The sequence below is a fragment of the Roseovarius sp. MMSF_3281 genome (assembly GCF_030733685.1).
GTDB lineage: Bacteria > Pseudomonadota > Alphaproteobacteria > Rhodobacterales > Rhodobacteraceae > Roseovarius.
On the sequence record NZ_JASHIM010000020.1, the window covers coordinates 1 to 87100 of the forward strand.

At 62.7% G+C, this 87100-nt stretch carries 83 protein-coding genes; 46 read left to right on the forward strand and 37 right to left on the reverse strand.

Annotated elements, in window-relative coordinates; genetic code table 11:
* Positions 1 to 8 precede the first annotated feature (8 nt).
* Both RBB32_RS16560 and RBB32_RS16565 read right to left on the reverse strand, forming a co-directional pair.
* Positions 9 to 1433, reverse strand: coding sequence for a cache domain-containing protein (locus tag RBB32_RS16560; RefSeq protein ID WP_306154323.1), 1425 nt, complete (start codon positions 1431 to 1433; stop codon positions 9 to 11).
* A gap of 49 nt (positions 1434 to 1482) precedes the next feature.
* Entirely contained in the window at positions 1483 to 2745 is a 1263-nt protein-coding gene (locus RBB32_RS16565; protein WP_306154324.1) for a SulP family inorganic anion transporter, read from the reverse strand.
* 222 nt (positions 2746 to 2967) lie between these two features.
* Between RBB32_RS16565 and RBB32_RS16570 the strand changes: the two genes are divergently transcribed.
* The 3 genes from RBB32_RS16570 (at position 2968) to RBB32_RS16580 (ending at position 7471) form a co-directional block, all read left to right on the forward strand.
* The gene (locus RBB32_RS16570; RefSeq protein ID WP_306154325.1) at positions 2968 to 4053 is read left to right on the forward strand and encodes a TRAP transporter substrate-binding protein; all 1086 of its coding nucleotides are present in this window, start codon (positions 2968 to 2970) and stop codon (positions 4051 to 4053) included.
* A 161-nt stretch (positions 4054 to 4214) separates the two neighbouring features.
* The gene (locus RBB32_RS16575; protein WP_306154326.1) at positions 4215 to 5105 is read left to right on the forward strand and encodes a TRAP transporter small permease subunit; all 891 of its coding nucleotides are present in this window, start codon (positions 4215 to 4217) and stop codon (positions 5103 to 5105) included.
* A gap of 14 nt (positions 5106 to 5119) precedes the next feature.
* Positions 5120 to 7471 carry a TRAP transporter large permease subunit gene (locus RBB32_RS16580; protein ID WP_306154327.1) on the forward strand — a complete coding sequence of 784 codons (2352 nt, stop codon included), beginning with the start codon at positions 5120 to 5122 and terminating at the stop codon, positions 7469 to 7471.
* Positions 7472 to 7690: 219 nt separating this feature from the next.
* Here RBB32_RS16580 and RBB32_RS16585 read toward each other — a convergent pair whose 3' ends face one another.
* The 4 genes from RBB32_RS16585 to RBB32_RS16600 all read right to left on the reverse strand — a co-directional run bounded on the left by RBB32_RS16585 (position 7691) and on the right by RBB32_RS16600 (position 10171).
* Positions 7691 to 8518 carry an arginyltransferase gene (locus tag RBB32_RS16585; RefSeq protein ID WP_306154328.1) on the reverse strand — a complete coding sequence of 276 codons (828 nt, stop codon included), beginning with the start codon at positions 8516 to 8518 and terminating at the stop codon, positions 7691 to 7693.
* A 46-nt stretch (positions 8519 to 8564) separates the two neighbouring features.
* A complete protein-coding gene (locus tag RBB32_RS16590; protein WP_306154329.1) occupies positions 8565 to 9014 on the reverse strand; it encodes an RDD family protein in 450 nt (149 codons plus the stop codon).
* A 59-nt stretch (positions 9015 to 9073) separates the two neighbouring features.
* A complete protein-coding gene (locus RBB32_RS16595) occupies positions 9074 to 9499 on the reverse strand; it encodes a DUF2852 domain-containing protein (protein WP_306154330.1) in 426 nt (141 codons plus the stop codon).
* Positions 9500 to 9703: 204 nt separating this feature from the next.
* On the reverse strand, positions 9704 to 10171 hold the full coding sequence (locus tag RBB32_RS16600) for a YbaK/EbsC family protein (protein ID WP_306154331.1): 468 nt from the start codon (positions 10169 to 10171) through the stop codon (positions 9704 to 9706).
* 87 nt (positions 10172 to 10258) lie between these two features.
* On the opposite strand from RBB32_RS16600, the gene RBB32_RS16605 reads away from it, so the two are divergent.
* The 5 genes from RBB32_RS16605 (at position 10259) to RBB32_RS16625 (ending at position 15873) form a co-directional block, all read left to right on the forward strand.
* Positions 10259 to 13051 carry a glutamine-synthetase adenylyltransferase gene (locus RBB32_RS16605; RefSeq protein WP_306154332.1) on the forward strand — a complete coding sequence of 931 codons (2793 nt, stop codon included), beginning with the start codon at positions 10259 to 10261 and terminating at the stop codon, positions 13049 to 13051.
* 1 nt (position 13052) lies between these two features.
* The gene (locus RBB32_RS16610) at positions 13053 to 13322 is read left to right on the forward strand and encodes a hypothetical protein (RefSeq protein WP_306154333.1); all 270 of its coding nucleotides are present in this window, start codon (positions 13053 to 13055) and stop codon (positions 13320 to 13322) included.
* Positions 13323 to 13464: 142 nt separating this feature from the next.
* Entirely contained in the window at positions 13465 to 14100 is a 636-nt protein-coding gene (locus RBB32_RS16615) for a DUF6778 family protein (protein WP_306154334.1), read from the forward strand.
* A gap of 37 nt (positions 14101 to 14137) precedes the next feature.
* A complete protein-coding gene (locus RBB32_RS16620; protein WP_306154335.1) occupies positions 14138 to 15337 on the forward strand; it encodes an RSP_2647 family RNA methyltransferase in 1200 nt (399 codons plus the stop codon).
* On the forward strand, positions 15334 to 15873 hold the full coding sequence (locus RBB32_RS16625; protein WP_306154336.1) for an RSP_2648 family PIN domain-containing protein: 540 nt from the start codon (positions 15334 to 15336) through the stop codon (positions 15871 to 15873). Before RBB32_RS16620 ends, RBB32_RS16625 begins: the two co-directional genes overlap by 4 nt.
* Positions 15874 to 15883: 10 nt before the next feature.
* Here the strand turns inward: RBB32_RS16625 and RBB32_RS16630 are convergent, their stop codons facing one another.
* A complete protein-coding gene (locus tag RBB32_RS16630; protein WP_306154337.1) occupies positions 15884 to 16564 on the reverse strand; it encodes a M48 family metallopeptidase in 681 nt (226 codons plus the stop codon).
* Between the two features lie 265 nt (positions 16565 to 16829).
* Positions 16830 to 17651 carry a nucleoside triphosphate pyrophosphohydrolase gene (gene mazG, locus RBB32_RS16635; protein WP_306154338.1) on the reverse strand — a complete coding sequence of 274 codons (822 nt, stop codon included), beginning with the start codon at positions 17649 to 17651 and terminating at the stop codon, positions 16830 to 16832.
* 64 nt (positions 17652 to 17715) lie between these two features.
* Here mazG and RBB32_RS16640 point away from each other — a divergent pair, with 64 nt between their 5' ends.
* The 3 genes from RBB32_RS16640 (at position 17716) to RBB32_RS16650 (ending at position 20444) form a co-directional block, all read left to right on the forward strand.
* Complete coding sequence (locus RBB32_RS16640) at positions 17716 to 18879, forward strand: M20 aminoacylase family protein (protein WP_306154401.1); 1164 nt, start codon at positions 17716 to 17718, stop codon at positions 18877 to 18879.
* Between the two features lie 9 nt (positions 18880 to 18888).
* Positions 18889 to 19857, forward strand: a complete 969-nt coding sequence (gene speB / locus RBB32_RS16645; RefSeq protein ID WP_306154339.1) for an agmatinase — start codon at positions 18889 to 18891, stop codon at positions 19855 to 19857.
* 182 nt (positions 19858 to 20039) lie between these two features.
* On the forward strand, positions 20040 to 20444 hold the full coding sequence (locus RBB32_RS16650) for a DUF1499 domain-containing protein (protein WP_306154340.1): 405 nt from the start codon (positions 20040 to 20042) through the stop codon (positions 20442 to 20444).
* Here RBB32_RS16650 and RBB32_RS16655 read toward each other — a convergent pair.
* Entirely contained in the window at positions 20358 to 20669 is a 312-nt protein-coding gene (locus RBB32_RS16655) for a hypothetical protein (RefSeq protein WP_306154341.1), read from the reverse strand. The genes RBB32_RS16650 and RBB32_RS16655 overlap by 87 nt on opposite strands.
* A 65-nt stretch (positions 20670 to 20734) precedes the next feature.
* Between RBB32_RS16655 and prfA the strand changes: the two genes are divergently transcribed.
* From prfA to RBB32_RS16670, 3 genes are all read left to right on the forward strand, one after another.
* Positions 20735 to 21784 carry a peptide chain release factor 1 gene (gene prfA / locus RBB32_RS16660; protein ID WP_306154342.1) on the forward strand — a complete coding sequence of 350 codons (1050 nt, stop codon included), beginning with the start codon at positions 20735 to 20737 and terminating at the stop codon, positions 21782 to 21784.
* A complete protein-coding gene (gene prmC, locus RBB32_RS16665; protein ID WP_306154343.1) occupies positions 21781 to 22623 on the forward strand; it encodes a peptide chain release factor N(5)-glutamine methyltransferase in 843 nt (280 codons plus the stop codon). The genes prfA and prmC overlap by 4 nt, the downstream gene beginning before the upstream one ends.
* Positions 22624 to 22836: 213 nt before the next feature.
* Entirely contained in the window at positions 22837 to 23391 is a 555-nt protein-coding gene (locus RBB32_RS16670; RefSeq protein ID WP_306154344.1) for a DUF4167 domain-containing protein, read from the forward strand.
* A gap of 149 nt (positions 23392 to 23540) precedes the next feature.
* Here the strand turns inward: RBB32_RS16670 and rsmA are convergent, their stop codons facing one another.
* The 6 genes from rsmA to lptF are packed head-to-tail and all read right to left on the reverse strand — an operon-like array spanning position 23541 to position 31026.
* The gene (gene rsmA / locus RBB32_RS16675; protein ID WP_306154345.1) at positions 23541 to 24380 is read right to left on the reverse strand and encodes a 16S rRNA (adenine(1518)-N(6)/adenine(1519)-N(6))-dimethyltransferase RsmA; all 840 of its coding nucleotides are present in this window, start codon (positions 24378 to 24380) and stop codon (positions 23541 to 23543) included.
* Positions 24377 to 25354, reverse strand: a complete 978-nt coding sequence (gene pdxA, locus RBB32_RS16680; RefSeq protein WP_306154346.1) for a 4-hydroxythreonine-4-phosphate dehydrogenase PdxA — start codon at positions 25352 to 25354, stop codon at positions 24377 to 24379. Before pdxA ends, rsmA begins: the two co-directional genes overlap by 4 nt.
* Entirely contained in the window at positions 25351 to 26604 is a 1254-nt protein-coding gene (locus RBB32_RS16685; protein WP_306154347.1) for a peptidylprolyl isomerase, read from the reverse strand. The genes pdxA and RBB32_RS16685 overlap by 4 nt, the downstream gene beginning before the upstream one ends.
* A 5-nt stretch (positions 26605 to 26609) precedes the next feature.
* A complete protein-coding gene (locus RBB32_RS16690) occupies positions 26610 to 28814 on the reverse strand; it encodes an LPS-assembly protein LptD (RefSeq protein WP_306154348.1) in 2205 nt (734 codons plus the stop codon).
* Positions 28814 to 29905: an LPS export ABC transporter permease LptG gene (lptG, locus tag RBB32_RS16695; protein WP_306154349.1), complete on the reverse strand. Its 1092-nt coding sequence runs from the start codon at positions 29903 to 29905 to the stop codon at positions 28814 to 28816. Before lptG ends, RBB32_RS16690 begins: the two co-directional genes overlap by 1 nt.
* On the reverse strand, positions 29902 to 31026 hold the full coding sequence (lptF, locus tag RBB32_RS16700) for an LPS export ABC transporter permease LptF (RefSeq protein WP_306154402.1): 1125 nt from the start codon (positions 31024 to 31026) through the stop codon (positions 29902 to 29904). Before lptF ends, lptG begins: the two co-directional genes overlap by 4 nt.
* A 151-nt stretch (positions 31027 to 31177) precedes the next feature.
* Between lptF and RBB32_RS16705 the strand changes: the two genes are divergently transcribed.
* The 3 genes from RBB32_RS16705 (at position 31178) to coaD (ending at position 33694) form a co-directional block, all read left to right on the forward strand.
* Complete coding sequence (locus RBB32_RS16705) at positions 31178 to 32647, forward strand: leucyl aminopeptidase (RefSeq protein WP_306154350.1); 1470 nt, start codon at positions 31178 to 31180, stop codon at positions 32645 to 32647.
* A 4-nt stretch (positions 32648 to 32651) separates the two neighbouring features.
* Positions 32652 to 33110, forward strand: coding sequence for a DNA polymerase III subunit chi (locus RBB32_RS16710; RefSeq protein WP_306154351.1), 459 nt, complete (start codon positions 32652 to 32654; stop codon positions 33108 to 33110).
* 92 nt (positions 33111 to 33202) lie between these two features.
* The gene (coaD, locus tag RBB32_RS16715; protein WP_306154352.1) at positions 33203 to 33694 is read left to right on the forward strand and encodes a pantetheine-phosphate adenylyltransferase; all 492 of its coding nucleotides are present in this window, start codon (positions 33203 to 33205) and stop codon (positions 33692 to 33694) included.
* Positions 33695 to 33838: 144 nt separating this feature from the next.
* On the opposite strand, the gene gap (RBB32_RS16720) is transcribed toward coaD, so the two are convergent.
* From gap (RBB32_RS16720) to RBB32_RS16755, 8 genes are all read right to left on the reverse strand, one after another.
* Positions 33839 to 34900, reverse strand: a complete 1062-nt coding sequence (gene gap / locus RBB32_RS16720; protein ID WP_306154353.1) for a type I glyceraldehyde-3-phosphate dehydrogenase — start codon at positions 34898 to 34900, stop codon at positions 33839 to 33841.
* A gap of 115 nt (positions 34901 to 35015) precedes the next feature.
* A complete protein-coding gene (locus RBB32_RS16725; protein WP_306154354.1) occupies positions 35016 to 35159 on the reverse strand; it encodes a hypothetical protein in 144 nt (47 codons plus the stop codon).
* Between the two features lie 185 nt (positions 35160 to 35344).
* Positions 35345 to 35758, reverse strand: coding sequence for a PepSY domain-containing protein (locus RBB32_RS16730; RefSeq protein ID WP_306154355.1), 414 nt, complete (start codon positions 35756 to 35758; stop codon positions 35345 to 35347).
* Positions 35759 to 35960: 202 nt separating this feature from the next.
* Entirely contained in the window at positions 35961 to 36962 is a 1002-nt protein-coding gene (gap, locus tag RBB32_RS16735) for a type I glyceraldehyde-3-phosphate dehydrogenase (protein ID WP_306154356.1), read from the reverse strand.
* A 213-nt stretch (positions 36963 to 37175) separates the two neighbouring features.
* Positions 37176 to 38057, reverse strand: coding sequence for a succinate--CoA ligase subunit alpha (gene sucD, locus RBB32_RS16740; RefSeq protein ID WP_306154357.1), 882 nt, complete (start codon positions 38055 to 38057; stop codon positions 37176 to 37178).
* Entirely contained in the window at positions 38057 to 39259 is a 1203-nt protein-coding gene (locus RBB32_RS16745) for a malate--CoA ligase subunit beta (RefSeq protein ID WP_306154403.1), read from the reverse strand. Before RBB32_RS16745 ends, sucD begins: the two co-directional genes overlap by 1 nt.
* Positions 39256 to 40200, reverse strand: coding sequence for a CoA ester lyase (locus RBB32_RS16750; protein ID WP_306154358.1), 945 nt, complete (start codon positions 40198 to 40200; stop codon positions 39256 to 39258). Before RBB32_RS16750 ends, RBB32_RS16745 begins: the two co-directional genes overlap by 4 nt.
* Before the next feature lie 555 nt (positions 40201 to 40755).
* Positions 40756 to 41958: an aminotransferase class V-fold PLP-dependent enzyme gene (locus tag RBB32_RS16755; protein ID WP_306154359.1), complete on the reverse strand. Its 1203-nt coding sequence runs from the start codon at positions 41956 to 41958 to the stop codon at positions 40756 to 40758.
* Between the two features lie 271 nt (positions 41959 to 42229).
* Here RBB32_RS16755 and RBB32_RS16760 point away from each other — a divergent pair, with 271 nt between their 5' ends.
* On the forward strand, positions 42230 to 42871 hold the full coding sequence (locus RBB32_RS16760; RefSeq protein ID WP_306154360.1) for a response regulator transcription factor: 642 nt from the start codon (positions 42230 to 42232) through the stop codon (positions 42869 to 42871).
* 662 nt (positions 42872 to 43533) lie between these two features.
* On the opposite strand, the gene speB (RBB32_RS16765) is transcribed toward RBB32_RS16760, so the two are convergent.
* The 3 genes from speB (RBB32_RS16765) to RBB32_RS16775 all read right to left on the reverse strand — a co-directional run bounded on the left by speB (RBB32_RS16765) (position 43534) and on the right by RBB32_RS16775 (position 46062).
* The gene (speB, locus tag RBB32_RS16765; RefSeq protein ID WP_306154361.1) at positions 43534 to 44490 is read right to left on the reverse strand and encodes an agmatinase; all 957 of its coding nucleotides are present in this window, start codon (positions 44488 to 44490) and stop codon (positions 43534 to 43536) included.
* Entirely contained in the window at positions 44487 to 44972 is a 486-nt protein-coding gene (locus tag RBB32_RS16770; RefSeq protein ID WP_306154362.1) for a hypothetical protein, read from the reverse strand. Before RBB32_RS16770 ends, speB (RBB32_RS16765) begins: the two co-directional genes overlap by 4 nt.
* A 181-nt stretch (positions 44973 to 45153) precedes the next feature.
* Positions 45154 to 46062, reverse strand: coding sequence for an ABC transporter permease (locus tag RBB32_RS16775; RefSeq protein ID WP_306154363.1), 909 nt, complete (start codon positions 46060 to 46062; stop codon positions 45154 to 45156).
* A gap of 356 nt (positions 46063 to 46418) precedes the next feature.
* Between RBB32_RS16775 and guaB the strand changes: the two genes are divergently transcribed.
* From guaB to RBB32_RS16790, 3 genes are all read left to right on the forward strand, one after another.
* Positions 46419 to 47867, forward strand: coding sequence for an IMP dehydrogenase (guaB, locus tag RBB32_RS16780; RefSeq protein WP_306154364.1), 1449 nt, complete (start codon positions 46419 to 46421; stop codon positions 47865 to 47867).
* Positions 47868 to 47873: 6 nt separating this feature from the next.
* Positions 47874 to 49031: an RsmB/NOP family class I SAM-dependent RNA methyltransferase gene (locus RBB32_RS16785; protein WP_306154365.1), complete on the forward strand. Its 1158-nt coding sequence runs from the start codon at positions 47874 to 47876 to the stop codon at positions 49029 to 49031.
* Positions 49032 to 49130: 99 nt separating this feature from the next.
* Entirely contained in the window at positions 49131 to 51482 is a 2352-nt protein-coding gene (locus RBB32_RS16790; RefSeq protein ID WP_306154366.1) for an ATP-binding protein, read from the forward strand.
* Positions 51483 to 51554: 72 nt separating this feature from the next.
* On the opposite strand, the gene RBB32_RS16795 is transcribed toward RBB32_RS16790, so the two are convergent.
* A complete protein-coding gene (locus RBB32_RS16795) occupies positions 51555 to 52196 on the reverse strand; it encodes a gamma-glutamyl kinase (protein ID WP_306154367.1) in 642 nt (213 codons plus the stop codon).
* A 193-nt stretch (positions 52197 to 52389) separates the two neighbouring features.
* On the opposite strand from RBB32_RS16795, the gene recA reads away from it, so the two are divergent.
* The 4 genes from recA to RBB32_RS16815 all read left to right on the forward strand — a co-directional run bounded on the left by recA (position 52390) and on the right by RBB32_RS16815 (position 57167).
* The gene (gene recA / locus RBB32_RS16800; RefSeq protein WP_154154626.1) at positions 52390 to 53463 is read left to right on the forward strand and encodes a recombinase RecA; all 1074 of its coding nucleotides are present in this window, start codon (positions 52390 to 52392) and stop codon (positions 53461 to 53463) included.
* 138 nt (positions 53464 to 53601) lie between these two features.
* The gene (gene alaS / locus RBB32_RS16805; protein ID WP_306154368.1) at positions 53602 to 56271 is read left to right on the forward strand and encodes an alanine--tRNA ligase; all 2670 of its coding nucleotides are present in this window, start codon (positions 53602 to 53604) and stop codon (positions 56269 to 56271) included.
* 3 nt (positions 56272 to 56274) lie between these two features.
* Positions 56275 to 56562 (forward strand): DUF1330 domain-containing protein, encoded by a 288-nt coding sequence (locus tag RBB32_RS16810; RefSeq protein ID WP_306154369.1) that lies wholly within the window; start codon positions 56275 to 56277, stop codon positions 56560 to 56562.
* 56 nt (positions 56563 to 56618) lie between these two features.
* On the forward strand, positions 56619 to 57167 hold the full coding sequence (locus tag RBB32_RS16815; RefSeq protein ID WP_306154370.1) for a histidine phosphatase family protein: 549 nt from the start codon (positions 56619 to 56621) through the stop codon (positions 57165 to 57167).
* On the opposite strand, the gene typA is transcribed toward RBB32_RS16815, so the two are convergent.
* A complete protein-coding gene (typA, locus tag RBB32_RS16820; RefSeq protein WP_306154371.1) occupies positions 57164 to 58984 on the reverse strand; it encodes a translational GTPase TypA in 1821 nt (606 codons plus the stop codon). The genes RBB32_RS16815 and typA overlap by 4 nt on opposite strands.
* A 33-nt stretch (positions 58985 to 59017) precedes the next feature.
* On the reverse strand, positions 59018 to 59953 hold the full coding sequence (locus RBB32_RS16825; RefSeq protein WP_306154372.1) for a GNAT family N-acetyltransferase: 936 nt from the start codon (positions 59951 to 59953) through the stop codon (positions 59018 to 59020).
* A 160-nt stretch (positions 59954 to 60113) separates the two neighbouring features.
* Between RBB32_RS16825 and RBB32_RS16830 the strand changes: the two genes are divergently transcribed.
* Positions 60114 to 60251 carry a hypothetical protein gene (locus RBB32_RS16830; RefSeq protein ID WP_306154373.1) on the forward strand — a complete coding sequence of 46 codons (138 nt, stop codon included), beginning with the start codon at positions 60114 to 60116 and terminating at the stop codon, positions 60249 to 60251.
* Between the two features lie 152 nt (positions 60252 to 60403).
* Here the strand turns inward: RBB32_RS16830 and ssb are convergent, their stop codons facing one another.
* Positions 60404 to 60901 carry a single-stranded DNA-binding protein gene (ssb, locus tag RBB32_RS16835; protein WP_306154374.1) on the reverse strand — a complete coding sequence of 166 codons (498 nt, stop codon included), beginning with the start codon at positions 60899 to 60901 and terminating at the stop codon, positions 60404 to 60406.
* Between the two features lie 196 nt (positions 60902 to 61097).
* On the opposite strand from ssb, the gene RBB32_RS16840 reads away from it, so the two are divergent.
* Complete coding sequence (locus tag RBB32_RS16840) at positions 61098 to 61697, forward strand: lytic transglycosylase domain-containing protein (RefSeq protein ID WP_306154375.1); 600 nt, start codon at positions 61098 to 61100, stop codon at positions 61695 to 61697.
* A gap of 92 nt (positions 61698 to 61789) precedes the next feature.
* Here RBB32_RS16840 and RBB32_RS16845 read toward each other — a convergent pair whose 3' ends face one another.
* The 3 genes from RBB32_RS16845 to miaA all read right to left on the reverse strand — a co-directional run bounded on the left by RBB32_RS16845 (position 61790) and on the right by miaA (position 65310).
* Positions 61790 to 63448, reverse strand: coding sequence for an ABC transporter substrate-binding protein (locus RBB32_RS16845; protein ID WP_306154376.1), 1659 nt, complete (start codon positions 63446 to 63448; stop codon positions 61790 to 61792).
* Between the two features lie 79 nt (positions 63449 to 63527).
* Complete coding sequence (locus RBB32_RS16850) at positions 63528 to 64346, reverse strand: AraC family transcriptional regulator (protein ID WP_306154377.1); 819 nt, start codon at positions 64344 to 64346, stop codon at positions 63528 to 63530.
* An 82-nt stretch (positions 64347 to 64428) separates the two neighbouring features.
* Entirely contained in the window at positions 64429 to 65310 is an 882-nt protein-coding gene (gene miaA / locus RBB32_RS16855; protein WP_306154378.1) for a tRNA (adenosine(37)-N6)-dimethylallyltransferase MiaA, read from the reverse strand.
* A gap of 193 nt (positions 65311 to 65503) precedes the next feature.
* Here miaA and pyrH point away from each other — a divergent pair, with 193 nt between their 5' ends.
* The 13 genes from pyrH (at position 65504) to lpxB (ending at position 77525) form a co-directional block, all read left to right on the forward strand.
* Complete coding sequence (gene pyrH, locus RBB32_RS16860) at positions 65504 to 66235, forward strand: UMP kinase (protein WP_306154379.1); 732 nt, start codon at positions 65504 to 65506, stop codon at positions 66233 to 66235.
* A 48-nt stretch (positions 66236 to 66283) separates the two neighbouring features.
* Positions 66284 to 66847 (forward strand): ribosome recycling factor, encoded by a 564-nt coding sequence (gene frr, locus RBB32_RS16865; protein ID WP_306154380.1) that lies wholly within the window; start codon positions 66284 to 66286, stop codon positions 66845 to 66847.
* Between the two features lie 20 nt (positions 66848 to 66867).
* Positions 66868 to 67593 carry an isoprenyl transferase gene (locus RBB32_RS16870; RefSeq protein ID WP_306154381.1) on the forward strand — a complete coding sequence of 242 codons (726 nt, stop codon included), beginning with the start codon at positions 66868 to 66870 and terminating at the stop codon, positions 67591 to 67593.
* Complete coding sequence (locus RBB32_RS16875) at positions 67590 to 68369, forward strand: phosphatidate cytidylyltransferase (RefSeq protein ID WP_306154382.1); 780 nt, start codon at positions 67590 to 67592, stop codon at positions 68367 to 68369. The genes RBB32_RS16870 and RBB32_RS16875 overlap by 4 nt, the downstream gene beginning before the upstream one ends.
* Positions 68366 to 69538 carry a 1-deoxy-D-xylulose-5-phosphate reductoisomerase gene (gene dxr, locus RBB32_RS16880; protein WP_306154383.1) on the forward strand — a complete coding sequence of 391 codons (1173 nt, stop codon included), beginning with the start codon at positions 68366 to 68368 and terminating at the stop codon, positions 69536 to 69538. Before RBB32_RS16875 ends, dxr begins: the two co-directional genes overlap by 4 nt.
* A 19-nt stretch (positions 69539 to 69557) precedes the next feature.
* Positions 69558 to 70901 (forward strand): RIP metalloprotease RseP, encoded by a 1344-nt coding sequence (gene rseP, locus RBB32_RS16885; RefSeq protein ID WP_306154384.1) that lies wholly within the window; start codon positions 69558 to 69560, stop codon positions 70899 to 70901.
* Between the two features lie 97 nt (positions 70902 to 70998).
* Positions 70999 to 71124 (forward strand): hypothetical protein, encoded by a 126-nt coding sequence (locus RBB32_RS16890; protein ID WP_306154385.1) that lies wholly within the window; start codon positions 70999 to 71001, stop codon positions 71122 to 71124.
* 125 nt (positions 71125 to 71249) lie between these two features.
* Positions 71250 to 73586, forward strand: coding sequence for an outer membrane protein assembly factor BamA (gene bamA, locus RBB32_RS16895; protein WP_371931079.1), 2337 nt, complete (start codon positions 71250 to 71252; stop codon positions 73584 to 73586).
* A 1-nt stretch (position 73587) separates the two neighbouring features.
* The gene (locus RBB32_RS16900) at positions 73588 to 74226 is read left to right on the forward strand and encodes an OmpH family outer membrane protein (protein WP_306154386.1); all 639 of its coding nucleotides are present in this window, start codon (positions 73588 to 73590) and stop codon (positions 74224 to 74226) included.
* Between the two features lie 70 nt (positions 74227 to 74296).
* The gene (gene fabZ / locus RBB32_RS16905; RefSeq protein WP_306154387.1) at positions 74297 to 74761 is read left to right on the forward strand and encodes a 3-hydroxyacyl-ACP dehydratase FabZ; all 465 of its coding nucleotides are present in this window, start codon (positions 74297 to 74299) and stop codon (positions 74759 to 74761) included.
* Between the two features lie 5 nt (positions 74762 to 74766).
* Positions 74767 to 75573: an acyl-ACP--UDP-N-acetylglucosamine O-acyltransferase gene (gene lpxA, locus RBB32_RS16910; protein WP_306154388.1), complete on the forward strand. Its 807-nt coding sequence runs from the start codon at positions 74767 to 74769 to the stop codon at positions 75571 to 75573.
* A 3-nt stretch (positions 75574 to 75576) separates the two neighbouring features.
* Positions 75577 to 76380: an LpxI family protein gene (locus tag RBB32_RS16915; RefSeq protein WP_306154389.1), complete on the forward strand. Its 804-nt coding sequence runs from the start codon at positions 75577 to 75579 to the stop codon at positions 76378 to 76380.
* A complete protein-coding gene (gene lpxB / locus RBB32_RS16920; RefSeq protein WP_306154390.1) occupies positions 76380 to 77525 on the forward strand; it encodes a lipid-A-disaccharide synthase in 1146 nt (381 codons plus the stop codon). The genes RBB32_RS16915 and lpxB overlap by 1 nt, the downstream gene beginning before the upstream one ends.
* A gap of 14 nt (positions 77526 to 77539) precedes the next feature.
* Here the strand turns inward: lpxB and RBB32_RS16925 are convergent, their stop codons facing one another.
* Both RBB32_RS16925 and mnmA read right to left on the reverse strand, forming a co-directional pair.
* Entirely contained in the window at positions 77540 to 78370 is an 831-nt protein-coding gene (locus RBB32_RS16925) for a zinc-dependent peptidase (RefSeq protein WP_306154391.1), read from the reverse strand.
* A gap of 4 nt (positions 78371 to 78374) precedes the next feature.
* Positions 78375 to 79514 (reverse strand): tRNA 2-thiouridine(34) synthase MnmA, encoded by a 1140-nt coding sequence (gene mnmA, locus RBB32_RS16930; RefSeq protein WP_306154392.1) that lies wholly within the window; start codon positions 79512 to 79514, stop codon positions 78375 to 78377.
* A gap of 135 nt (positions 79515 to 79649) precedes the next feature.
* On the opposite strand from mnmA, the gene RBB32_RS16935 reads away from it, so the two are divergent.
* The 5 genes from RBB32_RS16935 to RBB32_RS16955 all read left to right on the forward strand — a co-directional run bounded on the left by RBB32_RS16935 (position 79650) and on the right by RBB32_RS16955 (position 85446).
* Positions 79650 to 79919: a DUF1153 domain-containing protein gene (locus tag RBB32_RS16935; protein WP_306154393.1), complete on the forward strand. Its 270-nt coding sequence runs from the start codon at positions 79650 to 79652 to the stop codon at positions 79917 to 79919.
* A gap of 116 nt (positions 79920 to 80035) precedes the next feature.
* A complete protein-coding gene (gene ctrA / locus RBB32_RS16940; RefSeq protein ID WP_306154394.1) occupies positions 80036 to 80752 on the forward strand; it encodes a response regulator transcription factor CtrA in 717 nt (238 codons plus the stop codon).
* 225 nt (positions 80753 to 80977) lie between these two features.
* Positions 80978 to 83101, forward strand: coding sequence for an NAD-dependent DNA ligase LigA (gene ligA, locus RBB32_RS16945; protein WP_306154395.1), 2124 nt, complete (start codon positions 80978 to 80980; stop codon positions 83099 to 83101).
* Positions 83098 to 85188, forward strand: coding sequence for an ATP-dependent DNA helicase RecG (recG, locus tag RBB32_RS16950; protein ID WP_306154396.1), 2091 nt, complete (start codon positions 83098 to 83100; stop codon positions 85186 to 85188). The genes ligA and recG overlap by 4 nt, the downstream gene beginning before the upstream one ends.
* Positions 85189 to 85323: 135 nt before the next feature.
* Entirely contained in the window at positions 85324 to 85446 is a 123-nt protein-coding gene (locus RBB32_RS16955; RefSeq protein WP_306154397.1) for a hypothetical protein, read from the forward strand.
* A 258-nt stretch (positions 85447 to 85704) separates the two neighbouring features.
* Here RBB32_RS16955 and RBB32_RS16960 read toward each other — a convergent pair whose 3' ends face one another.
* Positions 85705 to 86160 carry an iron-sulfur cluster assembly scaffold protein gene (locus RBB32_RS16960; RefSeq protein WP_306154398.1) on the reverse strand — a complete coding sequence of 152 codons (456 nt, stop codon included), beginning with the start codon at positions 86158 to 86160 and terminating at the stop codon, positions 85705 to 85707.
* 67 nt (positions 86161 to 86227) lie between these two features.
* Here RBB32_RS16960 and hisI point away from each other — a divergent pair, with 67 nt between their 5' ends.
* The gene (hisI, locus tag RBB32_RS16965) at positions 86228 to 86590 is read left to right on the forward strand and encodes a phosphoribosyl-AMP cyclohydrolase (protein WP_306154399.1); all 363 of its coding nucleotides are present in this window, start codon (positions 86228 to 86230) and stop codon (positions 86588 to 86590) included.
* A 39-nt stretch (positions 86591 to 86629) separates the two neighbouring features.
* Here hisI and RBB32_RS16970 read toward each other — a convergent pair.
* Positions 86630 to 87100 (reverse strand): glutamate--tRNA ligase family protein (locus RBB32_RS16970; protein ID WP_306154400.1); only part of this gene is annotated, 471 nt, incomplete at its 5' end.

An 87100-nucleotide genomic window follows, 5' to 3' on the forward strand; every position in this document is an offset into this window, starting at 1 on the left:
GGGGATGCTCATGCGCTTGCCTTGGTTTCGGGGGCGGTGGGGTCTTGCGGGGTCAGCATATGGGTCAGCGGCACCGAGGCCTCGATGACGGTGCCGGACTTGCTGGACAGGATACGCAGCGTGCCGTCCAGTTGTTCGATGCGTTCTTGCATGTTGCGCAGGCCCAGGCCCGCGCCGGGGGTGCCCGAGGGTGCGTGATCGATCCCGCAACCGTCATCCGCGATGCGCAGGGTCGCCCCCTTCTTGTGGCCGCGCACGCCGATGACCACGGTGCTGGCGCGGGCGTGGCGTTCGATGTTGGTCAGCGCCTCTTGCGCGACCCGGTACATGGCGATCTTGGCCTCGTCGTCCAGGCGGTTGCGGAAGACCACGGTTTCGAATTCCACGGCAATGCCGGTGCGATCCCCGAAATCTTGGGCCAGCGCCTTGATGGCGGGGCCAACACCCAGATCGTCCAGCGCCCCGGGCCGCAAGTCGCGGCTGATGCGGCGCACCTCCTGGATGGCGCCTGACAGGTGTTCGATCCCGCGGTCAAGGTTATCCCCGGCGCGGGCATCGCCCATGGCCAGCCGCCGCTTGGCCGCGTCCAGCGCATAGCGCACCCCGACAAGGATCTGGCTGATCCCGTCGTGCAACTCGCGCGCCACGCGGCCGCGTTCCTCTTCCTGCGCATCGAAGACCCGCTGGGTCAGTTTCTTCAGCTTGGCATCGGCCAGGCGGCGCTCGCGGATGTTGATGAACAGGCCCGAGGTAAAGACCAGCAACAGCGCGGTCAGCGTGATCGCCCCGATATAAAGGAAGGTGCGCTGGATGCGGGTTTCCACCTGCTCGCGCGAGGCGGCGACGGTGGCCTTCACGTCATCGACGAAAACGCCGGTGCCCACGACCCATCGCCAATCCTGAAGGCCGATCACGTAAGAGATCATGCGCGCCACCTCGCCGGTCGAGGGCTTGGGCCAGTCATAGCTGTGATAGCCCGCGCCGGTCCGGGCAAGGCGGATCAGCTCGTCGGTGATGGGGATGCCCTGCGGGTCGGTCATGCCGGACCAGTTCGCCCCGATCAGGTCGGTCTGGCGCGGGCTGACAAGGTTGTTGCCGTCGTAGTCATAGACGAAGAAATAGCCGTCCTGCCCGTAAAGCAGCGCCGAAAGGGTCTGGGTGACCAGTTCCTTGGCGGCTTCGTCGTCGGGGGCGGCCCGGCCATAGGTATTGATGACCGCGCCACGGGCGATGGACAGGTAATTGCGCAGTTCCGCCCGCTTGGCGGCGATCAATTGCGCCTCAAGCTGCTGAATCTCGCGTTCGGCCAGTTGCCGCGACTGCAATGTCACCAGAACCGAGATGACCACCGCTGCCAGCACGAAGGGCAGGGTGGCGATCAGGAAGATCTTTTGCCCGTAGTTCAGGCGGATCATGTCGCGCAGGCGTTGCATGGCGCGATTCGATACGCCGAATCGGCTGTAATATCCAGTGTTTCAATGGCTACCGGTCCGGTGGTTCCCACTTGGCAGGCGGCACATCCCGACGCGCAAGGCGCAGGGCCAGCCCAAGGGCGACCCCCACGCCGATGGCCACGGTCAGGTCCGTCAGCACGGTAAGGACCAGGGTCAGAAGCAAAAGCGCCCGGTCGGCCCGGGGCAGCGCAAGATAGGAGCGCCACTTGTGCGGCTCGGCCATGTTCCAGGCGGTCAGTATCAAAAGACCGGCCAGCGCGGGCATGGCGAAATATCCCGCCAAGGGGGCGGCCAGCAGCATGACCAGAAGGATGGTCAGCGCATGGACGATCCCGGCCACGGGGGTCTTGCCTCCGGCGCGCACATTGGTCGCGGTGCGGGCGATGGCCCCGGTCGCGGGCAGGCCGCCGAAAACCGCACTGCCGATATTGGCCGCGCCCCCGGCGATCACCTCGGCGTTGGGCCGGTAGTTGCCGCCGATCATCCGGTCGGCCACCGAGGCGGACAACAGCGATTCCACCCCGGCCAGGAAGGCGATGATACAGGCCGAGGGCAGAAGTGCGATCATCTGCGACACGGAAAGCTCGGGCAGGGCGGGCATGGGCAGGGTCGCGGGCAGGGCGCCATAGCGCGCGCCCAGCGTATCCACCGGCAAAGCCGCCAGCGCGACAAGCGCCGAAGCCGCGCCCACCGCCACGATAAGCCCGGGAAACCGTGGTGCCGCGCGGCGCAATGCGACGATCAGGGCCATGCAGCCCAGCCCCACCAGCAAGGCCATGCCGTTCAACGTGTCGCGCGCCCCCCAAAGCACATGCAGCTTTTCCAGAAATTCCCCAGGCACATCGCCGGGGGTCAGGCCCAGCAGGTCCTTGACCTGGCTGGTGGCGATGATGATGGCGATGCCGATGGTGAAGCCGTGGATCACCGGCTCGGGGATATGCCGCACAAGGCTGCCCGCCCGCAGGTATCCCGCGACCATCAGGATCGCCCCGGCCATGAGCGTGGCAAGCACAAGGCCGCCGTGCCCATGGTCTGCGATGATACCGTAGACCACTACGATAAACGCCCCGGTCGGCCCGCCGATCTGTACCCGGCTTCCGCCGAGGGCCGAAATCAGGATGCCGCCGACAATCGCCGTGGTCAGGCCCGTCGAGGGGTCAGCCCCCGAGGCGATGGCGATGGCGATACTCAGCGGCAGCGCAACCATGGCCACGGTCACGCCCGCAAGCACATCGGCGCGCAGAAGCGCGGGGGTATAATCGCGCAGGGTGGTCAGCAGCTTGGGGGTCATGACGATGTTGAACACCCTTGGCAGGGCGGATGCAAGTGTCGAAACGCCCAAAAGGTATGCGCCATGCCCGGGGCGAAATCATCCGCTGCAAAAACCCGAATCTACGCAATACTAGGTATTCCATTGCAAAAAACCGCGCGTTAAGTTTGCAGAACTTGCAACGATCCGCATGCGGGCCGGGAGGGCCTTCGTGCAACCAAATAATCTGGGAGGATATATTTTATGGATCGCCGTTCATTCCTGAAAAATACTGCTCTGGGTGGCTCGGCCGCTGCCGCGACATCGCTGGCCGCCCCCGCCTATGCGCAAGGCAAGCGCACCCTGACCATGGTGACCACATGGGGCCGCGGCCTTGCCGGTGTGCATGACGCCGCACAATACTGTGCCGATGCCATCACCGCGATGTCCGACGGCAACCTGACCGTTGACCTGAAAGCCGGCGGCGAGCTTGTCGGTGCCTTCGAAGTGTTCGACGCGGTTTCCGCCGGTCAGGCCGACCTGTACCACGGTGTGGATTACTACTTCCTCGGTCAGCACCCGGCGCTGTCGTTCTTCAGCCAGGTGCCCTTCGGCATGACCTTCCAGGAATTCAACAACTGGTTCTATCACGAAGGCGGTCGCGAACTGGCCGATGATCTGTATTCGATCTTTGGCCTCAAGAGTTTCCCGGCAGGCAACACCGGCCCGCAATCGGGTGGCTGGTTCAGCCGCGAAATCAACAGCCCCGACGATTTCCAGGGCCTCAAGTTCCGTATGCCGGGGCAGGGTGGCCAGGTGCTTGGCAAACTGGGCGCCAGCGTTCAGAACCTTCCGGGATCGGAAGTCTACCAGGCGCTTGCCAGCGGTGCCATCGACGGGACCGAATGGATCGGCCCCTGGGCGGACGAAAAGGCCGGTTTCCAGGAAATCACCAAGATCTATTACACCGCCGGTTTCCATGAGCCGGGTCCGAACCTGAACCTGACCGCGAACCTCGACGTTTACGAAAGCCTGTCGCCCTCGCAACAGGCCATCGTCAGCAATGCCGCGCAATCGGCCAACATCTGGTCGATGTCGCAGTTCATGGCCAACAACTCGTCGGCGCTGCAACGTCTGCAATCCAGCGGCGTGAAGCTGATGGAATTCCCCGACAGCGTCTGGGATGCCTTCGGGGCCGCCGCCGCCGAAGTCGTGCAGGAGCCGATGGGCGACGACCTCTACAAGGCCTGCTACGAAAGCTACAACGCCTCGCTGAAAAGCTCGGCGGCATGGGGCAGCCGGTCTGAAGGGGCCTTCACCGCCCAGCGTAACCGCGTCGTCGGTATCTGATAGTCTTGCTTACCTTGCGGCCGCGTCTTTCGATCATTCAAGGGACGCGGCCCCTGGTGCTGAGCATGGGAAGACTGGACGGTTCCGGTGGCCATCGGGACCGTCCATTCCTTTAGGGAAGCCGCAGGAACGGCCCCGCTGGCAAAAAGAATGGAAAAACGATGCTCGACACAATCCTTTGGGTGTTCCAGAACATCGGCCTTGCCTTTTACAATCTGGGATATGCGCTGACCCATCCAAGCCTCTGGCTGGATTGGTCCGACAAGGAAGCGATCATGCGCTTCGTCTACTATGGCGGATCGGTTGAATTCTTCTTTGTGGTCTTTACCGCCTTTCTGGTCATCACCGGAATCGGGATGTGGAAAACCGGGTTCATGTGGGGTGTCGTGCGCCTGTTGGAAGGGTTTGCCAACACGGTTGGGCGCTTCTTTGCATGGGCTGGCCTGATCATGGTGATCCAGCAGATCCTGATCATCTTCATCCAAAGGATTTTTGCCCGGCCCGACATGGTGTTCGGCTTCGGTATCCCGCTGGAGATGGACATCAGCTGGTATTCCGAGGAGTTGAAACTTTACAACGCCATGGTCGTCGCCCTGTGTTGCACCTATACCTTCGTGCAGGGCAGTCACGTGCGGGTTGACCTTGTCTATTCCGCCATCAGCCACCGCGCCAAGCGGGTGATCGACATGACAGGCTCGCTTATCTTCATGATGCCGATGGCGGTACTGACGTGGATGTACGGATGGTATTTCCTCTGGCGGCACCTGATCGTGCCGAAACCTTCGGCCTCGGACACGCTGGACCGGTTGCTGATGAAGTCCCGCGCCCTGCGCTGGAACGTGGAAACCATCGGCTTTTCGCCCAATGGATTCAATGGCTACTTCCTGTTCAAGGTGCTTCTGGTGGCCTTTGCCGGGATGGTGTTCCTGCATGCCGTCGCCTTCTTCTACCGCTCCTACCTTGAGTGGCGCGAAGGCGAGGCCAGCGCGGACAAATACCTCGACAAGGACAGCCTTGGCGAGGGCGAAGAAGCCTATGAAGGCACACACTAAAAGGGGCAGGACACATGCTATTCGGACTTGACGGCGTCGAGATCGGCCTGATCATCGTATTCCTCTGCCTCTTCGGGGGCATTCTTTCCGGCTTTCCGGTGGCCTTTGCCATCGGCGGGGCGGGGGTTATTTCCTTCACCATCGTCGCGGCCCTCGACAGTGCGGGCCTGCTCATCCACCAGGCGATCGATACCTCCTCGGATGCCTTCCGCGGTCTGGTCGCCTCGGGGCTGAAGCCGGATAGCATATCCGTCTTCACCCACCCCGAGTTGCCAAGGGTCGGCACACCCGTTTTCCCGCGCGGCTGGGAAGTGGCGCTGGACCGCAACGTCAGCTTCATCGTCAACCGCATCAACGAACGCGTCCTTGCGGGCCAGTCGATTGAAACCCTTCTGGCGGTGCTGATGTTCGTGATGATGGGCATCACGCTGGAACGCTCGAAAATCGCCAACGACCTGTTGACCACCATGGCCAAGGTCTTTGGCCCGCTGCCCGGTGGTCTGGCGGTGTCGGTGGTTGTTGTCGGGGCCTTCCTTGCCGCCTCGACCGGGATCGTGGGGGCCACCGTGGTAACCATGGGCCTGCTCAGCCTGCCCACCATGCTGCGCAACAACTACAGCCCGGAAATCGCCACCGGCGTCATCGCGGCCTCGGGCACCTTGGGGCAGATCATCCCGCCCTCGATCGTGATCGTCCTTCTGGGGACGCTGGCCGGTGACCTTTATTCCGCCGCACAGGAAACCCGCGCACAAGAGGCCGGCTGTACCGATGCGCTGACCTACCTTGGCGAACCCGCGGTGGTTTCCGTGGGCACGCTGTTTCAGGCGGCCCTGCTGCCGGGGATCATGCTGGCGCTGCTTTATGCGCTTTATGCCTTTGGTTATGCCCTGGTTTACCCGTCGCGCGCGCCCGCCGTGGAAACCACAGGCGGCGGCGGTGAGGCCCGTACTCGTGGCGAAACCTTCACATGGTTCATCGGTGTGCCGCTTGGCCTGATCGCGGCCGTGATGCTCATGGGGCAGGTGAATATCGTCGGGTCGCAGACCCTGACCGTGGATACCTTCACGGATGCCGGTCAAACGGCGGCCCTGCGCACCAATGTATCGCAGGAATGCCAGGAAAGCATGATCGAACTGCACGGCCAGTCGGCATGGGATTCCGCCGTGGCCGAACAACAGGCCATCGAGGAGGCCGGCGGCCTGACCGAAAGCGAGCGTCTGAGCCCCGAAGAGATCGCCGAGAGGGTGGCCGAGAAAGAGGCCGCCGCGGCCCCCATCGGCACCGGCGTCGCGGTCCTTTTCCTGATCCTGTCGCTGATCCTTGCCGTGGCGCGGGGTGTCAAACCCTCGGTCACGCCTGCGCCGCTTCTGATCGGCGCGCTTGGCGTGGTCCTGGGCCTGATTGTCGATATCCTGTTTATCGCCCCCTCCAGCAGTGCGGGGGGGACCTTGCTGAAGCTGGCCATCCCCTTGGCGCTTGCGCTTTACGGCGCCACCCATGCGGCGGGCCGGTTGGCGCAGAACGAGCTGATCAAGGTGGTTTTCCCGCCCCTTGTCCTGATCGTCGCGGTGCTGGGCTCGATCCTTGGCGGGATCACCAACCCGACGCCCGCCGCCGCGCTTGGCGCGGGTGGGGCGATCATGCTGGCGGCCTATCGCAAGCTGCAGGACGAGGAACGCTCGGGCAAGATCATCATCTTTGCTACCCTGGCGGTGATCATCGCCATCCTGATCGGCATCAACTTTGACCTGCGGATCAACCAGGAAGAGGTGCCATTCGAATCCTGGATGGCCTTCCTTGCGGCCTATGCGGCCTATCTCTATGCCGCCTTCGGGTTGCTCTTTGCCTGCTGGGTGTTGTTCTCGGGCGGGGTTCTTACCCCGGTGGTGCGGGAAACGGCCAAGGTGACCTCGATGGTCTTTACCATCCTGATTGGGTCGCAGCTTCTGAACCTCGTGGTGATCTCTTTCGGGGGCGAGCATTACATCCAGCAATTCCTGAAAAGCTTCGATAACGAGTTCAAGGTGTTCCTGATCGTCATGCTGGTGCTGTTCGTGCTGGGCTTCGTGCTGGATTTCCTCGAGATCATCTACATCGTGATCCCCATCGTCGGGCCGGTGATCTATGGCGGCACCTTCGACCCCAAGTGGGTGACCATCATGATCGCGGTGAACCTGCAAACCTCCTTCCTGACGCCGCCCTTCGGCTTCGCGCTCTTCTACTTGCGAGGGGTCGCACCGAAGGAGGTGACGACGGGCCATATCTATCGCGGTGTCGCGCCCTTCGTCCTGATCCAGGTGGTGGGCTTGGCGATCCTGTGGTTCTTCCCGCAGATCGTGACCATCGTTCCGGCCCTGATCCCGTAACCGGGCGTCAGTTCCAGGTTCTGGCGCGCGTCCCCGAAAAGGGGGCGCGCGTTTTCGTTTCGGGCCGGTCCCGGGCTTGCCCCGGGACCCCTTGGCCGGTTCGGAGGCCCCGGCGCAGGGCCGGGGCGGGGGCATTCTGTGGAAGTTGTACATTCCACCCGTCGGAAGGCCGGATTTCTGTACAAAACCCGGGGGGCGAATGTACAAACTGTACAGAAGTTACCGGCGGCGCGGGGTGGCGGGGCGTCCGTCTGGCAGGCAGATATTGGCCACCTGTTCGGCAATCGGGTCATTGCTCAGCGGATGACACTTGGATTCGTAATCCGCCGAGTCGCGCATCTTTTCCCAATGCCCGTCCACATAAACCTCAAGCCCCGAGAACCCGGCCTTGTACCCCATCTTGGGGCTGCCCGGGACCCAGTAGCCCAGATAGACATGCGGAATGCCATTTTCCCGAGCGATTTCAATATGATCGAGGATCAGGTAAGTGCCAAGGCTGTGCCGGGGAAGGTCGGGGTCATAGAAGGAATAAACCATGCTGACCCCGTCATCGAGGATGTCGGTCAGGCACACGGCAATCAGTTGCCCATCTTCGTCGCTGTATTCCACCACGCGGGTACGGATCGGGGTTTCCTCGACCATCGCGGCGAATTCGAAGGTATCCATATCCGCCATCCCGCCCTGTGCATGGCGGTGCTCAAGGTAACGGCGGAAAAGGTCGTATTGTTCCTCGGTCGCCCAGGGGGATGAGGCGCGGCGCGTAAGTGATTGATTTCGTTTTATTGTTTTGCGTTGGCTTTTGCTGGGCGTGAAGTCTGCCACGTTGATTCGCGCCGAAAGACAGGCCGCGCAATCCGCACAGGAGGGGCGGTACAGCACGTTTTGCGAACGCCGGAAACCCTGCTTGGACAGGCTGTCGTTCAACCGTTGCGCCCCTTCGCCTTGCAGGGCGGTGAACAGCTTCCGCTCCATCCGGCCCTCAAGGTAGGGGCAGGGTTGTGGCGCGGTTACATAAAACTGCGGTGCTATGGGAAGGGTGTGACGCATTTCACTCGAACGATAACAACGATCCTGTTCCCCGCCAAGACCCTAGTCAGTAGCGGGCTTTGCGGTTGATTGCCACGGTGCCCAGAACATGGTCCGTCAGGCCCTGAGCGCGGTCTGTGGTCATCATCAGGACCACCGATACCACCTGCAAAACCACGAAGGCCATGGAGACCGTGAAGCCCAGTGTGTGCAGGAAAGCCATTGATAAATCAAAGGGTTGGCCATCCATGCGGCGAAACTCGATCGCGGTCAGGCGCATCCCCCATGTGGCCGAGCCACGGGTGATGGTGATGACGCGATAGGCAAAGCCCACGGTCAGGAAAAGGGCCGGGAAAACGAAGATTCCCAGAAACCCCGTCAGCGGCAGGATCAGCAGAGAAAAGCCGATGGTGACAATCGTGTCGACCACCCATGCAATCAGGCGCTTGGCGGGCACGTCGCTGTAGAACTCGGGTTGAGTGACAGGATCGGGGGTATGCCAGGAATACTCGGTCATGATGCCTTCGGGATATAAGGGCAGGGCGCGGCCCGGGGAAGGCCCCGGGCCAGTATTTCTCAGGCCTTTTCGGTGTCGTCCGCGGCCTCGGGGGCCGCTGCGGCGCGGGCGCGGTCCTCCATGAACTGGTCGAACTCGGCCTTGTCGCGGGCATCGCGAAGGCGTTGCAGGAAGGCCTCGAAATTCTCTTGCTCTTCCTCCAGGCGGCGCAGGGTATCGGCCTTGTAGGCGTCAAAGGCGCTGTTGCCTGTGCTGCGCGAGACATGAAGATTGCGCGACATGCGCTTGTTTTTACAGGTCATTTTACCACTCCAGATCATGTAAGCCAGAAGGGCAAGGCCTACGGGCCAGACAAAGACGAAAGCCAGAACCATGGCCGCGATCCAAGCGGCTTTGCCCTTGGAATCAAGCCAATGTTCGGCGCGGGCCAGCCAGCCCATGGGCGCGGTTGGAGTGGCGGGGCCGGAGGAGGCGAACGTGGTCATCTGCGGTGTCCTTTTGCTGTGGGTCGGGTGCATGATGTGAATGTCTTTCACATTCAATAGGTGGGGCGCCCTGGCCGATCTTGCAAGGATATATGTGAATGTTTTTTACATTAATGTTTAAGCTATTGAAAAACAGGGAAAAACATGTGCCTGTGTTTGGCTTGGAACCTGCCCGGTGGCGCTTTGGTGAAACTGGTTTGGCGGTCAGGTGGTGAATTCGCCCTTCAAGGCCCCGGAAATCTGCATAAGCAGGTCGGGCGCGATCCCGAAAACATGCCGCGGCGTGCCCGCCGCCGCCCAGACGGTATCAAATTCCAACAGCCTTGGGTCGAAAAAAGCGCGCGGCGGGGTCAGGTGCCCCACGGGCGAGACCCCGCCGATGGCAAAGCCCGTCTGCGCCCGGATAAGCCCCGCATCCGCCTTGCCCAAGGGTTCCCCCGCCAGTGTCGCGGCCCGGTCGGCGTTCACCTGGTTGCCGCCGGCGGTGACGAACAAGACCGCCTCGCCCGACATATCACCGCGAAATATGATCGACTTGGCAATCTGGTCGATGCCACAGCCCACCAGATCGGCCGCCATTTGCGCCGTCGTGGCCTGACCGATTTCCCGGGGGTCCACCGCACAGCCGGCTTCGACCAAGGCGTTTTTGACGCGTTTCAGGCTTTTACTCATGTCCACAACTCCAGTTCGCGCTTTTGACGCACTATTCCAAGCGCTTGCGGCATTGACCAGCCCCCTGTCACGGGTATCACTTGACGCATGGATTTTTCGTCACGCATCACCCGCTTGCCCCGCACCCATGACCCCGATCAAGGGGCCGAGGCGCGCGCCCTTTTTCCCGACATGGCCGAGGATCTGGCCGATTTGATCGAGGGTGCAGCGGGATCAAGCCCTTACCTCAAGTCCCTTGTCGAAAAGGAAAAAGAGTGGCTTCCGGGGGCGTTTGACGATCCCGAGGCGGGGCTGGATGCTGTTTTTTCCGACCTGCGCGAGATCGGCGCGGATGCCTTGCCTGCCGCGTTACGGCAGGGTAAGCGGCGTGTGGCCCTGATGGCCGGGCTGGCCGATCTGGCCGGGGTTTGGCCGCTGGAAGAGGTTACGGGACGGTTGACCGACTATGCCGATCTGGCGACCGATCTGGCGATGAAGGCCTGTGTCGGGGCCGAGATCAAGCGCGGCAAGCTGCCGGGGGCCACCGAGGACGATATTGCCACGGCGGGCGGCATGGTGGCGCTGGCCATGGGCAAGATGGGGGCGGGGGAGCTGAACTATAGTTCCGACATCGACCTGATTTGCCTTTTTGACGAAACCCGCTTTGACCCCGATGATTATCACGAGGCACGCTCCAGTTTCGTGCGCGCGACACGCAAGATGGCGGCGATGCTGAATGACCGGACCGCCGATGGCTATGTCTTTCGGACAGACCTGCGCCTGCGGCCCGATCCGAGCGTGACGCCGGTGTGCATGGCCATGGCGGCGGCGGAAACCTATTACGAAAGCCTTGGCCGCACTTGGGAGCGGGCGGCCTATATCAAGGCGCGGCCCTGCGCGGGGGATATCGAGGCCGGGTGGGCGTTTCTTGAGACGTTGCGGCCCTTCGTGTGGCGCAAGCATTTGGATTTCGCGGCTATCGAGGACGCCCATAACATGCGCCTGCGTATTCGCGAGCACAAGGGCTTGGGCGGGCCTTTGACCTTGCCGGGCCACAACATGAAACTGGGCCGGGGCGGCATTCGCGAGATCGAGTTTTTCACCCAGACACGGCAGATCATCGCGGGGGGGCGCGATGCGGATCTGCGGGTGCGCGGCACGGTTGAGGGGCTGGAAAGCCTGGCCCGAAAGGGCTGGATCCCGGAAAGCGCCGCCGAGGTGCTGACACGGCATTACCGGTTCCATCGCGAGGTGGAGCACCGCCTGCAAATGCTGCGCGATGCGCAGACCCATGATTTGCCCAACTCGGAGGAGGAGTTCGACCGGCTGGCCGATTTCATGGGCCGTGACAAGGCCGAGTTGAAAGCCGAGATTTTGGAGCGGCTGACCGAGGTGCATGAATTGATCGAAGGGTTCTTTGCGCCGGAGAATGGCGAGGCCGAGGCCGAGGCCGATGCGGAGGTGGAGTTTGACGAAGAGGTTTTGAACCGCTGGCCAAGCTACCCGGCGCTGCGGTCGCAGCGGGCAGTCGAGATTTTCAAACGTCTGCGCCCTGATATTCTGTCGCGCCTGGCGCAAACCGCCCACCCGCATGAGGCCCTTTTGGCCTTTGACGGGTTCTTGGCGGGCCTGCCTGCGGGGGTGCAGGTGTTCTCGCTTTTCGAGGCCAATCCGCAACTGGTGGACCTGCTTTTGGATATTGCGGGCACCTCGCCCAAGCTGGCCGCGCATTTGTCGCGCAATGCGGGGGTGTTGGACGCGGTGATCGCGGGGGATTTCTTTGCCGATTGGCCGGGCCGGGCGGCCTTGCAGGCGGAACTGTCCGAGCGGATGACCGGGGAAGAGGATTACGAACGCCGCTTGGATGCCGCACGGCGGTGGATGAAGGAATGGCACTTCCGGGTGGGGGTGCATCACCTGCGCGGGCTTGTGGATGCCGATACCGCCGGGCAGCAGTATGCCGATCTGGCAGGCGCGGTGATCGGGGCGGTCTGGCCCGTGGTGCAGGCGCAGTTTACCGAGAAACACGGGGCGCCGCCGGGGCGCGGCGCGGTGGTGCTTGGCATGGGGTCACTTGGGGCCGAGCGGCTGAATGCCGGGTCCGATCTGGACCTGATCGTGATCTACGATGCGGCGGGTGTGGAAGGTTCCGAGGGGCGCAGGCCCTTGGCCGCACGCCCCTATTACGCGCGGTTGACGCAGGCGATGATTACCGCGCTGACGGCACCGATGTCAGAGGGGCGTTTGTACGAGGTGGACATGCGCTTGCGGCCCTCGGGCAACCAGGGGCCTGTGGCGACGGGATGGGGCGCGTTCCGCGAGTACCAGCAAAACGAGGCTTGGGTCTGGGAGCATCTGGCGCTGACGCGGGCACGGGTGATTGCCGGGGCGAGTGATCTGGCCCGCGATGTGGAAGAGTTCCGGGCTCAATTGCTGGGCTCCTCCGGGACGCAGGCCAAGGTGCTGTCCGAGGTGGCCAAGATGCGCGAACGGATCGCCGGTGCGAAATCGCCGGATGGGCCGTGGGATACCAAGTTGGGGGCAGGGCGCTTGCAGGAGGTCGAGCTTTTGGCGCAGGCCTGTTCGCTGATATCGGGGGACGTGGCGCGCGATGTATCTTCGGGGCTGGCCGCAGGTGTCGCAATCGGAGTTCTGGATGACGGTGACAGAGAGGCGCTTTTGCGTGCCTATGGGCTTTGCTGGACCTTGGTGCAGGCGTCGAAACTGTTGCGTGACAAGGCGCTTGATCCCGAGGCCATCGGCGAGGGCGGCAAGGCTTTCGTGCTGCGCGAGGCCGGGTATGATACGATCGAGGCCCTGCGGGCCGCGTTGGAGGAGGAAACGGGCAAGGCGGGGGCGGTGATTGACGCGGCCCTGACACGTCGGCCCGGTGAGGTGTGAGATGGACAAAGACCCGTTGGATAAAAAGGGGCTGATCCGCGAGGCCTATAATATCGAGGGCATTGCCAAGCCCGAATGCCGCTCGATCTTTCTGGATTGGGCCTTGTCGCTGCCCGAGGGGCAGGACAGCCGCGTGGGCATTGAAGCAATGCTGGAAAAATACCGCGAGGCGAACCCCGAACATCCGATGACCCAAGTCCTGACTGAAGGGTTGCAGGCCGCCGGGGCACCGCGGAGGCGCGGGGGATGGCGCGGGCGCGACCGGTCATGATGCGACTTGAAAGCAAGGCGTTTGACGTAATCTTTGCCACCGAAGCACCACGCTAAAGTACCGCATTTGTCTAAAATGCGCCCTAGTTCCACGGCATCTTGTCTTCCAAACGCATGGGTGAGAACCGCCCAAGGAGGACATGATGAAAACTTTCCGTCTGATCGCCGCACTGATGCTTGGCCTTGGTGTATCCGCCTGTGGGTCGGTTGAAACCGCAACCCGTAACGCGCCGCTGGAAGCGCCGGAATTGGCCCCGTCGCCGGTATCGTTCAATGTGCAGGCCGTGCGGGTCTCGGTGCCGAAATCTTTGAAAGTGTCGGAAGCCAACCGGTACTACCCCGGTGGTGACATCGTTTGGCGCGAAGACCCGGTGGGTGATCGCCATGCCCAGGTGAAGGCCATTGTCGAAGCGGGTATCAACAAGGGTGTCGCCGCCATGGAGCCCGGCGCAGTGCCCGTTGTGATGGATATCGAAGTCACGCGCTTTCACGCCCTGACCGAAAAAGCGCGCTATACCATTGGCGGTGTGCATGCGATCCAGTTCAAGATGCAGCTGCGTAACCCCGACACCGGCCAGGCCTACGGTGAGCCGCATTTCGTAAAGGCCGACTTCAAGGCGTTTGGCGGGGCCGCGGCAATCGAGGCAGAACGGGACGGCGTGACCCAGAAATACCGGATCACCAACCATCTGGCCAAGGTCATCCACACCCAGTTGACCTCGCCCGAGGGGTACAAGGCGGCCAACAACGGGATCATCGGAGCAATCAACCAACTCTGATCTTTCCCAGGCATTTGAAACGGCGTAAGGGGACGGTATGACACCGTCCCCTTTTCCCATTGTGCGTATGCGACCCAAGACACAGGCCCGCGCCATCCGGCATGGCGCGCCTTGGGTCTATGACAACGAGCTGGTCACCGACCGGCGCACCAAGAAGCTGACCCCCGGCACGATTGCCCTTTTGGAAGATGCCGAGCGCAAGCCTTTGGCCGTGGTCGCGGTGAACCCCAATTCGCGGATCATGGCGCGGGTCTTGGACCGCGACACGCAAGCGGTGATTGATGGCGATTGGCTGCGGGCGCGGGTGGCGCGGGCCTTGGCCTTGCGTGAGCGGTTGTTCGACGTGCCGTTCTACCGGCTGATCCATGCCGAGGCCGATGGCCTGCCCGGCGTGGTGATCGACCGCTTCGGCGATGTGGGGGTGATCCAGCCCAATGCGGCATGGGCCGAGGCTTTGCTGGATGAGTTATGCGCCGCCGTGGTCGAGGTGACGGGCGTGAAAACCGTGCTGAAAAACGCCACGGGGCGGGCGCGGGCCTTGGAGGGATTGGACGAGGAAAACGCGGTTTTACAAGGGGTTGCCCCGGATGGCCCGGTGCATGTTCCGATGAACGGTGCGACCTATATGGCCGATTTGACGGGCGGGCAGAAAACCGGGTTGTTCTATGATCAGCGGCCAAACCATGCCTTTGCCGCGCAGCTTTCAAAAGGCGCGCGGGTGCTGGATGTCTTTAGCCATGTGGGGGGCTTCTCGTTGGCCTGTTTGGCGAATGGTGCGGCAAGCGCCGTGGCTGTGGATGGGTCCGAGCCTGCACTTGCCTTGGCCGCGGAAGGCGCCGCACAAACAGGCGTGGCCGAGCGGTTCGAGACACGCCGGGGCGATGCCTTCGACGTATTGGCCGAGATGGGCAAGGCGGGCGAGACCTTTGACGTGGTGATCTGCGATCCGCCGGCCTTTGCCCCTAATAAAAAGGCATTGGACGCAGGTTTGCGCGCCTATGAACGTGTTGCGCGGCTGGCCGCGCCCTTGGTGGCCGAGGGCGGCTTTCTGGGGCTGTGCAGTTGTTCGCATGCCGCCGATTTGTCGAAGTTTCGCACGGCGAGCGTGCGGGGGATTGGCCGGGGTGGGCGCAGCGCGCAACTGATCCACACCGGATTTGCCGGGGCGGATCATCCGCTGCATCCGCAACTGGCCGAATCCGGCTATCTCAAATCGCTGTTTTTCCGTTTGATATGAAGGTTTTGCTGGATACCTGCGTGATCTATCCCACGGTGATGCGACAGATGTTGCTGGGCGTGGCAAAGCAGGGTGTCTTTACCCCGCTTTGGTCGGCGCGGATTATCGAGGAATGGCAACGCGCGGCGGTGAAACTGGGCCCGGAGGGCGCGGCGCAGGCCGGGGCGGAAGCGGCGATTCTGGCGGCGCATTGGCCCAAGGCCGAAGTGAGCTACCCGCCCTCGCTTGAGGCGCGGCTATGGCTGCCGGATGCGGCGGATGTGCATGTTCTGGCCGCCGCGGTCGCCGGGTCGGCGGATATGATTATCACGCTGAATACAAAGGATTTTCCGCGCAATATCCTGGCCGAAGAAGGGGTGTCGCGGACCGACCCGGACGGGTTTTTGCACGGGGTCCACCAAGCGCACCCAGAACTGGTCGCACAGGTGGGGCGGGACGTTTTGGCCGAGGCCAACCGGCTGTCGGGCAAGACATGGGAGATGCGGGCACTGTTGAAAAAGGCGCGCTTGCCAAGGATCGCCAAGGCCTTGGGCTAAAAGGGAAACGTCAGGTCCATCTCGCTTCGAGTTTTTCAATCGCGGCGATGCGTTCGTGGGTCTTGGGGTGGCTCATCAGCCATGCAGGGACCGCGCCGCCGCGCGCCTCGGTCAGCGATTCCAGCTTTTGAAACAAGGACTTCTGGGCATCGGTTCCGATACCGGCCTTGGTAAGTAGGGCGGCGGCGTATTCATCGGCCTCGTATTCATCGCCGCGCGAGAGGCGCGCGGCCAGAAGCGAGGTAAGGCCATTGGCGATCCAGACGCCGATGCCGGGCAGGATGCGCGAAAGGATCATGGCAAGGGCCGTGCGCAGAGCGTTTTGCCCCGAAAAGTCGATCATCCGGCGGCGGGTGTGCCCCAGGGCGACGTGCCCCAACTCATGCGCGATGACGCTTGCCAATTCCTCGGCCGTGACCACACCGTTCTGGAATTTCCTGTAAAATCCACGGGTTATGAATATCCGCCCGTCGGGGGCGGCAAGGCCGTTGACCGGGTCGATCTCGTAGATATGAACCTTGATGCGCGGCAGGTCGAGCGCCTTGGCAAGTTGGTCGGTCATCCGCTTCAGGGTGGGATCGGCCAGTTCGGTGGACTGGGCGTCAAGCGCGCGCTTGGTGCGCCAGACCGAGAATCGGTACATGGCGAAGGCGTAGAGAACGGCCAGGAGAATGGGCGTGAACTTGAACATGCGAAAGATATGGGGCAGCGCGCGCGATTGGGCAAGCCGGAGCGTACGACCCGTACGAAAAGGGACCGGGTTTCGTACGAAAACCGGCGGGCCGGGCAAGGCATGCGTACGAGTCGTACGAATTATCCCCGCTGGTCTGTCCAAAAGGAGCGGCTTCGCCACGCAGGTTTAGCGCGCTTGCGCGCGCCGTGAGGGGCTTTGCCCCTTCGTTGAAAATGAGATTTTCAACGTACCCCAGGATATTTTTGAAAAGAAGAAGGGGCGGTCAAAGTTCGCCGCGTTCTTCGGCCTTGGCGCGGTTCCAGAGCGCGTCCATTTCGCCAAGGTCGCTTTCGGTTGGGGTTCTTCCGTCTTCGGCCAGAAGCTCTTCGATCCGGCCGAAGCGGCGGGTGAACTTGGCGTTGGCGGCGCGCAGGGCGCTTTCGGGGTCGATCTTCATGTGGCGCGCGAGATTGGCCATCACGAAAAGCAGGTCGCCGAATTCCTCTTCGATCTTGTCCTGTGGCAGCTGGGCGGCGGCCACGTGCAGTTCCTGGGCCTCTTCGGTGATCTTGTCGATGACCTGGGTGGTTTGCGGCCAATCGAAGCCCACCCGCGCGGCCCGTTTTTGCAGTTTCACGGCGCGCAGGAGGGCGGGCAGGCCCACGGCGACGCCATCGAGGACGCCGGTTTGCGCCTTTTGTGCACGCTCGGCGGCCTTGATGGTTTCCCAGTCGCGGGTTTGCTGTTCGGCGGATTTCTCGCGCGATTCGCCCCCGAAGACATGCGGGTGGCGGGTGACCATCTTGTCGGAAATGGCATTGGCCACGTCATCGAAGGCGAAATGCCCTTCGTCTTGGGCGATTTGGGCGTGAAAGACCACTTGCAACAGGAGGTCGCCCAATTCATCGCGTAGCTCGTCATGGGCGTGGCGTTCGATGGCATCGGCGACCTCGAACGCCTCTTCGATGGTGTAGGGGGCGATGGACTGGAACGTCTGTTCGATGTCCCAGGGGCAGCCGGTTTCGGGATCGCGCAACCGGCGCATGATTTCGCGCAGGCGGGGCAGGCCGCCCTTGGGGTCGTGAATGAGGCTGTCGTCGGGCATTGCGCATCCTCGCGTTTTGGCGTTGAAGTCGGAGACTAGGGAAATGCGCGAAGGAGTCCAGCCGATGGCGGTGATCAACCGGATAGCAGGCTTTGCCGAGGAGATGGCGGCATGGCGGCAGGATTTGCACAGGCGGCCCGAGTTGGGGTTTGCCTGCCACGAGACCGCCGGTTTCGTGGTGGAGCGGTTGCGGGAGTTCGGGATTACCCGGATCGAGGAGGGCATTGCCGAAAGCGGCGTTGTCGCCGTGATCGAAGGGCAGGGCACGGGGCCGGTGATCGGGTTGCGGGCGGATATGGATGCGCTGCCCATTCATGAGGCGACCGGGACCGAATATGCCAGCGAGGTTGAGGGCTGCATGCATGCCTGTGGCCACGACGGGCATACGACGATGCTGTTGGGGGCGGCGAAATACCTGGCCGAGACGCGGAATTTTTCCGGCTCCGTCGCCTTGATTTTTCAACCGGCCGAGGAAGGGCCGGGCGGGGCCGCGCCGATGGTGGAAGCGGGGATCATGGAGCGTTATGGGATCGAACAGGTTTATGCCCTGCATTGTGCGCCGGGCTATGACGAGGGGGTGTTTCATACCACGCCGGGGCCAATCATGGCCTCGGTCGATACAATCCATATCGATGTGATCGGGCAGGGTGGCCACGCGGCGATGCCGCAGGATACGCGCGACCCGGTGGTGGCGGCCTGTGGCATGGTGCAGGCGATCCAGACGATCCTGGGCCGGAACTTGGCGGCTTTGGATCAGGCGGTGGTGTCGATCACGCAGGTTCATACCGGGAGTGCGGATAACGTGGTGCCCGACAGGGCCTATATCAACGGGACGGTGCGGAGTTTTGACCCGGAGGTGCGGCGGGTGATCTGGCAGCGGTTGGAGGAGATCGTGGCGGGACAAGCGGCAAGTTATGGCGTTGAGACCGTGCTGCGCTGTGAAGAGGGCTATGCGCCGACGGTGAATGACGCCGGGAAGGCCGCGTTTGCCGCAGAGGTGGCGCGCGAGGTGGCAGGCGAAGCAGGCATCGTGCCGGATATGGACCGGCAGATGGGATCGGAGGATTTCGCCGCCATGCTGGAGGCGCGACCGGGGGCTTACCTGTTCCTTGGGCAGGGGCCGGGGGCCGGGCTGCATCACCCCGAGTTCGATTTCAACGATCGGATCGCGCCGGTGGGCGCGTCGTTTTTTGCGCGGCTTGTGGAGCGGGCGCAGCCGGTTGGATAAGGGGGAAAGATGGCACTGGAAGACGCGAAACATCAGGTAGATCAGGCGTTTACGCGCGATAGTTCACGTGGCCTTTCTTATGAGAATAGCTTTGGTGGGGCGTTGTCGTTCCTGCGGCGGCGCTATTGCAAGGATTTGACGGGGGGCGATCTGGCCATCACCGGCGTGCCTTTTGATCAGGCGGTGACCAATCGGCCCGGCGCGCGGTTGGGGCCGCGGGCGGTGCGGGAGGCAAGCGCGCTTCAGGTGTTTGACCCGCCCTATGGCTGGGACGGGTTCAGCCCGCTGGAAGAATTCGACATCGTCGATTATGGCGACCTGGCCTTTGATTATGCGGATATTCCAAGCTTTCCCGGCGCGTTGACGGCGCATATCCGGGGGATATTGGAAAGCGGTGCGGCGAGTATCGCCCTGGGGGGCGATCACTATATTTCTTTCCCGATTCTAAGGGCTTATGCGGAAAGGTTCGGGCCACTGTCGCTGTTGCAATTCGATGCGCACTCGGACACTTGGGCCGATGATGACATGGGCCGCGTGGATCATGGCACGATGTTCTACAAGGCGGTGAAGGAAGGCTTGGTGGACCCTGCGCGGTCGGTGCAGGTGGGGATACGCACGGTGAATGCCGATAACCTGGGCGTGCCGACGATTGACGCGCGCGAGGTGCATGAGCGGGGGCCGGTGGAAACCGCCAAGAAAATCAAGGAGATACTGGGCGATTCCCAGACCTATGTAACGTTTGATATCGACTGTCTGGACCCCGGGTTCGCGCCCGGCACGGGCACGCCGGTTTGGGGCGGCCTGTCCTCGGGGCAGGCGGCGATTATCCTGCGCGATCTGGCGGGGATCAACATGGTGGGGGGCGATGTCGTGGAAGTCTCGCCGCCCTATGATCCCAGTGGCGCCACGGCGGTGGCCGGCGCTCATGTGGCGATGGAATTGATTTGCCTTTGGGGCTGGACGCGGCGCGGAGCCTGAGCCGGGTTCTGTGGGGCCAATGGCGGCCTCCGGCGGGAGTATTTAAAGCGTTCCGCCTTTAACCTGAGGAATCAGCTAAAGGCGGAACGCGTGCAACGATTGAGCGGAGCACTGCGTTTCGCGAAAATCTGTGATTCAGGTTTTTCGCGAAACGCTTCAGGAAAGATGAAGAGGGGCGTGCAATGAAATGGCTGGTCTTGGGTGTTATCGGGATCGCGGTGGCCTTGGGCGTTTATGTGCGCCTCGCGCCGACGGACCCGGGCCGGTGGCACAAGATGCCGGGGGCGGTGACCAACCGGGATTTGACCGGTGGGGCGATGCGTGTTGTGGGGGCCGGTGACGGTGGTTTGGCGTGGATGGATGAGATCATCCGGGCCACGCCAAGGACCGAGGTGCTGGCCGGGTCGGTGGAAAGCGGCATGGTGACCTATGTCACGCGGTCGAAGGTTTTTGGCTTTCCCGATTACACCACGGTGCGCGCGACAGGGCCACAACTGGAGCTATACGGGCGGTTGCGGTTCGGCAAATCCGACATGGGCGTCAATGCGGCGCGACTGGATCGGTGGCTCAAGGCGTTTGCGGAGTGACGAGGACAGGCAGCCGTCGGAAATCTTGCGCCACATCGGGTTGTTGAGAGACATCTGGCATTGCGCCATGAAGCTTTTGCCATCGACGTGAAGGCAGGTCATTTCGCCCAGTTCCACGCGGCTGCCGGTTTTGTCGGTGCAGTAGCAATCCACGGTTTTGCCGCCGATGGTTTGGTCGGCGACTGCCGGACTGGCGAGGCAGCATATGAAGGCAATCCATCGCATGGGGCCAAGTATACCACAGGGTTTGATCTTGACCAAACCTCGCCAAAGGGGCAAGTGCCAGAGCCATGGTGCCTTTGGACAGACTGAATGAGATCGTACAGCGTTTCGAGTATATCGAGGCGCAGATGACCGCGGGTGGTGGCGATATCGCGCAATTGGGCCGCGAATATGCCGAGCTGCGCCCGGTGGTCGAGGAAATCCGCGCCTACAAGCAGGCGATCGAGGATATCGAGGGCGCGCGCGCCATGCTTGATGATCCCGAAATGCGCGCGTTGGCGCAGGAGGAGCTTGCCGAACTGGAGGCGCAACTGCCCGGCATGGAAGAGCGGCTGCAACTGGCGCTTTTGCCGAAAGACGAGGCCGATGCGCGGCCTGCGGTGATCGAGATCCGGCCCGGCACGGGCGGCGAGGAGGCGGCCCTGTTCGCCGGGGATTTGACGCGCATGTATCAACGCTATGCCGAGGCGAAGGGCTGGACATTCGAGGTGATCGAGGAAAGCCAGACCGAGCTTGGCGGGATCAAGGAACTGGTGGCGCGGGTTTCGGGCGACCATGTTTTTGCGCGGCTCAAGTACGAATCCGGGGTGCACCGGGTGCAGCGGGTGCCGGAGACCGAGAGCGGCGGGCGCATCCATACCTCGGCGGCGACGGTGGCGGTGCTGCCCGAGGCCGAGGATGTGGATATCCAGATCGACCAGAACGACCTGCGGATTGATACGATGCGGTCGTCGGGCGCGGGGGGGCAGCATGTGAACACCACCGACTCGGCCGTCAGGATCACGCATGTTCCCACCGGTATCGTGGTTACCAGTTCGGAGAAATCCCAGCACCGCAACCGCGAGATCGCGATGCAGGTTCTCAAGACCCGGCTTTACGACATGGAGCGGCAGAAGGCGCATGACGAACGCTCAAGCGCGCGGGCCGCTCAGGTGGGATCGGGCGACCGGAGTGAGCGGATTCGGACCTATAATTTCCCGCAAGGGCGGATGACCGACCACCGGATCAACCTGACGCTTTACAAGCTGGACCAGGTGATGGGCGGTGACCTGGACGAGGTGATTGATGCGCTGACGGCGGATGCGCAGGCGGCCATGCTGGCGGAGATGGAGGGGTGATCCTGCGCGATGTGCTGCGCGCGGGCGCAGGGGAGATGCGCGCGGCGGGCATCGAAGACGCCATGCGCGATTCGCGCCGGTTGATGGCCGGGGCCTTGGGGGTTGAAGCCGGGCGGCTGACCTTGATGGAACGCGATGAGGTTGCGCCCGTGGCCGTGGCAGTGTTTCACGATGCGGTGCGCCAGCGGTGTGATGGGGTGCCGGTGTCGCATATCCTTGGCTGGCGGGAGTTTTACGGGCGGCGGTTCGAGGTGACAGGGGATGTTCTGGACCCGCGCCCCGAGACCGAAGGATTGATCGCCGAGGCGCTGCGGGAGCCTTTCGGGAAGGTGTTGGACCTTGGCACCGGGACAGGCTGTATCCTGTTGACGCTTTTGGCCGAAAAGCCGGGGGCCAAAGGGGTTGGATCGGACCTTTCGCCGGGGGCCTTGGCCGTGGCGGGGCGCAATGCGCGGGCCTTGGGCGTTGGTGCGCGCTGTGACCTGATTGAAAGCGATTGGTTTTCTGCCGTGGGCGGGCTTTTCGACCTGATCGTTTCGAACCCGCCCTATATTGCCGCCGAGGAGATGGCGGGCCTTGCCCCCGAGTTGGCGCACGAGCCGCGCATGGCCCTGACCGATGAGGCGGATGGGTTGAGCGCATATCGGATGATCGCGGCGGGCGCTGGGGCGCATTTATCGCCGCAGGGGCGGCTTTTGGTTGAAATCGGTTGGCAGCAGGGGGCGATCGTGTCGCAGATTTTCAGCGATGCGGGATTCGCCGAGGTGGCGGTTTTGCCCGATCTTGATGGCCGGGATCGTGTTGTTTCCGGGCGTTGGAATGGTGCGAAAAAATCCTGATTTCCTGACAAAATTTGCCCATTTAGGCCAATTTTGACGAATTTCCCTTGTAAGAGGGGGCGGGGCGTGTTTAGTCAGGGGTATCAAGATGTTGGATGCCCGTTTCGGGCCGTCCCGCTTGAGACCAAGCCAAGACAAGATTGATCCGGTGGACTGGGCGCAAGGGGTGCCTGACGGATCAAGCGGCAGCAGCACAGGGCTGATAGCTGAACAATGAGATCATCCAAGTCACGTTCGCGTAACAAATCGGGTCGTAACAATCGCTCGATGGGCAATATCGTCAACCGGGTCTTCGACAGTTCGGGACCGGAGGGCAAGGTGCGCGGCACCCCCCAACAGATTATCGACAAGTACAACCAGTTGGCCCGCGATGCGCAGCTTGCCGGGGACCGGGTTCTGACCGAGAATTTCCAGCAGCACGCGGAGCATTACCTGCGTCTTCTGGCAACGGCCCAGAAAGAGCAAGAGCAGCGCCGCGAGGAGCAGGAACGCCAGAACCGTGAGCGGCAAGCCGAGCGGGACCGCGAGCGCGCCAAACGGCAGGAGCGTGAAGCCAATAGTGGCGGCGATGCCTCTGACGCGCCGCAGCCCGACGTGGTCGAAGCGGGGAGCGAGGAAAGCGGTCTGGTGGAAACGCCGGAAACCAAGAAATCGGAAAAGCCCAAGCGCAGCCGGAAACCCAAGCCCAAGAAAGACCAGGGCGAGGGTAAAAGCGAGGAACCGCCGAAGGCGGAGGGGGGCGACGGGGCACCCGAAGCGGCCGAGTGACCCGACCCTGAAACGTAATTATCGAAAGGCGGCCCCCGAGTGGGGCCGTTTTTTGTATGGTCGGCCTTGTGGACCTTGATGCGCGTGTAAGCAATGCCACCGCTTCGCCCCGCATTGCAGGCAGCGGGCGGCATCATTCCTTTGGGGCGCTAGGACTCGAAGCTGCGCGCGAGGGCGCAGAATTGTTCCAGATGCACGGTTTCGGCGCGGTCGGTGGGTTGGATACCTGCCGCGATAAGGCGATCTTCGATATCGGGGGCCATACCCTTGAGCGCGGCGCGCAGCATCTTGCGGCGTTGGTTGAAGGCGCGGGCGACGACGCGTTCGAGAATCTTGGGATCGGCGGGAAAGCGCGGCTTTGGCAGGGCCGTGAGATGGACCACGGCGCTTGAAACCTTGGGGGGCGGAGTGAAGGCCCCCGGCGGCAGGTTCAGGACGATCCGCGCGTCGGCCCGCCATTGCGACAGGATCGCCAGCCGCCCGTAAGCCTTGGAGCCGGGTTGCGCAACGATCCGTTCGGCCACCTCGCGTTGGAACATCAGCGTCAGGCTTTGCCAGAAGGGGGGCCAGTCGGACGGGGTGAGCCAGCGGATCAGGAGTTCGGTGCCGACGTTGTAGGGCAGGTTGGCGGCGACCTTGATGGGTGGTGTGAGGTGATCCAGCGGGTTGATCTCAAGCGCGTCGGCGTTGAGCACCTCAAGCCGGTCCGGGTAGGCCTTGGCGATCTCGCCCAGCGCGGGCAGGCAGCGGGTATCCTTTTCGATGGCCACGACGCGGCGCGCCCCTTCGGAGAGCAGCCCGCGTGTCAGGCCGCCGGGGCCGGGGCCGATTTCCAGCACGTCACAGCCGGTGAGGTCGCCCGCTTGGCGGGCGATCTTGGCGGTGAGATTAAGGTCGAGCAGGAAGTTCTGACCAAGGGATTTGCGCGCGGAAAGCCCGTGGTCGGCGATGACTTGGCGCAGGGGCGGAAGGCTGTCGATCCCGCTCATGCCTGTGTGGCCCTTGCCTGTGCCATGGTTTGGGCCATGCGCAGGGCCTCGATGATGCTGGAGGGGTTGGCGGCGCCTTTGCCTGCGATGTCGAGGGCGGTGCCGTGATCGGGCGAGGTGCGGATGAAAGGCAGGCCAAGGGTCACGTTCACACCGCGGTCGAAATCCAGTGTCTTGATCGGGATGAGGGCCTGATCGTGATACATGCAGATCGCCGCGTCATAGGTTTCGCGGGCGCGATCGTGGAACATGGTATCGGCCGACAGGGGGCCCAAAAGGTCGATGCCGTCGCGGCGCAGCCGGTCGATCAGGGGGGCGATCATCCGGGTTTCTTCCTGTCCCATGGCGCCACCTTCGCCCGCATGGGGATTGAGGCCCGCCACGGCGATTCGCGGGGCCTGAATGCCGAAGTCGAGGATCAGCGCGGTATGGGTGATGCGGATCGTTTTCTCCAAAACCTCGGGCGTAAGGGTCGCGGGCACCTGCGCCAATGGGATGTGAATGGTGGCGGGCACCACGCGCAAGGCGGGGCTGGCCAGCATCATCACCACGTCGGCGCCCCCGGCAAGGGCGGCGAGGTATTCGGTATGGCCCGGGTAGGTAAAGTCGGCGCCGGTTTGCAGGGCTTTCTTGTGGATCGGCGCGGTGCAAAGCGCGGCGGCCTCGCCTTGTTGGACAAGGTCCACGCCGCGGGCGATTACGTCGATCACCGCTTGCGCCTGTGCGGGATCGGGCGTGCCCGGGCTGCGTGGGCCGGGGAAGGGGTGCGCAAGCACCGGCAGGGCCATGGCGCAGGCGGTCGTGGCCTCGGACGGGTGGGCGATCTCGGCCACCGGGGTTTCGGGCGGCAGGTGCGCGGGATCCCCGATCAGGAAAAACGGCAAATCGGCGCGCAGCCTGTCCCATGCCATGGCCGCCAGTTCCGGGCCGATACCCGCCGGTTCCCCGCAGGTCAGCGCGATCGGGGCGGTCATTCCTTTTCTATGATCCGGGCCTCGGCGCGGAGTTGTTCAAGGTAGCCGTCGCCGAAGGATTCAAGCCGCTGGTTGCGAATGAAATTGGTCAGATCCTCGTCACTGGGGCCTTCGCCGTCAAGTTCCGGGCTGCGGCCGCAAAGCATGAGGAAGACAAGGGTTTGACCCTGGGACCGGGTGAGGGCTGTCGAGACCTCGCCGGGATCGAGCTTGGCCAGTTCCATGGCGATATCGGTGGGAATTTCCGCCGGGGCCTTGGAGCCACGATCCAGAACCTCGGGCGGTTGGCCCTTGGCCACGCCGTAAAGGTCATCGCAGGTATCGACATCGGCCTTGACCCGTGCGGCGCGGGACAGGGCCTGTTCGCTGCGTCCGCCGTCGATGTAGTAGGCGGCATATTCGATGGCCGCGTATTCCGGTTCGGGGGCTTCGGTTTCCTCGATATCGCGAAGCTGGAACAGGGCGATGGCGTTTTCGGTCGGCAGGGGATCGGACACTTCGCCCGGGGCGAGGCCAAGAACGACTTGTCGCAGTGCGGGGGGCAGGCGGGTGATGGGCATCCAGTCAAGCCGCCCGCCGCGCGTGCGCGTTCCCGAAGCGGAGTATTGCCGCGCCGCCGAGGAAAAGGCGGACACGGTATCAATTTCCGAAAGACGGCGGGCGCGGGCCTGTGCGGCCTCGGCCTGGGCCGGTGTGGTCACGGGCAGAATGATTTCAGAAATCAGAACCCGAACGCCGCTTTGGCCGGTAACCGCATCGCGGGCGCGTTCAAGGTCGGTTTCACTGACCGAGATGCGCGGGACAAAGCGGGCGCGGATCAATTCGCGCCATGTAACGCCCGATGTCACGAAGGCGCGGAAGGTCTGCTCGGCGACGCCGGCGCCTTCGAGGGCGCGAATGAGTTGCTCGGCGTTCATATCGGCGCGGCCCGCGAATTCTTCCATGCCGGCCTGCACGTCGGGTTCTTCGAGGATCAGGCCGGCGCTTTCGGCAGCGTCCAGTTTCAGCCGGTCCTCGATAAGTTGCTGCCGGGCGAGGCTTTGCGGATCGCCGGGCGCGCGGAACATGGTCAGCATGCGGGCGCGTTGCTGAATCTCGTAGCGGGTGATGGCCTGATCGTTGACCTTGATCACCGGCTCGAACAGGTTTTGCGCCTGGGCCACATGGAGGGGCGCCGCAAGGCTGGCGGCGGCCACTGCGGCGGGCAGTGCGAAAAAATTGAAAAGGCGGCGCATCGTTGCTGGTATCATTTAGGTCAGTTCCTGCATGTCCGGACGTAGCTTTTGTCTTGTGTTTTGGTGGTAAAGCCCCTGAGGCCGACGGTAAAGCTGATGTTCGTAGATGGGGTGAGGATAGTGGAAGAGGTGAAGCGGCGCGAGGCCGAAAGCGCGATATCGACACACTCGTTTGTGTAGTTCAGGCCAATACCCGCCCGCACCGAGCGATCCTGCGCCACATCGTAGCGCCAATCGGCGCTGCCGGTCCAGTGGCGCGACAGGCGGTGAGAGGCGTCGAAGGCCCATTCCGAGACGTTTCCGAACCTGTTTTCGCGCGGATCGTTGCGCAGCCAGATATAGGTGGCCCCAAGGTTGGTGCGGTCGGTTTGCCAACTGGCCCGGGCTTCGGCCTTGGTGGTGTCGAAGGCCCCGTCAAAGAGGCTTCGGGCGGTGAAGGTGAACCCGTTGTCGGTTTTGACCTGGCCGGCAAAGAGCACATCGGAAAATTTTTCATCGAGGCCCGAACTGGTGGTGAAGGTCTCTAGCCCGTTGATTTCAATCTGGGGGTCTTCGTGGATGACTTGCCCCACGGCAAATGAGGTTTGCCACCCGCTTGGGTCAAGGCGGGTCCAGCTAAGCCCGTAGGCCCCGGTCAGACCGCGTTCGCGGCGGTCCGGGGCGGTGAAGCGCGACATGGCAAAGAGGTTGCCCTCGTCGAACTCGATCCGGGTGCTTTCGTCGTTCGCGATCGCCGGGTTCGAGCCGCCGACCCATGCCAGTTGCATGATCGGTTCGATCACCTGGGTCGCGCCGCCGCGTTCGGTTTTCAGAAGCGGCCAGCGCAGCCGCAGCGCGGCGGAGGGCGCGGGTTCGGTCACTGCGGAGCGGCTGAGGCCGCCGGTTTGGGCGGTGTGGAAACTGTCGATGGCAAGCCCGGTTTGTACGCGGGCGCGAATGCCCCCCGGCAGGGTCCAGTTGCGCATCCAATCGGCACTGAGCGTCAGGCGGGTGACATCGCGGCCATCGGCCCAAGGGTCGATATCGGCGCCGTTGACGATCACCGAGGGCGAGTCGGTGAGGAGTGACGATGACCGGTAATGGCTATGAGCCATGGCGTTGAAGCGCAATTCTCCGCCAAGCCTGTCGGGGTGAAACCGGCGTTCATACTCGGCGTTGCCGACGATGGTGGGCAGGGTCGAGTTCGATTCGCCGGTGCGCAGCGAGTGGAAATGGGTCACTGCGCCGCGAATATATTCATCGCGCTTGACCCGCTCGACCGACAATTCGCTGTCCAGCCGGTCCTTGTCGGAGTAATTGTAATCCAGCAGATATGTATCGTCGCGCACCGCTTCGACGTCGAAATTCAGCGTGAAATCCCTTGGCAATTCAAAGGTGCCGCGCCCGAAAAGATAGGCCCGTGTGGAGCGCGGGCCGAAATCGTCGTCGGAGATCGCACCTTCGAATTCGATCCGGCCATTGCGGAATGCCTGTCTGTAGCGCGCCTCGAGCGTCACGGAGTTGGCAGAGAGAAACGGGGTGAGCGTCAGGTCCTTATGGTCGCCCATGCGGATGAAGTAAGGCACCCGCGCGCCAAAGCCCAGCCGGGTGGAATTGTGAAGCGAAGGAAACAGGAAACCGGTGGCCCGTTCCAGTGTCGGGTCGGGCAGGCGCAGGCGCGGCAAGTAGAACACCGGGACATCCAGGATCCGGAACTGCGCATCGTCGAAGTAGAGTTGCTTTTCCAGTTGATCGTGTATGACCCGCCGGGCGCGAATTTGCCAGATCGGCGGGCGCCCGGTTTCGCAGATCCGGCAGGAGGTGACCGAGGCCTTGTACATCTTGTTGTAGCGGCCATCGCGGCGGGCCATTGCATGGGCGGCCAGCTGCACGTGATTTTCCATGACGATGCGTGCGCCGCGCAGGATACCGTTTCGCATGTCGCGATCCAGTTCCGCAGAGTCGGCGAGGATCAGGGTGTTTTCACCCTCGTGCAGGGTGATGGGCCCTTTGATGATCAGGGTCTCGGAGCTTTGATCATAGGTTATTTCGCTGGCTTGCAGGCGACGGCCGTCATACATCGCCTCGACATTGCCATAGGCGGTCAGGCGGTCTTCGCCGTTGAGATAGACGTCGTCAGCGACCAGCATGGCGGGTGTGCCCGGCTCCTGTGCCCAAAGCGGGGGCGGGAGAAACAGGGCGCACAGGGTTACGGTCAGCAGTGTCAGGAGGCGGGCGAGGCGCATTATCCATCCTCCATATGCAGTAATATGCCCAGCGCAAGCAGCAGCGACGCAAGCGGTGGGGCCCAAGCCGCGAGCATGATCGGGATCTGACCGTTTTCGCCCAGTATCTGCGCGAAATTGCGAATGTAATGCAGGGTAAAGCCAAGCATGATCGCGGTCAGGACGGATATGCCGGTGTTGCTGACCCGGGTATGCCGCATGGTGAAGGCCGACGTCAGCATCACGAGGGCCACCAGGAACAGTGGGCTTGCCAGTTCCATTTGCAGCCAGACGGCATAGCGACGGGCGGAGAAGCCCGCGTCTTCCAATTGCTCGATGAAGGCGGGCAGATCCCAAAGCGAGATATATTCCGGCTTGCCGAAGCTATCGAGAATACGGTCCTGGGTCAGGGCCGAGGGGACCGTCAGGCTTGCCAGTTGGCGGGCCGAGGATTCAGGGTTGCCGTTTGTATCGAGTGTCCAGAGCTTGGCATTGCGCAACAGCCATTCGCCATCCTGCAGGAGCGCCGAGCGCGCGGAAATCCGGCGCAGCGGTGTGCCATCCGGGGCAAAGGCGATGAAGGTGGTATCGAATAGCGTGGTGACATCCGAACTGGCGCGCTCGGCATGGATCACGGTTTGGCCGGTGTCGCTGCCCTGGCGCAGCCAAAGCCCTTCGGATGAAATGGCCAGCACGCTGGACCCGCCGCCCATGTGACTGTTGACGAGATCGTTGTACCGTTTCGACGCGGCGGCGACGATCGGGTTGAACATGGTGATCGCCACCAGCCCGATCAGGAACGCCACGGTAACCGGCGCCGCCAAGGCGCGCAGGGCCGAACGCCCGGTGGCCCGCACGACAACCAGTTCGGAACTGCGCGCAAGCCGCAGGAAAAGGGCGACGGTGGCAAGGATCAGAACCAGCGGCAGGATCTCGTAATTGGCGTGCGGCAGGTTGAGGGCCACGATTTCGGCCACCTGCAAGAAAGGAAGGTCCGGAAAATCCTGAAGCTCGTCGACAAGGTCGATGAGGGCGAGCAGCAGGATGAAGACACCGAAGATGCCAAGGAAGGTCCAGAGGAACTTGCGTGCGAAGTAGCCGTGCAGGATCATGGCGCGCCCTCGATCCTGTGACGTTTCCAGGGGGTAAGGCGGCGGGCGAGGCCCGGATTGGCGGCGAGGTGCAGCAGCCCGGCGGTTGTCGCGAGGCCAAGGACTGCAGGTGCATAAAGAAGCGGCCATGCTTTGGAGCTTGCCAGGACGGTTCCCGACAGCGCGCCTTCGACCATCTTGATCAGCACTAGCAAGAGGAACGCGGTCACGATCTGCCACCAGACGCCAAAGCGGCTGTAGGTGCCGACCAGCAGCGTGGCAAAGCCGATGAGGGCCGCAACGATGCACATGATGGCCTGTGTAAAGCGGTTGTGCACCTCGTAGTTGACTTGGGCGACGGTCACGCCGGTGCGCTCTGCCACTGCGCCGGGGTCGGTGAGCATGTCGAGGGTGGCGGCGAAACCGACCTTGTCGAGGTTGATCTCGTCGCGGGAAATCAGGCTGGAGATATCATAGGAAAAATCATCGAAATGCGTGGTGAAAAGCCTGTTGCCATCGGTGCGCACAACCTGTGCCAGCCCGTCGACCATGACAAGCTTGGTGCCGCCGCCCTGGTGCACAAGATAGGCTTGCGAGGAGGTATAGGTCACCGGGCGCTCCTCGTTTCGGCGGTCCGAGAGAAAGACATCGCGCAATTCCCCTTCGGGGGTGATGTCGCGGATATAGAAGGTGATGCCGGGGGCGGGGTGCAGGAATTCCCCTTCGGTCAGCAATTTCGCGGTGATGTTCTGACTGACCTCGGCCTGTCGCAGGCGCAGTTGGCTGAGACTGGAGGGGACAAGCAGGTGGGTCAGCAGGGACATCATAAGGGCGATCATGCAGCCAAAGAACAGGACCGGCCGGATCAGTCGCCAGGGCGAATAGCCGGTGGCCTGCATGACGGTCAATTCGCTTTCGGTACTGAGCCGGTTCGTGACATAAACGGTCGCCGCGAAGGCCGCGATCGGCAGGACAATGCCGATCACCCCCGGCAGTGTCAGTGCCGTGAACTCCAGAAAGACCCAGGCGGGTTGTCCATCGCCGATGAGTCGGTCGAACATGCGCACCGCCTTGTTGATCCAGAAGATCGACACCAAAACAAGCGCAAAGAACCCGAACAACACCATGAATTGCGACAGCATATACCTGTCGAATCTGGTCACATTTCCCCCCGAGGCAGCAGTCTTGAAGGTCAACTTATCGGAATTGAGCGCGGGGGAAAACTGCTAACTGGCCAAGGCGCATGTTCCGCGCTAGGACTTGGGGCCAAAGCAGATAAGGGAGCCCCAAGGGATGACGACACCGGTTGCAGTGACTTTCAAGGAAACCGACAATGATAGCATCGCCGAGGCCGAGGGCCGGGTCGCGGTGATCGTGACCCCGGATGGCAAGCTGGACATGTCCGCGCGGCGGGTGAACCGCCTGACCAAAGGGGCCTTGAAGCGCCTGATCGAAAGCGAGGCCTGGGGCAAGATGAAGCCCGGGCAGGTCAAAACATTGGCGATGCCCGTGGGCATGGCCGCCGAGGCCTTGGACGTGGTCTGTTTGCCGCGTCCTGCCAGCGTGGAAGAGGCGCGCAAGGCGGGCGTGGCGCTTGGTAAGCTCAAGGGGGACGCGGCCTTGTTGCTTCTGGCCGGGCCGCTCCGCCGGGTGGCGGAACTGGCGCTTGGCGTGGCCCTGCGGGCCTATGCCTTCACCGCGCGCAAGACCGCGCCGGTCGAGGAGGCCGGTGCCGTGACCGTGATGACCAACACCCCCGAGGGGGGCGAGGCCGATTTCATCCCGCTGCGGGCCGTGGCGGAAGGCGTGTTTTTTACCCGTGATCTGGTCAGCGAACCGGCCAATTACCTGACCACCAGCGAGTTCGCCGCCCGCATCGAGGCGCTGTCGGACACGGGGCTGAAGATCAGGGTGTTGGACGAGGCGGAGATGGAAAAGCTGGGCATGGGGGCGCTGTTGAGTGTGGGCCATGGCAGCGCAAGCCCCTCGAAACTGGCGATCATGGAGTGGAATGGCGGCGAAAAGGGTGCCGCCCCCTTGGCGCTTGTCGGAAAGGGCGTTGTCTTTGACACCGGGGGCATCAGCCTCAAGCCCGCGGCGGGCATGGAGGACATGACCATGGATATGGGCGGCGCGGGCGTTGTCTGCGGCGTGATGAAAACGCTGGCCCTGCGCGGGGCAAAGGCCAATGTCGTTGGCCTTGTGGGCCTTGTGGAAAACATGCCCTCGGACCGCGCGACGCGGCCCGGGGATGTGGTGACCTCGATGAAGGGTGACACGATCGAGGTGATCAATACCGATGCCGAGGGGCGCTTGGTGCTGGCCGATGTGCTGTGGTACGCGCAGGAGCATTACAAACCGGCGGCGATCGTCGATCTGGCCACCCTGACCGGGGCGATCATCATCGGCTTGGGCCATGAAAACGCAGGTGTTTTCAGCAACAACGACAAATTCGCCGGGCATTTCGCCAAGGCCGCCGAGGCCGAGGGCGAAGGCGCGTGGCGCATGCCCATGGGGCAGGCCTATGACGATATGCTCAAGTCCGACATTGCCGATATGAAGAACGTGGGCGGGCGGCCCGCCGGGTCGATCACCGCCGCACAGTTCTTGCAGCGTTTCGTCAAGGACGACGTGCCGTGGATGCATCTGGACATCGCCGGTGTGGCCAGCGTGAAATCCGATACCACCTATGCGCCGAAAGGGGCCTCGGGCTGGGGTGTCATGGCGCTGAACCGCTTGGTGGCGGATCGCTACGAGGGCTGAGGCCATGGGCGCGGCCTATTTCTATCACCTGACGCGCAAGCCCTTGGAGGTGACCCTGCCCATGCTGCTGGAAAAGGCACGCGGGGCAGGGTGGCGCGTGGTGGTGCGCGGGCGTGAGGCCGCGCGGATGGATTGGCTGGATGAAAAATTGTGGTTGGGGCCGGAGGACGGGTTCCTGCCGCATGGCCGGGCCGGCCAGCCGCATGAGGCCGAGCAGCCGGTTTTGCTGACCACGGAAGAGGCCATGCCAAATGGGGCGGTGTGCCTGATGGCCGTGGACGGGGCCGGGGTGACGGCCGAGGAAGTACAGGCGCTTGAGCGGGTCTGTGTCCTTTTCGACGGCAATGACGAAGCCGCCGTACAGGTGGCGCGCGGACAGTGGAAGACGCTGACCGGTGCAGGGTGCCATGCGCAATATTGGTCCGAAGCCTCGGGCCGATGGGAGAAGATGGCCGAAACCTGAGGCGCGGATTGCCGCAAACCCCGGCCAGTTGCTTGCATTCTGCGGCGCAATATTGTTGCGTGGGCTGCAAAACAGATCACGGAGCCACCCCCATGCGCATTGGCCTATATCCCGGTACTTTCGATCCCATCACGTTGGGGCATGTCGACATCATTCGCCGTGCTGCGGTTCTGGTGGACCGGCTGGTGATCGGGGTGGCCATCAACCGGGACAAGGGCCCTTTGTTCTCGCTGGAGGAGCGGGTCGATCTGATCGAGGCTGAGTGCAAGAAGCTGAGTGAGCAGACCGGTACCGAGATCGTGGCGCATCCTTTCGAGAACCTGCTGATTGACTGCGCCCATGATGTTGGGGCGCAGCTGATCGTGCGCGGCCTGCGGGCGGTCACGGATTTCGAATATGAATTCCAGATGGTGGGCATGAACCGCGCGCTTGATAGCAGTGTCGAGACGGTGTTCCTGATGGCGGATGCCAATCATCAGGCGATTGCCAGCAAACTGGTCAAGGAAATCGCCCGGCTGGGCGGTGATGTGAGCAAGTTCGTCACCCCGGAGGTGCGGGCGCAACTGGTGGAAAAATTCCGCTAAGCGGGGCGCTCATTGCTGGCGCTTTTCGCGCGGCAGGCCGGGAGACCTGAGCGAGCGCGGGGCGGAGGCGTTGTTTGGGTATTTGGGCCAAGAAAAAGCATGGCGCGCGGTGAGGGTGGGCCGCGCTTGGCGGCCCGGTTCCCGTTAGGCGTATTCCGGTGCGCGGGTGGGTTTATCTGCCGTGCTGCCCGTGGTGGTGGGGCGTAGCAGTTTGCCCATGGCGGCCGCCGTATCGGCCATCCGGTTCGAAAAGCCCCATTCGTTGTCGTACCAGCTTAGGATGCGGCACATGGTGCCATCCTCCATCACCCGGGTTTGATCGGTGGCAAAGACCGAACTGGCCGGGTTGTGGTTGAAATCCGACGAGACAAGTTCGCGCCCGGTGAGGTCCAGCACCCCGGCCAGCGGGCCTTGCGCGGCTTGGGCAATGATCTGGTTTATTTCCTCTGCAGTGGTTTCGCGCCCGGCCTCGAAAGTCAGGTCAACCGCGCTGACGTTGGGGGTGGGAACGCGGATCGCGGTGCCATCGAGCTTGCCCGCCAGTTCCGGCAGTACAAGGCCCACGGCGCGGGCCGCCCCGGTTGTGGTGGGGATCATGTTGAGCGCGGCGGCGCGGGCGCGGTAAAGATCCTTGTGCGCGGTGTCCAACGTGGGTTGGTCGCCCGTGTAGCTGTGCACGGTGGTCATGAAACCACGCTTGATGCCAATGGCATCGTGCAGGGCCTTGGCCACGGGGGCGAGGCAGTTGGTGGTGCAGGATGCATTTGACACGATCAGGTCGTCGGCGGTCAGCTGGTCGTGATTCACGCCAAAAACCACGGTGCGATCGGCCCCTTTGGAGGGGGCCGAGACCAAGACACGCTTGGCCCCGTTTTCCAGGTGGATCGCGGCCTTGTCGCGGTCGGTGAAAATGCCGGTGCATTCCATCACGATATCCACGTCCTGCCAAGGGAGTTGCGCCGGATCGCGCAGGGCGGTGACGCGGATCGGGCCATGGCCTACGTCGATGCTGTTGTCGGTGGTGGTCACGGGCGCGGGGAAGCGGCCGTGCACGGAGTCGAATTCCAGAAGATGGGCATTGGTTTCAACCGGGGCAAGGTCATTGATGGCCACGACCTGTAGGTCGGTCCGGCCGGATTCCACGATGGCGCGCAGCACGTTTCGACCGATGCGCCCAAAGCCGTTGATGGCGATTCTGACAGTCATTGCAGGTGTCCTTTTTGCGATAAGCCAATATTAAGTTAGCGCTAACATTGCGGCAGACGCTACGCGACCCGAGGGGCCTCTGTCAATGATGTGGGAATTGCGGAGGGGGGGCGGCTTAGCGCCAGAAGGCCATCCATTCGATCAGGTCGGTGAACTTGCGCGCGACAAACAGGGTATTCGACCAATCGAACATTGCCGCATCCACACCCAGCGCGATCATGATCAGCAATCCAAGCCCGATGGATGTGGTGTTCGTCATAGTGCCGCTGCCTTTGAGATCCGGAATGCCGCCCCTAGATGCCAGAGCCTGCGGCGTAAGTCACGCGGGTTGCGGTTGCCAGCGGCGAAAAACGCCTTGGCGCCCCGTATAGGACAGGGCCCCGTTTCCGGGGGCCTGTCGTTTCCTTGTGCCGCTCGGGGGCGGGCAGGCGCGCGCGGGACGCGTTAATCGTCGATCTCGGTTTTCACGACGGTAAGGTCTTTCCCGAGGTCGATTTCGTAACGAACCCCGTCTTTGATCGCGTTGGCCTCGTAATACATGCTGTCGTCCATCTCGACCTTTTGCACGTCGTAGCCCTGTTCGGCCAGAAGGGTGGTGATATGGTCCATGTTGGCGATTTCGCTTTCCATGATGGCCAAATCCCGATCCAGATTAAACTCGTACCGGACCCCGTTCTTGATCGCGTCGACCTCGTACATGCCGTCATCCATTTCGATCTTCCGCAGATCATAGCCTTTTTCGGTCATCCGGGTTTCGATCTGGTCGGCTTTCGAGGGGTCGATTCTCATGTAATCGTCCGAGGCATGCGCAACGGTGCCTGCGGCGATGGCGAGGGTAAGGGCGATTATGCGTGTCATGTGGCTGTCCTTTGCAGTGTGGTTGAGACGCGGCCAGCGTGGCCTGCGTTGGCAAGGGACATGACGGCAAAGGGCGGGGCGGGCCATTGGCCAAAAGTTCATTGCGACGCTTTATAACCGGGGTTTATGGGGGAAGGTCGCAAAAGAAACCCCCGGATGCGGTAGGCATCCGGGGGCAATGTTTTGAAATAAGGCGCTTTGCTTAACCAAGGCGGCCCATGGCCACGGCCACGTCGGCCATCCGGCACGAAAAGCCCCATTCGTTGTCGTACCATGCCAGCACGCGCACAAGCCGACCGCCGGTGACCTTGGTCTGGTCGGGTGCGAAGATCGAGCTTTCCTCGGTGTGGTTGAAATCGACGCTGACCTTGGGTTCGGGGTCATAGCCCAGAACGCCTTTCATCGGGCCTGCGGCGGCCTCGGCGACGACTGCGTTCACGTCGGCCTCGGTGACGTCTTTCTTGGCGATAAAGGTCAGGTCCACCGCCGAGACATTCGGGGTGGGGACGCGGATGGCCGAGCCGTCAAGCTTGCCCTTCAGGCCGGGCAGCACCTCGCCCAGTGCCTTGGCGGCCCCTGTGGAGGTGGGGATCATCGACATGGCCGCGGCGCGGGCGCGGTAGAGGTCATTGTGGCGGCGGTCCAAGGTGGGCTGATCGCCGGTATAGGCGTGGATCGTGGTCATGATGCCCGATTCGATACCGATGCCTTCGTCCAGTGCCTTGGCCACCGGCGCAAGGCAGTTGGTTGTGCATGAGCCGTTCGAGATCATTTTCTCGCTGGCTTGCAATTCGGCATCGTTGACGCCGTAAACCACGGTGCGGTCTACGTTCTTGCCGGGTGCCGAAAGCAGGACTTTGCCAGCGCCGCGTTCCAGGTGTGCCTTGGCTTTTTCGCCGTCATTGAATTTGCCGGTACATTCCAGAACCACGTCGACGCCGGACCAGTCCAGTGCGTCCATGTCGTAGGTCGAAAACATCTCCATCGGGCCACGGCCCAGATCCATTGTGCCATCGCCAAGCGTGATTTCATTGGGAAAGCGGCCATGGACGCTGTCGTATTTGATCAGGTGCGCGGCGGTCTCCAAAGGGCCTGTGGCATTGACCTTGACGACCTTGATGTCGTTGCGGGTGCTGGTAGCGATATGGGCGAGGGTGCAACGGCCGATACGGCCGAATCCGTTGATCCCGACGGTGATCGTCATTGGGTGTCTCCTGCATGCGTGAAGTTGCAGGCGGTATAGACGCCGTGGCCTTCTGCGGGAAGGTGCAAATGCGGAGTTTTTGACCGAATTCCAACATGTTAGCGATAACCGTTATCGCAAACCCGACCGCTTCTCAAAAGATTGCGCTAACGCGCGTGGGCACTGTGCGACTCAGTTCAGACAGGGGCCCGGGGCGGCCCCTGTCTTGATTGGTCAAGCGTCCATCTTGGCGACGGTCTCGCCAAAGGTCGAAGGGGTGGGGACGATGGTAACGCCCGCGTCCTTGAGGATCTCCACCTTTTCCTGTGCGGATTCCCCGAAGGCCGAAACAATGGCGCCCGCGTGGCCCATCCGGCGGCCCTTGGGGGCCGAGAGGCCCGCGATATAGGCGGCCACGGGTTTGGTCATGTGGTCGCGGATGTATTCCGCGGCTTCGGCTTCCTGCGGGCCGCCGATTTCGCCGACCATGACCACGGCGTCGGTCTCGGGGTCGTTCTCGAACAGTTCAAGGATGTCGCGGAAACTGGAGCCATTGATCGGATCGCCGCCGATACCGATGGAGGAGGACACGCCGATGCCCTTGGCCTTCATCTGGCTTGCAGCCTCATAACCAAGGGTGCCCGAGCGTCCGACAATACCCACCCGGCCGGGCATGTAGATCGAGGGTGGCATAAGCCCGGCAAAGCCCTGTCCGGGGGTGATGATGCCCGCGCAGTTGGGTCCGATCAGGCGCATGCGCCTGTCGGCCTTGTAGCGGCGCATGTAGCGCTTGACGTGGATCATGTCCTGCGCGGGGATGCCATCGGCGATGCAGACGCAGGTTTTGATGCCCGCATCTGCCGCTTCCATGATCGCGTCGGCGGCGAAGGGCGGGGGCACGAAGCTGACCACCATGTCGGCCCCGGTTTCGGCCACGGCCCCCTTGACGGTGTTGAAGACCGGCAGATCGAGGTGCTTTGTCCCCCCCTTGCCGGGGGTCACCCCGCCCACCACGTTGGTGCCGTGCTTGATCATGTCCTGTGCGTGAAAACTGCCGATGCGACCAGTAAAGCCGGTGACGAGGACCTTTGTCTCGCTGTCGATGAGAATTGCCATTACGAGGCCTCCTTGAGGGATGCGATTTTCCAAGCGCCGACGACTTCCTCGGCGGCTTCGGCAAGGGTTTCCGTGGCGATGACGTTGACGGTGCTTTCGGCGAGGATTTTCTGGCCTTCCTCGACGTTCGTGCCCGAAAGCCGAACCACGACGGGAATTTTCAGGTCGAGTTCTTCCATGGCGCGGATCACGCCCTCGGCCACCCAGTCGCAGCGGTTGATGCCTGCGAAGATGTTGACGAGGATCGCCTCGACCTTGGGGTCATTCAGCACCGCCTTGAAGGACATCAATACGCGGTCGGGGCTGGCCCCGCCGCCCACGTCAAGGAAATTGGCGGGCTCGCCCCCGGCCATCTTGATCATGTCGAGCGTGGCCATGGCGAGGCCCGCACCGTTGACGATGCAGCCGATCTGCCCATCGAGGCCGATGTAGCTGAGGCCGCGATCCTCGGCGTAGGTTTCGCGCGGGTCTTCCTGGCTTTTGTCGCGCAGTTCCGAGATGTCGGGACGGCGGAAAAGGGCGTTGTCATCGAAGCTGAGCTTGGCGTCGAGGGCGACGATTTCGCCCGCTTGGGTGACAACCATCGGGTTGATCTCGACCATGTTGGCGTCCATCTCGCGCATCAGGCGGTAACAGCCCATGATCGTCTTGACGGCCTGTGGGATCAGCGCAGGGTCGAGGCCAAGCGAGAAGGCGATTTCGCGCGCTTGAAAGGCCTGCATGCCGACCGCCGGGTCGACGACCGAGCGGATGATCGACTCGGGCTCTTGTTCGGAAATCTCTTCGATTTCCATGCCGCCTTGGGCCGAGGCCACGACGACGACGCGCTCAAGCTTGCGGTCCATCACGAAGCCAAGGTAAATCTCTTGCGCGATGTTGGTGGCCTCTTCGACATAGAGGCGGCTGACCAGTTTGCCTTGGGGGCCGGTCTGCTGGGTCACGAGCCTGCGGCCCAGCATCCATTGGGCGGCATCGGCGACCTCCTGTTCGTTCGAACAGATGCGCACACCACCGGCTTTGCCGCGGGCACCGGAATGGATCTGTGCCTTGACCACCCAGCGTTCGCCCGACAGTTCGCTACAGCGGTAAACGGCCTGTTCGGGGCTGTAGGCGATGCCGCCGCGCGGCACCTGTACGCCGAAGCGTTTGAGCAGGTCCTTGGCTTGGTATTCGTGGATATCCATTTGATTTTCCTCCCTTATCCGTGCTGTGCCTTGATGGCGTCATCCACGGCGATCACGTTGTTGGCCATGCGTTCGGAGGCCGCGTCGACCATCTTGCCGTCAAGGCTGGCGGCCCCCTTGCCTTCGGCTTCGGCCTTCTTGAGTTCCTCGATGATGCGGCGGGCGCGGGTGACTTCGGCCTCGGGCGGCGAGAAGACATCGTTGGCCAGGTCGATCTGGCTGGGATGGATGGCCCATTTGCCTTCGATGCCAAGGGCGGCGGCGCGCTTGGCGGAGGCGGTATAGGCGTCGGGATCGTTGAAATCACCGAAGGGGCCGTCGATCGCGCGCAACCCGTAGGCGCGGCAGGCGACGGTCATGCGCGACAGGGCGAAATGCCATTGATCGCCCGGGTAGTCGGGGTTCAACCCGCCGATGACGACGGTGCGGGCGCGGTTGGAGGCGGCGTAGTCGGCCACGCCGAAATGCAGTGCCTCAAGGCGGCCGGGGGTGGCGGCAATCGCCTCGACATTGGCCATGCCGAGAGCGGTTTCAATCAGGGCTTCAAGCCCGATTTTATGAGTGAATCCCATGGCTTCTTCGATCTGCGAGACCATGGTTTCGACGGTGTAGAGGTCCGAGGGCACACCCACCTTGGGCACGAGGATGGTATCCAAATGCTGGCCCGCTTGTTCCAGAATTTCGACCACGTCGCGGTACATGTAATGGGTATCAAGGCCGTTGATACGGATCGAGACGGTCTTGCCCTTGGCTTTCCAGTCGATGTCGTTGAGGGCCTGAATGATATTGGCGCGGGCGTTCACCTTGTCGGGGGGGGCAACGGCGTCTTCGAGATCGAAGAAAATGTAATCCACATTGCTGTCGGCGGCTTTCTCGATCATCGAGGGATTCGAGCCGGGCACGGCCAGCTCGGAGCGCTGAAGCCGTTGTTTTTTAAGGGGATAGAGGGTGTAGCTCATGTGGCATTCCTTTGGCTGATGTTGAGATCAGCTTGGCCGGAACGGGGGCTTGGGGACACTTTCGCATGGGTGGCAAAGCGTGCCGGGGGATGGGCTGCGGGCCTGAACGGGTAGGGGTGCACTACCCACCCAAAGGCAGACGGGATGCCGATGCACACACTTGCCGCAGTGCAGAGAAGTCTAGGGAAAACAATTGCTTATGATCGGAAACTTATCTGGCGCAACGCGGATCGCAGGATTGCCTCCCCATGGGGGATAACGGGGTGCCTGCGCGTGGCAGGGCCTGTCGTGGGGCCTGTACAAAACGTACAGAACGTACGTGAGTTTTGTACGGTTTGGGCGCAACCGCTCATCAGCCCTCACGGGCTTCGTCGCGGGGGCCAGGGAGTGAAGCTTTGATCAGGCCGAAACCGAGGGCGCCTTGCCGGGGTAAAAAGAGTTGCCCGGCGATGGCAAGCAGCGGGCCGCCCCCGGTGAGACCCGGTGGTGACGTATTGTGAATGCGCAGCTTGCGGTGGTTTCTGTCCGGCCCCGGCGATGCGGGGCCGGGAAGGTTCAGGCGGCTTGGCTTTGCGCTTGGCGGGCGTCGGGCGTTGTGGCGCGGAACGTTTCCGAGGCGGCGGCAAGGCCGGAGCCGGGTTCGACCGCTGCGCCGCAGTCGCGCAGCGCCATTTCGGCTGCCGAAATCGCCCCGCAGAGCATAACGGCATTCATCGAACCGATATGGCCGATGCGGAAGGCGCGACCGGCAAGGATATTCAACCCTGAGCCGAGCGAGGTTTGGTACTTGTAATAGGCGGTAGAGATCACCTCGCGGGCGTCGATGCCTTCGGGGGCATAGATCGCCGAGACCGTATCGGAATAGCGGGCCGGATCGCGGGCCACCAGATCACAGTCATCCCATGCGCCCACGGCGGCGCGCACGCCCTGGGCAAGGCGCGCATGGCGGGCCCATGTGCTTTCCATCCCGGCCTCAAGCAGCATGTCGAGCGACACGCGCAACCCGCGCAGGAGTTGCGTGGCCGGTGTATAGGGGAAATAGCCGGTGTCGTTGAGGGCGATCATATCGGCAAAGCCAAAGTAGCTGCGCGGCATGGTGGCGGTTTTGCTGGCCTCAAGCGCCTTGTCGGAAACCCCGAGAAAGCCAAGGCCCGCAGGCATCATGAAGCCCTTTTGCGAGCCCGCGACGGCGAGATCGACGCCCCATTTCTCCATTTCGAATTCGATGGAAGCGATGGAACTGACCCCATCGACGAAAAGAAGGGCGGGATGGCCTGCCTCATCCAGTGCTGCGCGAAGCGCGGCGATGTCGGAGGTGACGCCGGTGGCGGTTTCATTATGGGTGGCGAAGACCGCCTTGATCTGGTGGCCGGTGTCGGCCTTGAGGCGTTCGGCATAGACCTCGACCGGCAGGGCGTTGCCCCAGTCGGTATCGCACAGGTCAACCTCCAGCCCGAGGCGATCGGCCATTTCGGCCCAGAGCAGCGAGAATTGCCCAAAGCGCGACATCAGCACGCGGTCGCCGGGGTTAAGCGTGTTGGTGATCGCCGCCTCCCATGCGCCGGTGCCGGAGGAGGGGAAGATGAAGACCCGGCCATTTTCCAGCCGAAAGACGCGTCTGATGTCGGTCAGGATGCCATCGACGAAGCCGCCGAAATCGGGGGCGCGCATGTCTTCCATGGGAATGTTCATCGCTTGGCGGACGGGTTCGGGCACATTGGTGGGGCCGGGGACGAAAAGATGTTGATAGCCGTGCATGGGTCGGTCTCCTGTCAGGTTTGGCTATGTATCGACGCCGCGGCCCCGGCGCGAAACGCCCGAGTGAATACCCATGGTGAGCGGCTGGCGGGGGGTGACCCCTAACGGGTAGGGCGGCCCCACCCGGTTGAGTGAAAGCGCACGAAGGCATGCCGTTGCATACCGGAAAATCCTTATAAATCACCGGTTTAGGGTGCTTTTTTGTCGCAATTCGCAACGTGGGAATTGCCCTGTCTTGGTGTACACTTTCCGGATGGAGGAGACCAAGATCATGACGGCGACGCCTGTTGACAGTGTCGCGAGAGATGCCCCGCAGGTGATCGTTGCAGATAGGCAGGTGATCGTTTGTCAGGGCATTGGATCGCTTGTATCGCAGATACCCGAGGTGACTTTGGGGGCTTTTGCCACGGATAAGGCAAGCCTCAGGAAACTGTTGTCGGGGGCCGAAGGCGTGTCGATCCTGATCCTGGGGGTGCGGCTGGCGGATGGGGATTTGACCCATGTGCTGGATATGGTGCGCAAGGATTATCCGCAGGTCATGGTGGTTGTCGTCGCTGAGGACAGCGAGTTCGCCTTTATCCGCACCGCGATCAAGCAGGGTGCCAATTCGGTTTGCATGATGAGCCAGATCCTGACCAGCCTGCCGAAGATTCTGGGTAAGCTGGTGGAGGGGCATTCGATCGTGCCGACGGAGATTCTCAAGCGGCTGACCTCGGAGAACACCGATGCGCTGTCGCGGCGCGAGCATGAGATATTGGCGCTTTTGGTGGATGGGTTGACCAATTTCCAGATTTCCGCGCGGCTGGGCCTGAGCGAGAACACGGTGAAATATTACCTCAAGGCGATTTACCAGAAGCTGGACGTGAATTCGCGCGGGGCGGCGATTGCCAAGTACGTGGCCGGGAATTACTGACGGGAGCAAGAACGCCTATGTCACCTCGCCTGTGCAGCGGTCGACTTGGGTTGAGGTTCGGCATTGTCTTGGGCATCGAACAGACGCGCTGTTGAACGGCAGCTTTGCGCAGGGGATAGCTGGTGCAAAGTTGGGCTCAGTTCCGCAAAGCCGCCGTTCGTACAGCTTGCGGCGAATGCCGGATGGGAGCCCTTGTTTAAGATTCGATCGCGAAGCTCCCGCGCGGAATCAAGGCGCGGCACGCGCCGCCGCGCATCGCCGGGCCGTCCCTCGGCACGGCGATTGGGCTAGTAAGGGCACAAGGCTTAAAGGTCACGCGCCAGTGGCCGGGATAAAGTGAACTGTTCAAAGGTTAGATCGCCGCACCACGGCCCGCCGATGCGCGGCTAGTGCAATCTCCGCTTCGTCCCGCACTTGGGTCGCTTGGATCAACCAACATGACTGTTCGGTCTGACTGTCCTCATCGCCTCTAGCTGGGTCCGCCGCGGGATGATCGCCGCACCTGGCCGTTTCCCCCTAAAGCGTTTCGCGAAAAACCTGAATCACAGATTTTCGCGAAACGCAGTGCTCCGCTCAATCGTTGCACGCGTTCCGCCTTTCGATGATGCATCAGGTTAAAGGCGGAACGCTTTAGGCAGTGGCTTGACAGCGGTAGCGGCTGTTCAATGCCCCCGCGCGAGGAAGACGAAGCCCAGAACGTTCAGCAAAAGCTGGGCTGCGAGGATGGAGGTTGATCCCGTGGGGTCGTAATCGGGGGCAACCTCGACGAGGTCGAGGCCCACCACCTCGTGATTTTGGGCGACCTCTTGCAGGACTTCCAGCACCTCGTAGTAAAGAAAGCCGCCGTGGCTGGGCGTGCCGGTGCCGGGGGCGATGGAGGGGCAGAAGGCGTCGATATCGATGGTGACATAGACGCGGGCGCCCTTGGGGATGCGGTTTGCGGTGGCCTGCGGCCCCAAGGCGCGCATTTGCCGGACCGAAAGGATATCCGAGCCGCGGGCGCGGGCGTCGTCATAGCCGTCCTTGGCGGTGGAGCTGACGTTTCGGATGCCCAGTTGGGTGAGGCCGGTGACGTAAGGTTTTTCGGCGGCGCGGCGCATCGGGTTACCGTGGCCGTGGCGGACGCCGTGGCGTTCATCGACGAAATCGAGATGCGCGTCGATTTGCAGGATGTGGATATCGCCCTGATTGTCGAAAGCATTGATGCAGGGGATATTGACCGAGTGATCGCCGCCGATGGTGACGGGCAGGGCGCCTGCATTCAGGATGGCGCGCAGGCCCTTTTCGATATTGGCGTGGGAGGTCTTGGTATCGGTGTGGATGATATCGGCGTCGCCGATATCGACCATGCGAACCGAGCCGGGCAGGTAGGTCGCGTCATCCTCGTGATCATAGGCACCGGCATGGCCGAAGCTGAAAAGGGTGGAGGCCTCGCGTACGCCGCGCGGGCCGAAGCGCGCGCCCGGGCGCCATTGGGTGCCCGCATCGAAGGGCGCGCCAAGGATGGCGATATCGGCATCGATCAGCGACCAGTCGGAAACATAGGAGCGTTTGCCGAAGGTCGGGATGCCGACGAAGGGCAGGTCGAGCCGTCCGGTTTCGTATCCGTGTTTGGTCATTGTCCGGTCTCCTGTCGCCAGAGGTTGAAATCGGCTTCGGTGGTCAGGGGCCGGGCGCAGAAGCTCAGGTTGTCCTGGAAGGTTCTGACGCAGTGATCCGACAGGCGCTCGGCCATCCGGCCATTGAGCGCCGCCGTGCCCTGGTTGGGGAGAAACAGGGTGAGAACCTCGCCACTTGGAAGGGTGGCGCGCAGGGCCTTGCCGTGCCGAGAGGTTATCACGTCGCTGCGGCAGGCCCCGGTGAAGGTGAAATCGCTTTCGCTGCTGAAGGTGCAGAGCGCCACGCCCGCGATGCAATCGGTGGCGCCGGGGCCGCAATCGGCCAGTTGCGTGAGGCAGGCCTCATCGCCATCGCAGGCGGCCTCGGCCAGGGCTATGGGCCAGCCGGAGGCGTAGTAGCCTTCGGGGGTGTCGGCCAAGGCGGGCGGGGCGGCGAGGGAGAGGGCCATGGCGAGGCCTTTTGCCAAGGTGGGTTTGGTCATACGGTCCTCCGGGCGTTACGCTGTTGTGACGAGTTGGAGCCGGAACGAGGCCCCGGGTCAAGCCCGGGGCATGGTGGCCACGCGGTTTAGCTTGGTTTTTGTGTGAGGTCTTGGGGGATATCGGGCTTGCGGGACGAAGCTGCCGTCGCCGCAGGCTGGGCGAGTGTCCGCTTTATAAGTTCTACCGCTGAAGGTCCCAGACAGGTCCATGTGTTCTGATACTCGGGACCAATTTGCGCCCCGTACGTCTCAACACATAGTCGATCAATATGAAGACCGACAATACCAGCGGGATCACGATCACAAATGGAACTACGGGACTAAGGTCTCCAAATGTTATGAGGTGGACGTTTTCAGGGAAAAACCGTCCCAAAGAAGCGTGTGGCGGCTGAATTCCCAGACCCAAAAAAGAAAGAGTAAAGTCCACCAGTATCGCTGCGTTAAAGATAATCCCAACCATCGCCGCGAGAAAAGCACGTTCCCGCCGCATGACCTTGCCCGTAACGCGAAACCATAACAACACTGAACCTGATTTCGATGCGGTATGTGCGCTTTCGAGCGCCGTTGCCATGGTTTCGCTGCTGCAGAAGCGAAAAACACGTCCAGAAAACGGTATGGTCATTGCTAAGATTAAGCTCAGGCTGGAAGGAGTGTACCACAACGCTCCAAAGAACAATCCCCAGAACAATGCAGGCAGTGTGGAGAATGCATGCGCAAGCACGAAGAGCGCATTTTTCGCCCATCCACCAAGCAACATGGCGGTGACGCTCGCAAAAAGTCCAATGGTGATCGAAAGCAAGGCTGTCGCCGACGCAATCCAGACTAGGTTTCTGAGGCCATAGGTCAATCTTGAAAGGTTATCTCGGCCCAGTTTATCAGTTCCCAACAAGAACTTTTCATCCGCAGATGAAAACGCCGGTGCGACACCTACGTTCGGATCAAATGGCGCAACAATGGGAGCGAAGGCAGATACGAATAACGCGCACGAAAGAATGAATAACCCGATTATCGCGCCAAAACGTGACGGGCGTTTGATACTGCTTGGATTTGGCGCAAAAGCTGAAACCGGTTTTTCGACGAAAAAATGCATCGTTCAAATACTTTCACTATTAAGTTTTGGTAGGTGCAAGCCCCGAGATTCCCACGAAGAGTGAGCTTCGACGCTACTACATCCATTGGTTGGCGATAACCGCCATTCTTACAATACGTAACATCGGTCAAAGTGGGCGCAAACCCGCCCTGCGCCGTAAAGGTCTAGTACGCCCATCAGCGCCGGGCGGTTTGGGCATTGGCCACATGCCAAGGCGACGGGGCAGGTAGGGCGCGCGCCTGCATTTCCCTGCCCATCTGCGACCTCTGCGCGCTGTGGCGACAATCGCCCCTTTCCATTCACGCCGTCCCATGTAATAGGGAAGCGCCAAACGATCCCGGCCAAGGAGTGAGCTGATGGAGATTCGTGAGGCCCTGACCTTCGATGATGTTCTTTTGGTACCTGCCAAGTCCAGTGTGCTGCCAAATACGGCGGATACGCGGACGCGTGTGACGAAAAGCATTGATCTGAACATTCCCCTGCTCAGTTCGGCCATGGATACGGTGACCGAAAGCCGCATGGCGATCTGCATGGCGCAGACCGGCGGCATGGGCGTGGTCCACCGCAACCTGACCGTGGAAGAGCAGGCCCGCGAGGTGCGCCGGGTGAAGCGCTTTGAAAGCGGGATCGTCTATAACCCGGTGACCCTGACACCCGACCAGACGCTGGCCGATGCCAAGGCGTTGATCGAGCGGTACAACTTTACCGGCTTCCCGGTGGTGGATGACAAGGGCCACGTGGTGGGGATCGTGACCAACCGCGATATGCGCTTTGCCTCGTCGGATGACACGCCGGTGCATGTGATGATGACCAGCGAGAACCTTGCCATACTGCGCGAACCGGCGGATCGGGAGGAAGCCAAGGATTTGATGCGCGCGCGGCGGATCGAGAAGCTTCTGGTGACGGACAAGGCGGGTAAGCTGACCGGTCTGCTGACGTTGAAGGATACCGAGCAGGCCGTGGTCAACCCGACGGCCTGCAAGGATGAGTTGGGCCGGTTGCGGGTTGCCGCGGCTTCGACCGTGGGGGACGCGGGGTTCGAGCGTACTCAGGCCTTGGTGGATGCGGGCGTTGATATGGTGGTGATCGACACCGCGCATGGCCATTCCGAAGGGGTTGCCGCCGCCGTTGAGCGCGCCAAGGCGCTGTCGAACGAGGTGCAGGTCGTGGCCGGGAACGTGGCCACGGCGGAGGCGACCAAGGCGCTGATCGGGGCCGGTGCCGATGCCATCAAGGTGGGTATCGGCCCGGGCAGTATCTGCACGACGCGCATGGTGGCCGGTGTCGGCGTGCCGCAACTGACCGCGATCATGGATTGTGCGGCGGCGGCGGGCGATGTGCCGGTGATTGCCGATGGGGGCATCAAGTTCTCGGGCGATTTTGCCAAGGCGATTGCCGCCGGGGCGTCTTGCGCCATGGTGGGCAGCATGCTGGCCGGTACCGACGAGTCGCCCGGCGACATGATCCTGTATCAGGGCCGCAGCTTTAAGGCCTATCGCGGGATGGGCAGTCTTGGCGCCATGGCGCGCGGCAGTGCCGACCGCTATTTCCAGAAGGACGCGGCCAGTGACAAGCTGGTGCCGGAAGGGATCGAGGGGCAAGTGCCTTACAAGGGGGCCGCTGGCAACGTGATCCACCAATTGGTGGGCGGTTTGCGCGCCGCCATGGGCTATACCGGCTGTGGTACGGTGGACGAGATGCGCAAGGGCTGTGATTTCGTGCGGATCACCAACGCGGGCCTTAGCGAAAGCCATGTGCACGATGTGCAGATCACCAATGAAAGCCCCAATTACCGCCGTGGATAAGCGCCGGTGACCCCCGGCGCACGGGTGCAGGCCGCGGCCGAGATTCTGGACGAGATCCTTGGCGGTGTGGCGGCCGAGAAGGCCTTGACCGGCTGGGCGCGGCGGTCGCGCTTTGCCGGGTCCAAGGACCGTGCGGCGGTGCGCGATCATGTCTTTCAGGCGCTGCGCTGTCGGCGGTCCTATGCTTGTCTTGGTGGGGCGCAGACGGGCCGGGCGTTGATGCTTGGGGCCTTGCGGGCCGAGGGGCGTGATCCTGCGGAGGTGTTTACCGGGGAGGGGCACGCGCCAAGCGCCTTGAGCGAAGCGGAGCGCGCCGCGGGGCACGTGCCCGAGGCTTTGGGCGATCGCTTTGATCTGTCCGATTGGATGATCCCCTGTTTCGAGGGCGCGCTTGGCGAGGCCTGGGGCGATACGGCGAAGGCCCTGACAGAGCGCGCACCGGTGGTATTGCGGGTGAACCTGCGCAAGGCCACGGGCGCGTCGGCCATGGCGGCCTTGGCCGAAGAGGGCGTTGACGCCACGCCTGCCGAGATATCAGGGACCGCCCTTATGGTGCATGAGGGCGCGCGGCGGGTGGCCGGATCGCGGGCCTATCGCGAGGGATTGGTCGAATTGCAGGACGGGTCGAGCCAGGCCGCGATGGAACGGCTGGCCGTGCCCAAGGGGGCCCGTGTTCTGGATTATTGCGCCGGGGGCGGCGGCAAAACGCTGGCCATGGCGGCAAGTGCCGAGGCACGGTGGTTTGCCCATGACGCGGCCCCGCAACGGATGCGCGACCTGCCCGCCCGGGCCGGGCGGGCGGGGGTGAACGTCACGCTTTTGAAGGGGGCTGCGGGCACCGGGCCTTACGATCTTGTGCTGTGCGATGTGCCCTGTTCGGGCAGCGGCACATGGCGGCGGACGCCGGATGCCAAGTGGCGGCTGACGCCCGAAGGATTGGCCGGATTGACCAAGACACAGGCCGGAATCTTGGACGAGGCGGCGGCGCTTGTGGCCGATGGTGGGCGGCTGGCTTATGCGACGTGTTCGGTGTTTCGCGAAGAAAACGAAGCGCAAGTGTCGGAATTCCTGTCGCGCAATCCCGCATGGCGGACCGAGGGGCAGTACCGTTGGCCCGTGTCGGCGCAGGGGGATGGCTTTTTTCTGGCAATTCTTGCGCGATAGGGCGGTTGAAAAACAACCTTTACGATAGCCGTGCATGCATTAATCTGTGTTTAAGGTTTTTCCCCCACAAGGAGAGACCTGCGACAACGGAATGCGACGGTGACGTTTTCAAGTTTCACAACCACGCCCGTTCGGCGGGCAAGGACCGAATTGCAGGCCCGCGTGCCCTTGATCTTGGCCGCGGCGGCGGTGTTTGCCCTGTCGGCCCTGTTGTACCAAGGGGCGCAGGAGCGCCTGATTTTCGCATTTGTCGCGGCGACCTTGGCCTTGACGGCCGGGGGCGTGATCTTGGGCAACTGGATCGCCGGGCGCATCGGCCAGGCGCGTAAGCGGGACCTGGCGATGCTGTTGGGCAAGGATTCCGCGCCGCTTATCCTGACCGGGCACGATGGCCGGGTGATCTATGCCAACGAGGCCGCCTGTACCGGTTTTCGCTGTGACGGGGAGGGCACGCTGGCCGGGATGCTGCAGGGCGTTTTGGCCAATCCGGGCCCCGTTCTTTTCCGCATGAAAACCCGTGCCAAGGCCAAGGCGACGGCCAGTGAGGATATCCTGACGCAGGGCGGGCTTTTGCGGCTTCACGTGCACGATGCCGGGGCGGAGAGTTTCCTGTGGCGCATCGAACAGGCCTCGGAACAGGCCCGCGGCGGGACAGGGGAACTTCCGCTGCCGATGCTGACGGTCGGGCGCAACGATGCGATCTTGTTCATGAACAATGCCGCGCGCGCCCTTGTGGGGGAACGCGTCAGATCGCTCGATCGGGTTTGCCCGCGTCTTCCCTTGCGCTCGGGGCAGGTGAACGAGATCAGCACCCGCGAAGGTCTTGTGCCCTGTCTGGCGGTCGAATTGGAGGGCACCGCGGGCCGGCGCGAGATTTTCCTTCTGTCGGATATCGCTGCGACCGAGCGCGGCCCCGAAGGATGGGAATTCGTGGATGAATTGCCGGTGCCATTGCTGAAGGTGCGGCGCACCGGTGAAATCCAGTTGTCCAACGCGCCGGCGCGCGCCCTTCTGGGGGTGGACAGCTGCACCGGTGTTGAACTGGGCGAGATCGTCGAGGGGCTGGGCCGTTCGCTACGCGATTGGCTGGAGGAGGCCGCGTCGGGGCGCGGTGCCCAGCACAGCGAGGTTCTCAAGGTCAAAAGCCAGACGCAGGAAACCTATGTTCAGGTCACGCTTAACCGGCTGACCGAGGCGGGCGAAACCGTTCTGGTGGCGGTATTGAACGATGCCACCAAGCTTAAATCGCTTGAGGCGCAATTCGTGCAAAGCCAGAAGATGCAGGCGATCGGGCAATTGGCGGGCGGTGTGGCGCATGACTTCAACAACCTGCTGACGGCGATCAGCGGCCATTGTGACCTGCTTTTGGCCCGCCACGATGAGGGCGACGAGGATTTCAGCGACCTCATGCAGATCAATCAGAACGCCAATCGCGCCGCAGCGCTTGTTGGCCAGCTTTTGGCCTATTCACGCAAGCAGACCCTGCAGCCTGAGCAACTTGATCTGCGCGAGGTGCTGTCGGACCTGACCCATCTTCTGGGCCGTTTGGTCGGCGAGAAGATCACGCTGGATGTCAGCCACGATCCGCAACTGTGGCAGACCCGCGCGGACAAGCGGCAACTGGAACAGGTGTTGATGAACCTTGTTGTCAACGCGCGCGATGCCATGCCCGATGGCGGTACCATCCAGATCGGGACGGAAAACCTGACGCTGGAAACGCCCTGGCATCGCGACCGGGCCGTGGTGGCGCCGGGCCGCTACGTCAAGGTTTCGGTACGTGACGATGGCGTGGGTATCGCGCCGGACAAGCTGCAAAAGGTGTTCGAGCCGTTCTTTACCACCAAGCGCACCGGCGAGGGGACGGGCCTTGGCCTGTCGACCGCCTATGGCATCATCAAGCAGACCGGCGGATTCATCTTTGCCGATAGCACGCCGGGGGAGGGGACCTGTTTCATGCTGGTGCTGCCTGCATGGGAGCCAGCGGCCAAGAGCGTTGCGATCGACCCGCCGAGCGATGACGCGCCGCAGTTTCAAAAATGCGGTGTTGTCCTGCTGGTCGAGGACGAAGCCCCGGTGCGCGCCTTTGCCAGCCGCGCTTTGCAAATGCGCGGGTTCACCGTAGTCGAAGCCGATTCCGGCGAAGCGGCGCTGGAGATTTTGCAAGATGAGACCACCCGGATCGACGTTTTCGTGACCGATGTGATCATGCCGGGGCTGGATGGGCCCGGCTGGGTGCATAAAGCCATTGAGACGCGGCCCGAAACACGGGTGGTTTTTATGTCTGGCTATGCCAAGGACTCCTTTGGCGACGTGCAGGCGGATATTCCCAATTCGACCTTCCTGCCCAAGCCGTTTTCGTTAAACGAGTTGACCGAAACGGTTCAGCGGCAAATGCCCCTGGAAAGCCCGGCGCCGGGGGCCGCGGCTGCCGAAGGGAATTCCGACCAGTGAAGGGGTTTCCGCGGCTGAACGACGCCAAGCCGCGCGATTGTGGCGCCGGGTCGGGTCATACCGTCAGGATGATCAGGCTTTCGATGGATCCCAGACCTCGATCGGGGAATAATGCCCGGCCTCGCCGATACCGTCCCAAAGCGCGAATTCATGCGCGCATTTGCGGCGCAGCCGCTTTTCGACGCCCGGCGATAGTTCGGGCGCGCCGGGGGGCGATTCGTTGAGGCGCCTGGTTTCAAAGCTGTGTCCCAGACGGTCCGCGAGGAAAGTGTGCAACCCGTCCTGATCTTCGTAGCGGAAAAGGTGCGTGGCGCGGGTGCCGTTGTTGCACGGCTCGACGAATTTGGCCTGCGAGCCCACTTCGGCAAAAGGCGGGCGTTTGCCCTGCATGTAGGCAAGGGCGAAGTCATCGAAGCTGATGTCGTGCGTGGCGTTCCTGGCGCCTTCCATGCCGGGGCGCTGGCGGTATCTGTACCAGCTTCCGAGCCAGTCGATGGGGTCGCGGATCACGGCCAGAACGTCGAACCCTTCGCCGCAGAATTTCTCAAGCGCGGGCCGGAAGAATCGGTTGTAGCGAAAGACCGGCGCGTGCTTGAGTTCGGGCGGATTGCGCACCACCATGTCGGCCATGGGGGCAAGCGCGGCCTGATAGGCGGTGGTGCCGGTCTTGGGCACCGACAGGAACACCAGCTTGGCTTGGGCAAATACGAGCATTTTGAGCCTTCTACAGGAATTTTCGAGGTGAATACGCCTTCGGTAACCACTCTTTAACCCATATGGCAAAAACTCTGGATGTGAACAATTTTCTTGAAATGTTCTCTTTTTGTCTGCATAGATTGCGGAACAAGAGGTGAACGAAGGCAGCGATTGCCGCCCGGCAGCGGGTGTGAAATAAGGGATCAGGATAATGGCAACGGCAGATCTTTTGACCATGGATAGCAAGAAGAACGCGGACAAACAGAAGGCGCTGGACAGCGCGCTGGCGCAGATCGAACGGCAATTCGGCAAGGGCTCGATCATGAAGATGGGGTCGGACAATCCGGTTGCCGATATCGAGGCCACATCGACCGGGTCGCTGGGCCTGGACATCGCGCTTGGCATCGGCGGCCTGCCGAAGGGCCGCATCGTCGAGATTTACGGGCCTGAAAGCTCGGGCAAAACCACGCTGACCCTGCATTGCGTGGCCGAGGAACAGAAGAAAGGCGGGGTGTGCGCCTTTGTCGATGCTGAACATGCGCTTGACCCGATTTATGCCAAGAAGCTGGGTGTCGATCTGGACGAGCTTTTGATCTCGCAGCCCGACACCGGGGAGCAATCGCTGGAAATCGTGGATACGCTGGTGCGGTCCGGCGCGGTAAGCATGGTGGTGGTCGATTCGGTGGCCGCGCTGACGCCGAAGTCGGAACTCGAAGGCGACATGGGCGACAGCAACGTGGGCGTTCAGGCCCGGTTGATGAGCCAGGCCATGCGTAAGCTGACCGGCTCGATCAGCCGCAGCAAATGCACGGTGATCTTCATCAACCAGATTCGCATGAAGATCGGCGTGATGTTCGGCAGCCCGGAAACCACCACTGGCGGCAATGCCTTGAAATTCTACAGCTCGGTTCGGTTGGACATTCGCCGCATCGGATCGCTCAAGGATCGCGACGAGGTGGTGGGTAACGCCACGCGGGTCAAGGTGGTCAAGAACAAGGTGGCGCCGCCCTTCAAGCAGGTGGAATTCGACATCATGTATGGCGAGGGTATCTCGAAGATGGGCGAATTGCTGGACCTTGGCGTGAAGGCCGGCGTGGTCGAAAAATCCGGCAGCTGGTTCAGCTACGGTGATGAGCGCATCGGGCAGGGGCGCGAAAATGCCAAGACCTTCCTGAAGGAAAACACCAAGATGGCGCTGGAGATCGAGGACAAGATTCGCGCGGCGCACGGACTTGAATTCGACATGCCCGAGGGCGGCGAGGACGAGGATATCGTCGAGGCCTGATCCCCCGGCGGCGCATGAATTTCCTGCAAAGGCCCGTGGCATCCGCGCCGCGGGCCTTTTTCTTGCTGTGGACACCGCCCGCGCGCATGGCTACATCTGCGAAACGCCTGCAATATTGCCCGAAAAAGAGACCCGCCGATGCCGACGCTCAATGAAATCCGCTCGACCTTCCTGAACTTCTTTGACCAGAACGACCACCAGATCGTCGAAAGTTCCCCGCTGGTGCCGCGCAACGACCCGACGCTGATGTTCACCAACTCGGGCATGGTTCAGTTCAAGAACCTGTTCACCGGGGTCGAGCATCGCGATTACACGCGTGCGACCACCAGCCAGAAATGCGTGCGGGCGGGCGGCAAGCACAACGACCTGGACAACGTCGGCTATACCGCGCGGCATCATACGTTTTTCGAGATGATGGGCAATTTTTCCTTCGGGGATTACTTCAAGGAAGAGGCGATCGCCTTTGCATGGGATTTGCTGACCAAGGAGTTCGGCCTGAACAAGGACAAATTGCTGGTCACGGTGTTCCATACCGATGACGAGGCCGCCGATATCTGGAAAAAATACGCGGGGCTGTCGGACGACCGGATCATTCGGATCAACAGCGACGATAACTTCTGGTCCATGGGGGCGACGGGGCCTTGCGGGCCGTGTACCGAGATTTTCTATGACCACGGGCCCGAAATCTGGGGCGGCCCTCCGGGCAGTGCGGATGAGGACGGCGACCGGTTCATCGAGATCTGGAACCTTGTTTTCATGCAGAACGAGCGGTTCGACGATGGCAGCATGCGGGCGCTCGACATGCAGTCGATCGATACCGGCATGGGGCTGGAGCGGATCGGCGCGCTGTTGCAGGGCAAGCATGACAATTACGACACCGACCTGATGCGCGCCCTTATCGAGGCGAGCGCCCATGTGACCAGCCAAGACCCCGACGGCCCGGGTAATGTGCACCACCGGGTGATCGCGGATCACCTGCGCTCGACCTCGTTCCTGATTGCCGATGGGGTGATGCCCTCGAACGAGGGGCGGGGGTATGTCCTGCGTCGGATCATGCGGCGCGCGATGCGGCACGCGCATTTGCTGGGCGCGAAAGACCCGGTGATGCACCAGCTGGTGCCGAACCTCGTGGCGCAGATGGGGCAGGCCTTTCCCGAGTTGGGCCGGGCGCAGCCTTTGATCGAGGAAACCCTGAAACTGGAAGAGACCAAGTTCAAGCAGACCCTGGACCGTGGTTTGCGCCTGTTGGACGACGAGTTGGGCAAGCTGCCCGATGGTTCGGCCCTGCCGGGCGAAGCGGCGTTCAAGCTCTATGACACATACGGTTTCCCGCTGGACCTGACGCAGGATGCCCTGCGCGAGAAGGGCCGCGAGGTGGATGTGAGCGGTTTCGAGGCGGCCATGGCCGAGCAGAAGGCCAAGGCACGCGCGGCGTGGTCGGGCTCGGGCGAGGCGGCGGATGCGGCGATCTGGTTCGATATCGCCGAAGACGACGCCAAGGGCACAACCGATTTCCTGGGCTATGATACCGAGGTTGCCGAAGGGCAGATCCTGGCGCTTGTCAAGGATGGGGCCGAAGTGAAGGCCGCGACCAAGGGGGACGAGGTGCAGATCGTCCTGAACCAGACGCCGTTTTATGCGGAAGCCGGCGGCCAGGTCGGGGATAGCGGCACGTTGAAAACCGACGCCGGTCGCGCGCGGATCTCCGACACCAGGAAGGTGGCCGGAGTTTTCATCCATTTCGCGACCATCGAAGAGGGCGAGATTGCCCCCGGGCAGGCCGCGCAGCTGGAGGTGGATCATGCCCGCCGCACGGCCATTCGCGCCAATCACTCGGCCACGCACCTGTTGCACGAGGCCCTGCGCCATGCGCTTGGGGATCACGTGGCGCAGCGCGGTTCGCTTAATGCGCAGGACCGGTTGCGGTTCGATTTCAGCCACTCCAAGGCCCTGACGGCGGAGGAGTTGCAGCAGGTTCAGACCGAAGTGAACGACTACATCCGCCAGAATGCGCCGGTGGAGACCCGGATCATGGCGCCGGACGATGCGCGCGAATTGGGCGCGCAGGCCTTGTTTGGCGAGAAATACGGCGAAGAGGTGCGGGTTGTGTCGATGGGGCTTCAGGATGGCTCGGGCAAGGGGCTGGATGGGCGGACCTATTCGATTGAACTTTGCGGTGGCACGCATGTGCGCCAGACTGGCGACATTGGTGTTTTCGTGGTTGTGGCCGACCAAGCGTCAAGCGCCGGGGTGCGGCGCATCGAGGCCCTGACCGGGCAAGCGGCGTTTTACTACCTGAGCGATCAGGCGCACCGGGTCGAGGCGCTGGCCGGGGAATTGAAGACCAGGCCCGAGGATGTTGTCGACCGGGTGAAATCCCTGATGGACGAGCGCAAGGCGCTGGCCAACGAGGTGGCGCAGTTGCGGCGCGAATTGGCCATGGCCGGCGGTGCCGGGCAGGGCGATGGCCCCGAGGCCAAGGAGATTGGCGGCGTGAAATTCCTGGCCCAAGTGCTTTCGGGTGTTTCGGGCAAGGACCTTCCCGCGCTGATCGACGAGCACAAGTCGCGGCTTGGTTCGGGGGCTGTATTGCTGATCGCCGACGCGGGCGGTAAGGCGGCCGTGGCCGCGGGCGTGACCGAGGATTTGACCGACAGGGTATCGGCGGTTGATCTGGTCAAGGCGGCGGTGCCTGAACTGGGCGGCAAGGGCGGCGGGGGCCGCCCGGACATGGCGCAGGGCGGGGGCCGCGACGCGGGCAACGCCGAGGCCGCCATCAAGGCCGCCGAAGCCGTATTGGAGGGATAAGCCATGCCAGCACTCTGGATCGCCCATGTGACCGTCACCGACGAGGAGGCCTATGGCCGCTATGCCAAGCTGGCCGGGCCCGCGATTGCCAAGCATGGCGGGGCGTTCATCGCGCGTGGCGGGCGCTATGTGCAGCTTGAGGGCAAGGAGCGGCCGCGCAACGTGGTGGCGAAATTCCCAAGCGTGGAGGCCGCCGAGACCTGTTACCACAGCCCCGAGTACCAGGAGGCGCTGAGCCATGCGCGCGGCGCCTCGGAGCGGGAGCTGGTGATCGTGGAAACGAGCGAGTAACACTGGCCTTCGCTGACCCTGGCCCTAATCTTTTGTGGATACAGGAGGTCAGGATCATGCGTTTAATCCTTTTGGCAGTCATGGCGCTTTGGCCGGCTTGGGCCGTTGCGCAGGATTTTTCGTCGCTCAAGCAGCCCGGTGTCGTGGCCCTGATGCGCCACGCGCTTGCGCCCGGTACCGGCGATCCGGCGAATTTTGATGTCGATGATTGCAGCACGCAGCGCAACCTTGATGACCGTGGCCGCGCGCAGGCACGGCGCATAGGTGACATGATGCGCGCGGCGGGGGTGGAATTCGACGCGGTCTGGAGCAGTCAGTGGTGCCGCTCCAAGGACACGGCGACATTGCTGGATATGGGCGAGGTCAGGGAATTCCCGCCAATCAACTCGCATTTTGCGGGGCGCGGTGACAGGGCTGCGCAGCGTCAGAAAACCCTTGAAGCAATCGCGGCGCGTCCGAATGACCAGCGGCTTTTGCTGGTGTCGCATTTCGTCAATATCGACGCACTGACCGGGCAGGGGGCCAGTTCGGGCGAGATCATCGTGACCCGCCGCACGGATGGCGGCGGGCTTGAGGTCATTGACCGGATCGAGATTGCCCCTTAGCCGGATTTGGCCGCGCGCTTACGCTCGTGCGGGTCAAGGTGGCGTTTGCGCAGGCGAATGGCATTGGGTGTCACTTCGACCAGTTCATCGTCGTCGATATAGGCAATCGCCTCTTCAAGGCTGAGAGTGACAGGGGTTGTCAGGCGTACGGCCTCGTCACTGCCCGAGGCGCGCACGTTGGTCAGCTTCTTGCCCTTCAGGGGGTTCACCTCAAGGTCGTTTTCGCGGCTGTGTTCGCCGATGATCATGCCTTGGTAAACCTTTTCCTGCGCGCCGATGAACATCTTGCCCCGGTCTTCGAGGTTCCAAAGAGCGAATGCGACGGAGTCGCCGTTTTCCATCGAGATCAGAACTCCGGCCCGGCGGCCCGGGATCGGGCCTTTGTGCGGGGTCCAATCGAGGAACACCCGGTTCAACACGCCCGTGCCGCGCGTATCGGTCAGGAATTCACCCTGATAGCCAATGAGGCCACGCGAGGGGACATGGGCGATGATCCGGGTCTTGCCCGCGCCCGCCGGTTTCATCTCGACCAATTCACCCTTGCGCGCGCCGGTGATCTTTTCGATCACCGCGCCCGAGTAATCATCATCGACGTCGATGGTCACTTCTTCAACGGGTTCCAGCCGCTCGCCGTTTTCGCCTTCGCGGAACAGAACCTGCGGCCGCGAGATGCTAAGCTCGAACCCTTCGCGGCGCATGTTTTCGATCAGGACGCCCATCTGCAATTCGCCACGCCCTGCAACCTCGAAGGCTTCGCCGCCGGGGGTGTCGGTGATGCGGATGGCGACGTTGGATTCGGCCTCTTTCATCAGGCGTTCGCGGATGACGCGGCTTTGTACCTTCTTGCCGTCGCGGCCCGCCAGCGGGCTGTCGTTGATCCCGAAGGTGACGGTGATGGTGGGCGGGTCGATGGGTTGGGCTTCAATCGGTTCATCGACCGCCAGGGCGCATATCGTATCGGCCACGGTGGCCTTGGACATGCCCGCGATGCTGACGATATCGCCTGCGACGGCCTCGTCGATGTCCTGTTGGCCAAGGCCGCGGAACGCCTGGATTTTCGTTACCCGGAACTGTTCGATTTTCTGGCCCACGCGGCTGAGGGCCTGAACGGTCTGACCCACCTTGAGGCGGCCGGATTCGACACGGCCCGTCAGGATACGGCCAACGAAGGGGTCCGCGCTCAGCGTCGTTGCCAGCATGCGGAAGTCATCGTCTTCGCGGGCGATCTGCTTGGGGGCGGGGACGTGGTTGACGATCAAGTCGAAGAGCGCGGTCAAGTCCTTGCGTGGGCCGTCCAGCTCGTGATCGGCCCAGCCGGAGCGGCCCGAGGCGTACATATGCGGGAAATCAAGCTGGTCGTCGTTGGCGCCGAGGTTTGCAAAGAGGTCAAAACATTCGTCAAGCGCGCGGTCGGGTTCGGCATCGGGTTTGTCGACCTTGTTGAGCACCACGATGGGGCGCAGGCCAAGGGCCAGCGCCTTGGAGGTCACGAACTTGGTCTGCGGCATGGGGCCTTCGGCGGCATCGACCAGCAGGACAACACCGTCGACCATGCTAAGAATCCGCTCGACCTCGCCGCCGAAATCGGCGTGGCCGGGGGTGTCGACGATGTTGATACGGGTGGTTTTCCATTCGACGCTGGTGGCCTTGGCAAGGATGGTGATGCCGCGTTCGCGTTCCAGGTCGTTGCTGTCCATGGCGCGTTCATCGACGGCCTGATTGGCCCGGAAGGCCCCGGATTGTTTGAGCAATTCGTCGACCAGCGTGGTTTTGCCGTGGTCGACGTGGGCGATGATTGCGATGTTGCGCAGGTCCATGGATGGCGTTCCTCAAGTATGGTTGGGTGCCGCCTATACCGCAGCGCGGCGAATTGCCAGAGGTATTCTTGCGCAGGGCAGGCGCAGGAGGCTGGGGCCAAGCGGGCGTGCGCGCCCACCACTGCCGAGTTTGAAATGGGCGAGGCCCGGGGCGGTTTCGGTGTCGATAGTGCCGAGATCGAGTTGGCGAAAACCTTTCGAGGCAAGGTATTCGGCGGCCTGCCAGAGAAGCAGGTGATGCGCCGAAGGTGGGGCGTTTCGCAGATCGCGCCAGCCGATTTGATAGGTGGCGCGCCATCCGTGCAGCAGGAAGATCATGACGGCAAGGGGCCGCTTGCCATCGCGAAGCTGGAAAAGCCGGGTGGCCTTTGGGGCGGTTTGCGACCAATACGAAACGAAGCTTGGCTGCAGGTCGGTATAGCGTCGGTGCTTGCGCTGTGTTCTTTCCAGGTCAAGCAGCGGGGCGTCACGCCCCGGATCGAAGGGCCGGTGAGTGACATGCAGGCCCGCGTCCTCGGCCCGGCGCAGGCGATTGCGCCATTTGCCGTGCATGCGTGCGCGCATGATAGCCGGATCGCGATGAAGCGAAAGCTCGGCCACATGCTGCGGGGTGAGCAAGGCACGATAGCCAAGGCGGGTGTAGGCCGCAGTGGCTTTCATATCGTCGGGGGTGGCAAGCCAGATCCCGCGCAGGCCCTTGGCTTGTGGAAGCTGTGCGAGGAGGGGGGAGTGTTGGGTGGCTGGGACATCGCCCGCCCAGACGGGGCCACGCGGCAGCCAATGCAGGGGCAGGCCCATGACGCGGCGCGAGAAGATTTGAGCCTGCGCCAGACAGGTGCCGCCCTCGTGGATGCAAAGCACCCGCACCTGCGCGCCAAGCCGGGCCATGGCCTGCCCATAAACCGGGCTTTGGTGCAAAGGCGCATCGGCGGGCGTTTCAGGGCCGGGGGCGGTGAGGGTGAACTCCATACCCGTGATTAACCCTGCGGATACCTAAAGCGTTCCGCCTTTAACCTGAGGCATCAGCGAAAGGCGGAACGCGTGCCACGATTGAGCCGAGCACTGCGTTTCGCGAAAATCTGTGATTCAGGTTTTTCGCGAAACGCTTTAAAAGGTGGTTAATACCCCCATGACAAAACCGGCAAAGCGAATCCTCGGGGTCCATGCACCGGCACCCCGCCCGACGCCATGGGCGGCGTTCTTGCTGGCGCTTGGGCTGGCGGTGCCGGTTGGTGTGATCCTGAGCGTGGTGGATTGGATGTGGTAAGGCGCGGCGACGCGCGTTGGGCAATCGCCTTGCAAGGCGATTACGCGCAGTCCGGGAAATCGCGCGGGCCAAGGCCTTTCGAAAGGCCTTGGCCGGTAAAACGAAAACCCCGCCAGCGTGGCGGGGCTTTGATCATCAAGGCGTCAGGCCGATCAGAACGGGATTTCGTCGTCGATATCGCGCGAGGGGCCGCCCTGGGGCTGGCCTTGCGACGGGCCGCCGCCATAGTCGCCCCCGTAATCGCCGCCATAGCCGCCTTGGCCACCGCCGCCGTAGTTGCCGCCGCCACCGCCGCTATCGCGACTGTCGAGAAAGGTCATTTCACCGGCGTAGGGGCGCAGGACAACTTCGGTCGAGTAGCGATCCTGCCCCGACTGGTCCTGCCATTTGCGGGTTTCAAGCTTGCCCTCGATATAGACCTTGGAGCCTTTGCGCAGGTATTGTTCGGCCAGCCGCACCAGTGCTTCGTTGAAGATGGCCACGGTGTGCCATTCGGTCCGCTCGCGGCGTTCGCCGGTGTTGCGGTCTTTCCAGTTTTCCGAGGTGGCGATGCGCAGGTTGCACACCTTGCCGCCGTTTTGGAATGTGCGCACCTCGGGGTCGCGGCCGAGATTGCCGATGAGAATTACCTTGTTGACTGAACCGGCCATCCGGAGCCCCCTTCGTTGAGTTCATGAGCAGTGTTTGCGTGTTTACATCACCGCAGCGCGTTAAATGGAAGGTTAAAATTATCAAAAAACCGGAGGCAGTCCGCCGAAAATCAGACATTCATTGTCAACAGTCATGGCATTTTTTGCCATATGCCGTATATTCTCGCGCAAAGTAGAAGTGGGGGACAGTAGCGTTATGCGGAGTTTAACCGTCTTGATTGCGGCTATTGGGTTGATCCTGCCGGGTCTGGCCTTGGCCGATGTGCTTTCCACGAAGAACCGTGGCAACCTGTTCAAATCCCAGACCAGCGTTTTGGACACGCGCGCCAAGCAGCAATACAATAATTCGGTGCGCCTGCAGCCGCAGAAAATCCGCACACCCAGCAAATGGGGCGGCGCCGAAGGCGCGGGCCGGTCCTATAGTGGCAAGTACCGGGGGCGTTTCCTGCAGATGGCCAAGGATGCCGCGCGGCGCCATGGGGTGCCCGAGGATCTGTTTTTGCGCCTGGTGCAGCAGGAATCAGGCTGGAAGCCGGCGATACGGTCGCACAAGGGGGCCATCGGATTGGCGCAGTTGATGCCCGGCACGGCGCGGGTTCTGGGGGTGAATCCGCATGACCCCTATGAAAACCTTGAAGGCGGCGCGCGCTATCTTGCGCAGCAGTACCGCGCTTTTCGGTCATGGCGTCTGGCGTTGGCGGCTTATAATGCCGGGCCCGCTGCGGTTAAGAAATATGGCGGCGTGCCACCCTATAAAGAGACGCGCAATTACGTGCGGATCATCTGGGGCAGTTAAAGCGGTTCGCGAAATGCAGCCCCGAAACCCAATCGTTGCACGCGTTCCGCCCCGCGCCGATGGCGCAGGGTAAAGGCGGAACGCTTTAGGGCCTATTCCGCAAATCCGATTTTATAGAGGTGTATTTCGTTCGCCGGGTGTTTCCGGGCGTTCACGAGCCTGCCGTTGTGGTGATTATAGAGCGCGCGCCAATAGGGTTGGATGATGAGCCCCTCGTCCCGGAGGAGGTTTTCGATTTGACGCATGACATCACGGCGATCTTCGGCGGCATGCAGCGACATGGCCAGATCGATCAATGAATCGAGCGTGATGTTCGCGACCCCGGTTTCGTTCCAAACCGCGCCCGAGCGATAGGCCAGCACCAGGACTTGCACATCCAGCGGGCGGTGATTCCATTGCGTGGCCGAGAAGGGGAAGGTTTTCCAGTTGTCCCAGAAGCGCGCGCCGGGCAGGATACTGCGCCGCACGCGAAAGCCCGCGTCTTCAAGCTGTGCGGCGACCGCATCGCCGGTGTTGCGTTGCCATTCGTCATCGACGGTGGTGAGGTCGTGCACCATGTCCTCGAAGCCTGCCGCCTTGGCCAGTTCCAGCGCCTTGGCGGGGTCGTATTCGGCCGGGCCGATATCGGCATAGGCGGGATGTACGGGGCTGACGTGGTGATTGGCCGCGACGGTGCCGCGTCCGGCATTGCCCAGTTCAAGGCAGATTTCGTTGTCCACGGCCAAGGCAAGGGCGCGCCGCAAATCCTTGCTTGCGTAGGGCGTTTGACCGTTCATCTCGGCGTTCTGATTGCCACGGATGACGATGGTTGCGGCGGTTTCCGTGCGCGTTTGGGTCCAGCCGGTGGCGTCCATCACGTCGATGAAATCGCCCACGGTTTCATAGAGCAGGTCGATTTCGTCGGCCTTGGCGGCGGCAACCCAATTGGCCGGGTCGGTGCCGAGGTCGATAAATTCCACGCGGTCAAGGTAGGGCCCGCCATAGACATCGGTCCCCCACCAGTCATGGGCGGTGTTGCGTTCCAGAACGCAGCTTCCACCGGCGGTCAATCGCACGGGTGAAAAGGGGCCGGTGCCGATGCCATGGGCGAAAGGGTCACCGCCGTCGTAGCTGCTGTGCAGGATGGCGGCGGGGTAATCCGAAAAGGTCGCGATGATCGAGATATCGGGCGCCGAGAGGGTCAGTGTCACCGTCAGGTCATCGGTGACGGTGATCGCGCCGTCGCGGGCCTGACCCGTGGCGGGGTTGGTCAGCCCGGTCAGGCGCGATGCCATGGAATTGCCCGGCGCGGTGCTGTCGCACCAGCGGGTGATGTTGCGGGCGACGTCGGTTGCGGTCAGGGCGTCGCCGTTGTTCCATGTCACGCCGGGGCGGACGTGCAGGATGTATTGGGTGGCATCGTCGTTGACGTCCCAGCTTTCCAGGAGCATGCCGCGAAAGGCGCCGTCGCCGTTGTATTCCACGAGGTATTCGAGAAAGCCCCGGGTCTGGTTGGCCATTTCGCTCCAATCAAAGGTGCGCGGGTCGCGCAGGGCTTTGACGCTTTGCTGGATTCGCAGGGTGCCGCCCTGTTGGGGGGCAGGGCCGTCTTGTGCCTGTGCGGCCTCGCCGATCAGGGCCAGCGCGGCAGGGGCCGTTGCCCCAAGCGCCGTGGCGCGGGCCAGAAATTCGCGCCTCGTGATCCGGCCCTGGTATGCGTCTTGGGTCAGGACGGGCAGGGCGGGATGCACGGGGCGGCGGGTGCTTGGCATGGGGGCCTCGAGGGTCGGTGGTTAATTTTGCAGAATAATAAGACGTGGGGTCTCAAAAATCTATAGCTGAGATGCAGTTTCAACTTTTTACAAGGCCCGGTATCTTCGGGCGCTCGGCGGCGGACTTGCGCAACTCGGACGGTGTTTTGCCCGTGTGATGCAGGACGAAGCGCGAGAAATAGGCCGCACTGTTGAAGCCTGTCATGGCGGCGACGCGATTGAATGGGTGGTCGCTGTTTTCCAGAAGGTCGCGCACGGCGTGCAGGCTGCGTTGGGTCAGCAGTTCGGCGGCGGTCATGCCGGTGCAATCGCGGCAGGTGCGTGTAAGGTGCGTGGGGGTGACCCCGAGGGCTTGAGCATAGTCGGCCATGGTCTTGCCGGTGGCATGGTCGCGTTCGACGAGGGCGGCGTAGGCGGTCACAAGGCGTTGGGATGCCGTGATTTTTTCCGCATCTTCGCCCTGTTCGATCATGGCGCGGCGCAACCAGACCGTCAGCAGCGCGGCTTCGGCATTCAACGCCTCGTCCATGAAGGGGCGGGCGCTGTTTTGCTCGCGCTGCATCGCATCGAGGATGGATGTCAGTTCACTTTGGGCATGCACGTCGCGAATGCGCAGGTGTTGTGGCGTGTCGGGCATCAGCACAGGCCCATTGGCGGGCACGAGGCAGACAAGGCCAAAGCCCTGTTTCCCAAGATCCAATGAAAACAAGGTGTTGGCAGGAATGACCAAGGCATTGTGCACGCCCACCCCACGCCGGACGCCTTCGATCATGGCGCGGCCCTGTCCGCGCGTTATCCAGATCATCGCGTGTTCGGTGCAACTGTGGGGAAGCTCGGCGCGCCATGTACCGCCTTCGGACCATTGTGCGAGGGTGAGGATGCGCGCGTGAGATGTCATATGGTTTGCCTGCCTGATTTGATTGCTTTTCAATAGATTTGGCAGAGAAACACCGCGATGTCAGGATGAAAAATCGGTTTTTCTAAAATTCAGCGGCATTCAGCCGGTGCCAGTTTTTCATGCGCGCGCGAAACCAGGTGCGTTGCCGTTTGGCGAACTGGCGAGTGGCGATGGTGGCCGCCTCGCGTGCATCCTTCAAGGGCATAAGCCCTTGAAGGTGGGCGATTAATTCCGGCGCGCCAATGGCTTTGGATGACAGCAACGTGGGGTCCCAACGATCAAGGTTGGCCCGCGCCTCGTCCAGCGCGCCCATGTCGAGCATCTGGTCGAAACGACGTTCGATGCGAGGCGTTAACCAATCCTTGTCGGCCTCGACCACGATGGCGGTACAGTTGGACAGTGGCAAAAGCGGGGGTGGGGTGGTGTCTTGCCAGTGGGCAAGGCCCCTGCCGGTGGTTTGCAGCACCTCCCATGCGCGTTGCACGCGCATTGGGTTTTGCCGGTCGATGCGGTGAAACGTGGCCTCGTCAATTTCCGATAAAAGCGCATCAACCCCTTGTTCCAAAACGATTTTATTTGCCGTTTCGCGCACTTCCGGGGGCGTGGCGGGGATGTCGGCCAGACCTTCCGTCAGGGCGGTGAAATACAATCCTGTGCCGCCGGTGATGATGGGGCGGGGGCCGGTTTCGAGGCGTGGCGCCACCTCGCGCAGCCAGTGGCCGACGGAATAATCGGCGTCGTAAGGCACATGGCCATAAAGCGCATGGGGCGCGGCCGATTCATCCCCGGGCGAAGGGCGGGCCGTCAAAATACGCCAGTTTTCAAAGACTTGTATGGCATCGGCATTAACGATCACGCCGCCCGATTCTTGCGCGATGCGCAGGGCGAGGGCGGATTTGCCCGAGGCCGTGGGCCCGGCAATCAGCACGGGGCGGTCGGCGGGAATGCTTGACAGGTCGATCATGCGCAGCGCCCGGGCATTTCGTACGAGTCGTACGCTGGACCCCCGATTTTCGTACGAAAATCGGGGCTGTCCCGATCGGTTTCGTACGAGTCGTACGATTTGCGCATCTCAAACCCCTTAAGATGATTGAACCTGTCCCGCTTTTCCGACATTTTGCGCGCGATTGCCAGATGGCCCAAACGGAGCGCGCCCCATGTCCGAATCCCACACCCCGCAAACCACCTTCAAACGAGTTCTGCTGAAAATCTCGGGCGAAGCCTTGATGGGGGACCAGGGGTACGGGCTGCATCCGCCGACGGTGGAACGGATCGCGCGCGAGGTGCAGACGGTGCACGCGATGGGCGTCGAGATCTGCATGGTCATCGGCGGCGGCAATATTTTCCGTGGGCTGGCTGGCAGCGCGCAGGGGATGGAACGCACCACCGCCGATTACATGGGGATGCTGGCGACGGTGATGAATGCCCTGGCCATGCAAAGCGCGCTTGAGGGCCTTGGCGTGTTCACCCGGGTGATCAGCGCCATTCGCATGGACGAGGTGGCCGAGCCTTACATTCGCCGCCGCGCGGTGCGCCACCTTGAGAAAAAGCGCGTTTGCATTTTCGCCGCCGGCACCGGCAACCCCTATTTCACCACCGATACCGCTGCCACCCTGCGGGCCAACGAGATGAACTGTGAAGCGATCTTGAAGGGCACCAAGGTGGACGGGGTCTATGACAAGGACCCGGTGAAGCACGACGACGCCAAACGGTTCGATACCGTGACCTATGACGAGGTTCTGGCCCAACACCTGAACGTCATGGATGCCAGCGCCATCGCGCTTGCCCGCGACAACAGCCTGCCGATTATCGTCTTCAGTCTGGACGAGCCGGGCGGCTTCAAGGGCATTCTGGCGGGCGAGGGCACCTATACAAAGGTGCACAGCTAAGGCTAAACAGGACCAAAGACGCAATTCCCGCAAGAAGGACAGAGTAATATGTCGGACGAATTCATCCTTGATACAGACGATCTGGAACGTCGGATGGAGGGGGCGATGGCCTCGCTTCGGACGGAATTCGCGTCGTTGCGGACCGGACGGGCCAGTGCCTCGATGCTGGAACCTGTGCAGGTCGAGGCCTATGGCCAGATGACGCCGATCAACCAGGTCGGCACGGTCAACGTGCCCGAGCCGCGCATGGTGACGGTGAATGTCTGGGACAAAAGCCTTGTGAACAAGGTGGAAAAGGCCATTCGCGAAAGCGGCCTTGGTATCAATCCGCAGATGAACGGCACCATCATCATGCTGCCGATCCCCGAGTTGAACGAAGAGCGCCGCCGCGAACTGGGCAAGGTGGCGGGCCAATATGCCGAAAGCGCGCGGGTTTCGATCCGCAATATTCGCCGCGACGGCATGGACCAGATCAAGAAGGCCAAGGCCGACGGCATGTCGGAAGACGACCAGAAATTCTGGGAATCGGCGGTGCAGGAACTCACCGACAAGCATATTGCCTTGGTCGACGAGGCGCTTGAGCACAAGCAAGCCGAGATCATGCAGGTCTGAGACAAGCGGGGGCCGCCGACATGGCACAGAAAAAGGCCGATATGGGCGGCCCGCGCCATGTGGCGATCATCATGGACGGGAATGGCCGCTGGGCGCAGTCGCGCGGGCGGCCCCGTCTTTTCGGCCACCACGCGGGCGCGCGCCGGGTGCGCGAGATTGTCAGTGCCTGCCCCGATCTTGGGGTGAAGTACCTGACGATTTTTGCCTTCTCGACGGAAAACTGGAAACGCACCCAGACCGAGGTTGCCGGGCTGATGAGCCTGTTTCGCCGCTATATCATGAAGGAAATGCAGGAGTTCGTGCGCGAAAACGTGCGGGTGCGGTTTATCGGTGACCGGCCGCGTCTTGATGCCAAGCTGCGCGGGCTGATGGACGAGGCCGAGGCGATGACCGCGCATTGCGACGGCACGAACCTGACCATTGCGCTTAATTACGGGGGCCGGGACGAGGTGGCACGGGCCACCAAGCGCCTGGCGCAGGATGTGGCCGATGGCAATCTTGACCCGGCGGATGTGGACGAGGAAACGCTGCCCAAGTACCTGGATACCCGCGTGGTGCCGGACCCGGACCTGGTTATTCGCACAAGCGGCGAAGCGCGGATTTCCAATTTCCTGCTGTGGCAATCGGCCTATGCGGAATACGAATTCATCGACACCCTGTGGCCGGATTTCACCCCGGAGATTTTTGCCGATCTCCTGAAGGGTTATGGCGCGCGCGATCGCCGGTTCGGTGGGGTGACGGCATGAGCGGTGCGGGACAGTGGGGGGATTTGGCCCCCCGCCTGATGTCCGGCGTGGTGATGGCCGTGGCGGGCGGCCTGTTGGTTTGGGGGGGCGGTTGGCCCCTTGCCATCGCGATCAGCGCCTTGGGCGGTTTGATGATCTGGGAGGCCGCGCGCATGTTCGGTGCGCCGCGGGCCGCTGGCATGGGGTGCATGGGCGCGGCGGCGGTCTTTGGGGCCTTGGTGGTGCCCGGTATACTGGTTTTGCCAATCCTTTTGGCGGCGGCGATTGCCACGGCGGGCGATATTGCCCGTGAGAGGGCGATTTACGCCGCATTGGCGGTTTGGGCGCTGGTTGGCTGTTACGCGGTGGCGATGCTGCGGGCCGAGGCCGGGCTTGGCTGGATCGTCTGGCTGGTGCTGGTGGTCGTGGTGTCGGACGTGGCGGGGTATTTCGCCGGGCGCAAACTGGGCGGTCCGAAGTTCTGGCCGAAGGTGAGCCCGAAAAAGACGTGGTCGGGGACGATTGCGGGCTGGATCGGGGCCGCCGTGGTGGGCGCGGTGATGGCCGGGCCGCTGGGTGCGGGCGCGGGGTTGATCGTGATCTCGGTGCTGGTCAGCCTTGCCGGGCAGATGGGCGATATCGCCGAAAGCGCGGTGAAGCGCCGGGTCGGGGTCAAGGACAGTTCCGAGCTGATCCCCGGCCATGGCGGGGTGCTTGACCGGTTCGACGCCATGCTGGGGGCCGGGGTTCTGGTGTTCGTGCTGATGCAACTGGGCCTGATGCCGGGGGTGGCATGAAGCGGGTCAGTATCCTGGGGGCCACCGGCTCAATCGGGCAAAGCACCATTGACTTGATCCGCCGCACCCCCGAGCGGTTTGACGTTGTGGCCCTGACCGGGGGGCGCAAGATCGACCGATTGGCCAAGGATGCGATCGAGCTGGGCGCCGAGGTGGCGGTGACGGCGCATGACGATTTGCTGATCTCGCTGCGCGAGGCGCTGAAGGGCAGCGGTGTCGAGGCGGCGGCGGGCGAGGCGGCCTTGGTCGAGGCGGCGGCGCGGCCGGCGCATTGGGTGATGTCCGCGATTGTCGGGGCCGCGGGGTTGCCCCCCGGTTTGGCCGCGCTTGAGCAGGGTGCGACACTGGCCCTGGCGAACAAGGAATCGCTGGTCACGGCGGGGCCGTTGTTGATGCGCAGCGCCCGGTTGAACGCGGCGCGGATCATCCCGGTGGACAGCGAACATTCGGCGATTTTCCAGGCCCTGGTGGGCGAGGATCTGGCATCGGTGACGCGTTGCATCATTACCGCCAGTGGCGGGGCCTTTCGCGATTGGCCGTTGCCGGACCTGGCCGGTGCCACGCCCGAGCAGGCAGCGACGCATCCCAACTGGGACATGGGCCAGCGGATCACCATCGATTCCGCGTCGATGTTCAACAAGGCCTTGGAAGTCATTGAAGCGCGGGAGTTTTTCGGCTTTCGGCCAGAGCAGATCGAGGTGGTGATTCACCCTGAATCCATGGTGCATGCGCTGGTGGGCTTTTGCGACGGGGGCTTGATGGCGCATGTCGGGCCGCCGGATATGCGGCATGCCATCGGCTATGCCCTGAACTGGCCGCAGCGGTTGGATTTGCCGGTGGAGGCCCTGGATTTGACGGCGCTGGGGCGGTTGACCTTCCGGGCGCCGGACATGGCGCGGTACCCCGCGCTGCGGCTGGCGCGCGAGGTGATGGCGCAGCGCGGTTTGGCGGGGGCGGTGTTCAACGCCGCCAAGGAACGCGCGATGGATCATTTCATCGCCAAGCGCCTGCCGTTCATGGGCATGGCCGAGGTCGTTGAAGAGGTTCTTGCCCGCATAGAGGCCGAGAATGGCCTTATTGATGCCGAGATCACGCTTGAAACCGTGGGGCAGGCGGACCATCTGGCACGGATGGCCGCCGATAAAGTCGTGCAGGACAAATATAGCTAAACGAGGGAGGCACAGGGCCTTGGAATTCGCACTTATGCTGCCGCAGTTCGGCAATGTTGCCATGGCCGTTCTGGCCTTCGTCGTGGCGTTGTCGGTGATTGTCGCGGTGCATGAATACGGCCATTACATCGTGGGCCGGTGGTGCGGGATCAAGGCGGATGTGTTTTCGCTGGGCTTCGGGCCGGTCCTGTTTGCGCGCGACGACAAGCATGGCACGAAATGGCAGATCGCGGCCCTGCCGCTTGGCGGTTACGTCAAGTTCAGGGGCGATGGCGATGCGGCCAGCGCCACCGAAAGCGACGAGATCAGGGAAATGACCCCCGAGGAGCGGCGCGAGACCATGGCGGGCGCCCCGCTTTGGGCGCGGGCGGCGACGGTGGTTGCCGGGCCGGTGTTCAATTTCATCCTGTCGATTGCCATTTTCGGCGCGGTGATGATGAGCCAGGGCAAGGTGGCCGAGCCTTTGGCGGTGGGCGAGATTCACCCCCTGCCGCAGGCCGGGTTCGGCTTGCAAACGGGCGATGAACTGCTTGGCATCGCCGGGCAGGACGTGCCGGACACGGGGGAACCGGGGGCTTTCGGCGATTTCGTCGATGCGCTTCCCGTGGCGCCGGTGCTGGACTACCGGGTGCGCCGCGATGGCCGCGAGATCACCGTTGACGGGCCCTATCCGCAGCCGACGCGGATCATGCAGCTTGCCCCGCAATCGGCGGCCTTCGAAAGCGGGCTGAAGCCGGGTGACGTGATCGTGGGCATCGAGGGCAAGGACATCATCGCCTTTGAGCAGCTCAAGCAGGTGGTCGAATCATCGAACGGGCGGCCCCTTGCGCTTGAGGTTTGGCGCGATGGTGAGGTTCTGCCCTTTGAACTGGCCCCGCGCCGGGTGGATGAGCCGAAGCCCGAGGGCGGCTTTCGCACCGAGTGGCGGATCGGCATTGCCGGGGGCATGGCCTTTGATTTCGCAACCGCGCCCATGGGGCCGGGCGAGGCGCTTTGGGGGGGCATTGCCCAGACCTGGGGTGTCATGGCCAATTCGGTCAGCGGGCTTTACCACATGGTGATCGGGGCGATCAGCACCTGCAACATGTCCGGGCCTATCGGGATCGCCGAGGTGTCGGGCGCGATGGCCAGCCAGGGCGCGAGCAGCTTTATCTGGTTCATCGCGGTGCTGTCGGCGGCCATCGGGTTTTTGAACCTGTTCCCGATTCCGGTTCTGGATGGTGGGCACCTGGTGTTTTACGCCTTCGAGGCGGTGGCCGGCAAACCCCCCAGCGACGCGGCCCTGCGCATTCTCATGGCGATCGGTCTGGCGCTGATCCTGTCACTGATGAGTTTCGCATTGATCACCGATATCCTGTGCTGAAGGCGGAGCCTGCCTTAATCTTGTCATGATCCGGGTCTGATTTCCGCCACAGTGGTCGAGCACCCTGTCGGGTGACGAACTGTAACGGAGATTGGTCGTGCAACATATCGTTCAAGGTTACCGCGGCGTCAGCCTTTTGGTGGACCTGAATTGGGATCGCCTGCTGTATCTGGCCACGATCTTTGCGGCCCTGATGGCAGGGGCCTTCATCGGATCGTTGTAAGACGTGCCTGTCGTGGCCCTGAGCGTATACGTGCCGGGGCCTTTCTGCGCTGAATGGCGTTTTGACAAGCCCGCCATTCCCGGTTAGTCACATTTCCAACTGGGATGTCTGACTGGAATTGTTCGATGCAAGATTTCGAAGCGAACCGGGCGTTGCCCTTGATGGTGGCCAAACAGGTCATTGGGGCGTTGCGTTTGGGCCTTGTCGCCATGGTGGCGTTTGTCGTGATGGGGCTTTCGGCCCCGGCAGAGGCGCAGAATTATCGGTTCAACTCTGTCAGTATCGAAGGCAACCAGCGGGTCGATGGGGCGACGATCCTGAATTATGCGGGAATCGCCCGGGGCGAGGCTGTCTCGGCGGCCGAGCTGAACGATGCCTATCAACGGATTCTGGGCAGCGGCCTGTTCGAGACTGTAGCGATCGAGCCGCAGGGCAGCCGCCTTGTTATCAAGGTCGAGGAATACCCGACGATCAACCGGATTTCCTTTGAGGGCAACAGTCGGCTGAAGGACGAGGACCTTGAAGGCTTCATCGAAAGCCGGTCGCGCCAGGTGTTCAGCCCGACCAAGGCCGAGCGCGATGCCGCGACCTTGACCGAGGCCTACGAACAGAACGGTCGCATCGCGGCGCGCATCACCCCCAAGGTCATTCGCCGCAGCGACAACCGTGTCGACCTGGTTTTCGAGATTTTCGAGGGCGGCAAGATCGAGGTGCAGCGTATCGGGTTTGTCGGCAACAGGGCCTATTCGGACCGGCGTTTGCGCCGGGTCATCGATTCCAAGCAGGCGGGTCTTTTGCGGGCGATCATCGAGCGCGATACATTTGTCGAGGATCGTTTGCAGTTCGACCGTCAGATACTGACCGATTTTTACCAGTCGCGCGGCTATGTCGATTTCCGGGTGACCAGTGTGAACGCCGAACTGGCGCGCGAGCGGGACGCCTATTTCGTGACCTTCAACGTGCAGGAGGGGCAGCAGTTCCGCTTTGGTGAGATCACCACGGTCAGCGATTTGCCGAATGTCGACCCGGCGGATTACCAGGATGTGCTGAAGGTTCGGCCCGGTGTGGTCTATTCGCCGACTCTGGTTGAAAACTCGGTCGCGCGGATGGAGCGGCTTGGCATCAAGCAGGGGGTTGATTTCCTGCGGGTCGAGCCGCGGATCACGCGCAACGACCGTGACCTGACGCTGGACGTGGAGTTCGCGTTGGTGCGTGGGCCGCGCGTCTTTGTCGAACGCATCGACATCGAGGGCAATACCACGACGCTGGACCGGGTGATCCGGCGGCAGTTCGACGTGGTCGAGGGCGATCCTTTCAACCCGCGCCAGATCCGGGAGGCGGCAGAGCGTATTCGTGCCCTTCGGTATTTCGAGAACGCCGATGTGAACGCGCGCGAGGGATCGCGCCCCGACCAGGTGGTCGTGGACGTGGACGTGGAAGAAACCACCACCGGGACGCTGTCCTTTGGCGGTAGCTATTCGACCGACTCGGGCTTTGGTATCCTGCTTGGCTTCAGCGAACGAAACTTCATGGGCCGCGGGCAGGAGTTGACGGCGCAGATGTCTTTCGGCGGGGATACGGCGAACTACGTGGTCGACTTTACCGAGCCGGCCTTTTTGGGCCGCGACGTGGAGTTCGGTTTGCGGACCTCGTACCAGGAAACCGACACCAACAACACCAACCTGTACGACACGGTCTATGGGGATTTCCGGCCCAGCCTGACCTTCCCGGTCAGTGAAAACGGGCGTTTGGGGCTGTATTACAACCTCGTTTATGGCGAGATGGACGATTATATCGGGGCCTTCCCGAACGGTATTCTGGCGAATGAGACCAATATCGGCGGGCGGTTTTCCAGTGCCCTGGGCTATGAATACACCTATGACACGCGCCGCACCGGGTTGAACCCGAATGCCGGGGTTCTTTTTTCCTTTGGCCAGGAATTCGCGGGATTGGGCGGTGACGTGGAATTCATCCGGACCAGTGGCCGTATCCTTGGGCAGACCAAGGTGCTGAACGAGGAGGTCACCCTGCGGGCATCGCTTGAGGGCGGCGCGTTGGAATACAGCGGCGGCAAGAGCAGCCGTTCGATCGACCGGTACAACAACAAGATCATGCGCGGCTTTGAGCCGGGCGGTATCGGGCCGAAGGAAGGCAACGAGTTCCTTGGCGGGAATTACTATGCCGTTGCCAAGTTCGAGGCGGAATTCCCGCTGGGCCTTCCGGAGGAATACGGGATTTCCGGCGGGGCCTTCTATGATATCGGCTCGATCTGGGACGTGGATTCCTCGAACGCGGTTGGCGCGATGTCGTCCACCGGGTTCAACGACCGCCATTCTGTCGGGGTTTCGCTGTTCTGGGAATCGCCCTTCGGGCCGCTGCGCATGAACTTTGCGCATGCAATCAAGAAAGAGCCGGGCGACCGTGACCAGTTCTTCGACCTGACGGTCAGAACGGAATTTTAAGGTGCACCTGCTGCGGCGCATTCTTGTCGCGGGGGGATTGGCCGGGGCGCTTGGCGTGGCCCCGGCGTCTGCCGTTCTGGCGCAGGACGTGGGCGTTGTGCAAAGCGAGATCCTTGTGCTGGACCCCGAGCGCCTGTTCGCCGAGACCCGGTTGGGCCAGCGGATGAACGAGGACTACCAGGCCGCGCGCGAAGCCCTGAGCAAACGAAACCGGCAGCTTGAAAGCGAGTTGGAGGCCGAGGAGCAGGCCCTGACCGAGCAACGCGAAACCCTGTCGCCCACGGAATTTCGCGAGCTGGCCGATCAGTTCGACACCAAGGTTCAGCGCATCCGCCGCGAGAGCGACCAGGCGGTACGCAATCTGGAGCGCCGTCGGGAAATGGCCCCCGTGCAATTCATGCGGATGGTGGAGCCGGTTTTGGTCGGGCTGTTGGAAGAAACCGGGGGCACGGTGATCATGGATGCCCGCAGCGTGCTTTTGCGGGCGGACGCGGTGGATATCACCGATCTGGCCGCGGCCCGCATCGACGCGGAAATCGGCGCCGGACCGGAGGCCGCGCAAGAGAATGCGCCCGCGCCAGCGCCCGCCCCTGAAGCCCCGCAAGCCCCGGACGAGCCCGGCGCGGCATCTGAGGACTGAGCCTGCGTCTTGCCCAATCAGGGGGCAGTTGCTAGGGAGATGCAACGGGACAGTTTTGAAAGGATACCCCATGAGCGAACCGTTGCAGTCTGCGGATATTCACAGAATCCAGCGGTTGATCCCGCATCGGTATCCTTTCCTGCTGGTCGACAAGGTGGTCGACATAGACGGCACCCAATCGGCCCGTGGCATCAAGAATGTCACCATGAACGAGCCGCATTTCCAGGGGCATTTCCCCTCCAAGCCGATCATGCCCGGTGTCACCATCGTCGAAGCCATGGCGCAGACGGCGGCGGTGATGGTGGGCGCGGCCCTTGGCATGGAAGACCGCGACTTGCTGGTCTATTTCATGGCCATTGAAAAATGCAAGTTCCGCCGCATGGTGGTGCCCGGCGACGTTCTGGAGATGAAGGTCACCACCACGCGCGGCAAGCCCGGCGGCAAGGTCTGGCGCTTTTCCGGCGTTGCCGAGGTCGAGGGCGAGATGGCCTGTGAGGCCGAATTTACCGCGATGATGGATTTGCCCAAGGAGTGACCCGCATGGCCGACGAGCGTGGCGAGACATTTATTCACCCCTCGGCGATTGTCGAGGAGGGGGCGCAGATCGGGCAGGGCTGTCGGATCGGCCCGTTTTGCCATGTCGGGCCGGAGGTGCGGCTTGGCGATGGGGTGGAGTTGAAAAGCCACGTCGTGGTGAGTGGCGACACCGTGCTGGGCGAGGATTGCATGGTGTTTCCTTTCGCCTGCATCGGTGAAATTCCCCAGGACCTGAAGTTCAAGGGCGAGAAGACCCGCCTTGAGATCGGTGCGCGCAACCGTATCCGCGAGCATGTGACGATGAACGCGGGCACCGAGGGCGGTGGCGGCGTGACGCGCGTGGGCGAAGACGGGCTGTTCATGGCCGGTTGTCACGTGGCGCATGACGTGCAGTTGGGCGACCGGGTGATCGTGGTGAACAACGCCGCCCTTGCCGGGCATTGCGTGGTCGAGGATGACGTGATCATTGGCGGCCTTTCGGGGGTGCATCAATGGGTGCGCATCGGGCAGGGCGCGATCATCGGGGCCGTGACCATGGTGACCAATGACGTGATTCCCTATGGCCTTGTGCAGGCCCCGCGCGGCGAATTGGACGGTTTGAACCTTGTCGGGCTAAAGCGCCGTGGCGTGGCCCGGTCGGATATCACCGCGCTTCGCGCCGCTTTCCAGATGTTGGCGCAGGGCGAGGGCGCGTTTCAGGATCGTGCCCGTCGTCTGGGCGAAGAGACCGAAAGCGCCTACGTGCGCCAGATCGTGGATTTCGTGACCAGCGCGAGCGACCGGTCGTTCCTGACGCCGGGGGCGATGTAGGCCTTGGCCGGGCGGCTTGGAATTTTGGCCTGTGGCGGTGCGTTGCCGGTGCGGATTGCCGAGGCGCAGCCAGAGGCGATGCGCCTGGCGCTGGAAGGTATCCCGACCCGGGTGGAGGGTGTCGAGGCGCATCGGATTGAACGGCTTGGAGGGTTGTTCGAGGCGATGCGCGAAGGCGGTGTGACCCAAGTGGTTTTCGCCGGGGGGCTGGCGCGCCCGCCCTTGGACCCCGGCCAGTTGGACCCCGTCATGATGAAAGCCGCCCCGCGCCTTATGGGCGCGTTGCAAGGCGGCGACGACGCGCTTTTGCGCGCGGTGATCGAACTGTTCGAAGAACAGGGTTTCGAGGTGGTCGGCGCGCATGAGGTGCTGCCCGATCTGGTGGCCAAGGCGGGGCATCTGGCCGGGCCGGAGCCATCGGCGCAGGAGTTGCGCGATACCGAGCGCGGTTTTGACATCCTGTCGGCCCTGTCGCCGGTGGACGTGGGGCAGGGCTGTGCCGTGGCGGGGGGATTGTGCCTTGGCGTTGAAACCCTGCAAGGCACCGATGCGATTTTGCGGTTCGTGGGGGAGACGCCCGGGGCCCTGCGCCGGGGGCAAAAGGGCGTTTACGTGAAAGCCGCCAAGCGGGGACAGGATTTGCGGGTGGATATGCCCGCCGTCGGCCCGGCGACGATCGACGCGGTGGCGGCGGCCGGGTTGGCCGGGCTGGTCATCGAGGCGGGGCGCGTCATGGTGCTTGAGCGGGCCGAGACCTTGGCCAAGGCCGAGGCATTGGGCGTGTTTCTGACCGCGCGGGACGCGTGATGCGGGTTTTCATCATTGCCGGCGAGGCCTCGGGCGACCGCTTGGGCGCGGCGCTTATGGCCGGGCTGAAACAGCTTGAAAGCGTTGAGTTCCAGGGCGTCGGCGGGCCGTTGATGGAGGCCGAGGGGCTATCCTCGCAATTCCCGATGGAGGAATTGAGCGTCATGGGCATTGTCGAGGTGCTGCCCAAGTATTTCCACCTCAAGCGCCGTATTCGCGAGGTGGCCGAGGCCATTCTGGACGCGAAACCGGATGTGGTGATCAGCATCGACAGCCCGGATTTCTGCCTGCGGGTGGCCAGGATCGTGAAGGCGCATAGCGATATTCGCACGGTGCACTACGTGGCGCCCTCGGTCTGGGCGTGGCGCGAGGGGCGGGCGGCGAAGATGGCACGGGTGATCGACCATGTGTTGGCGCTTTTGCCGTTTGAGCCGCCTTTGATGGAAGCCGCCGGGATGGAGTGCGATTTCGTGGGCCACCCGGTGGTGAGCGAGCCGCAGGCCAGTGACGCGGAGGTGGCGGCGTTCCGGGAGGAGGCGGGTCTTGGCGATGCGCCGGTTCTGATGGTCTTGCCCGGCTCGCGCCGGGGCGAGGTGGCGCGGCTGGGGCCGATTTTCGGGGACACCCTGCGCGAGGTTTGCGCGGCGCGGCCGGACTTGCGGGTGGTCGTTCCGACCACGGCGTCGCGGGCCGAGGAGGTGCGCGCCTTGCTGGCCGATTGGCCGGGCGCGCCGGTTGTGCTGGCCCCCGAGGGGGAGGCCGAGGCCGACAAGGCGCGCAAGGCGGCGGCGTTTGGCGCGGCGGATTATGCGCTGGCGGCGTCGGGGACGGTGTCGCTTGAACTGGCGGCGGCGGATGTGCCGATGGTGATTGCCTATGACGCGGCGTGGCTGAGCCGCCAGATCATCGCGTGGATGCTGAAGATCGACACGCTGACCTTGGTGAATCTGGTCAGTGAAACCCGCGCGGTGCCGGAATTTAACGGCAAGGATTGCCGGGCGGGCCTGATCGCGCCCGGTGTGCTGCGGATGATGGAGAGCCCCGGCGCACAACGCGAGGCGATGCGGCTGACCATGGAGCGACTGGGCCGCGGTGGTGAAGCGCCCGGTTTGCGGGCAGCACGGGCGGTGTTGAAGCGCTTGTGACGCGAGGCCCCGGGTCAGGCTCGGGGCGCGGGGGCGGGCCATGTTGCGGGATCGAGCCGGAAATAGGTGGCGAGTTGGTCGTAGACCTGCGGTTCGGCGTGTTTGAGTTTGTCGGGGGTTTCGAAGAAGGCTTCGACGGAGACCGCGAAGAATTCCTCGTGCCCTTCGGCGCCATAGGGATCAATGAGCGTGCGGCGACCGGCCTCGACATTGGCGCGGTGCCGCTCGTAGGCCTCGACAAAGACGCGCGCCCAGTCGGTGAAGCTTTGATCGCCAAGCGCGGGGGCGCCGTCGGTCTGGCCGGACAGATCATCCAGTTGGTGGGCGAATTCGTGGATCACCACGTTGTGGCCGTCGCTGTCGTCACGCGCGCCTTGGTCGCTGTGACGCCATGACAGGATCACCGGGCCGCGCGACCAGCTTTCGCCGGTGCGCACCACCTCGCCTTCGGTGACGACATATCCATCGTGCATCTGCTGGCGGGATTTGAAGGCGCCGGGGTAGACGAGGATGGTGGTCAGGTGGCTGTACCACGCCGGGGAATTGGCGACGAGAAGACAGGCCTGGGCCGCGATGGCGAGGCGCATGTCGCGGGTGACCTCAAGCCCGTTGCAGCCGTGGAATTGCACCTGACCCAAGAAGAGGTTGACCTTGCCCTCAAAGGTGCTGCGCAACTCGGCGGGCAGTTTCCGGGTAAGGGGGACGTGGTCGGCCACGATGGCGCGGTCCGCCTCGGAGAGGGGCGTTGCGAGAAGGGCCGCGCGGGCCTGTTTTTTCTGCAAGCGGCGGTACAAAACCCAGCCCAGGACAAGCAAGGCAAGGGCGAGGCCGAGGTATAACGGCATCGTCCTAGTTGCCGCGCCAGATCCAGCCGCCGCCGAAGATGCGGGAGCTGTCGCTGTCGTAGAAGACGCAGGCTTGACCGGGTGAGACGCCTTCCTCGGGGGTCAAAAGCTCGACCTCGGCCTCGGTGGGCGAAAGGGGGCGGATCACCGCCTCACGCGGGGGGCGGGTGGAGCGGACCTTGACGGCGACGTGCCATTCGTCACGGCTGTCGAAGGGGGCGTCGCCCAGCCAGTTGATCTCGCGCACCGGGACTTTGCGGGTGGCGAGCATGTCTTTGGGGCCGACGACCACGCGGCGGTTGTCGACATCGAGTTTCACCACGTAAAGCGGATTGGACAACCCGCCGATGCCAAGGCCGCGGCGTTGGCCGATGGTGTAGTGGATAACCCCGGTGTGCTCGCCCAGGACGCGGCCATCGGCATGCACGATCTCACCCGGCTCGGCGGCGCCGGGGCGGAGTTTTTCGATCACCGAGGCGTAGTTGCCGTTGGGGACAAAGCAGATGTCCTGACTGTCGGGTTTGTCGGCCACTTGCAGGCCGTACTTGGCGGCCAGTTCGCGGGTGGCATCCTTGGAGGGCAGGTGGCCCAGCGGGAAGCGCAGGAAATCCAACTGCTCGGGCGTGGTGGAAAACAGGAAATAGCTTTGATCGCGGTTGGCATCCGCCGCGCTGTGCAGTTCGGCGCCATTTGCCCCCATCATCCGTTGGATATAGTGGCCGGTGGCCATGCAATCGGCATCCAGATCCTTGGCGGTTTCCAGCAAGTCCTTGAACTTCACCCGCTCGTTGCAGCGGATGCAGGGCACAGGGGTGGCCCCGGCAAGGTAGCTATCGGCAAACTCGTCGATCACCGCGTCCTTGAAGATGTTTTCATAGTCGAGGACGTAATGGGGGAATCCCATATCCTCGGCCACGCGGCGGGCATCGTGGATGTCGATCCCGGCGCAGCAGGCGCCTTTCTTGGCCAGTGCCGCGCCGTGATCGTAAAGCTGCAGGGTGACGCCGACCACGTCATAGCCTTCTTCGGCCAGCATGGCGGCCACGACGGAACTGTCGACGCCGCCGGACATTGCGACGACGACGCGCGTGTCGGCCGGGGCCTTGGGCAGGCCGAGGGAGTTTAACGGAGTCTCTAGTGGCATGGCGGGCCATCCTTGTGGGCAGCGGGTTTAAGGCGGAATATATGAAAATCCTAAGCACTCTCAAGGTGCGGTTTCACCCTGTTTTAAGCAGATTGGCAGCAGGGTGAGGGCCAGACCATTATAGAGGTGAGTGCCATGTATCTCAAGAAAGTCGATGGGCCAAGGGCGGTGACGCTTCCGGATGGGAGAGTGATGAGCGCGGCGGACCTGCCGCCGCCCGATACACGCCGTTGGGTGGTGTCGCGCAAACTGGCCGTGGTGCGCGGTGTGGCGCACGGGTTGATCACCGAGGCCGAGGCCCTGGCCCGCTATGGCTTGAGCGAGGAAGAATTTCGTGAATGGGTTCAGGCGGTTATGCAGGATGGCGCCGAGGGTTTGAGGGTGACCGTTGCGCGCAATAAATGAAAACGGGTGGACAACTTTAGGGAGAGTACATAATTTGTTCTACATCGGTAACCTGTGGTTAACCAATGTTGGGCCAAGGTCGGTCAGGAGATAACAACCATAGCGGAGAAACCCTGATGCGTGTGCTGCTGGTCGAAGATGATCCGACAACCTCGAAAAGCATCGAATTGATGCTGACCCATGCCAACCTGAACGTCTATACCACGGACCTTGGGGAGGAAGGGATCGACCTTGCGAAGCTTTACGACTATGACCTGATCCTTCTGGACCTTGGCCTGCCGGACATGCCGGGGCACGAGGTGCTGCGGCAGGTGAGGCTGGCGCGGATCGAAACGCCCATCCTGATCCTGAGCGGGGCCGGTGACACCGAAAGCAAGATCAAGGGCTTTGGTTTCGGGGCCGACGATTACCTGACCAAACCCTTCCATCGCGAGGAGCTGGTGGCGCGGATTCATGCCATTATCCGCCGGTCCAAGGGGCATTCTCAATCTGTCATTCGCACCGGCAGGATCAACGTCAATCTGGATGCCAAGACGGTGGATGTGGAGGGTAAGACCGTGCATTTGACCGGCAAGGAATACCAGATGCTGGAACTGCTTTCGCTGCGCAAGGGCACGACCCTGACCAAGGAGATGTTCCTTAACCATCTTTACGGTGGCATGGATGAGCCGGAGTTGAAGATCATCGACGTCTTTATCTGCAAGCTGCGCAAGAAGCTGGCAGAGGCCACGGGCGGCGACAGCTATATCGAAACGGTTTGGGGGCGGGGCTATGTCCTGCGCGACCCTGAACCCGGTGAGATGGGCGAACAACCCTTGGCCATCGGGGCCTGACACCCTGTTGGTCTTGGCCCGGCCGCGATGTCCTCAGATGTGGCCGGGCCGAATTGCGGGGCGTGCCGCCGGACAGGGCGGCGCGCCCGTTTCGTTTTCCGCATGATCTTTGGCGCGTTTGCTACCTTTGAAATGACGGTGGCCACTGGACGTCAGCGGCGCTGAGGCATAACACTTTGGGCTGTGAAACCCGGGCCGCTGTGGCCTGTTGGACAGGGGGCATGGATGAGCGGCGACGTGGCGGTGGAAAGCCTGAGCGAGGCAGAGGCGAAGGCCGAGTTGGAGCGACTGGCCAAGGAGATCGCCCGCGCGGACCAAGCCTATCACACCGACGACGCGCCCGAGATTTCCGATGCCGCCTATGACGCTCTGAAGGCGCGCAACGCGGCGATCGAGGCGCGTTTCGCGCATCTCAAACGCGCCGACAGCCCCAGCGAAAGCGTGGGCGCGGCCCCGGCGGAGGGCTTTGCCAAGGTCACCCATGCGGTGCGGATGCTGAGCCTTGGAAATGCCTTTGACGATGAGGATATCCGCGATTTCGACGAGCGTATCCGGCGCTATCTGGGCATGGGCGCCGACGCGGCGCTGAATTACACCAGTGAGCCAAAGATTGACGGGTTGAGCCTGTCGTTGCGCTATGAGCAGGGCAAGCTGGTGCAGGCCGCCACGCGGGGCGACGGGGCAGTGGGCGAGAATGTCACCGCCAATGCTCGCACCATCGACGATATTCCAGTGCGCCTTGACGGCGCGCCCGACGTTCTGGAGGTGCGCGGCGAGGTTTACATGAGCCACGCCGATTTCGAGGCGCTGAATGCACGGCAGGCCGAGCGGGGGGGCAAGACCTTTGCCAACCCGCGCAATGCCGCCGCCGGAAGCCTGCGGCAGTTGGATTCGCGGATCACCAAAGAGCGCCCATTGAGGTTTTTCGCCTATGCCTGGGGCGAGGTGAGCGCAGCTTTGGCCGAGACACAGATGGGTGCGATTGAACGGTTGCAGGCGCTGGGCTTTGTCACCAACCCGCTGACCGCGCTGTGCGATGGGCCGGGCGAGATGCTGGCGCATTACGCCGGGATCGAACAGATGCGCAGCGAGCTGGGCTATGACATCGACGGGGTGGTTTACAAGGTGAACGACCTTGCCCTGCAAAAGCGGCTGGGCTTTCGCAGCACGACGCCGCGCTGGGCGATTGCGCATAAGTTTCCCGCCGAACTGGCCTGGACCCGGTTGGAGGGGATCGACATTCAGGTCGGGCGCACCGGCGCGCTGTCCCCGGTGGCGCGGCTGCATCCGGTGACGGTGGGCGGCGTGGTGGTCAGTAACGCCACCCTGCACAACGAGGATTATATTGCGGGACGCGATGCCAAGGGCAACGAGATTCGCGGCGGCAAGGATATTCGCGTGGGCGATTGGGTGCAGGTCTACCGCGCGGGCGACGTGATTCCGAAGGTGGCGGATGTGGACCTGTCGAAGCGGCCCGAGGGGGCCGCGCCCTATGTGTTCCCGCAGGAATGCCCCGAGTGCGGCAGCGATGCGATCCGCGAAGAGGGCGACGCGGTGCGGCGCTGTACCGGGGGGTTGATCTGCCCGGCGCAGGCGGTGGAAAAGCTCAAGCATTTCGTCAGCCGCGCGGCTTTTGACATCGAGGGGCTTGGTTCGAAACAAGTGGAGCAGTTTTACCTTGATGGCTGGATCAAGGAGCCTGCGGATATTTTCACCCTGAAAGAGCGTTACGGGCCGGGGTGCCTGACGCAGTTGAAGAACCGTGAAGGCTGGGGCGAGAAAAGCGCGGAGAAGCTGTTTGATGCGATTGACGCGCGGCGCGAGATCGCGCTGGGACGGGTGATTTTCGCGCTGGGTATCCGCCATGTGGGTGAGCAGGTGAGCAATATGCTGGCCCGGTTCTACGGCACATGGGAAGATTTCATCGCCGCCATGGATGGCGCGGCCGAGATGGCGGGGCCGGAGTGGGAGCGGCTTTTGGGCATTGATGGCGTGGGCGAGGTGTTGGCGCAAAGCCTTGTGACCACTTTTGCCCAAGACCATGAGCGTGAGAGTATTGACCGGCTGGTGGCGCATCTGGAGATCGAGGCGGCAGAGCGGCCCGATACGGATGGCAGCCCCGTGGCGGGCAAGACGGTGGTCTTTACCGGCAGCTTGGAAAAGATGACGCGGGCCGAGGCCAAGGCGCGGGCGGAATCGCTGGGCGCGAAGGTCTCGGGGAGTGTCAGCGCCAAGACCGATTTGGTGGTCGCCGGCCCCGGCGCGGGCAGCAAGGCCAAGAAGGCCGAAGAGCTGGGCGTTGAGATGATCGACGAGGACGGCTGGCTAGAGTTGGTCGGGGATGCATGAGCGGGCGGCCTGAAATCCTGTTCCCGCTTTTTGCGGGGCTTGAAACGCTGGAGGGCGTGGGGCCGAAAAGCGCGCAGAACATGGGTGCGCTGGCGATTGAAAAGCCGCGCGATGTGCTTTTTACGCTGCCCTATTCCGGGGTGGACCGGCGCAAGCGCGAGACCGTGCAGGGCGCCGAAATTCCCGGCGTTGTCACGGTTGAGGTCACGGTGGGCCGCCATACCGCGCCACAGCGGCGCGGCGGGCCTTATCGGGTCTATGTCGAGGATGCGGCGACCGCCTTTCCCTTGGTGTTTTTCCACGCGCGGGACGAGTATTTGCGGCGGATTCTGCCAACCGGATCGCGGCGCGTGGTCTCGGGCAAGGTGGAACTGTTCGACGGGATGGCGCAGATGGTCCACCCCGAGCATATCCTGCCGCCCGAGGAGGCGGGCGATATCCCGGATTTCGAGCCGGTTTATCCGCTGACCGCTGGCGTGACGCAAAAGACCATGATGAAGGCGGCGGGAAGTGCCTTGGCCCGTGTGCCGGACCTGCCCGAATGGATTGACCCGGCGCAGAAGGCGCAGGCCGGTTGGCCCGATTGGGCCGAGGCGGTGCGCGCGGCGCATAGCCCGCAGGATATGGGCGACCTGAGCCCGGCGCATCCGGCGCGCGAGCGGTTGGCCTATGACGAGTTCATGGCGCACCAGATGACGCTGGCGCTTGCGCGGGCCAAGCTGCGCCGGGGCAAGGGCCGGGAAACCCTTGGCACAGGCGAATTGCAGGCCAAGGTGTTGGAAGCCTTGCCCTATGAATTGACCGGCGCGCAGACCCGCGCGATTGCCGAGATTGCCGAGGATATGGCCGAGGCGCGCCGGATGAACCGCCTGCTTCAGGGCGATGTGGGGGCGGGCAAGACGCTTGTGGCACTGAAAGCGCTGCTGATTGCCGTGGAAGCGGGCGGGCAGGGGGTGATGATGGCCCCGACCGAAATTCTGGCGCGACAGCATTTGCAGGGGCTGACCCCCTTGGCCGAGGCGGCGGGGGTTGTCATCGAGATCCTGACCGGGCGCGACAAGGGGGCGGAGCGACGCGCCAAGCTGGAGGCTTTGAAGCGCGGTGATATCCAGATCCTGGTGGGCACTCATGCGGTGTTTCAAAAGGACGTGGAATTTGCCGACCTGCGGTTGGCCATCGTTGATGAACAGCATCGGTTCGGGGTGCGGCAGCGGCTGGAGCTGGGCAAGAAGGGGGCGCAGGCCGATGTTCTGGTGATGACGGCCACGCCCATTCCGCGCAGCCTGTCGCTGGCGCAATATGGCGATATGGATGTCAGTGTGCTGGACGAAAAACCGCCCGGGCGCAAACCGATCAAGACCGCGCTGGTGAACATGGCGCGGATGGACGAGGTGGTGGAACACCTGCGCCGCGCGGTGACCGAGGGGCGGCAGGCCTATTGGGTCTGCCCGCTGGTCGAGGAAAGCGAGGCGGTGGACCTGTCGAGTGCCGTGGATCGCTTCAAACGCCTGCGCGCCGCTTTGGGCGAGGGGGTGGTGGGCCTTGTCCATGGCCAGATGCCCCCCGATGAGAAAGACGCGGCGATGGCGGCGTTTCAAAAGGGGGAAACCAGCGTTCTGGTCTCGACCACGGTGATCGAGGTGGGGGTGGATGTGCCCAATGCCTCGATCATGGTGATCGAACGGGCCGAGCATTTCGGGCTGGCACAGCTGCACCAGTTGCGCGGGCGCGTGGGGCGGGGCGAGGCGGCCTCGACCTGCCTTTTGATGTATCAGGCACCGCTGAGCGAGGGCGGCGAGAAACGCCTGACCACCATGCGCGACACCGAGGACGGGTTTCGCATCGCCGAGGTGGACCTTGAGATGCGCGGTGCGGGCGATCTAATCGGCACAGCGCAATCGGGGCTGCCGCGATTCCGGGTGGCGGATATGGAAAGCCAATCGGCACTGATGGCGGTGGCGCAAACGGATGCCCGGAAACTTCTGGCCGAAGATGCCGATTTGACCGGTGAGCGCGGGCAGGCGGCGCGCGTTCTGCTGTGGTTGATGGAACAGGATCAGGCGATCCGGTTGATTTCGGTGGGATGAATATTTGCCTTGTTTTCAAAGCTTTGATCCGGAAAATCCCTAAAAGTTCACAAATGTTCTAAGAAAGTTCTTGCTTTTTGATCCTTGAGATGAGAACAAAGTAGCAACTTAGGAACACGGAATAAGGAGGCCACCATGCTTCGCCAGATCAAGACAGCCGCCGAAAGCTCCTCTGACACATTGCTCGGGGATTTCATCGGTGCCGCCGCCCTTATGGTGACGCTTGTCGCCGGTCTTTATATCCCCGATGTCCTCTGAGGTTCTGCCTGCGAGGCTTCGCACCTGCCGCTTGCATCCTGTCCCCAACGTTGATGCTTGTGACATAACCTGTCCCACTGTCCCGCCGGGTCTGCCTCATATCCCCGGTTTTGCGGCAGGTTTCACGAAGCCGAGCTTTCCCTGCCGCCGCCGCTGTTTCAGCGTGCGGCGGTTTTTTTATGCGTGCAACATTCATATGTTGTGCTGCCTTCGTTCCAAAGCTGTGAAACAGGTTTCGGGTCGAACGCTTTCGTGGGGTCAGGCGCAGGAATGGGCCGTCTTGGCCTGTTCCAGGGCCTCGACGCTGGCCTCGAGCGTGAGCAGGATCGAGGCATGGCGGTTCTTGTAATCGCGCGCCGGGCGCAGCACTTCTAGGCCGTCGAAGGGCGCGGGCGGCGTGGGGCCGTCGGATTTCAGCATCGCCTTGAGGGCATCGCGGGCCTCGGTCACTTGGTCGAGGGTGCAGCCGATGATCGCCCCGCCCACCACGCTGGCCGCCGCCTGGCCAAGGGCGCAGGCCTTCACCTCGGCGGCGTAATCGGTGATTTTCTCGCCATCGGTGACAAGGTCCACGGTGACGGTCGAGCCGCAAAGCGGCGCGCGGCGTTTGACCGTGGCCTCGGGCGCATCAAGTCGCCCGTGGTGCGGAATATCGGCGGCCAGTTCGAGAATCCGGGCCGAGTAAAGCTTGATCAGGTCGGTTTCGCCGCTCATGGCTTTCCCTTTCGCGTGTCACCCCATAGATAGAGGCCATGACGGCAGATGCAAAAGGTTTTCACCCATGAATTTCGATGCTTCGACACTAAAGTATGACGACAAGGGGCTTATTCCGGTGGTGGCACAGGACCATGACAGCGGTGAGGTTCTCATGGTGGCCTGGATGAATGCCGAGGCCGTGGCGCGCACGCTTGAGACGGGGCGCGTGACCTATTGGAGCCGCTCGCGGCAGGCGTTCTGGGTGAAGGGCGAGACCTCGGGACACACGCAGGAATTGGTGGAAATGCGGGTGGATTGCGACCGCGATTGCCTGTTGGTGTTGATCCGGCAGGTGGGACCGGCGTGCCACACCAACCGGCGCAGTTGTTTCTACATGGCCGTGCGGGATGGCGCGGAAGTTGAGATCATGGCGCCCATGGGGGGGTAGGACAGGGGGCTGTCTGCCCCCTCTTGGCCTGCGGCCAATTCACCCCCGAGGATGTTTTTGAAAAGAAGAAAGCCCCAGCATGTGCCGGATATCGGCGGGGGTTTTGCCCATCGCGCGGTAACTGGCGATGGCGCGGGCGTCGTCGCGTTTGGCAAGGCGGCGGCCCGCATCGTCGCGGATCAGGCGGTGATGGTGGTAGCTGGGCGTTGGCAGGCCCAAAAGGCGTTGCAGCAGCACGTGGATTTGCGTTGCTGTAAACAGGTCCTGGCCGCGGATGACGTGGGTGATGCCTTGGTCGGCGTCGTCGCAAACCACCGAGAGATGGTAGGAGGCCCCCATGCCGGGACGGGCGAGCGCCACGTCGCCGACCGTGGTGACCATGTCCTGCGGGGTGATGGTGCCGGTTTCGCCGTCGGGGCCCTGGCCGGTTTCGGAGAAGGTGAGCGGCGCGTCGATGCGGTTCAGCGCACGGGCCATGTCGAGGCGCAGGGGGCTGTCGGGCATCGGGCC

Excerpts from the sequence above, each read along its gene's own strand:
- RBB32_RS16610 (WP_306154333.1), top strand. The coding sequence starts at position 13,053 with ATGGACAAAGACCCGTTGGATAAAAAGGGGCTGATCCGCGAGGCCTAT.
- RBB32_RS16690 (WP_306154348.1), bottom strand. The coding sequence starts at position 28,814 with ATGCGCCTCGCCCGCCTCCTGACACTGCTGACCGTAACCCTGTGCGCC.
- RBB32_RS16960 (WP_306154398.1), bottom strand. The coding sequence starts at position 86,160 with ATGAGCGGCGAAACCGACCTGATCAAGCTTTACTCGGCCCGGATTCTC.
- RBB32_RS16755 (WP_306154359.1), bottom strand. The coding sequence starts at position 41,958 with ATGCACGGCTATCAACATCTTTTCGTCCCCGGCCCCACCAATGTGCCC.
- RBB32_RS16570 (WP_306154325.1), top strand. The coding sequence starts at position 2,968 with ATGGATCGCCGTTCATTCCTGAAAAATACTGCTCTGGGTGGCTCGGCC.
- lptG (WP_306154349.1), bottom strand. The coding sequence starts at position 29,905 with ATGATCCTGCACGGCTACTTCGCACGCAAGTTCCTCTGGACCTTCCTT.
- RBB32_RS16725 (WP_306154354.1), bottom strand. The coding sequence starts at position 35,159 with ATGACGAACACCACATCCATCGGGCTTGGATTGCTGATCATGATCGCG.
- pyrH (WP_306154379.1), top strand. The coding sequence starts at position 65,504 with ATGTCCGAATCCCACACCCCGCAAACCACCTTCAAACGAGTTCTGCTG.
- ctrA (WP_306154394.1), top strand. The coding sequence starts at position 80,036 with ATGCGTGTGCTGCTGGTCGAAGATGATCCGACAACCTCGAAAAGCATC.
- RBB32_RS16630 (WP_306154337.1), bottom strand. The coding sequence starts at position 16,564 with ATGTTCAAGTTCACGCCCATTCTCCTGGCCGTTCTCTACGCCTTCGCC.
- bamA (WP_371931079.1), top strand. The coding sequence starts at position 71,250 with ATGCAAGATTTCGAAGCGAACCGGGCGTTGCCCTTGATGGTGGCCAAA.
- lpxA (WP_306154388.1), top strand. The coding sequence starts at position 74,767 with ATGGCCGACGAGCGTGGCGAGACATTTATTCACCCCTCGGCGATTGTC.
- RBB32_RS16925 (WP_306154391.1), bottom strand. The coding sequence starts at position 78,370 with ATGCCGTTATACCTCGGCCTCGCCCTTGCCTTGCTTGTCCTGGGCTGG.
- gap (WP_306154356.1), bottom strand. The coding sequence starts at position 36,962 with ATGACGATCACCGTCGGGATCAACGGATTCGGCCGTATCGGCCGTTGC.
- RBB32_RS16605 (WP_306154332.1), top strand. The coding sequence starts at position 10,259 with ATGGATTTTTCGTCACGCATCACCCGCTTGCCCCGCACCCATGACCCC.
- RBB32_RS16935 (WP_306154393.1), top strand. The coding sequence starts at position 79,650 with ATGTATCTCAAGAAAGTCGATGGGCCAAGGGCGGTGACGCTTCCGGAT.
- RBB32_RS16845 (WP_306154376.1), bottom strand. The coding sequence starts at position 63,448 with ATGCCAAGCACCCGCCGCCCCGTGCATCCCGCCCTGCCCGTCCTGACC.
- speB (WP_306154361.1), bottom strand. The coding sequence starts at position 44,490 with ATGACCAAACACGGATACGAAACCGGACGGCTCGACCTGCCCTTCGTC.
- RBB32_RS16810 (WP_306154369.1), top strand. The coding sequence starts at position 56,275 with ATGCCAGCACTCTGGATCGCCCATGTGACCGTCACCGACGAGGAGGCC.
- RBB32_RS16770 (WP_306154362.1), bottom strand. The coding sequence starts at position 44,972 with ATGACCAAACCCACCTTGGCAAAAGGCCTCGCCATGGCCCTCTCCCTC.
- RBB32_RS16625 (WP_306154336.1), top strand. The coding sequence starts at position 15,334 with ATGAAGGTTTTGCTGGATACCTGCGTGATCTATCCCACGGTGATGCGA.
- RBB32_RS16560 (WP_306154323.1), bottom strand. The coding sequence starts at position 1,433 with ATGCAACGCCTGCGCGACATGATCCGCCTGAACTACGGGCAAAAGATC.
- mazG (WP_306154338.1), bottom strand. The coding sequence starts at position 17,651 with ATGCCCGACGACAGCCTCATTCACGACCCCAAGGGCGGCCTGCCCCGC.
- RBB32_RS16670 (WP_306154344.1), top strand. The coding sequence starts at position 22,837 with ATGAGATCATCCAAGTCACGTTCGCGTAACAAATCGGGTCGTAACAAT.
- hisI (WP_306154399.1), top strand. The coding sequence starts at position 86,228 with ATGAATTTCGATGCTTCGACACTAAAGTATGACGACAAGGGGCTTATT.
- RBB32_RS16710 (WP_306154351.1), top strand. The coding sequence starts at position 32,652 with ATGGGCGCGGCCTATTTCTATCACCTGACGCGCAAGCCCTTGGAGGTG.
- RBB32_RS16830 (WP_306154373.1), top strand. The coding sequence starts at position 60,114 with ATGACAAAACCGGCAAAGCGAATCCTCGGGGTCCATGCACCGGCACCC.
- RBB32_RS16615 (WP_306154334.1), top strand. The coding sequence starts at position 13,465 with ATGAAAACTTTCCGTCTGATCGCCGCACTGATGCTTGGCCTTGGTGTA.
- RBB32_RS16730 (WP_306154355.1), bottom strand. The coding sequence starts at position 35,758 with ATGACACGCATAATCGCCCTTACCCTCGCCATCGCCGCAGGCACCGTT.
- RBB32_RS16875 (WP_306154382.1), top strand. The coding sequence starts at position 67,590 with ATGAGCGGTGCGGGACAGTGGGGGGATTTGGCCCCCCGCCTGATGTCC.
- RBB32_RS16870 (WP_306154381.1), top strand. The coding sequence starts at position 66,868 with ATGGCACAGAAAAAGGCCGATATGGGCGGCCCGCGCCATGTGGCGATC.
- recG (WP_306154396.1), top strand. The coding sequence starts at position 83,098 with ATGAGCGGGCGGCCTGAAATCCTGTTCCCGCTTTTTGCGGGGCTTGAA.
- rsmA (WP_306154345.1), bottom strand. The coding sequence starts at position 24,380 with ATGAGCGGGATCGACAGCCTTCCGCCCCTGCGCCAAGTCATCGCCGAC.
- miaA (WP_306154378.1), bottom strand. The coding sequence starts at position 65,310 with ATGATCGACCTGTCAAGCATTCCCGCCGACCGCCCCGTGCTGATTGCC.
- recA (WP_154154626.1), top strand. The coding sequence starts at position 52,390 with ATGGCAACGGCAGATCTTTTGACCATGGATAGCAAGAAGAACGCGGAC.
- RBB32_RS16775 (WP_306154363.1), bottom strand. The coding sequence starts at position 46,062 with ATGCATTTTTTCGTCGAAAAACCGGTTTCAGCTTTTGCGCCAAATCCA.
- guaB (WP_306154364.1), top strand. The coding sequence starts at position 46,419 with ATGGAGATTCGTGAGGCCCTGACCTTCGATGATGTTCTTTTGGTACCT.
- RBB32_RS16705 (WP_306154350.1), top strand. The coding sequence starts at position 31,178 with ATGACGACACCGGTTGCAGTGACTTTCAAGGAAACCGACAATGATAGC.
- lptF (WP_306154402.1), bottom strand. The coding sequence starts at position 31,026 with ATGCTGTCGCAATTCATGGTGTTGTTCGGGTTCTTTGCGCTTGTTTTG.
- sucD (WP_306154357.1), bottom strand. The coding sequence starts at position 38,057 with ATGGCAATTCTCATCGACAGCGAGACAAAGGTCCTCGTCACCGGCTTT.
- prfA (WP_306154342.1), top strand. The coding sequence starts at position 20,735 with ATGGTGCCTTTGGACAGACTGAATGAGATCGTACAGCGTTTCGAGTAT.
- RBB32_RS16640 (WP_306154401.1), top strand. The coding sequence starts at position 17,716 with ATGGCGGTGATCAACCGGATAGCAGGCTTTGCCGAGGAGATGGCGGCA.
- coaD (WP_306154352.1), top strand. The coding sequence starts at position 33,203 with ATGCGCATTGGCCTATATCCCGGTACTTTCGATCCCATCACGTTGGGG.
- lpxB (WP_306154390.1), top strand. The coding sequence starts at position 76,380 with ATGCGGGTTTTCATCATTGCCGGCGAGGCCTCGGGCGACCGCTTGGGC.
- speB (WP_306154339.1), top strand. The coding sequence starts at position 18,889 with ATGGCACTGGAAGACGCGAAACATCAGGTAGATCAGGCGTTTACGCGC.
- RBB32_RS16580 (WP_306154327.1), top strand. The coding sequence starts at position 5,120 with ATGCTATTCGGACTTGACGGCGTCGAGATCGGCCTGATCATCGTATTC.
- RBB32_RS16685 (WP_306154347.1), bottom strand. The coding sequence starts at position 26,604 with ATGATACCAGCAACGATGCGCCGCCTTTTCAATTTTTTCGCACTGCCC.
- mnmA (WP_306154392.1), bottom strand. The coding sequence starts at position 79,514 with ATGCCACTAGAGACTCCGTTAAACTCCCTCGGCCTGCCCAAGGCCCCG.
- RBB32_RS16600 (WP_306154331.1), bottom strand. The coding sequence starts at position 10,171 with ATGAGTAAAAGCCTGAAACGCGTCAAAAACGCCTTGGTCGAAGCCGGC.
- gap (WP_306154353.1), bottom strand. The coding sequence starts at position 34,900 with ATGACTGTCAGAATCGCCATCAACGGCTTTGGGCGCATCGGTCGAAAC.
- RBB32_RS16595 (WP_306154330.1), bottom strand. The coding sequence starts at position 9,499 with ATGACCACGTTCGCCTCCTCCGGCCCCGCCACTCCAACCGCGCCCATG.
- alaS (WP_306154368.1), top strand. The coding sequence starts at position 53,602 with ATGCCGACGCTCAATGAAATCCGCTCGACCTTCCTGAACTTCTTTGAC.
- RBB32_RS16620 (WP_306154335.1), top strand. The coding sequence starts at position 14,138 with ATGACACCGTCCCCTTTTCCCATTGTGCGTATGCGACCCAAGACACAG.
- typA (WP_306154371.1), bottom strand. The coding sequence starts at position 58,984 with ATGGACCTGCGCAACATCGCAATCATCGCCCACGTCGACCACGGCAAA.
- RBB32_RS16815 (WP_306154370.1), top strand. The coding sequence starts at position 56,619 with ATGCGTTTAATCCTTTTGGCAGTCATGGCGCTTTGGCCGGCTTGGGCC.
- RBB32_RS16840 (WP_306154375.1), top strand. The coding sequence starts at position 61,098 with ATGCGGAGTTTAACCGTCTTGATTGCGGCTATTGGGTTGATCCTGCCG.
- RBB32_RS16650 (WP_306154340.1), top strand. The coding sequence starts at position 20,040 with ATGAAATGGCTGGTCTTGGGTGTTATCGGGATCGCGGTGGCCTTGGGC.
- pdxA (WP_306154346.1), bottom strand. The coding sequence starts at position 25,354 with ATGACCGCCCCGATCGCGCTGACCTGCGGGGAACCGGCGGGTATCGGC.
- fabZ (WP_306154387.1), top strand. The coding sequence starts at position 74,297 with ATGAGCGAACCGTTGCAGTCTGCGGATATTCACAGAATCCAGCGGTTG.
- RBB32_RS16955 (WP_306154397.1), top strand. The coding sequence starts at position 85,324 with ATGCTTCGCCAGATCAAGACAGCCGCCGAAAGCTCCTCTGACACATTG.
- RBB32_RS16760 (WP_306154360.1), top strand. The coding sequence starts at position 42,230 with ATGACGGCGACGCCTGTTGACAGTGTCGCGAGAGATGCCCCGCAGGTG.
- RBB32_RS16655 (WP_306154341.1), bottom strand. The coding sequence starts at position 20,669 with ATGCGATGGATTGCCTTCATATGCTGCCTCGCCAGTCCGGCAGTCGCC.
- ligA (WP_306154395.1), top strand. The coding sequence starts at position 80,978 with ATGAGCGGCGACGTGGCGGTGGAAAGCCTGAGCGAGGCAGAGGCGAAG.
- RBB32_RS16565 (WP_306154324.1), bottom strand. The coding sequence starts at position 2,745 with ATGACCCCCAAGCTGCTGACCACCCTGCGCGATTATACCCCCGCGCTT.
- RBB32_RS16825 (WP_306154372.1), bottom strand. The coding sequence starts at position 59,953 with ATGGAGTTCACCCTCACCGCCCCCGGCCCTGAAACGCCCGCCGATGCG.
- RBB32_RS16750 (WP_306154358.1), bottom strand. The coding sequence starts at position 40,200 with ATGAGCTACACCCTCTATCCCCTTAAAAAACAACGGCTTCAGCGCTCC.
- RBB32_RS16850 (WP_306154377.1), bottom strand. The coding sequence starts at position 64,346 with ATGACATCTCACGCGCGCATCCTCACCCTCGCACAATGGTCCGAAGGC.
- frr (WP_306154380.1), top strand. The coding sequence starts at position 66,284 with ATGTCGGACGAATTCATCCTTGATACAGACGATCTGGAACGTCGGATG.
- RBB32_RS16575 (WP_306154326.1), top strand. The coding sequence starts at position 4,215 with ATGCTCGACACAATCCTTTGGGTGTTCCAGAACATCGGCCTTGCCTTT.
- ssb (WP_306154374.1), bottom strand. The coding sequence starts at position 60,901 with ATGGCCGGTTCAGTCAACAAGGTAATTCTCATCGGCAATCTCGGCCGC.
- RBB32_RS16795 (WP_306154367.1), bottom strand. The coding sequence starts at position 52,196 with ATGCTCGTATTTGCCCAAGCCAAGCTGGTGTTCCTGTCGGTGCCCAAG.
- RBB32_RS16585 (WP_306154328.1), bottom strand. The coding sequence starts at position 8,518 with ATGCGTCACACCCTTCCCATAGCACCGCAGTTTTATGTAACCGCGCCA.
- RBB32_RS16590 (WP_306154329.1), bottom strand. The coding sequence starts at position 9,014 with ATGACCGAGTATTCCTGGCATACCCCCGATCCTGTCACTCAACCCGAG.
- dxr (WP_306154383.1), top strand. The coding sequence starts at position 68,366 with ATGAAGCGGGTCAGTATCCTGGGGGCCACCGGCTCAATCGGGCAAAGC.